The following is a 115,343-nucleotide window of genomic DNA, read 5'->3' as shown; positions in this document are numbered from 1 at the left end:
CTTTGCTGCTTGATCCTTCCTAATGAATGACCAGTGTGGACAAGGGGTGTACCTAACCAACCAGCAACGCGACTCCCAACATATCCTGCATCTGCATAGTGGGTATGAATTACATTGGGTATTTTGCCTACTTTACGAATGTGTCGGAGTAGTTCATCGGCCATGGTATCTAAGTATGGCCAGAGAACCTCTTTGCGGAGATAACGACGGGGACCACAGTTGAGGCGAATAATTTGGGCTTTTTCGGAAAGTTTTTCGACTGGTTGGGCATAGTCAGGACTTACTTTAGGATCACTCACCAACCGAGTTACTAAATCAACTCTTTCAACCTGTGGATTTTTGGCTAATGTGTTCGCCAGTTCAACTACATATTTTGTCTGTCCACCAGTATCTGCGTCTCTTCCTAATTCTAAATTCTCACCCCTAATTAATCCATGAACACTAACGAGTATGATGTACAGTCCTGGACTGTTTGACATTCTGTCTTCCTCCATAATTGACTGTATAGCAGCCTATATTTAGTCTTTTTATACCAAATTGATTTTACTATTATAGGTTAAGCCTTCATAATACAGGCAAATTAGGATTTTTTATACCTTTGTACAGAATCTGATCTCCTGAAAATGATGGTTTTTGAGACTTTATTTACGCCAGTATATCATGGTTTAATGTTTATTATTAAACAACTGTTTTTACATATCTGGTATAATAATTTAAAGATTAAACAATAATGCCTCGTGATATTACGAGTATATTTGTTGAGTTTCGGAACAAGCCAATCTCAAATCATTACTTCGCTATCAAGTATTAAGAATGAAATAAAATACCATAGAAACAATTCATTATTTTATGGTTATTGATATTTTCAAAACTTTTATCTAGATAGAGATTTTTAGGTAATCATCATATTATGTCACACAAAAAAAAGAACCTAGTGGATGTGGATGTGCAAATATCCCATTATCTATAATTCTAATTTTTCAATGTTGCTAATTTTTTAACTAATACCTTGGTTGAGTTTGTGCAAAGATATCCGGAAATTGATGCTGTACAATGGGACGATTATTTAGCTTATCATACAGAATTACCAGGAAATATCAATTGTACTGCTAAGTTAACTAAGTTTATGCAGCAAATGATTAAAGCTATGAAAACAGCTAACTCTTCTGTTAGTTTTGATATTTGTCATCATAATCCTTATTGGGCTAAACAATATTTTTCGGCTGATTGGCCAAAATGGAATGTGGATAGAGTTTTTATTCAAGCCTATAATGATAATAATTTTCAAGATGAATTAAATTATGTTAAAGATTATCATGGTATTGCTATTAGTGAAGCCCAATCTCATCGGCTGAAACAATTAGTAAATAACCCAGCCATTAAAAGTATTTTAATTTTTCCTCTGACTGGAAAACCGGAAGAAACTGCGGCTAACATTAATCAACTTGTCCAACGCATTAACTAATTTACAGCAGAATTCAGGAGTCAGGAGTGAAACTAGCTTGGTGTCTAGGTTTCAATTTCGATTCTGTACCTCATTGATCTGCAATCTGCTGTATATTGATTTACTACTAATCAATTTTCAACCAGAAAAATTGTTTTATGATAGATATCAACGAAGTATGGATAATAACTGAGTATGGAGAAAAAATCATCTCCAAAAACGAACCAAAAGTAAAATTCTCCGTCAAGGTATACAGCAATATATATTCGAGGTAAAATTATGGCATCACAACCACTTCATTATTTATTACTAGGCAGTCTGAGTTTATCCTTATTAATTGGTAATTCCACTGCTTTTGCTCAAACCGATAGCGTTGTTGTTCCTACCGTACCATCAGGTTCAACGACAACAGTTCCATCAGGTACATCTACGGGTACGCCTACCTCTACTCCTGTAGATACCAGTACCAGGTTTAGCTGTCAATCTTACAACAGCAGATATACTGTAATGTATCAACCCCAAAGTCAACCAGGTCAATTTTTTGCTTGGGCTGCACCTCAGACTTTAGGTGGTGGTTGGAGTGCTGAAAATCGTTGTCAGGCGATCGCCCAAAGATTAGAATTGTATCGTCCAGATGGCCTACAAGAATTACAGATAGCCAGAGAAAACAACGAAAATATCATCTGTGTCACCACAGAAGCCAACCCTAGTTGTCGTATTTTACTAACCGTACCACGGGATAAAGACCCCTACGCCATCCGTAGCAGCATTTTCAGCAACCTAGCCACCGCAGATAATGGACAACAAACCACAGCTGTAAATACTTATACAAATCGTGGTTGGGGAGGAACAAATGATTTGTATAATTTAGGTCGCACACTTTTAGGTGGTAACAGCACAGTAAACAATGTCAGTTCTTCTAAAAATGGCATTAACTTAAAACCTTTCTTAGCTCCTGAAGATGGTGGTACAGCTACCCAATTAAGAAATGGAGTATCCTTTGGTCGTCAGTTCCAACCACAAAACCGGACTATTTTAAATCCTGGTTTATTCAGATAAAAAATAGTTTTTATTTGTGGAAATCAGACAAATAATACCAATAAAATATCCACATATATACTATGTACAAAGAGAATTTAACCTGCCCTTAAAGCAGGTTTCTTTGTATATCCTTAAATATATTTTTTAGTAATCAATAAATTGATATATTGACATTAAGCGATTAATGTCAATATATTACTGACAATAAAATATGTCATTTTTACTACATATTTAATAATCAACAATATATCCAGCAAAAATCTGGAAAGAATATTTGATTTTTTATTGGTATTTAGAACTAGAAATATAAATTTTCCGTAAAAGTTTAATTATATTTATCAAAAATCCAAGGTAATTGGCTTAAATTGATGAGAGAAAAGCAAATGCTAGATTTGTCAAGCGTAGGATAATAGCATCTATTAATAGAAAATTTCAGCTAGACAGATATAGCAATCTTTTGTTTAGATAAATTCAGGTTTGTAATTTTAGTAAGGAATCAACCAATGTCAATATCATTTAACGCACCAACTGAATCTGTAGAAAATCAACCAATGGCAATATCATTTAACGCACCAACTGAATCTGTAGGAAATCAGCCATTTGCAGTTGATCTAGCAGACTTGAACGGCGACGGAAATGTAGATGCGGTAGTAACTAACTCTACAGATAAAACAGTATCAATCCTTTTGGGCGATGGCACAGGTGATTTTGTTGAAGCTGGTTCTAGCCCTGTTGGTGTCAGTTCAGCCTATAATCCCATTGATGTTTTTATTGGTGACTTCAATGGTGATGGTAAGTTAGATATAGCAACAGCTAACTTTAACCTAGTTGAACTGGGTACTCCTTCCGCTGCACCAAGCAGCAATATATCTATATTGCTAGGTAATGGTAATGGCACTTTCGGTCCAGCTAGTATCTATGGTGTCCCTGAAGCTTTTACTGGAACTCCACTCAGCGCCATATCTCTGGGAGACTTTAACAATGATGGTCTCCTAGACGTAGCTGCGGGTAGATTTGACGATAACAATGTCTATGTCTTCAGTGGAACTGGCGTAGGTACTTTTGGTCACTTTGAAAGCTATAACGTAGGTACTACTACCCGTGATATTGCCGTAGAAGACTTCAACAAAGATGGTAATCCAGATATAGCAATTGTTCGGTCTGGAACTTCCGTGGTATCTGTACAGTTAGGAGATGGTGCAGGCGGTTTTCTCTCCGCAACCAACTTCAATGTAGGCTCAGAACCACGAGGAGTAACTGCCAGCGATATTGATGGTGATGGCAACCTTGATTTATTGGTCGCAAATAGTAGTAGTAATAATGTTTCCTTATTGATAGGAGATGGTAACGGTAACTTTGGTGCTGCCACCAATTTTTCTGCCGGAAATGGCGCTCGCGCAGTAGCAGCAGGATACATTGACAGTGACAATGATTTAGACCTAGTAGTAGTTAACCGAGATGATAACAATATCTCAATCTTGTTAAATACAACTGTTGGGGACACTTTAACTGGTAGTTCTGGTAATGACAGATACGATGTAGATAGTACCAGTGATGTAGTTATTGGTGATGCTGGGATAGATACTGTTGTCTCCACTGTCACCTACACTTTGGGAGATAACCTGGAGCGCCTGCTTTTAATTGGTGATGGTGATATTGACGGTACAGGTAACGAATTAGATAACAACCTCACTGGTAATGACGGTAACAATGTCCTAAATGGTTTAGGTGGTCAAGATTATATCTATGGCTATGGAGGTAATGACACCTTACTAGGTGGTGATGGTAACGACTTCCTATTTGGCGGTACAGGTGCTGATAGGATGATTGGTGGTGATGGTAATGACCAGTATGACGTTGATGATGCAGGGGATGTAGTCATTGAGAATGCTAATCAAGGGCTTGATACCGTCATCTCCTCTGTTACCTATACCTTGGGCGACAATTTAGAACGCTTAACTTTAACTGGAAATGGCAACATTAATGGTACAGGTAATGGACTGAACAATAGAATCACAGGTAATGATGGCATTAATACCCTAAATGGTGGCGGTGGTGTTGACTACATTTACGGTCAAGGAGGCGATGATACCTTAATTGGTGGTGCTGGTAATGACTTCCTGTTTGGTGGTGATGGTCGTAATACCTTCCGCTTTGAAAGTTCCAGTGATGGTTTAGATAGAATTGCTGACTTTGACGCAACCGATGTCAATCCGGCTCTAAGAGATACAATTCAAATATCTGCATCTGGCTTTGCTGGTTTATCCGATGGTGGCGGTGCTTCCATAGACGCAGCAGCATTTATTTCTGGTTTAGGTTTAGGTGCAACTTCTGCTACTACTGCTGATCACAGATTCATTTACAACACTGGTAGTGGTGCGTTGTTCTTTGATGTGGATGGTTTAGGTGGATCTGATGGTGTTCAGATTGCTACTTTGACTAATGCGGCTACTTTGAGTGCTAGTGATATTTTTGTAATTGCGTAAGGGAATTACAAATTTAGTCAGCTTCTATAAATCAGAAGAAATCAAAAAACTATAACAGAACTAAGGGGTAAAGGGAAAAAACCTTTAGCCCTTACTTTTTTAATCAACCTGTATCCAAGTGACAGATGTGTAAACCTTTAAACTATGTCTTCTGTTAAATTACGTAATTAATCAATGAGAAATGGTAAATTATAGTATAATGGCTGGTGAAAAGTTTCGGGCAGAAAGCATATAGATAGCTATAAACCCGAATTAAAAATGTATTTTCTATATTTTCAAGTTAAATTTCTAAGTTTTTTTACTGAACTGCCAGTTTGAGCTTGCATTTTCAAAAAATTGTGATAGTTTGGTACGATGATATTTAAATACGGATAATTTTTTACTGAAGTATGTAAAAACGTAATCCGTTAAGTTTATGAACTTCATGAAAAATTTATCTATGTACAAAAACTTTAAACCTAGAGATTCATAAACAATAACGTTTTCTTAACTCGTGGATAAACATACTCCAATCTAGTTCTACTATTTTTTTGATAACAACTAACTGATAGAGGTGGTAAACCTGCTTACGAATAATATGAATCCAGTGCTGCAATTTGGCGATCGCATACTACCTGCTGCTGAAGTTCTGCAATTATTACAGAAATATCAATTAGTGCCGCCATTACTGAAAGAAGTGGTGATTGATCAAGCGATCGCACAAGTTGAGTCTACACCAGAAGAAGAGCAACTCGCCTGTGAACAACTAGCCCAACAATATCAAGGACGACAGGAACAGACAATCAGTCCTGAAACTATGAATAGTATAGCTATTCGCCAACTCAAATTGGAAAAGTTCAAAGAAGCATCTTGGGGACAAGATATAGACTCTTACTTTTACCAGCGTAAACCCCAACTGGATAGAGTTATATATTCACTCATTACCACTGCTGAGATTGGGATAGCCCAAGAAATTTATTTTCGTATTCAGGAGGGAGAACAATCTTTTGCCCAACTAGCAAGGGAATATGCCCAGGGACCAGAAGCACAAACAGATGGTTTAGTTGGCCCTGTGGAATTACAAGCTTTAAATCCAATGTTGGCGAAAATTTTATCTGTGAGTCAGCCGCAACAACTATCACCACCAACTCAAATAGGTGAATGGCTTGTAATTGTCAGGTTAGAGAAACTATTACCAGCACAATTTGATCGTTCCACGCGGCAGCGATTAATAAATGAGCGTTTCCAGGGTTGGCTACAAACCCAAATAGCACCACAAAACTGGCAAATCAAACAAGCAGAAGATTGAGTGAGCGAGGATGTGAACCGGATAAAGACTCAATTATTAAATTTTTCCTGTTCATCATTCTATATAGCTTTCACAACGAATAATAATACTATCTATCCCTGCCACGACAATAAAAATTAATTAATTCTCATAAACATGACTTATAGTAATCAATCCTTTTCCGAATTCTTAACCAACCTGCCTGGATTTGAACAACTATCGGTATCCGAAAGAAATAATCTTTTATCTCAACAGCAAGCCTTACGTTACCGCATCGGGCAAAAAATAATTAGTAAAGAAAAACTACCAGATCGAATATCAATTCTCTATGAAGGAAAAGTCAGGTTACTAGGGTATGATCCCCAGACACAATTACCTGTCACCCTAAAAATTTTAGAACCGGGGGCAGTAATTGGGGAAATTAGTTTATTGAGACAGATAGCTTGTGAAACAGCGATCGCCTCTACAGAAATAATTTGTTTAACCTTCAGTACAGCAGACTATTTAAGTCTACTATTTCAAAATCCAGCCTTTGCCCATGATCGTCAAAATGCCAGTCATGTCATAGAAATATTTGATGTTCTCAGCCCCCAATTAGCCCAACAAGCCAACGCCAGCTTAAACCTCAAAGAAATCACCCAAGAAATTGTATCAAAGGTACAAATTCATTATCTTCCACCAGGAAAACACCAATCTAATCAACTAGAAACTGATAGAGTCTGGCTTGTTAGTGGTGGTGGTACAGTAGCTAATTGTTCCCCAGGTACTCAATTAGCAACAAGTTCTAGAAACATTGTAGAAGTAACAGGTAATAGCCCTGCACGTTTAGTAGGTATCCTTCCTGAAGATTTATTATTTCTAGATCAATATCAAGTAGGAGTAGAACAACTAGATGATCAAGAGCAAAACCTAGAGGAAATAGACATTCCCTACGCTACAAACGAAGCCGTAAGTACGCCTTCACCACAAAAGCCTCAAGTCAAGCATAACCTCAAAAAATTCCCCTTCTTTCGGGGACAGGGAGAATTAGATTCTACCTTGGCCTGTTTTCAAATGTTGGGTAAACACTTAGAAGTTCCCCTCAGAAAAGAAGTAGTAAGGCGAATTTTAAGCGAACAAATAAAACGGCAGGGTAATATCTCCTTCCCTGTTTGTGCCTATTTAGGCGAATTAATTGGTCTTAAATCTCAATTAGTAGAAATTCCCGCCACAGCCATTACTCGCATTCCCACACCAGCATTAATTCAATATCAAGATAATTATGCTGTGGTCTATGCAGTTGACGATCATACCGTAGTTTTGGGTGTGCCATCCAAGGGCATTATTAATTGTAAACCAAGTCAACTGATTCAAGAAATAGAAACTGATGAGAGTAACCTGCAACCACAACTGAAAGTTTTACTGATTAGTGCTACCCAGGAAACACCCCAGCAAAGATTTGGTTTAAGTTGGTTTTTACCATATTTATCACGTTATCGGCGAGTTTTAATAGAAGTATTTATTGCTTCCTTCTTCGTCCAACTAGCAGCTTTAGCAAACCCGTTAGTTATTCAATTAATCATTGATAAAGTCATCGTTCAAAATAGTATTAATACCCTGAATGTTTTAGGAGTTTTACTATTAGCAGTCGGTGTATTTGAAGCAGTATTAACTACATTACGGACTTACTTATTTGTAGATACCACAAACCGGATTGATATGGGTTTGGGGTCACAAATTATTGACCACCTGTTGAGATTACCATTACGTTATTTTGAAAAGCGCCCAGTTGGTGAACTCGCAACTCGCGTCAACGAATTAGAAAACATTCGTCAGTTCCTCACAGGTACAGCATTAACAGTAGTATTAGATGCCGTTTTCTCGGTGGTTTATATCGTTGTCATGCTGTTTTATAGTTGGCAGCTAACCATAGTGGGCTTAGGAATTATTCCTTTATTTGTTGTAGTGACATTAATTGCTGCACCCACCATTAGCCGACAGTTACGCACCAAGGCAGAACGGAATGCTTCTACTCAATCTTATTTAGTGGAAGTGATGTCAGGTATTCAAACAGTAAAAGCACAAAATATTGAATTGCGATCGCGCTTTTCCTGGCAAGAACGTTATGCCAAATTTGTAGCCGCAGGTTTTAAAACCGTCATCACTTCTACCTTAGCAAACTCCACCAGTCAATTTTTAAATAAACTTAGTGCCTTATTAGTGTTGTGGGTAGGAGCTTATTTAGTCTTAAAAGGAGACCTGACTTTAGGACAATTAATCGCCTTTAGAATTATCTCCAGTTACGTTACCAGCCCCATATTAAGATTGGCGCAACTGTGGCAAAACTTCCAACAAACTGGATTATCTTTAGAGCGATTAGGTGACATTGTTGATACACCCCAAGAAGCAGAAGCAGACAGAGAAAATATTCCCTTACCCAGTATTGAGGGTGCAGTTAAATATGAAGGTGTTTCCTTTAGATTTGCTCCCAGTGGACCATTACAACTAAATAACGTTAGTCTTGATTTTCCATCTGGTAGATTTGTCGGCATTGTCGGACAAAGTGGTTCAGGGAAAAGTACCATGATGAAATTACTACTCAGACTTTATAACGTTGAGTCTGGCAGAATTTTGATTGATGGTTATGACATTAGTAAAGTAGAACTTTATTCACTACGTCGGCAAATAGGAGTTGTACCTCAAGATCCATTGTTGTTTGATGGTACAGTCCAAGAAAATATAGCCTTAACTAATCCCGATGCCAGCACAGATGAAATTATCGAAGCGGCTAGGATTGCTGTTGCCCATGAATTTATCATGAACTTGCCCAATGGTTATAACACCAGGGTAGGAGAAAAAGGTTCAAACCTTTCTGGTGGACAAAGACAAAGAATTGCGATCGCCCGTTCCATTCTCCAAAAACCAAAATTATTAGTTTTAGACGAAGCTACCAGCGCCCTAGATTATCCCACCGAACGACAAATATGCTTGAATTTAGCGCGAGCATTCCAAGGTACAACCGTCTTTTTCATTACTCACCGCCTCAATACTGTTAGTAATGCTAATACCATTGTTGTAATGGATGGTGGTAGGGTAATAGAACAAGGTAGCCACCAAGAATTAATGACCACTAAAGGACATTATTTCTACCTCTATCAACAACAAGAAGTTAATCTCTAAGTTGTCAGTTTCAGGGGTTTAGTATTGCTAAACCCTGATGATCAGTTGTTAGCATAAATATATCTGAATAATCTGAAATTTCCTGTGAATACTCAAACCCAAAATCCAAAATTGTTATGACTCAAGTTAACGGTAATAAAATCAACTCTAACGGTAACGGCAAAAAACAAAATCTAGAGTTACCCATCAAAAAATCTGCTAGTAATTCTTCAAATACTTCCTATCAAGATAGCTTTGAACAATCCATAGTCTTAAAACAATCACCAGTTTGGTCACGCACGATCATGATTACCATGATGCTGGTAGCTTGTTTTGGTATTGGTTGGGCGTATTTTGCCAAAATTGAACAGGTTGTTCCTGCTACTGGTCAATTAAAACCAGAGGGAACGGTTAAAGAAGTTCAAGCTCCTATTAATGGTGTTGTTAAATCTGTGTATGTCAAAGATGGACAAGAGGTTAAAGAAGGAGAATTACTCTTAACATTTGAATCTATTGCCACCTTAGCTGAATTAAGTTCTCTAAACAAAATTCGTGTAGCTTTAATCAAAGAAAATGATATTTATCGCCGCTTAATGGGAGCAAGCACTGCCGTCGCATCAGAGTTAAATTTTTTAAGCGGTAACTTACCAGCAGAATCAGCTTTTCTATTAAAAAATAGAGCATCGTTAGTATCGGAAAATCAACTCCTCCGTTCTCAATTAAGAAATTCTGCACCAGATGTAAGAAATGGTATAGATGAACAACAACGCTTTGTTGCTGCCCAGAGAGAATTAGAATCTCGTTCCAATGCAGCTAAATTAGAAGTTGAAAAAATCAGAAAGCAACTATCTCAAACAGAAGTGCGGCTAAAAGATACTCAAAATGGTTTAGCCATTCAATCACAGATTTTAGATAAGTTGAAAATTCTAGCAGTAGAAGGAGGAATTTCTCAGTTACAATACCTGAATCAGCAACAACAGGTACAAACTCTCCAGGCAGAAATAGAACAATTAATGGAAGAAGAAAAACGCCTAGAGTTTGATATTCAAAAAGCACAGCAACAAGTTACAAATACCGTAGCAGTAACTGATAAAAATGTTTTAGATCAGATAGCTAATAACAAACAGAGAATTGCAGAAATTGATAGTCAATTTATGCGAATTATTCTGGAAAATGAACAGAGATTGGCTGATATTAATAGTAAAATTTCCCAATCACAATTAAACATTAAATATCAAGAAGTTCGCGCTCCGGTTTCAGGAATTGTATTTGATTTACAAGCTAAAAACCCTGGTTTTGTGGCTAATCCTACCCAAAAATTATTGCAAATCGTCCCTAATGATAAATATATTGCCGATGTATTTATCACTAATAAAGATATTGGTTTTGTTCGTGAGGGGATGAAAGTAGATGTGAGAATAGATTCCTTTCCTTTTAGTCAGTTTGGAGATATTAAAGGTCAAGTAATCAATATTGGTTCAGATGCTTTACCACCAGATCAAACTCATCAATTTTATAGATTTCCAGCTACAGTTAGTTTGGATCAACAAAATATTATCGCTCAAGGTAGAACTATTCCTTTACAATCAGGGATGTCTATTACTGCTAATATCAAAGTCCGTGAAGAACGTACTGTCATGGATTTGTTTACAGAGATGTTTACCAAACAAGTTGATAGTTTGAAAGAGGTACGTTAATTCAGGAGGGGCGAACGGCCGTTCGCCCGTACAGGAGTCAGGAGTCAGGATGAATATTACTAACAACCAATGACTAATGACTAATAGCGGCTTGCCCCTTGAGGACAGTTATGCTACAGTGAATTTCACAGGAATGGTAAACAACCTGTATAAAAACCTAACTGCTTAACGGCAATCTGTACCTTGACAATTAAATCTATGGGGTTCTACTTCGTAGTTCTAGTATTGGTAAACTTCGCCGAATTTATAGACAAATATAGTCATGTCTAGTCATTAATCACAGACAAGTCAGCTAAAATCACTTATACAGCTTTTCTTGTGCAAAGAGAACTGAGCAAGAATTTTGTGCATTATCAGATCTAAGATATGTTAGTATATATGGGCGAATATTCATAGAAACCAGTTAGTGTATGCAAGTAGTAGAGCGGCATATCATTCAAAGAAATCATCCCCATTATCAGGAGATTGATAAATTGTGTTTTGCTGCCAAAAACCTCTACAATTATGCTAACTTTCACATTCGCCAAAGTTTCATCTTTGCTCAAAAATACCTCGATTACAATTGTTTAGCAAAACAGTTAAAAGGGACAGAACCATACCAGGCCTTACCAGCCAAAGTTGCCCAACAAGTATTATTAGGACTACATCGCAACTGGTCATCTTTTTTTGCAGCAATTAAAGCTTATGCAGAAGATAAATCTAAATTTTTAGGCAGACCCAAATTACCCAAATATAAACACAAAGAAAAAGGGAGACATTTATTAGTTTATACAGCCCAAGCAGTGAGTAAACCCAAAATGAAATCCGGGTTGATTCATCTGTCACAAACACAGATTCACATTCCTACAAAAGTAGATTATTGTTATCTAAATCAAGTAAGAATTGTCCCCAAGATTGACCATTATGTAGTAGAAGTTGTCTATGAAAAAGAGGAAACAGATTATGGTTTAGACAGTAATGCTATAGCAGCGATTGATTTAGGCATAGATAATCTAGCCACTTTAACATCAAACCAGCCGGGATTTATACCAGTTCTGGTTTCCGGGCGGATTATCAAATCAATTAATCGTTATTACAATCAAAGAAAAGCCAATTTACAATCTTTACTACCTGCACATCAAAAGACCTCTAAACGACTACAAAGTTTAACTAAAAAACGGAATTTTCGAGTAGATGATTATCTGCATAAAGCCAGTCGCTTAATTATTAACCATTTAGTCAAGTGTGGGATTGGGACTTTAGTAATAGGTCAAAATTCCTTGTGGAAACAGAATGGGAATTTGGGCAGTAGAAATAATCAAAACTTTGTTTGTATTCCCCATACTCGATTTGTACAGCAGTTGAGTTATAAAGCGAAATTAGTGGGGATAAATGTATTGGTCTCTGAGGAGTCTTACACTTCTGTAGCTTCTTTTTTAGACCAAGATCCTATTCCTACTTATGGCAAAGTTGACTCGAAAGAAGTGAACACTTCGACTAAGCTCAGTGTAAAATTTAGTGGTCGCAGAATCAGAACTAAGTTTTATCAAACAGGTAATGGTTTATTGATTCATGCTGATGTCAATGGTAGTTTGAATATTTTACGAAAAGTAGTCCCGACAGCTTTTAGTCTAGGGATAGAGGGCGTTGTAGTTCGCCCTGTCGGGGTTATTCCCGACAAATGAAAGGCATGAGATATTTGTCTATGTTTTTTGGAACTATCACCTGGAAGTAGGTAAAAGATTTACAGGTACTAGGCTTGTGTTGAGCGAAGTCGAAACACGACACAGAATTTCAAATCAAACAAACCTGCCTGTCGGCAGACAGGATTTGTAGTCATGCAACTACCTCCGGGCAGGGGGAAAGTAACGCTTGGGGAGAGAACCACCTCTGGGTTAGATGCCGCAAGGACTCTAATCTAAGTGGACTCGTTGAACCAAGAATCTGCGCTCCTTGAGGACGCAGAGTGTCAAAGTTAAGAGTATCGTCAACCCCTAAATAATTGTGAAAGCTATTACTCTTCTTGGTTCTACTGGCTCTATTGGTACTCAGACTTTAGATATAGTTTCTGAACATCCAGACAAGTTTCGCATAGTTGGCCTAACTGCGGGGCGCAATGTGGAGTTATTTGCAGCCCAAATTCGCCAGTTTCGTCCCCAAATTGCAGCTATTTCTGCCGCTGATAAGTTACCAGAACTACGGGAAGCTATTAAAGACGTTGATCCCCAACCACTTTTACTAGCTGGGGAAGAGGGTGTGACAGCGGTTGCTCGTTATGGTGACGCTGAAAGTGTGGTAACAGGTATTGTTGGTTGTGCGGGTTTGTTACCGACAATTGCAGCAATTGAAGCTGGTAAGGATATTGCTCTAGCAAATAAAGAAACTCTGATTGCTGGTGGGCCTGTGGTTTTACCGTTGGTGGAAAAACATGGTGTGAAACTATTACCAGCAGACTCGGAACATTCGGCAATTTTTCAATGTCTGCAAGGTGTTCCTGATGGTGGGTTAAAGAAGATATTACTAACTGCTTCCGGTGGTGCTTTCCGTGACTGGCCTGTGGAGAAGTTAGCAAATGTGAAAGTTGCGGATGCTCTTAAACATCCTAATTGGTCAATGGGTAAAAAAATCACCGTAGACTCTGCAACTTTGATGAATAAGGGTTTAGAAGTCATTGAGGCTCATTATTTGTTTGGGATGGATTATGATGATATTGAAATTGTCATTCATCCCCAAAGTATTATTCACTCTTTGATTGAGTTACAAGATACTTCTGTTTTAGCTCAACTTGGTTGGCCAGATATGCGTTTACCGCTGCTTTATGCGTTGTCTTGGCCAGAAAGAATTGCTACTAATTGGGAAAGATTGAATTTAGTAAAATCTGGTGATTTAACATTCCGTGAACCGGATCATCATAAGTATCCTTGCATGAATTTGGCTTATGCTGCGGGTAGGGCTGGTGGTTCTATGCCGGCGGTGTTAAATGCGGCGAATGAACAAGCTGTGGCGCTGTTTTTAGATGAGAAAATTGGGTATTTGGATATTGCAAGGTGTATTGAGTTTGTTTGCGATCGCCATACCAATGATAACAAACAAAATCCTTCTTTAGATGACATTTTGGCAGCTGATCAATGGGCTAGACAAGAGGTTTTTACTGCGACTGAAAAATTAGCGATTCAACCACAGATAGTTTCTGTTGGGTAGATATACTAATTATCCTACACTCATCTTATCCGGTGCGGTGTGGGATAAATTTTTATTGATTTTCTTGAATATTGATTCTTGCACAAAAATCTATAAATTCTTGAAAACTATGTAAATGATCTGAATTTATTTTAATTCTAGCTAATAATTGATCAAAGTAAAATTTTTCTTGTACTTCTCTTGGTCTAGATTTCCTATAAGATAAATTACGTTCTTTAAAAATCTCTCTCAGATATCCTTCATGAAATAAAGCTTTAGTTTTATATCCAAAGATTTCTTTACTATTTTTCGTATCTTCTTCAAACTCACTAGCTAAATCTTCAGGATTATTTTGACTGACATCAAAATATTTAATATATGCTTTCAGAGTTTCATTATGTTGTGGATTTCTGACAAAAAAGTTTCTATTTCCTAAAAACCAAGTTTCAATACAAACTTTTTGGATAATAACTTGTAATTGACAATTTTCTGGTAGAGTTTGAAAAGGTTGATTTTGTAAATTGAGTTTAATTTTCTCTAATGCTTCTGTTTTTTTATCGGAAACAGTCAAACGATCTGCATCTGTAAATAGCACCAAATAATCATATTTTGGGACTTCGTTAATTTCTTGAATAGCATTAGCAGCAACTCTATAACAATCAGGAACACCCATATCACTTTCGTAATAATAGTTATTCTGACTAACAGCATCAAAACTATCCACTTCAGTTAAATGTGGTAGTAGGAAAGATAACCATTTTTTATAAATAATTGCTTCTGTTTTCCCCTCAAACACAAAATAGAAATTCATGTTACAATTGTTTTTCAAGAATTTTAGTTAATTGAATAAATGCTTGTTGCTTAGATTTACCTAAATGATAATCTGAAGCATTACGAATGCTAATATGTCCACCTTTGCGAGTAACTATTTTCCAGTATTCATAGGGAATATTATTGATAATGTAAGGGTGATGACTAGTAGCGATATATTGCAAAGTTTTATTTTCATGAATTAAGTCATCAGTCAATATATCAATACAATTGATACCTAAACTATTTTCAAATTCATCAATTAATATTAAACTTCCTGGATTTGAAAGGTGAATTTCACTAATATGAATAAGTGTCCGCAACATACCTGAAGACATCCTATCTTCTCTAATCCATTTTTCTACAGATTCTTCTTTGATAAAAACAAAAGGAATAAAAAAACTTTTTGGAAAATCATCTCTGTCAATAAGCTCAACTTTTATATCTTCGATTTGTTGAAAAATATCAATAAAACTGGATCTAATTTGATCGAAAACATTTAATTTATGAAAATAAGTTAAATAGATTTTAGTTATAATATCTTCACCACTATTAACTATACCCTCCAATGTTTTATATTTATTGGTGAGAAAATGCAAAGGTTTTTCTGGTATTTTATATATACCATTTCTTGTTTGATCACGGTATTCAATTTTGTTCAAAGCATTATAAGCTTCTTTTATATCACTTTCTTCTCTCAATATATACACTATTGATTGATGCGAAGAAAATTTAGGCATTTCTTGATTTTTAACTCTTATTTTTCCTTGACTACGTTCAGTTAAAATACTATTTCTTGAAGTCAGGTTTTCATAAAGTAATGATGGTTTTTCTGTTTCATCTTGGTCGTCAAAAATTAATTCATCTGCTTCGTTGTCAATAGTATCAAAACTACCCTCCCAAACGAATTCATTACCATTGATGGTAGAAAATCTTATTTTCCATTCCAAACCATTTATACTTTTTCCATTTGCAATGCGGTTTAAATCCATAATTGCACGCAGTATTTGAGTTTTACCTACACCGGAAACACCTACTAACAGCGTTAAATTTGATGAAAAATCAACTTCATCAAAATCCCAACCTAAAAAATTATTCTTGAGTCTCAGTGAAATAATTTTCATGCTTTTCTCTAAATTTTATTAATAAACCTAACTATCTTGCCATTTTCAAATATAACGGATAACCTATTTAACAACCATGATTTTAAAATCCTTGATATCATGATTATAACTTTAATAGTCGCCTGGATCACATTTATTCTGCTCTGGAAAATAGTAAAAACCACCATTAAAACTGCTGTGACTTGTGCAGCAATAGTGGTTTTATTATACTTTGGTTTTGGAATTACGCCTCAAGATATTTGGCAGAAAGTCTCTGAAATTACTCAAAACATTTCCCAAATACCTGTCGGTAATTAATTACATCACATTGCTTATTTGTACGATGCAGAAATTTTCGCCAGTGCATCTTTCATCGCTGGAGGTAACTGTCGCATAATTTTACCTCTTTCTCGATCTAATCCTACTAATGTTACCTGTCCACTCACATATAATTCTTCTCCATCAGTAGAAACTATTTTATAATCCCAATTGATACGGACACCAGTAACTTCCAACATCCGAGTTTTTACCAGTGCCATCATCCCTAATTGCAGCGAACGATGATAGCGCAATGACAAATCTACAACTGGTAAATCACAACCCAATGCTACTAAATCTGCAAAATCAATTCCGATGGAGCGCAAACATTCTACCCGCGCTTCTTCCATCCATGTTAAATATTTACCGTGCCAAACAATACCAGCATAATCAGTATGGTGCGGTTGGACTTTAATGGGATACTCAAACCAATTCTCAAATTCAGCTGTTGTTACTTTGTCAATAGCGCTGGTTGGTGGCAGTTTTGGTTGACTTGGTGTTGTTTGAGTCATATTGAATCTTTTGAGTATTAGTTTTGCTATTACCCAAGAGATTTTAACAGACCCTGCAAAACACTTGAAATCTTATTAATCAAGATGCAATTTACGGTAATTGTCAATGGATACTGGACATTGCAGGTACAAAGTCGGTATTACCAATGACCAATTACCGAAAAATAAAGGCATGATTACTTTCTCATCTTGGGCAACTAATTACTTCTTAACAAGAGTTTTTTGATTTGTAGAAGTTTGTATTGATTGCTTGACAAGATTAGCTAGTTCCTGCAATTGGCTAATTGCTTCTGCACCTTCTAATTTCATCAATTCGCGGTCATCCCGCATTTCAGTCCAAGTAATTCCGTAATCTGATACTAAAAAGCGAATCAGATGATTGTCTCCTAAGCTAACCATAAATGATGCACTGTTCATTTGGTCGCCGCAGGTGTAACAAGAAGCTAGATAGCCGTTTCGCTCTAATACTATCGCCAAGGCTTGTAGGTTCATTACCAAGTCTTGAACAAATTGTCTATGTTGATGTGCCAGTCTCAGAAACACTTTTTTCCTCCAGACACCACAGTTATGTGAGTATATTTTATATTTTCTTTAGGTTTTTCCATCCTTTGGTATTGTAAACTATTCATTACAATTCCTAGCAGATAGTTAAGTCTGTAATTGACTATCTTGCTCAGGGTAGTGGATAACGATTTTATCTGCCGTATCAAAGTATTCAATTTACAAAATATAAATCTCAGATAAAACCGCTAAAGTTAGGATTATTTCCAGTTAGCTAGCCGACTTGAATTAGTTAATAGTGATAGCCAGCCTTTAGCGTAACTCAAATCTCCTGCTAGTCAACTGTTGAACTGTTGCATATTGAACGTTTATGGGTGATGTTTAAGGAAATTTGTAGTATTTCTTGGCTCTATCATAATTTTTCAGAATTTTGTTACTTCTTTGGCCAGGTGTGAGTTGGGAAGAAAATAATGCTTGTCTCCTCCCACCTACACCCTACCATCTTTTTTAAGCTGCTAATTGCCACCAGCCAAAAGCAGGGCCAATAAAACGGATAGTCACCCATGCAGCAACCATCATACCAATACCAATCCAAGCTCCACGGGTAGTGATACTGACAAATAATTCAGCTTGAGATTTGCTAATGGGAACCCAAGGTAAGATGCGAGTTTCTTGACCATATTCTTCTCCCAGTTTGGTTTTACGACGTTTTGCTTCACCCATAATCTGTTTTCTAATTTTTGGTTGAGGTTATTTGTATATGTTCGCAGGAATTAAGGTTGTTGTGGAGAGGAGAAGATTTTTCCCAATGCTCAATTGCCTATTAAGCTGCTGTGTCTTTAATTTGTATAAGTCTAGCGGGCAAGATGCCCACACCACAAGACTTAACTATGTTAGGATGATCAACTTTAGCTGCATAACAGCTTACCTGTGATAATTTTTTTTATTCATTTGTTTGAGAAAATAGGCTGGGATCAAGATAATTTAGGCGTGCGAGGGGACTAAGAGCGGTAAGAATTTGAGCGCCGTAACTGCGGTTAACGACTCGAGTATCGAATAAGGCGACGATACCTTTGTGTTCCCTGACAGGTGCGATCGCCCTTTGTAATTCATTCAAGGCAGTGGGTAATAAATAAAGTCTAAACCAGTCTTGGTGCGATCGCTTGTAGTGGGCTACCCTGCCAGCCACTAAAGGATTTTCTAAAGATGGTAAAGGTAAAGTGGCAATCATTAACAGCCTGGGAGCGGGTAAAACATGATAATGCTCCCGCCAATATTCCCAACCTGTCACCAAAATTCCATTTTCATCCAAACAAGTTTTTTCCACCTGTACCCGTGAACCAAACTCCGCAGCTAAAATTGCCCCTACCCTAGATTTTAGGGGTACATCCCCCACCAACACCACCGTTACTCCTGGTGCAGTAGCACTCAAACAAACGAGGGTACGGACTTGGTGAATAAATGCCCCTTGAAATTCCGGTGTATTAGGTAAAGGCAACTTATGGGGTGCATAAAGTTGAATAGCTTCCCCTTGATGATCAGCAGAAAACTTTAAACAAGTTAAATCATCCAATCCCAATCGCTGGCGAAATAACGGCGCTTCTGTGTCCGGTTCTAAAGCACTACCAACCAGTACCACAGGTTGACGCTGCCAAATAGGTACTAATATCTCAGGTAACTCAATAGGTGCGTAATGTAAAGAAAATAACCCTTGACGACGAGCGATAGTAGACCAAAATAAGTCAGTAGACGGGGAAAAAGGGTCAGAATAAGTATTCAGGTAATTTTGGAACTGTTGCCTAAAGTTTTGCCAAGCAACTGGTAAATCATCTGTATTTTGGTCTAAAACCAAAAACAGTCCTTGTAAAATTTCAATTTCCGATTGAGAAATCAGATAGCAATTATATGGATTTTCTGGATGTTGAAATAATTCATGGGTCAATTGTATCCTAGCTTCACGAATCACCTCAGATTCCTGGGGACAAGCCAGCATCAATTGATCCCAGTCATGGGGTTGAATATCTTGAGTTAACTGATCACGTACCCAATCTTCCAAATCATCAACCCCATCAATAATAGTGGGAATATTAGCCGGAAAACCCCCATCGTCAGCCAACTGACTTTTTAACCAAGCTTGGGGAGATGTTAACAGCAATCCTTGGAAATTAGAACCAGGCCAAACTTCACCCGTTCTGATTGGTTTCTGGGTTAATAACCATTGCTGTAAACGGGGAATTTCTATATTTAGTAAGCGTTGCTGGACATTTTCCGTAGCCACAATAATTACAGGATCATGCCACATTAAGGCAGATGCAATAAAACTGGTGCGATATCGTCCTTGATAACCGCAAACTGCCCCAACTTGAATTAAAGCACTACGTCCTAATCGCAAAGCTCTTGCTACCAACCGTGCCATCGTCAAATGATGTGGCCATGCTGGAAACCCAACCTGCGATCGCAGGAAGTTGTGTAGTGATAAATGAACTTCTGCCTCAATCACGCGCTTTTCATCCCATAACAAGTGACTTTTTCAGAACTGCCCCATTTCTATTATGTTGTCATGAATCATTAGTCAGTCATAAAAGGTAATAGGTTATCATTCCCTGTTCCCAATTACCCAACCACTATTTACCAACTTCCTGAAATTATGCCAACTGACAAAGGAATTTTCAGGGAAGCAGTTATAAATTAAACTAGGCAGCCAAGCATTTAATCTAGTATCTACGCGTTATATCAAAAAAACCATCACACCTGAGCAGATCCAAAAATTATATTTTAATTCAAATAGTCGTGTGAGCAATTATCGCTGCTGCCAATTATTGGAAACCCAATTTATGATTTCAGTATTTTTATCAGTATCACTTTAATTAATACAACCTAAAAATTACTAGCTTAAAAGTTATTTACATAATTGAGTTGAGCCTATTAATACAAATGACACATAAAATACATATCTCTAAATCATAACTACAAATAAGTAGTCGTGCAAAATAAATTTCATATTTATGAAAGGTGACAGGTGACAGACAAGAGATACAGCGATTTCTATTGTTTTCCCAAATGTGCAATTAATTTTGCCCAGGTACTTATATGCTATTTTCAGCTATTTTATTTTTAAATATTAAACTCAATCTCAAAATATAAAAATATGAAAATATTAAGATCATGTCCGAATTCTTGCTAAAAAATAAGTAAGAGAATAGGATTTTAGGATTAATAATTATTACTACCTTTTTCCCATTCCCATTAATTAATTAACTTTCTGGATCACAGTCAGGAACACCTTCTTTAAATACCCGACTCGCTAAAATATCAATTGCTTCGATGGTGATTAAATCTTGTTTATTTAATTTTTTGCCACTACTCAATAAACGATTAGCTTGGCGTAAACGCGCTCTGTCTATAGCATTACGGACACTTCGAGCATTAGCAAAATGGGGCATTGCCTTCCTTCTAATCAAATAATCGTGGAAAGCACTTTCTGCTTCAGCACTAAAACAATAATTTTGTGCTTTAACAATAGATTGGGCAATAATCATCAGATTATCAACACTATAATCATTAAATTCAACATGAATGCCAATACGGGAATTCATACCAGGATTACTATGAAAAAACTTTTCCATCTGGTCTTTATAACCAGCCAAAATTACGACTAAATCATCACGTTGGTTTTCCATCACCTGCATGAGAATTTCAATAGCTTCTAAACCAAAGTCACCAGGATGATCAGGACGATATAAAGTATAAGCTTCATCAACTAATAAAACACCACCCATAGCATTATTTAAAACTTCCCTAGTTTTGGGTGCTGTTTGTCCGATACCTTGGCCAACTAAATCATCTCGTGTCACTAAAATTACGTTTTCTTTACGGATGTATTCTAAACGATAAAGAATTTCTGCCATCCGCATAGCTACGGTTGTTTTACCCATGCCTGGATTGCCTAAAAAAGTCATGTGCAAACTAGGCGCACCAGCAGTTAAACCCAGACTTTTACGAATACGATCAACCAGCAACAAAGCTGCCATCTCTTTGATTTTGTTTTTGACGGACTTTAAACCGACTAACTCCTGATCAAGTTTATCGAGAATTTCTTGAACTTGAGACTCCTGGAAAGCTGCTACTAAATCAATTTCCTTATCTTCGGTAACGGGACTGATAGGGGTTTTTTCTAAAATCTGTTCACTCATGACTATCACCTCTTGTAATGATTTTGATGATAGCGTTGAATTGTGAAATATAAAAGAATGTAATTCTAATATGTCTGATATATATTTCTTTATTATCAATTCCTGAACTCATTCATAAAGAAAACACAATTACACTGAAGTACATTATCTTTTACTTAATCAAGCTTTAATATAGTAAAATATTTATTGATCATGAGTAAAATTTTTTCTAGTTTTCAATCACCGTCCCTATACGTAGGAAAATAATAAAAGCTCAAGGGTAATCTAGCCTTGAATTTGATTTAGTTTCGTATTAACATGATGATTAAAGTAATAAAAAGCCTATTCGCGTTATTTCTTGTTACCTGTTTAGTTTTCTTGTCTCCAGTAATTAAGGTAGTATCAGCAAATAATGAATCTAATTCTCCTCAAGTAATTTTCACATCAACGCGGGAAAATACTACAGATACTATTAATATTTCTGTAGGTGATTTAACTCCCCAAGAACGGCAAAAAATGCAAGCAGTTCGTCAACGTCGTAATAAAGAAATTGTTGCAGTTTTAGATGACAGTCAGTTGCACAACTTTGGTCATTATTTACATAGAGGTAAAGACCTTAACCAAGCATTAGAAGAACTAGAATTAAGTTCAGAGCAGAGAAATTTAATCAATGCAATTATTGATTTTACTAATTTGAAATTGCAGGGTATTTTTGATGATCATGTTTTACTTGATGGTCATAAATAAAAGTTAGTAATTGGACATGATAAATTATGCCAGTTGTGGGAAGACATTGTATATTCCTACAACTGACAATTAGAAAATCTAATCTAAGAGAATAGATATAATTTCTGCAAAAATGGCATTTCTATCAAAATCATAAATATTATAATAATGTTTATTATCCACAAATATTCAGAATAAATATAAATATTATCCAAATGCTAGATTCAATTTCACCATTTTTACAAATTTTATTGAGTCGTAAAGATTGGTTTTTTTGTACCCTAATTACTATCCTAGGATCTGTCATTAGAATCTATAAATATGATCAAATTCCTGTACATAATTGGACTGCGGACGAATATGCTTTTGCTTGGAGTGGGATGAGTTTAATTAAAGATCATATACCTACAAGTTGGTCGTGGTTAAAAGCTTATGGAGACATTCCCACAATAGAGTGGAAAGGGTTAACTTATCAGCTAGTTAGTCCTTGGTTAGATCATCCTCCTTTATTTAGTTTAATTGTTGGTAGTGCAGCAATTTTAGGAGGAGCAAATACTTTTTTCGATTGTAATTTAACAACCATGAGAATTCCATCTTTAATATTAGGAATATCTTCAATTGTTCTCTTTTATATATTAAGTTTAAAATTATCTAACACTAATATTGCGATTCTTGCATCTTTGATTTTTGCGACAAACCCTAATACTGTATTTCTTTCGAGAGTAGCAGTTAGTGAAAATTTGATTCTATTTTTAAGTTTATTAACTTTACTTTGTTTTTTAAAATATTACCAATCTTCTAATGCAAACTACCTTTATATTGCAGCTTGTTTAGCTGGTTTAGCATCTCTAGCGAAAATAACCGGTTTCTTCCTTGTCCCGATGATTTGCTTACTTTTAATTTATCAGAAAAAATGGCGAGATAGTTTAGTAGTTTTGATAATTGGATTGATATTATTATCAGGTTATTTTATTTATGGTAGTTTCTATGATTTTGAACTGTTTTTCAGAGTTATTCAATCTCATACTAATCGTTTTGAGAATTTCCTGTTGTTTCCAGAACTTCTTGGTAAAACAGTCTTTTTTGAAGATAGTTGGTTAACTTTTAGTTGGCTGATTTTACTTCCTGCTATGAAGGGAAATATTGATGATATCAAAAACAGAATTATTTACATTCCCATTATCATTTATTTATTGATACTTATATTTTCTGGTTCTCAAAGCCATTTTTATGCTTGGTATATTATTCCTTTGTTTCCTTTTCTATTTTTAGCGTTAGGAAAGTTTTTAGAGGATTTTATCAAAAATCCAGATTTTCTTACTGCTACTTTCTTGATTATTTTTGTAGGAGGATGGAGTTTTAATTATAATATTGAGTATGGTTTAGGTAAGTTATTCTTGAAATTAGCAATAACAAAATATTCTTTTATCGGGTTGGTTTGTTTATTAATTGCACCTTTTTTAGTTCATGCTATAATTAAGTCGAGAGTAACTAAGTTGGTTGCTAGTTTGACGGTAGTTTTGATATTAGTGATTTTAGTTTTGGGGAATATTAATATTATTTATAATTATCAATAGAAACTAATTTAGATCTTTTACAGAATAGTATATTTTGACCGACAAATATGACATCATCCACACCAGAAAGTTTATCTAAATTCGTGCAATTTTGCCAACAACATATTACCGGACAAGAACGGAAAGAAGCACAGACTTTTCTTGACCGCTTTTTTCGTGCTTTTGGTCATGAAGGTGCTTTAGAAGCTGGTGCAACTTACGAAGAAGCTATTAAAAAAAGTAGTAAAACTGGTAAAACTGGATTTGCGGATTTAGTTTGGAAACCCCGCGTTTTAATTGAGATGAAAAAACGGGGAGAAGACTTAAATAAACATTATTCTCAAGCTTTTGATTATTGGACTCGTTTAGTCCCAAATCGTCCTAAATATGTAATTTTATGCAATTTTGATCAATTCTGGATCTTTGATTTTGATATTCAATTAGATACACCTGTAGATAAAATAGCTCTGGAAAAATTGCCAGAACGGGCTGGGGCATTGGCATTTATGGAATTAGGTCAAAAAACTCCTGTATTCCAAAATAACCAGGTAGAAGTGACTGTAAAAGCTGCCCGACGGATGGGAGAATTATTATTAGAATTAGAAACAAGAGGAATTGAAAAATTAACAGCACAGCGTTTTATTTTGCAGTGTGTGTTAGCTATGTTTGCGGAAAAGAGGCAACTTTTACCTCGTGATATGTTTGTTTCTTGTGTGCAAGATTGTATGAATGGTGCAAGTTCCTATGATATTTTAGGTGGTTTGTTTAGAGAAATGAATCTACCAGGAAAAACACCAGCAGGACGTTATCAAGGTGTTGATTATTTTAATGGTGGTTTATTTTCTGTGATTCATCCGATTGAGTTAACTAGGGAAGAGTTAAGTTTTTTGGATGTTTCAGCGCGAGAAAATTGGAGTAAGGTTCGTCCAGCGATTTTTGGGAATTTATTTGAAGGAACGGTTGATAAAAAAGAACGTCACGCTAGAGGAATTCATTACACTTCTGAAGTGGATATTATGAAAATTGTGCGTCCGACAATTAGCCGTTTTTGGGAAGAGAGAATTGAGGAAGCAAGTACAATTAAAGAACTTTCAACACTGCAATTATCATTACAAAGTTATCGTGTTTTAGACCCTGCTTGTGGTTCGGGTAATTTTCTGTATTTAGCTTATCAGGAATTAAAAAGAATTGAAATATTGCTATTAGAAAAAATTTCTACGTTGCGAAAATCAAAAGATAAACAAATGCAGATGGGTTTGGTGACACCTTTACAATTTTATGGGATGGATACTAATCCTTTTGCGGTGGAGTTAGCAAGGGTAACTTTGATGATTGCGCGGAAGATTGCGATTGATAATTTACAGTTAACTGAACCTGCTTTACCTTTGGATAGTTTGGATAATAATATTGTTTGTCAGGATGCTTTATTTAATGAATGGGTGAAAGCAGATGCAATTATTGGAAATCCGCCTTTTTTGGGAGGAAATAGGGTGCGCTCAGATTTAGGAGATGAATATGCCGAACGTCTTTTTAACAAGTTTTCAGAAGTTAAATCACAGGTAGATTTTTGTAGTTATTGGTTTAGGTTAGCTCACGAATCTCTTAATGGAAAGGGTAGAGCAGGTTTAGTGGGTACAAACACTATTAGTCAAGGAAATACGAGAAAAGCAGGATTAGATTACATAACTCAGAATGGAGGTTTTATTCATGAAGCTATTTCTACTCAACCTTGGTCTGGTGAGGCTAAAGTTCATGTGAGTATTGTTAATTGGTGCTATGAAGAAACAAATAAATACTTTTTAGACAATAGTTTAACTTCTTCAATCAATGCAGCCTTATCTTATCAAACTGATGTCTTTAAAGCTGTCAAAATTGCTGCCAACTCAAATTACTCATTTAAAGGTTCTCAACCTACTGGTAAGGGATTTATAATAAACACAGAAATAGCTGAATCTTGGATAAAGGCAGACTCAAAAAATAATCATGTGATTAAGTTATTTTCGGATGCAAGAGATTTAGCAAGTAATCCTCATGGATTACCAAAAAGATGGATTATTGATTTTAATGAAATGACTATTGAAGAAGCAATTAATTATAAATTACCTTTTCAACACGTCAAAAATACTGTTAGAATTGAAAGACTAAATAATAAAGATGCTAAAACTAGAGATTATTGGTGGCAGTTTCCGCGTCCGCGTCCAGCTATGCGAAAAGCAATTTCATCTTTATCATTTTACTTGATAGTTCCCAGACATTCTAAATGGTTTATTTTTCTTCCTGGAAAATCTGATTGGTTACCAGCAGACTCAACTACTGTTGTAGCTTCAGATGATTTTTATATATTAGGAATCCTTACATCTAAAATACATCGTCTGTGGGTAAAAGCCCAAAGTTCAACATTAAAAGGTGATACTCGCTATACTCATAACACCTGTTTTGAAACCTTCCCATTTCCACAAACAGCAGATATTAAAACAGTAGAAAAAATCCGTACCAAAACAGAAGAACTCCATCAATATCGCAGCCAACAAATGGAATCTAAACAATGGGGAATTACAACTTTATATAATAAATTCTTCAACGAACCCAGCAGCAAACTTTATCAACTACATCAACAACTAGATAAACTGGTAATGGCAGCCTATAAAATCCAATCAGAAAATGACATTTTAGAAAAACTGCTGACATTGAATTCAGAACTTGCAGAAAAAGAAAAACAGGGAATAGAAATCATCGGACCTTATCCACCAAATTAACATCTCTCTGCGCCTCTGCGTGAAAAAAAATCATACTCTTAATTAGCAACGCCAAAAATTTAGGGTGCATCAGGAAAAACCCCAACACACCCTAATGACGAATGACTAATATACTAAACACGGTTGGAACATAGACTTTTGTGAGATAAAAAAACCTTGATGTGTAAGGGTTTAGCACTGCTAAACCCCTACCTATAGAATCTAATGATTCAGCCGTTTTGAGTATAACTAATAACTAACCCGCAACTTCAGCCATTTCAATTACACGACCTTCGTAGTCCTTCACCAAAAAATTCAAAGGCTTTTGATTGCGAATCTTAAACTTTAAACCTCTGACTTCCACCCGCATCAAAATCATTTCCAAACATTCATGGTCAAAACAAACATGACGCTGTTGATTTTTCACACCAATACTCGCACCAGTAATGATGTGCAATTGAGTATTTTTCTTTAATTGATACCACAGTCCATCGTTGGTATTGGTCATCGTTCTATTTGACCAACTGGGACTAGCAGACATATAAAGCGGGTCAATGCCTGTTGCACCAATGGTTTGTTCATAGTTGTAGTAATAGTGCAAAGGTACTTCCGCAGCGGGCAAATCTAACAAACCTTCATATAATTGTCTGGCAATTTCCAAGTCCGAAACCATGACAGTGTAGACCTTGGGGGCGCTGGTCAGAAACATCCACATTGCCCCAGCGTAGGCCGCCAACAACATAATCATAATGCCTTGGGTAGAGAAAAGACCATCCAAGGCTAGAGAAGGTAAGAAAGAGGCTAAAGTCAAAGGACTAACAGGGAAAGGTATTAAATTAGCTGCTATAACCATGAATAAATGAAGATTGTATAAAGTAGCGGCTTTTAGTATTGTCAATAAAGACTAGCATACCGTCATCTTATCTAGTTTATCTCAGGAACAGGGAACAGGTGACAGGGAACGGGTGACAGAATAAAGTTTACCAATTACCAATTACTGTTTATTAACCTTTATTCTGTATATTTTAACAACCATTTACTAAAACGCTTGTGCAAATTCCTAACTTTCCAGAAGCTAATCATCCGTTAATTAAGTCGCTTTTTCATCAAAGTGACCAAGAATTGCTGAATATGTTTAGGCGCTATCCAGAGCAAGGTAAATACTTTACTGCTATTTTTTGCCGTTATAGTCCTATAGTATATACCTTAATTCAACATTCAGCGCGATCGCCTGTCCAGGCAGATTATTTATTTGCATTGACTTGGAAACATATATACGATGAATTAGGTGGACTTTATTTAACTAACCCAGAAACAGGACAAGAAATATTAACTTTGCAAAATTGGTTAATTAATTTAACTGCTTTTTGCATTAATGACATTAAACTACCACCAACTGAATCTATACATTATTCACTCAAAGATACTTCACCACCATTCTGGTTTTACATAGAACAAGCACTTGACCAACTACCGCCAATTTTACGCTTAATTGTGTTAATGGCTCAAACTTTTCACTGGAGCGAAACCCGTATTGCGGCCTATTTACAAGCTGAAGGTGAAAAAATTTCCCCTGACCAAGTAGCCGGTTTTCTTCAAGAAGGTTATCGTATATTAGAAGAAAATTTACCTAGTGATATTCGTACGATTTACTTAGGTGAAGAAAACACCTAAACCGAATTCAGATGTTACAAAGCAACTAGCTATTCTGGAATTGACGATATAATCTTTTGCTTACACGTTTTATTTACAAATCATCTTCTAGGGTTCAGGGTTATGAAAAAACAACACTTATTATCAGATTCTCAGGCTGTCAATATCAATCTTGATCTATTTTTACAGCCAGGAGTTAAATTTAAATCAAACATTATTTGCACTTTAATTCTTGCTTGTTTATTGATTCCTAAACCTGCAAATGCTATTGATATTACTGACCAAATACACAGTCCATTAAATCATCCTATTGGTAAACCATTAAATGTTAGACCACTACGAGAACAAGCAGATAGATTACTACTGTTAAGTAAACAACAGTATGCAGATGGTTCTATTGATAAAAGTATCACATTAGGATTACAAGCATTAAAAATTTATCATTCTCTTGGTGATATGAATTCTCAAGGTTTGACTTATGATTTATTAGCAGGTGCTTATTTACAAGCAGGGAATCTGAAAAATGCAGAGGATGCTATTCGTCGTCGCTTGGGAATAGCACGAGATAATCAAGATTTTCAAACTCAAATTTTTGCCCTGAATAATTTGGGTACATTATTGGTTCAAAAAGGTGAACCTAACGCGGCTGGAAAAACTATTGCTGATGCTTTAGTCATTTCCCGCGATGTGGAAAATTTAGCTGGACAAGGACTTTCTCTAAGTAATTTAAGTCTTGTGCATACCAGATTAGGAAATTATCAACAAGCGATTCAATTTGGAGAAGCTGCTGTAGATTTTAGACGACAAACTAATGATATTCCTGGGGAAATAAATACCTTAAATAATTTAGGTGAAGCATATCTTTTAGCTGGAGATTATGACAATACCATTAGTAATTATGGTACAGCTTTAAGATTGGCAAGAATTAATTTAGATTTATCTAACCAACTCAGAGCAATTGATGGTTTAGTTAAAGCTCATAGCTCAGTCAAACGTTATGAAAGAGCTTTTGAATTGTTAGCACAACAATTGGCGATTGCTAAATCATTAAATGACCCCAGAGAAGAATTAAAATATTTAGTTTCCACTGGTAAATTATACGAACAAATGGAAAATTATGCTCAAGCAAGAGAGTTCTACCAAAGAGCGTTACCTTTAGCAAAACAATTAGAAGACGTAAAACAAGAAGCAGAATTAATTTACATTCTGGGTGAATTAAAAAACCGCTAAAAGATGTTTTCAAATTAGCAATAACTTGACTATATCTTCTCTGCGATCTTTTCTCTGCGACTCTGCGTGAAAAACAAAATCTATCCTTCAGCTTCAATTTGTCTCACCACTGTCAAAGCTGAATAACTTACCCCTGCTGTACCTTCTCCTGGATGAGTTGAATCACCAACTAACCATAAATTATTAATAGGTGTTCTATTCGCAAAACCAAAGGGGCCAAAGGTAGGAATTCTTTGACCAATTCCCCCCACAATTCCCTTTTCTCTCCCTGTATAATGAGCAAAGGTTTTAGGTGTAGCAGCTTCTACATAAACAATAGTTTCTGGTTTTAAATAGAAATATTGTCCAAGTTTAGAAATTGCATCTTGGGTGAATTTCTCTTTTAATTCTTGATAGTTTTCTGTGTTCCACCATTGGGTAAAATCAACAAAGGAAGATGCGATAATTGTGGCTTTTCCTGCTGGTGCGCGGCCATCTCCTTCGTGACTAACAGATACAAACAAAGAGTTATTTTCCCCAATTTTACCATTTATATCATACAGAAATTGTAAATGGGGCGGACAATCATCAGGAATTGCACTTTTATCTACACCAATATAAACTACAAATGCACCGGAAGCAGGGGGTAATTTTTCGACTCTATGTTTATATCCAAAAGGTGCTTTTTCTCCTAATAATTTCACCAAGTCTTGTACGGTGACATTTGCAATTACATGATTTGCTGTTTCTGTCCAAACTTCTCCGGTTTTTTGATTTCTAATGACGACACTGTTAGCTTTACCATTTTCTACGTTAATTTTTTCGACAGTGTGACGCATTAATAATTTACCACCGTCTCTTTCTAATGATTCTACTAGGCGATCGCTCAATACTTGCATACTCCCTTGTAAATGGTATAATCCTTGGGGAGATTGAGATACACTTAACGCCGTCGCTGCATAAAGTAAAGCTGTTTCTTCGGCACTAACTTGAGAATATAATTTCAGTTGTAAATCTAAAAATGTCCGCAGTCTTTGATCATTTCCTAAACCGTATAATCTTAAAGCATCTCCCACTGTCATAAAGGTGAAAGGTGCAGTAATAAATGTACTCGGACGCACAGCTTTTGTTAACTGTAAAAGATCCCAGAAATTACGCGGAGGTAACACCGGATCTCGTCCTTGAAATTCCCAACTTGCATTAAATAAAGTTGTTAATAATTGCCAAAAAGGTTCACTTCCCGGAAACTGTTTTTGTCTTTCTGCTTGCCATTTTTGAGGATCTCGCCAAACATTAATAGGTGTAGTTTCTCCAGGTAAAAAAACCGCACAAGCTGGGTCACAAGGGGTAGCTGCGGGTAATTCTATGTTTAATTCTGAGAAAATGCGGTGATGAATTCCCCCAGGTTCTAACCCTGCAACTTGAGTCGCACCAACATCAAAGGTAAAACCCTGGCGTTTAAAGGTGGAAGCACAACCACCGGGAACTAATGCTTGGTCGAGGGTTAAAACGCTATAACCTCTATGTGCTAACAGTGCTGCGGCGGTAAGTCCACCTATTCCCGCACCGATGACAATGACGCGGGGTTGGTTTTTGTTTAGGGGTAGGCTAGGCATTGATAGTAGATGAATAGTTTATTTACAATTCTTAATATTACTACTCATAATTTTAAATTACATCCTGTGATGTGTGATTTAGTTCTGTCACCTGTCACCTGTTCCCTGTCACCTACTATATACTGGCTTTTAGTGATACAGTATTTCTGTTTTAATAACAATAGGCAAATTTAAACATGAGTAAAAACTTTGAAATTCAAGAATTAGCGATCGCAATTACCGCTAAAAATCTCAAACCCACAGTGATGACTCCCGATTTTTTGAAATATACCGGGATTATTCCCGAAGATTGGGAATTAGCCAGAGAACCAGTTTTTAACAATGTTGTAGTGCAGCTTTTTTACAAAACTGGCGTAGGAATTGTTGCCCAGCCTAATAGTGTTACTATCGTCGAAGTAGTAGGACAAAAAACCCCAGAAGATATTCAAATCCCCAAAATTACCCAACAGCTAGTAGAAAAATTATCCCAAGTAGAATATCAAAGAGTGGGCATAAATCCCAGAGGATTTGTCACATTCAACACCGAAGCTGAAGCATATCAATATATCAATGGTAAACTTTTAGCACCTGGTTCATGGCAGGAATTTGCAGGAGCAAAAGTAAACGCTGCATTACAGTTAAGCTACCCTGTAAATGGCGGAATACTCAATGTCAGTGTTAACCAAGCAAATGTGCAGTTTCCTGATAAAGCCATGCCTGCAATTCTATTTTCTGGTAATTACAACTATTCATTAGCAGGAAATACCCCAGCCGAAAAACAACAAAACTTGCAACAAATAGTTGCTAATTGGCAAGTTTCATTAGGTACTTTCCAAAAATTACTGAATGAGAATTTTTTACCATCAACTGAAGCACCAAAAAATATTTCTGTTTTTCCACCAGTACCAAAAGTTTAATAATAATGTAGTGGTTTAATTACTGTGAGGTGGGCATTTTGCCCGCCTGAAATTCTGCTAACTCTAGAAATTTTACCCAACAAAATAATCATCAACATTAACATCCAAAACATCAGATTGAGTAAAGGGAGATGATTCAGGAAAAGTAGTTAATGGTAGTTGAGTTTCAACAGCAGCAGCTTTGCAAGCTTCATGGTAACATTCATCAAATGCAACATCAAAGTGACGTTTGAGACTAGGACTATTTTTAAAAGCTTTGTTCAATCTTCGAGAGTGTTCTATAATTGAGTAAGACCAACTGGGAGAGCGTTTTTCAGGTTGGTATCTCCACTTGAGTAAATGTTGTAGCACACGAATCAGATTACTTTCCAAAGCATCTTTTTCTTTACGACTCATCCCTTCAATTTCTTCAAGTAAGTTTTCAATATCTAATTGTTCTAATTTGCCTTCTTTAAGTAAAATAGCAGTTTCTTCTAACCAGAGATTAAAGTCTGTTTCGTAGAGGATTTTAACAGTAAACATAGAGTAATAATTCCTAATTGATATGTTCATTATACTCAAAATACTATATACTTTGTGTAAAGTGCATTTTAGTGATTTCTAATAATTATGACTAAACTTTTCGCAGTTGTTGTGGCTACAGTTCCCGAATACTACGAATATAAAAAAGCCCATCCAGAACATGATCAAGATCAACTGGCATGGTTTAAAGAACAAAACGAAAAGGGAAATTTACTGTGTTGTGGACCATTTGTACCCCATGATGGCACAGGAATATGGGTAATAAGAGCGGAAAATGTGGAAGAAGCCCGTAATATTGTTAACACTAGTCCCCGTGTGCGAGATGGAATGTTAGCAGACACAGCTAGGGTAGTACAGTGGAATGTACATATAGGGAAAGAGAGGTTTATTTAATTAACATTCGTCAAATATAATTCATCACAAGGTTGATACCATTGTAGGAATTGTAAAATAGAAACAGTAACAAAATCCTCACCACAACAAATGACATCAAACCTGTTAAAACATCCACCCCTTAATGCACCCAAAATACACCATCTATCCAACGGTTTAACCATCATTGCCGAACAAATGCCAGTAGAAGCCGTTAACCTGAATGTATGGGTAAACATCGGTTCTGCTGTCGAGTCAGATGATATTAATGGCATGGCTCATTTTTTAGAACATATAGTATTTAAAGGTACTGAAAAATTAGCAAGTGGTGAATTTGAACGTCGGATAGAAGAAAAAGGTGCAGTCACTAACGCCGCAACTAGCCAAGATTACACACATTTTTATATTACAACCGCACCTCAAAACTTTGCAGAACTAGCACCATTACAAATAGATGTAGTTTGTAATCCTCGCATTCCCCATGATGCTTTTGAAAAAGAAAGATTAGTAGTTTTAGAAGAAATTAGACGTTCAGAAGATAACCCCAGACGGCGCATTTCTCGACACACAATGGAAACCGCTTTTGATGTTTTACCCTATCGTCGTCCGATACTTGGTCCCCAAGAAGTAATTTCCCAAGTTACACCCCAACAAATGCGAGATTTTCATCAAACTTGGTATCAACCATCTTCCATAACTGCGGTAGCTGTGGGTAATTTACCAACGGAAGAATTAATAGAAATTATAGCTAAAGAATTTGATCGAAACAGTCAACAATCAACAGTTGAAAAGCCAGAATTAATAATTAATTCAGAACCTGCATTTACAGAAATTATCCGTCAGGAATTCATTGATGAAAGTCTCCAACAAGCCAGGTTAATAATGCTATGGCGAGTCCCCGGTTTAATGGAATTAAATGACACCTATGCTTTAGACGTAATAGCAGGAATTTTAGGACATGGACGCACATCTAGATTAGTCCATGACTTACGGGAAGAAAAAGGACTTGTTTCTTCAATTTCTGTGAGTAATAGCAATTATCAACTGCAAGGAGTATTTTCTATTTCCGCTAAATGTGAAGTGGAAAACTTAGCAGCAGTAGAAACAGCAATCATTGAACATTTGCAAAAACTACAAACCGAATTAGTCCAAGAATCAGAAATTAACCGAGTACAAAAAAGGGTGGCAAATCGGTTTATATTTGGCAATGAAACACCAAGTAATCGCTCTAACTTGTATGGTTATTATCAATCTTTAATAGGAGATTTAGAACCAGCATTCAACTATCCCCAATACATCCAAAAACAAAACAAAAATGATTTAATGCAAGCTGTACAAAAATATCTTTCACCCACAGCTTATGGTGTAGTTGTAGTTAAACCAGCTTAGTTATTAGTTATCGGTAATTAGCAACTAATCTTTGGTAATATATTGTTGAATGATTTTTATTCCTAGTCTCTGACTGGGAATATTATCAAAACTGACAACTGACAAATAAAAAACTATGCTTTGGCAAGAAATAGATGATCATATTAGCCAAGTAACAGGGAAAGAATTTCAATCTTCCCAACATTCATCAGTAGGTGGTGGATGTATTAACCAAGGTTATCGAATTAGTGATGGAAAAATCACCTATTTTGTTAAACTCAACAAAGTAAACCAAGGTGAAATGTTTGCAGCAGAAATGCTGGGTTTACAACAAATGTATCAAACCAAAACTATCCGCATTCCTAAACCTTTATGTTGGGGAACTACAGATAACTCTAGTTATATAGTTTTAGAATGGCTAGAAATGAATGGTGGTAATAATAAATCTTGGCAACAAATGGGACGTAATTTAGCAGCAATGCACAAAACCATTAGTAACCAAGGTTTTGGTTGGGATCTGAATAATACCATCGGTTCTACACCGCAAATTAACACTTGGAAATCTGATTGGATAGAATTTTATACAGAACATCGTTTAGGTTATCAATTCCAATTAGCAAGAAGAAAAGGAGGACGTTTTCCTTTAGAAGATAAATTAATAGATTCCATCCCCAAATTATTAGCAAACCATCAAGTTGAACCTGCATTAGTACATGGTGATTTATGGGGAGGAAATGCCGGATTTACTGTTGATGGTGAACCAGTGATTTTTGATCCTGCTACTTATTATGGAGACAGGGAAGTTGATATTGCTATGACAGAATTATTTGGTGGATTTCCCGCAACTTTTTATCAAGGGTATGTAGAAATATTTCCTTTAGAACAAGGTTATGAAAACAGAAAAACACTTTATAATTTATATCATATTTTAAATCATTTTAACTTATTTGGTGGTGGTTATGCTTCCCAAGCAAATGTGATGATTGAGCAAATTCTGAGAAATCTGTGAATTTAGATTTATAAAATATCCCTGAGTTCTTAATTTGAATTTGAAATTAATTTATGAATTAAAAATGTGAAATACTATCAACTAGAAACCAACGTTTTACCCAATAATTACCTCAATGACTTGTGGGGAGAAATTCACGCAAGTCCTTATTTTGCCATCAATAATCTCAACCGTGATTTTATCAATACTAAAGGATTTTCTGTAGTTTTTAAAAGGGATGGATTAAACCAAGTCGAAGAAAAATTTCCCTTTTTCAAACCTTATTTAGATTTAGCCCTAAAACCTAATTGTAATGCTTTTTATCTCAATCCCCTGTTATTAAAAGAAGGTTCTCGTGTTGATCCACACATAGATCGTTCTTTACGTTCCTATTGTAAAACAATTGAACCACCAAACCTTGTTAGTGTTCTTTATGTACGAGTACCGGAAAATATGGAAGGGGGAGAATTAGTTTTAAAATCTACTAAACGTCAAATTGGACAAATTAAACCCCAAAGCAATACCTTAGTTTACTTTCAAGGTGATTTAACCCATTCTGTTAATGCTGTGAAAACGCCTGGATATCGTTTAAGTCTAGTTTGTGAACAGTATAATTTAATAGATGATGAATTAGAAGATATTCCCATATTTACCCTAGAATCAAGGGCTAGTCAATTACAAAATAGAAAACGAAGATATGGCTATTAAGATATGGCTATTAGATATTATCAAAAGATTGCATAATACCATTAATAAAAACCATGCTGCTAAATAATCGTTATCAAGTCATCCGCACTTTGGGATCTGGTGGATTTGGTGAAACCTTTCTCGCACAAGATACCAATATGCCATCACAGCGTCTCTGTGTGGTAAAACAACTCAAACCAATTCATAATAATCCCCAAGTTTATCAAATTGTTCAAGAAAGATTCCAACGAGAAGCAGCAATTTTAGAAACCCTTGGTAGTGCATCTAATCAAATTCCGGCTTTATACGCTTACTTTTCTACTGGGGGAGAATTTTATTTAGTCCAGGAGTGGATAGAAGGTGATACTTTAACAGCAAAAATGCAAAAGCAGGGATTATTTACTGAAAGAGAAATTGAGGAATTATTACTTAATATCTTACCTGTTTTAGAGTATGTTCATTCTCAAAAAATAGTTCACAGAGATATTAAACCAGATAACATTATTATTCGTAACCATGATAAAAAACCAGTATTAATTGATTTTGGTGCAGTGCGGGAATCAATGACAACTGTATTAAATTCCCAAGGACATCCTACCAGTTCAATTGTTATTGGTACTCCTGGTTTTATGTCCAGTGAACAAGCAGCAGGAAGACCAGTTTATTCTAGTGATTTATATAGTTTAGGTTTAACAGCAATTTATTTATTAACTGGTAAACCACCTCAAACACTAGAAACAGATCCGCAAACTGGGGAAATAATTTGGCGACATTTTGCCAGTCATGTTAATCCTATCTTAGCAGGAGTAATTGATAAAGCTATTACTTATCATCCTAGAGATCGTTTTGCTTCTGCTAGAGAAATGTTGATTGCTTTGCAAAATCAATATCATCTTATTTCCACTATCCAAAATCAAGAAATTCCCCCCACACAACAGCCAACTGTACCATCAACTATTAATAATTTTGCTAAACCAGTTATAAATAATAAATCCAAAAATATCATAATTGGTAGTTTGATTATTAGTGGTTTAACTGGTGCTTCTATTATTACACAAATAATTAATAAATCCTTAGAAACTGTCAAAGAAGCAGAAATATCAATTTCTACTAAAAGAACAAATCCCACCAATGAACAACAAGAAATATCTTCAGAGTACAAAATATCTAAGTCTATTGTTAGGAATACACCCACAACCATAAACAAATCTGAAATTAAAACACCCAGTGTTCAAGAAATAAAAACCACAAATAACGGAAATAATTATTTTTGGCTTTCACAAAGACGAGTTACAGAAGCAGATTTAGCAGGTAAAAGTGGTTATGAATTAGATATTATGCGAAATACAATTTTTGCAGTTCATGGACGCAGATTTAATATTTCTGATTTACAAGAATATTTTAATCAACAGTCTTGGTATAATCCCCGTTATTCACCTCAAGCATTTCCTATTAATTTGTTGTCAAAAATAGAAATCAAAAATGCAGAATTTATTAATCAATATCAAAATAGATATAATTTGAGGCATTTTAAAGAATAGGGTTAACAACTGAGAATTTAGTCGGGGTTTAGCATTTATCAACGCCTATAGGAGTCAAAATGTGGTATAAAATGTTTATAATTGCTAGAAATGAAGGAAAATTTTACCTAAATCAGCAAAAAAGTAAACAAACGTAAACTCTTATGACTCAGACATTAGTAAATAATCGCTATCAGGTGTTGCGTGTATTGGGTAGTGGAGGATTTGGCAAAACATTCTTAGCTGAAGATACCCAAATGCCTTCTAGTAAACGCTGTGTGGTAAAACAACTCATCCCAGTGGTGAATAATCCCCAGGTATACCAACTGGTACAGCAAAGGTTTCAGCAGGAAGCGGCCATTTTAGAAGAATTAGGCGATCGCAACCCCCAAATACCCCGGTTATATGCTTATTTTTCTGAAGGTGGAGAATTTTATTTAGTTCAAGAATATATTGAAGGTCAAACTTTAAGCGAAAAATTAAAACAGCAAGGGGTTTTCAAGGAAAATTCTGTTCAAGAAATTGTCATCAATATCCTGCAAATTCTTGAATATGTCCACGGTAAAGGTATAGTTCATCGAGACATTAAACCCGATAATATCATTTTAAGTTTTGCTGACAACAAACCAGTATTAATTGATTTTGGTGCTGTCAAAGTTACCATGAACACAGAAATGAGTCCTTCTGGAAATCCTACTCAGTCTATTGTGATTGGTACACCGGGATTTATGCCGATGGAACAAACAGTAGGAAGACCTGTATTTTCCAGTGATTTGTATAGTTTAGGTTTAACAGCAATTTATTTATTAACTGGAAAAACACCTCAAGAATTACCCACAGATCCAAATACAGGTAATATTTTATGGCGAAATTTTGCACCTTATTTAAATGTTAATTTTGGGTATATTTTAGATAAAGCTATTGCTTATCATCCACGCGATCGCTATTCATCTGCTAGAGAAATGTTGATAGCTTTACAAACTCTTTCAAATCCTGTTGCACCCACTGTACCTTTTCAACGATCTACACCGACAGTTATTGCTGCACCTTCTCCTTCATCACCTCAAAATACAATTTCTGTAAGTCCAAGTAATTACGAAAAAAATTCTCATCAAAGTAATAAAAACATTGCTAAAAGCGGAATACTTATTCCTAGTCTAATCGCTAGTAGTTTGATTGGTATTTCTATTATTATTGGGTTTTCTCTGAATAAACAGCCCCAAATAGTGACTGAAAAAATAGATTCAAAATCTCAAGTTTCATCTTCACAACCTATAAATACTCCATCACCAATTTCATCAACTAAACCAACAGAACCAGCCATTATTTCATCAACAGGAAATCAGCCTATTTCTTTAGGTTGGATGAGACTAGGTGCTGTTAATAATACTTCAGATAATCTTACTATTGGAGAACCACTAATTTATACCAAGCAACCTGTAACTATTTCTCCTGCTATTGTTCCTAAAATTGGTGATAAAGTAACAGTTATTAATGCCGTAAATTTGCGTATTAACCGACCACAATCACCTGATTATAAACTACCGGATAAAAAAGGTGTAGTTCTAGTTGGTCAACAATTAGTTATTGTTAATATATCTTCTTTTGTTGATCCTTCTTCCTCTTCTCCATATACAGTAGTATGGGCTGAAGTAGGTTTACAAAGTTAAATTATTGATTAAAATGCTTACAAAATAGAATATTCAGCTTTTTATATCTATTAATATTCCCATATTTGGTGATGATCCAGCTTATGGTAAAAGCAGAACAATGTTTCCAGAAATGTCTAAATTTGTTTTTGACGAAGTGAGAAAATAAAACAGTTAGTGCAAAATCCTACATCACCAGGAAACATCCCGTAGTTATATCGTCAAAGTATCTGATATACATTGGGAATGATTTCACGTGTAACGTTTCATGACAACAAAACTGTTAAACAACCGCTATCAAGTTATCAAGGTACTCGGTGCAGGTGGGTTTGGGGAAACATCCCTCGCAGAAGACATCCATCTTCCTTCCCGTCGTTGCTTTGTCATTAAAGAACTTAAACCTATTAACCACGATCCAGCAACTTCTCAACTTGTCCAACAACGGTTTGAAAGAGAAGCCGCTATTTTGGAGAATTTGGGAGAAACTAGCGATCAAATCCCCAAACTTTACGCCTATTTCCCCGAAAATGGTAAATTTTACCTAGTGCAAGAATGGATTGAAGGACAAACCCTCAGTAGCATTATTGAATCAAAAGGTAAACTCAGTGAAGCGGTAGTTAAAGAAATTCTGTTAAGTTTGCTGTCCGTCTTAGATTATGTCCACAGCAAAGGTATCATTCATCGAGATATCAAACCAGATAATATCATTCTCAGATCCCAAGATAATAAACCAGTTTTAATTGATTTCGGTGCAGTCAAAGAAACCATCCGTACAGTCGTTAATCCTGCGGGAAATGCCGTACAATCAATTGTTATCGGGACTCCGGGTTATATGCCCAGTGAGCAAGCTATCGGCCGTCCAGTGTATGCTACAGATATCTATAGTTTAGGTTTAACTGCCATTTATTTACTGACCGGTCAGTCACCCCAGGAATTAGAAACTCACCCCCAAACCGGACAAATACAGTGGCAACAATACGCTGCTGGGATATCTCCAGAAATGGTACAGATACTTACACAAGCCATTGAACCACGTCCTGGCGATCGCTACACCACAGCCAGTAAAATGCTTTATGCTTTAAAATCTGCTCATAACCTGAGTAGTAAAACCAGCATATCTTCCCATGCTAATACCGCCACCATTAGCCTCGCTCCTCCCCCCGCATACTCATCAGCCACAACTCCCATTATCAGAGAAATTCCCAATCCTGGCAAACCACAAAAACCCTTTGTCATCATTGGTAGCGTCATTGTTGGTGGTTTAGTCGGTGCAGTAGCAGTTTCTAGTTTAATTCGTTCCCCACAAAATCCAAACTCAGTACCTACCAACTCCAGCATTACTAGAGAAAATAATACTTCTGCAACACCAACAGATTCTCCAGAAATACCCGAAACTTCCCTAACACCACAAACTCAACCAACTCTCTCTAATCCACAGCAAATTCAACCAGTTAATTCTAATCCTTCATCAGAGAATAACTCTTCCCAAACATTTACACCACCAATCAGAAATGAAGCCATAACTCCCAGCAATTCTGCCACCATTACACCTACATTTGAACCAGAAACACAACCACGAGAAACGACACCACAAGTAGTTGAAGATTCAAATCAAGAGAAGAAACCTCAAAAGAAAGACAAGGGTAAAAAAAAAGAAAAAATAAAAGAAACCGAAAATAACTTATCTGATTCATTAAGTTCTAATCAAACTGGATTGAATGTGCCAGCATTTCCCACAGGTACATCCAGAAGCAGTGTAGAAGCAAATCTAGGAAAACCCAGAAAAGACTTGAGAGGATTATGGCCTAACACTCGTGCAGTTATATATGAAATAGTACCGAAGCAAATTGATTTAGGCTACCTATTTGACCGTGATACTGGTAGATTAAGACAAACAGAAGTAGGATTTGCTGGTAATGTTGATCCTCAATTAATGCAAACAACTTTAAATGGTTTATTAGCCGGACAAGCTACCGCAGAAATTCAACAAGGACTGCAACAAATTCAGCAACGTCAAACAGATAATTTTACCTTTAAAAAAGGTGGAGTCAAAGGTCAAATAATTCGCCAAAATTGTGGTTCAATTTACATTAGTGTTTGGGAAGCAGATTTACATGATTTTGTTGATCCTAAAACGGCTAACAAATGTTAAATGAATTGAACAATTACCTATAAAATACACTCAATTTTTTGTCTGAATCAGGATAACCAGGATTTGAGGATTTTCAGGATGTTATTTGATGATTGTTGGTTATGCTTTAAAGATTTTTTTGTCTGAATCAGGATAACCAGGATTTGAGGATTTTCAGGATGTTATTTAATGATTGTTGGTTATGCTTTAAAGATTTTTTTGTCTGAATCAGGATAACCAGGATTTGAGGATTTTCAGGATGTTATTTAATGATGGTTGGTTATTGTACAAGGTATAAAGGAATGAACCACGTTCACCGAAGGTGTTCCCGAAGGGTAGGTACGAAGAAACGAAGGTAAGATGTTTTAGAGAGATTTAACAATTTCGTCCTGTACATCCTCAAATCCTGGACATCCTGATTCAGACAAAATAAAAATTCTGAAAATCTAGATCAATCCTCAAAAACCATCCTGAAAATGCCACATCAAAAAATCTGCGTTCATCCGCGTTTATCTGCGTTCCTATCCTGAAAATCTTTAGATACTGGTGATATTTAGAATATCTACAATCATATAGTTCTTAATTTCGTAATACTGATGTTTTATTTCTCTGCGTCTCTGCGTGATATACCTTAATAATTCTTAACCCCATTTTTCCCCAAAAATCCCAAAAAAGTTTCAACACCCTTTTTTCCCCCTAAATTATTGAGAATACTTGCGAATGACTCAACGTATTTTCAAGGGTCTTGACTTCTGGGAGGGTTATGTTATGATGATTTTTAAAATAATCCAAGGGAGAAGTATATCCTAAAACCTAAATTACCAATAATTAATTATTAAAATACTGTAACTATACACAAGCAAGAAATTTAATCTTAACCCAATAAATTTTACAGAACATAGAATAATTTCTAAACACTTATTAGGGCAAGCTAAACGAATAGCTCACCCTAAACAATTCATAATTACGAATTACGTTCGCGTAGCGTGCCGGAGGCACTATTACGAATTAATTACTTGATGTTTACAGTACCACCAGCTTCGGTAATGCGCTTCTTGATGTCTTCAGCAACATCTTTAGCAACACCTTCTTTAATAGCTTTAGGAGCAGATTCTACTAAGTCCTTAGCTTCTTTTAGACCCAAACCAGTGATTTCACGTACAATCTTGAGAACTGCAATCTTCTTATCAGCAGGTACAGAATCAAGAATTGCATCAAATTCGGTCTTCTCTTCCACAGCTTCAGCCGCAGCACCAGCACCAGGAGCAGCCATCATCATCATACCGCCAGCAGGAGCAGCAGCACTTACACCAAAAGCTTCTTCAATTTGCTTAACTAATTCAGAAGCTTCCAACAAGGTCAAAGATTTTAATTGTTCTAAAATTTGTTCGGTTGCAGCAGACATTGATATAACTCCTAAAGAATTTTGAATTTTTGTCATTAGTCATTAGTTGTGACTAATAGCATTCAACTAATGAAAAAGTTTTATTCACCAGTAGTTTCAGAACTACCATCTTTCTCAGCGACAGCTTGAACAGCACGAGCCAAAGAACTGGGAACTTCGTTGATACCCACAGCAACTTTGGTAGCCAAGGCGTTAATAGCTCCAGCAATTTGTGCCATAAGTTCTTCTTTAGATGGCAAGTCACCTAATGCCTTGACATCTGTATCTTTCAACAACCGCCCTTCCATCACACCACCGCGAAGTTCTGTCTTCTTGGTGGCTTTTTGGAATTCTTGGTACGCTTTAATTGCTGATAAATCTTCTTTAACTAGCAAAAAGGCAGAAGCACCTTTTAGCAGTTCTGACATTGGCTGCCATTGCTCATCTTCCTGAATAGCAATATTCATAAAGGTGTTTTTAGTCACCTTACAAACAGTACCACTAGGACGCAAACGCCTTCTCAAGTCAGTGATTTCAGCAACTGTTAGACCTTGGTAATCAATTACCAGTGCCAAAGTTGACTCACTTAAAGTCTCTTTGAGGTCAGCTACTATCTCTTTTTTGTTTTCTAACGTTCTACCCATACTTACTTCACCTCCAAGGGTAAATATTCAGTTATCAGCTGTCAGTTATCACTGTTAACTGTTAACTAACGTGCCGAAAACAACAAACCCCAGCAATTTTTGCCGGGGTCTCACAGTAGTATTTTTAATGCTGTAGTCGCTATCTTTTAGTTAAGCAAACTTCAGTCATTTAAAATTACAACCTCGGCAGGATATTTAAGCTGTTAGCACCTGCTGTCTCCGGCTTTGCTTATTTAATTTTGGTGATTGGTTTTTGGCCATTGGTTCATAATTCACCAATTACCTATTCCCTATTACACAATTATGCAACGTCAGTTATTTTTAAATCTCTGAGGGCGTTGATATCAACTTTGATTGCAGGCCCCATTGTAGCAGAAACGTAGATTGTACGCCAATAACGACCTTTAGCACCTGAAGGACGGTTACGGTCAATTGTCTCTTGCAAAGCTTTGAGGTTGACTAACAAATCTTCAGGGGAGAAAGACGCTTTTCCAAACATCACATGAACTATACCAGTCCGATCAGCACGGAATTCTAGTTTACCTGCTTTGAATTCTGCGATCGCACTAGCAACATCAAATGTTACTGTACCACCTTTGGGTGATGGCATCAAGCCACGGGGACCTAATAATTTACCTAATTTTGCTACCTGTGGCATCATGTCAGGGGTAGCAATTAGTTTATCAAAGTCCATCATGCCTTTCTGGATATCATTAATCAGTTCTTCAGAACCAGCGATATCAGCACCAGCATTACTTGCTTCTGTGACTTTTTCACCTCTAGCAATAACTGCTACTCGCACTGTTTGCCCCGTGCCTTTGGGCAGTGCTACTGTTGTCCGTAGCTGTTGGTCTGTGTACTTAGGATCAATTCCTAGTCTAATATGCGCTTCCGCAGCTTCTGAAAACTTAGCAGTTGCTGTCTCTTTCAAAAGTGACAACGCATCTAAGGGTGCGTAGTCTCTCTCTTCTACTTTTTCTAGCAACGCCTGTAAGCGTTTTGATACTTTCTTACCCATTCTTTTCTCCTGGGGTCATCTCGAAGTTTTTCACCTCTCCCCCGATAATTGATTTTTTCTGAGTTCAGCTATTGAGTTGTCATTGGCCTTTTGCTAATGACTAATAACTAATCTGTAATTGTTACACCCATATTTCTTGCTGTTCCTCCCACAATGTTCATCGCTGCTTCGATGTCATTGGCATTCAGGTCAGGAAGTTTTGTTTGGGCGATTTCTCGCAACTGTGCTTTGGTAATGCTACCAACTTTATTTTTGTTGGGTTCATTAGAACCTCTTTCAATTTTCGCTGCCTTGCGAATTAACACTGATGCTGGGGGTGTTTTAAGTACAAAGGTAAAACTCCGGTCTTCAAATACCGAAATTTCTACTGGTATAACCATGCCAGCTTGGTCTGCTGTCTTGGCATTGTACTCTTTACAGAACATCATGATGTTAACACCATGTTGACCTAAAGCGGGCCCTACTGGTGGTGCTGGGTTGGCTTTTCCAGCATTCAACGCCAGCTTAATGACCGCTACTACTTTCTTCGCCATTTAGATTTAGCTCTGTTTTTCTACCTGATTAAATTCCAATTCTACTGGTGTATCTCGTCCGAAAATCGAGAGTAGAGCTTTTAGTTTACTCCGTTCTGGCGAAACTTCAATCACTTCACCCTCAAAATCCTTAAACGGACCAGAAAGAACTATTATTTTATCACCTGTAGCCATATCAATTTTGACTACTGGCTCTTGTTCTGTCGTTTGTTTGAATATACGTTCTACTTCTGAGTGACTCAAAGGTACTGGCTTCACGTGACCACGACCACGGCCGCTACCACGCTTCTGCTCTGCGCCTACAAAGTTTATCACATGGGTAGTGTTTCTCACTACTTGCCATGTATCATCACTCATTATCATCCGTACTAGCACATATCCAGGAAAAACTTTTTCCTCTGCTGGCTGACGTTTACCATCTTTACGGAGTTTAACCGTTGGTGTGTGGGGAATTTCCACGGCGATGATTTGGTCAGCTACATCGAAAGTTTGGATGCGCTGCTCTAAATTTGTTTTGACACGCTTTTCACAGCCAGAGGCTACTTGCACGGCATACCAGCGTGATTCTTTCTGCGCTGTTCCCAGTGCTTCCTCTGAGTGTAAAGCATCTCGTGGTTCGTCTGTTGCAGAATTCATCAGAATACCTGTTTCGCTGCCCAAGCAAACAATCCATCTACCAAATAAATCAAAGATGCGGAGAGTGTCACCATTAATAAAACAGCAGCTGATTCGCTCACCAACTGCTTCCGACTAGGCCAAACAACTTTGTCAAGTTCTTCTTTTGAGCCTTGGAAGAAGTTGTTTAAGCTAAACCCATTTCCGGTTGCTGGAATTTCTGCTTCATTTTTTTTGGCCACTGTCGTTGTCCCCCCGTTTCTTACATAGCTTTACCTTGTTATTTTGCACCAAGGTTTACAGTTTTGACCAATTTGATGTCTACAAGAAAGCTACCAGTAAAAAATAATAAACCCGAAATAATTGACGCTGACTGCTGCTTTGGCAACTGCGCTATTGCTTCGGGCTATATTTTTTGCTTTTCAGCGCGCCCTGGAGGACTTGAACCCCCGACATCAGGTTTTGGAGACCTGCGTTCTACCAACTGAACTAAGAGCGCACAAGCTATCCTTGCTTTAGGGATTGTGCTGAACTTTTGCTAGTCTAACACAACTTTCTCCATAATAACTTAATTTTTTTTTAAAATCAAGTTAGCGGCATCTGCCGCTTATAGCTTGGGGTTGCTGCTCTTTTTTTTAGCACAGTTGCGATTACAAAGGGCGGTCAAACCGTTGTTTAATCCGGGTCGCTTTACCAGATAGATTTCTGAGATAGTAAAGTTTAGCCCGTCTTACCTTACCTCGACGCACAATTTTGATGTTGTCAATGCGGGGTGAATGTAATAAAAACACTCGCTCAACACCGACACCTTGGAAAACTTTGCGAACTGTAATTGTTTCGTTAATGCCGCCGTTACGTTTACTGATCACTACGCCTTCATAGGGTTGGACGCGGTATTTTGTCCCTTCTTTGATTTTTACCCCCACTTTGACTGTATCGCCTACATAAATTTGGGGTAGGTCGGACTTTAAATGTTCCGCTTCAATAGAGCGGATTATCTCTTGCACGTTCATATTTTTGCAATTTTCTGGAAAAAAACTCACAATCAATAATCATAAATCCATAACTGCCTGAGAGTCTATAAGATTTGAAAATTTTTGTTCTGATCCTGTATGTAAAGTGTTATAAGTAACACAGTATTTTTTTGCAAGTCAATTAAACCGGAATAATCGGGCAAAAAAATATATCTATTTATCCTTACTATGCCAAAACTTTATCTTTTTAACTGATTAAATTAATGTTGATCTAAATCCAGGATTGAAATATATTTCTTCAGAAATAAAATAAAGATTTTCATATCATCTAAACTTGAGCGAAAATCTGACTGTTGAGAATTTAAAAAGTATGGAAGAGTAATATGGAATAAACTTTGATAACAGAATCAAAAGTATATTGGATAACATAAAAATTACAGATTTGGAATCACTAATATAGCGACAAGCTATAAAAATCTGAATTTATTAGATATTAAATATACTATTTTGGTTTTTCTGTTTTTATTTCTACATTGAACAACTGATTGCAAAAAAATATTTTTAACAAAAGATGCGAATTATACACATACTGAATCATATTCAGGAAATAGGTAATGGTATCGTGAATGTGTCTGTTGATCTAGCTTGTTTACAGTCTAAATCTGGTTATGATGTTGCAGTAATTTCATCTGGTGGTGAATATGAACAATTACTCAGTAAATTTGGTGTTAAACACTACAGATTAAACCAAGAACGCCAGTTCATTAATATCATTAAGGCAGCGATAAATTATCGAAAGATTATCCAAGAATTCCAACCAGATATTGTTCATGCTCACATGATGACGGGAATAGTTTTAGCACGTACACTAAAAATCAAGAACAAATATAAGGTAATTTCTACTGTACATAATGAATTCCAACGAGCTAGTGTATTGATGGGTTTGGCAGATAGGGTAATTGCAGTTAGTGAAGCTGTGAAAAATTCAATGATAGAACGTGGTATACCAGAGAATAAATTATGTGTGGTCAGAAATGGAACATTAGGAAGTCCACGCACTAGAAATATTACTGATTATCAACCCTTAAAATTAGAACATCCAGCGATCGCCACTGTAGCAGGAATGTATAAACGAAAAGGAGTTACTGAGTTAATCACTGCCTTTGAAAAAATTGCTGGAGAATTTCCCACAGCACATCTTTATTTAGTAGGAAATGGTCCTGATAAAGAGCTATTTATAGAACAAGCAAAATCAACTTCTGTCGCTGATCGAATTCACTTTGAAGGGTTTCAACCAGAACCACAACAATATCTTTTAGGTTGTGATATTTTCGTCCTTGCTTCTCACCGTGATCCATGTCCTTTGGTAATTTCTGAAGCGAGGGAAGCTGGTGCTGCTATTGTTGCTACCCAGGTAGATGGCATTCCAGAAGCTTTAGATTATGGCAAAGCTGGGGTTTTAGTTCCTAGTCACAATAGTCAAGCTTTAGCTGAAGCATTAAAAGATTTATTGAGTAATTCAGATATTTTACAAAAATGGAAATATAACGCTCAGGAAAATTTAGCAGAATTAAATGTTGCTCGTGTAAATAGGGAAGTTTTATCAATTTATCACGATTTATTCAATTAGGAATAATTTAGCTTGCCAATAATTTAGGAACAAGAAAAAAGATTTTATATCTATTTTTTCAATGTTCCTAATTACGTTTACTCTATTAGGCATTATAATTATGCCTTTGTGAAATTTTTCTTCCAAATACGTAATCTAATCACTACAGGTTTTGCCCAATTCCCACCAACAACATCATGGAGGAGAGTATAAAAGCAGGGGATAATAAAGAGAGTTAGTAATGTTGCTAAAGACAAACCGGAAAATACCACAACACCTAAAGGTTGTAAAAGTTCTGAACCTTCTCCAATACCTAAAGCTAGGGGAAACATCCCTAAGACTGTAGTAATTGTTGTCATTAGAATAGGACGCAAACGCTGAGGTGCTGCTTTCAAAATAGCGGTACGACGGTCAACTTTTTCTTTTTCCCGAATTTGATTAGCTAATTCCACCATAATAATAGCGTTATTAACTACAATACCTACCAATAAAACAGCGCCAACAATGACAGTTGCACCAACAGCAGTTTCTGTGATGTAAAGACCAAAAATACCGCCGGCTAAAGCTAGGGGAATAGTAAATATAATCACTAGCGGATCAACCAATGAATTGTATTGTACTGCCATGACTACAAATACTAAAAATATCGCTAAACCCCCCAATGTTTGGAGAGATTTTTGGATTTGTTGATTTGATGCTGCTGTGGTACTAGGTAAAAGACTCACACCTTCAGGAAAGTCCACATCTTCCAGGACTTGATTAACTTCTGCAAAGGCCTGACTTAAACTTGCTCCCTCAGCTAAACTACCAGCAATTAGATATACTTGTCGCTGGTTAATACGTTGAATTTCTCCTGGTGCTTTACCTTCAGCAATTTTTGCCACATCACTTAAACGAACTTGTTGATTTCCTTCTACAAATAAAGGTAATCTTTCTAGTTGGGAGACTGTTTGTACTGAAGCATCATTTAATTCAACTCTGACATCTACTAAACGATTATTTCTTTGGATTTGGGTGGGTACACTTCCCGTAATTGCTGTTTGAATCGTATCACCGATTTCTTTGGTATTTAAACCTAAATTTGCGACCCTTTCCCAGTCAGGTAAAATTTGTATTTCTGGTTGACGCGGATCAGCATCAGGACGAAATCTGAGTGAGGTAACTTTCTCGTCTAAAGTTGCTAATAAATCCTGTCCTGCTTGTTCTAAAGTATTAGTGTCATTCCCTTGTAACATGATGTCCACATCAGCACCCCGGATGGGTGAGTTACTAAGAATTAAACCCCTGACTCTTCCAGGACTTAAACGTAGACGAATATCTACTAGGTTGAGTTGATTAAATTCCTGAGTGACACGCTCAACAAAAGCATCTATGTCTGTGTTTGGTTTCAGGGTAATGGTGCTAGAACTCCGCAAGGAATTGGCTGTACTATTACTACCAAATAAAAAGCCACCAATGGTAGAAAAGGCATATTCTGTTTCTGGTTGTTGCAGCAGGATTTTATCTACAACCTGCATAACTTTTTGGTTTGTTTCTAAGGGTGTTCCTGGAGGGAATTGTGCAAATAAACTAACTTGTCCAGTATTTATTTGGGGCAAAATTTCTTGGGTCAGTTGAGGGGATATCCACCAACTACCACCACCAAAAAAGGCGATCGCAATTACAATTGTTAATAACCGCCAACTTAATATTCCTGATAAAAAGTTGCTGTATAATTTAGTGGCTGCATCGAAACGACGGTTAAATGCCCGAAAAAACCAGGTGTCATTTAATGAACTGGAAATTGGTAAAGCTAATAGCCGTGATGTCAGCGTAGGAACAACGGTAACGGCAATTAAAATTGATGCTGCTACTGAAAAACTAATGGTGAGAATTAATTCGTTAAATATTAGGGAAATAAAACCACCAATTAGCAAAAATGGTAATACTGCTACCAAGTTTGTACTTGTGGAAGCTAGTAATGCTGATTCAACTTCCTGACTACTTTCTGCTGCTTGTTCAATAACTATTGATGTTGATAGTTTTGATGACTGATTTTGTCGTTTTTTTCTATTAATTCCCTCGGCAATATTTTCTAGCATGACGATGGAATTATCAACTACTATTCCTACACCCAAAGCTAAACCACCTAAGCTAAAAATATTTAGGGATAAGCCAAAAAATCCCATGAGAATAATAGCTGTTAATGATGCTAAGGGAATGGCTAGAACGATAATTAAAGTTTGGCGAATAGAACCGAGAAACAATAAAACTGCTATTGCTGCTAAACCAGAACCAATTAAACCAGAAGTAGTAACATTCGCTAGGGAATTGCGAATAAATATTGATTCATCTAAGGTAGGAGTCAGAATTGATGCGGCAGGAATTACTCCAGCTTGTTGTAGTTCCTGCAAACGTTTCTTAACTGCATCTACAACGCTGACAGTATTAGCATCTGGCTGTTTTTGAATACTAACTTTTACGGCTTGTTCACCATTCAATAAAACATATACTCTTTGTTGTTCTGAACCATCAATGACTTGAGCAAAGTCACGTAAATAAACACGGTTTTTGATATTAGAATTAGGAGTGGAAACTTCAAAGGAAATATCATTAATTTCTTGGGCATTTTTGAACCGTCCAACTGTCCTGGTTAATGGTTCAGAATTTGCACCTAAAAGTCTACCACCGGATATATCTTGGTTGCGCGCTTGTAGTTCGTTTAAGACATCAGTTAAACCAACTCCCAGGGATTGGAGACGATCTAAATCAATATTGACTCTAACTTCTTCTTGTACTCCTCCTGATACATCTACCACGGCAACTCCTGGGACAACATTTAATTCACGAGCTAATTCTTCTTCGGCAAAAACTCGTAAATCAACATCTTTTAAACTAGGTGAAGTGATAGCAAATTCATAAACCGGTAATTGAGAAGGATCAAATTTGAATAACCGTGGTTCTTCGATAGTATCTGGTAATCTGTTTCTGGCTCGGTTTAAGGTTGCTGTAGCATCATTTAAGGCTTGATCAATATCTCCTCCTGGTTGAAAGTACAAATCTAAACTAATTCTGCCTTCACGGGTTTGGGAAAAAACTTGAATTACTCCTTCTGTGGCTGAAAAAGATTCTTCTAATTGTTTGGTGATTTCATCAACTGCTACTTCTGGGGAAATTCCTGGTGCTTCTATTCGCAACCCAATCCGGGGATAGGTAATTGATGGTAGTAAATCTACAGGTAAACGAATAATGAAAAATACACCAATGACAATTACAGCCAAGGTCAGCATTAAAGTACCAATATGCTGACGAATTGAAATGTTGCTAATACTAAATCCGTTGTTTTTTGTTTGCATTTTTAATACTCAAAAATCTTCAAGTCAATTATTTTAATCCTTCTTGATCTGTGTTTATTTACTGTCAACTTTCTTTTCTGACAAAATTGATAATTTGACAGTTTCACCGTCTTTTAATGATTTACTACTACGGACAATATAACGTTCTCCTGGTTGTAACCCTGAGAGGATTTCAACTTTATCATCAGCTTTTTTCCCTAATGTTACAGACCGTTCTTGCACTGTGGTTTTACCACCCTGTTCTTGAACTATAAAGATTTTGCCAGTGTTCATTTCTGTTTGGGTTTCTCTGGCTTTACTGTTAATTGCTGCCTCTGATACCACTACTCGCTCTGGTGTTTCGGTAGTAAAGTTGACTCTTGCTAGTAGTCCACTACCAATTTTTCCCCCACTGTTGGGAATGACTACTTCTACGGGTATTAAACGGGCTATAGGATCTGCTGTGGGAGAAATACGCGCTACTCTCCCAATGATGTTTTGATCTGGGAAGGCATCTAAACGCACTTGTACAGATTGCCCTACTTGAATTTTGCCTAGTTCTAATTCGGAAACTTGAACAATAACTTTAATTCTGCTCAAGTCAGCAATTTTGATGACTTCGTTTCCTGGTTGTAGGAGATTACCAGGTTCTGTGATTTTTTCTGCGACTACTCCAGTGATGGGGGAGATTAAACGGGAGTAGGAAAGTCGTTCTTTTGCTGCTTTAACTATTGCTTGTTGAGCAAAGACTCTTCCTTGGGCTGCCTCTACAGCTTGTTTTTCGGTTCTAACTCGTTCGATGGTTGCTTGTAGAGCTTTTTGGCTGGTTTGGGCTGTGGTTTTGGCTTGTTGGGCGGTTTGTTCGGAGATTGCTCCTTCTTTGAAGAGTTTTTGCTGTCTTTGGGAGTCTGATTGTGCTTGCAGTAGTTCTAGTCTGGCTTTTTCTACTTCTGCTTGAGCGTTGCTAACTTGGGTTTTTGCTCTGGCTACTTCCGATTGACTTGTGGCTTTTTCCGCTTCTGCTTGTTGTAGTGATGTTTGTAATAACACATCATCTAACTGACTGATGACTTGTCCTCGTTTGACGGTATCACCGATGTCTAGGTTTAAGGCGATTAATCTTCCTTCTACTTGCGATCGCACGGAAACAGTCCGAAATGGTGTGGTGTTACCGATGTAATCTGCTGGGTTTGTTAATGCTTTGGTACGAGCGATCGCTACGTCTACAGCAGTTACACTATTACCCGGATTTCTGCCACCAGGTCTTCTAGATTGTGCTTCGGCTGATTCTTTTGGTAATGAACCACAACTGGCTGTTAGTAGCGCTATTAGCACTATAGGAAACATCAATAATCTATGACTGTTTATGACTGGTTTAGAAACTTTAGGAGTTGATTTTTTCACCAGTTTTTGGAATTTTTTTTGGTCAAAAACCATGAATTATGCTCCATTTGGGTAGTATTTGCACTTAGACAGCCTGTAATTGGCAATTAATTAGCAATGTATATAAATAGCGGAGAATATTTCTGAAAATTCAGCTATTTATTGATTTCAAATTACTTTTTCTTCTAAAAAAACTGACAGAATTTTCATTAATGGGTGTAATAATTTCTGACAGGACAGTTTTAAAAATTATAAAGTTAGTATAAAGATTTTGCCACCAAATGGTAATAGGTAAATAGTCATGATTTATGGCAGCAACCACAAAAAGCTACCATCCCTCACAAAAATGTAACGGTTAATAGCAATAGATATTTAAGTAGGTAAGCACGAATATTTATCGTTATGGCAAGGCAGGAGGGAAGAGGTTTTTAGACAATTTTACATTTTGTAACATACCTTGGTTTTTTCGCACCAACTTACTTACTTTTATATCTATGATTAGTTAGTTTTAGTTTTTATAAGCATAAGCAAGTGCTGATGGGGGAAACCCCCAAGAGCTTATTTATTGCCTATTCCCTTCGTTATTAATTGCCAACCTGCGACTTGATCAACTACTTGAAAAGATTCGAGGTTGAGAGTATCTAAAGTAGAAGTATCAACTAGAAGATAGGGTTTTTGCTCAGACTGCCAATAATATTTTAAGTCTCGGTCAGAAACAGGAATAATGGTGCGATCGCTGTAAAAATTCAAAGATGAACGATGGTAGGGAAAAGACGTGTAAATTTTCTCTGCGGTAGGGTTAGCACTGGCTATCATTGCTGCCACTGGTTTAACAGCATAAGCTTGTTCTGGTTCCCAAACCCAATAATTTGATTTCATCAACAAAAACAGAGAAACATAACTTCCCCAAACCAAAATCTTTAAAAATTGTCTATCACCTCGTTCTGCCAAAATTGCGGCTAAAGTCATAGTTAAAGCTACTGCGGCAAAAATTATTTGTAAATCTGTATTACCTATGCTCCCCAAACTAAAATAAATGCTCCCCGCAGAAGCTACAACAGCCAAAATTGCAAAACCTGTCACCCAAGTACGGGGATAGGATGAAAAAAGACGGACATTTTCTATCTGGGTGATATAAAAACCAAACGCCAAGGCAAAACTAGGATAAATGGGGAATAAATACCAAGGTAATTTGATATTAACTAAAGAAATCAGCAGTAAATAGACACCAGTCCAAACTATAATCAATTTTGCCCAGCTAAGATTCCGATTTTCCCAGGTGAAGCGCAAAGTTTGCGGGAAAAAGATTAGCCAAGGCCATGTAGACTTGAGAATTTCCATCAAATAATACCATGGTGGTTGAGGTTGACCATGAGCAACAGTATTAATTTGATTTAATAATTGATTACCTAACTCAATTTGAGAAGTATAACCATAACGTAAAAATTGGGCAAGATACCAACCTAAAGTCGGTAATATGCCGATGAAAACTCCTATCCATAAATAGGAACTAGCTAGTAATCTTGGTGTATCCCAAAACAGAAAAACTACAGCAATAACCCCTAGAAAAACACCTAATACACCTTTAGTTAGACAAACTAATCCAAAACTAATACCTATGCCCAGACAGTAACGCAAATCTCGACGCGATCGCAAAACACATAACATCATGATCATTAACAATGTTACTGTTACCCCGTCTACTACTGCTAATCTGCCATGACGCACCACAGGTAGCATGGTCAGATAAATTAAGGCACTATAAATAGCTGCCCAACGGAGGCGAAATAATTCCCTAGCAATGCAATATAACAAAGGTACAGAAAAAGCCGTAACCATAGCCCCAGGGAGGCGAGTCGTCCACTCATTTACACCACCCCAGGCATAAGCCCAAGCCACTAACCAGTGCATTAAAGGGGGCTGATTTTGGTATGGTTCACCACCCAAAGTCGGGTAAAGCCAACCCAGAGAACCTGCTGGTGCGCTCCAAATTTCTTTAGCTACCTGCGCCACAATGCCCTCATCCCAGTCTTTGAGAGGCATTCCCCCCAAATTGATATTAAACAGTAACATAGCCGCCAATAGTAAAACTATCAGCCATATACCATCAATCCACTTATCAACTGGGTGATGTTGTCTTTCCAGACGACTCCAAATATAGCTTCCTTCTTGCATATTGTATGCTCATCATTTTACTCACTGGTTAAATTCCATAGAGACCAGAGTGAATCTCCAATGTTGCCACACTGCCACAAACTATTTTCACAGGCAATGGCTAGATCCCAAATTACCTCAGTTTTCTCTGAATAATGATAATTTTTTGAAAAACATTTTTCTTAGTTATTTTTTAAACAATTTAACAAGTATTATCCAAGTTAAATGATATAAATAATACAAACATGAGTAAATTAACTATCATCAAGGAGTCTGTCAATGCGCCTACCTTTTATTTTAGATGTAGCTTTGGGGTTAATTTTTATTTACCTAATTTTAAGTTTATTAGCATCAGAAATTCAAGAACTAATCGCTACAGTCCTCCAGTGGCGGGCTGGACATTTAAAAAAATCCATTGAAATCTTTTTATCCGGTAATTTATATGACTCAGACAAACCAGAAGTAATTAAATTAGTCAACAACATTTACAGTAATCCTTTAATTAAAAGTATCAACCAAGAAGCAAAGGGATTTTTGGCAACTTTACCCAGAAAATTTACTTGGATGGTGGCGAGAATTAGTAATAAGATAGGAACATCAATGGCTAAATCATCGGCTAAATCATCACCAAAAGAACAAATGTTTGGTCATGGACATAGTGGACCATCTTATATAGCTGCCGATACTTTTGCAACAAGTCTGATTGAAGAACTAAAATTACCGACCATAATCCATAATGTTACAGAATCCAGACTTGATACATTTAAAAATAAACATTTACAAGAAATCAGAGTAATTTTAACTAGATCATTAAAGCAAATTAAAGCTGGGGCATTACCAGATGATATTACTCAAGATATCAAGGATGATTTTGAAACCTTACAATTAGAATATGACATCATTGTTGTTGATTTTAAAAATAACAAATTTGACATAGATACCAGCGTTGGCCGGATGAAAGATAGCATGGATAAGTATATCAACAATTTTCAAGCCAACCTAGAAAATGAAAATCCCGTTTTAAGAGAAACGTGTAAACGGTTATCAGCCTTCCATAAACACATTTTTCCTAGTGTGGAAGAAGCCATTATTATTGGTAGTCTCAAACCCAATATTAACGAAATTATGTGTATTATGGAAACAGGAAGTGCTGTATATGGTGGTCTAGAAACATCCATAAGTAATACAGAAGATACAACATATCAAACTATTAAAGAAGTGGTGGATGGTTTACCACCAGTAATTAGAACCAACATTGTCAGTATAGCTAAACAAGCAAAATATAAGGCGAAAAGTACAGAAGAAGGAATTAAAATTTTACGTCAGGAAATTGAGACCTGTTTTGATAGTTCTATGCAGCGTGCTGGTGGAGTTTACAAAAGAAATGCCAAAGGAGTCGCTATTTTAATTGGTATTGCTTTAGCTTTCGGTGCTAATGCAGATACATTCCATATTATTGATCGTTTATCAAAGGATACTGTATTACGAGAAGCAATTGTTTATAAAGCAGAACAAACAATAGAAAGACAACCTAATGCTGCGGATATCCAAAATATCAATACCCAGGAAATTTTACAGGATCTTAACTTACCAATTGGTTGGACAAATGACAACTTAAAAGAACAAATGGGTTGGAATAATTTTAAAATATATAGTGTGCCTATTGTGAGTTTGTTGACAATGTTTGCTGGTTGGATAGTAAGTGGAGTGGCTATTGCAATGGGAGCGCCTTTTTGGTATGATCTACTCAGTAAAGTTATGAATGTTAAAAATGCAGGTAAATCAGGTAAAAATTAGGTAATTAGTAATGACTAAAAAATAAAAATTACCTGTAAAATCCACTCTTTACCCTCGCGTATAATATCTATTTGACGGATAAATTCTCGTAGATAAAAACGCCGTTCTACTTCTGATAAATCTAACCAAAACTGGGGAATAGAAACAGCTTCAGCTACAGAACGCAAATTAACAGGCGGAAGAATAGCTAACTTAGCTTGCAATTGAGAAATTTCTGTACGGAGTTTATAAGACCTTAACTTTGCTGTTTCTGCATCTAAAACCCCAGTTTCTATTAAATTTGGTAATTGTTCCAGAATACTTTGTTGCTTGGTAATTTTATCATTGAGACTATTTTTTATTGTATCCAACTGCGGAAAATTTATTCCTGATACTGCTACAGGTAAATCTCGACAAATAATTTCTATGGTTTTTTCTAAAATATCTGGATAGGGAATAGCACGACATTTAGGATTTTGGGGACATTGAGGATTTCGTAAATATAAATATTCCTGATTTTGATAACGTTGAGTTACACGAGTAACATTCATTCGAGATTGACATTGACTACAAAAAACCAAACCAGCTAAAGAATGAGGTGCGCTGGCAGTTCGAGAGGGTAAACGACTATTGCGACGTAAAAGCCTATCTATTTGTGCTGCTTCTTCCTTAGAAATAATACCTGTATGAGTATTAGAAATAATTTCCCCATTTTGATAGGCTGTATCACCACGATAAACGGGATTTATTAACCAACGTTTTCCGGTAGTCACAGAAATTTTTTTATTATATTTTTTAGCTAAAAAACGCACAGCACCACGCAAAGAACCATAAAGTAAAAAGTTATCAAAAAAATCTTTAACTATCGGCGAAATACTTCTATCAATTAGATATTTTCCTTTACTTCTGCGGTAGCCATAGGGAACTTTACCCGGTGGTGGTGAGGCTTCTAAACGACTTTTTGCGTGTCCTTGACGGATGCTGCGACTACGTTGTTGACGCTGAACTTCTTGCAGTAAATTTAATAATTCAACCCGAAATTTTGCAGATTCAGAAGTATATTCTTGTTCTGTTGCAATGACTATTACCCCCATTGCTTCTAATTGGTTAAGGTAATTATTTACCTGTTCTAAATTATCTCCCAATTCTTCTAAACGACGAATTAGTAAATAATTGGCAGGTTGTTTTTTGCAATCATTAATTAATTGTTGTAACTGTGTTCTCTTTCCTAAATCTTGATAAATTTGATCTATCTCCCAACCCCAAATATTTTGATTGGGAGATGTTTCTAACAGGGGATTTGTGTAACTGTAAGCAATGATTTTCATTTACTCAATTAATACACTTTTTGTCCTTGATAGTTGCCTGGAGGACTATAACGACAAACTAAAATATCTTTACCACTACCACGGGCAACACCACAACCCACGGATGTAGTATTCCGCCAAATCATTTGGGTATAGTGACCAACATCATACCAGTTACCGGTAGAACTGACATTAGGAAAAGTCCCATTCACAAAATACCGTTTTTCACTACCCCAACTATCAACCATTTGTGTATAACTATAAGCACCAGCAGTACCACCCCAGAGGTTTTCACCCTGGCCAGTATTTTGACTATGTTGTAAATTTCCACCTTTGGCAGCTAGGTTATTTGCCCATTGTTGAGCATTATTTGCTAAGGTATTAGACCATTTTAGGGCAGGAACATTAACTTCTTTGCGATATTTATTGTGTGCATTGAGAATTTCTGTAGCAAAGCCAGTATTTTGGGCTGTTACTTGTGAATTTAGATTTGTAGATGCGGCTATGGTGAGAGCGACTGTTGTTAAAACAGTAGAGGTAATTCTTGTGAATAAGTGTGTCATATTTTCATGTAATGATGTAAAATTTTCTCAGTAATTATATTAACTATGCTAAATTATTAACCTCATATTCTTGACTCTATCTTCAGAAAGATTTTATTGCTGACTGAGTTCAATGATATTGCCATCTGGGTCTTTGGTGAAGATGGCAGCACGACCGGAAGCACTAGCTTGAAAGGGATAATTTTGATTTTGTAATTCTGTTTTTGCTGTTTCTAAGTCTACAACTGAAAAAGCAATGTGTGGGTTACGTCCCCATTTTTCGTTTTGGTTTTCGGTGGGGACAGATGAGGAAACTATTAAATGTATTTGATAATTACCAAGTTGATACCATGCACCGGGATATTTGAGGGTGCGGTCAATTTTTGATAGTCCTAATATTGTGCCATAAAAGTGTTCTGATTGTTCTAAGTTGGTGATGAGAATAGCCGTGTGGAGACTTTGGGTAATTTGCATTTTGGGTGAGATAGAAGTGGGTATATTTATCGCTGGATATTGATTAGCAAATAAGTGTTATTATGATTTTGGTTTTGTTATAAACAACTATTAATAGATCAATTGTAGATGAAATTATGACAGAAATTAAATTTGCTATTGAAGGTGAGGATGCGATCACAGCTACAGAGGAACTTTTGGCAATTGAAGGTATAATTGGTAACTATACCGTAGATTCAGAAGATGTGAAAAAAGAGGCAGTCATTACTACTGTTGCTACTATAGTTGGTCTGGTGGGTGGAACTCTGGCTATAGCTGAACAAATTCGCAAATGGTATCAAGAGTATAAACAAAAGCAGTCAGGTAAAAAGATTGCTAAAGTTCTGATTGTCGGCCGCAATGGTAGACGACTGCTGTTAGAAAATGCCACAATTGAGCAAATTTGCCAAATTTTAGATTCTTAAATCACTTTTGTTGATGGGAAGATTTTTTTCACGCAAAGGCGCAAAGAATGAGAGTTTAATTTTGATAATGTTTCAATTTCCTATCTTTAAATTCAGCAACGCCAAAAATTTACTATCACTATCACCCAGTCGGTTTTAACCGACTTTAGCTTTCAGACAGGGAATTTATTCCCTGGCTTATTTTCTGGCTTATTTTCCCTGGCAAAATTCCTCAACATGAAAATACGGAATTAATCTCAAAACTGCGTATAAATAAACAAACTCTTATTTTTCCACCCCTATGATAACTCTCCATATCAAACTTAAATTAACTACCGATGATTACGCCGAGTTACGCTATTTTACTGATAATCCCAACCATTACCAAACCCGTAAACTCCCCCTCAGTCAAATTAGTGATTTAATCCAAATAGCGGAACGAGATTATTACGTTTCCTCCTTTGCGGAAGATTACGCAGTTACCGGAAAACGACTCTATGACTGGTTGGATGGGAGCGACAGATGGTTACAAAAACTCATCAACCAATATCAACGCCAAGGTATCATTTTAGCCATTGCTACAGCAGAAAAACTCGCCCATTTACCTTGGGAAGTTCTGCACGATGGAAAAAGCTTTCTGGTACAAAAATCAATTATTCCTGTACGCTGGGTATCATCGGACTCTGTAAAAACATTGTCTGTGGAGAAAAACCCAGAAAACCGCGCTTTGCAAGTCTTATTTATGGCTACTTCCCCCCAAGGAGTAGAACCTGTATTAGATTATGAAGCCGAAGAAGCACGAATTTTAACAGCGACGGGAAGACAACCTTTAGCTTTGACAGTGGAAGAAAGCGGTTGTTTATCTGAGTTGGGTTATTTGGTGGATGATTACGGTGAAGATTATTTTGATATTTTCCATATTACCGGTCATGCCACAATTACCAACGGACAACCGGAATTTATTACCGAAACCGAAACAGGTGCGGCTTATTATGCTAGTGCAGAAGATATTAAAGAAGCACTACAATTCCGCATCCCCAAATTGATTTTCCTTTCTGGTTGTCGCACTGGACAAGCTGGAAGTGTTGATGATAATTCTGGTTCTGTACCTTCAATGGCGGAAGAATTACTAAAAGCAGGTGCAAAAGCCGTTTTGGGATGGGGACAAAAAGTTTTAGAATCTGATGCAACAGAAGCAGCAGCGACATTATATGGAGAATTAGCCGCAGGAAAACAAATCACCGAAGCGGTTGCCAGTACCTATCAAACATTAATCAAAAACAAAGCGCGGGATTGGCATTTATTGCGATTATATGCAGCAGATAGTTTACCAGGAGAATTGGTGACACCGTTGCGGACTAGGGGAAGGAAACCAGCACCACCACCATCTGTGACTACGGAATTTTTAGATGGTGCGGGTAAGGTAAAAGTCCCCACCCGTGAGAGTTTTGTCGGTCGTCGTCGTCAGTTGCAAAGTTGTTTAAGGACGTTGACTCAATCAACGGAAGAAATAGGGGTATTAATTTATGGCATGGGTGGTTTAGGTAAAAGTAGTGTAGCAGCTAGACTATGTGACCGACTGCCGAATTTCCAGCGTGTAGTTTGGGTGGGAAGAATTGATGAACCGAGTTTAGTTAGTCGGTTGGTGGATAAGTTGGATGATAACGAACAACGCCAACAGATACAAAATCCTGATGAGGAATTGAGATTTAGATTCAAGCGGGTATTTCAGCAGTTGTGGGACGCTGGAGAAAAGCCGTTTTTGTTGGTGTTGGATGATTTTGAGGTGAATTTAGAACCTCGTCAGGATAGCTTTGTTCTGAAAACATCAGCGGTAGAGGTTTTAACAGCTTTAGTTTGGGCAATTCGGGAAACATACACCAACCATCGCTTAATTCTCACCTGTCGTTATGAATTTGAATTTAGCCAATTGCGGTATTTCCATAAACAACCATTGGAAGGAATGCGGGGGGCAGATTTAAGAAAAAAGTGTAGTCGTCTTGTGGCTTTTGGGGCAAAATCTCAGGTAGATGAGAATTTGAAATCTCAAGCTAAGAGATTAGCTGATGGTAATCCCCGGTTGCTGGAATGGTTGAATAAGATTTTGCAAGCATCACCCCACCCCCTAGCCCCCTCCCCGCAAGCGATGAGGGGGGATAAGAGTGTTGATGTGGTGGCAATTCTCAATCGGTTGGAAGTTGATGCGGTGGAGTTGCGAGAACAGGTTTTAGCTGAAGCCTTGCTGGAACAAATGGATAAGATAATGCAGGAAATGTTGACGCTGGGTTTGGTGTTTGAGTTACCAGTACCTAGAGAAGCTTTAACCGCAGTTTGTGCAGGTATCCCCAATTTGGAAAATTATATCAATCGGTCGGTGGCTTTGGGATTGTTGGAAGTTAGTCCTGATGAGTCGTTGCGAGTACCGAGAATTTTGCCTTTGCAGTTACCCACGAATATAGAAACCTTGTATCAACAAGCGGCTGAGGTGTTGTATCGTCTGTGGTGGGAAGAAGCAGAAACTTCGACAGAGGAAGAAAGGTTAGAAATTCATCGGTTAGCGTTATTGGGGAAACAAGGGGAAATTGCTTCAATAGTTGGATCAGCGTTGGCAGGTAATTGGAAGAAGAAAAGTCGTTTTCGTGAAGCTTTGCATCTGTGCAAATCCACCTTAAACACAGTTGAAGACTATCGCATTTTGCATCAACTAGCTCGTTCTGAAAAAGAACTTGGAGAAATTGAACAAGCACACCAACATTATCAACAAGCATTAGAACTCTGTCCAGCAACAGAGGAAACAGAAAAAGCGACAATTATTCACAACTTAGCTATCATCTACGCGGATACGGGAAAAATAGAGGAAGCGATTACCCTTTACCACCAGTCCTTAAAAATCAAAGAAAGCATTGGGGATATCCAAAGTAAAGCCGCGACTTTACACCAATTAGCCCTTATCTACGCCAAAACAGGAAAAATAGAGGAAGCGATCGCCCTCTACCACCAGTCTTTAGAAATAACTGAAAGCATTGGGGATATCCAAAGTAAAGCCGCGACTTTGCACGAATTAGGTCGTATCTACGTCAAGACGGGAAAAATAGAGGAAGCGATCGCTCTCTACCACCAGTCTTTAGAAATCAATGAAAGCATTGGGGATATCCAAGGTCAAGCCGCGACTTTGCACTGTTTAGGTTACATCTACGCTAACACAGGAAAAATAGAGGAAGCGATCGCTCTCTACCACCAGTCTTTAGAAATCAATGAAAGCATTGGCAATGTCCAAGGTCAAGCCGCAACTTTGCACGAATTAGCTGGTGTCTACGCGGACACGGGAAAAATAGAGGAAGCGATCGCTCTCTACCACCAGTCCTTAAAAATCAAAGAGAGCATTGGCAATGTCCAAGGTAAAGCCGTGACTTTGCACAATTTAGGTTACATCTACACCAATACGGGAAAAATAGAGGAAGCGATCATCCTCTTCCACCAGTCTTTAGAAATCAAAGAAAGCATTGGGGATATCCAAGGTAAAGCCGCGACTTTGCACTGTTTAGCTACGATCTACGCGGATACGGAAAAAATAGAGGAAGCGATTATCCTCTTTCACCAGTCTTTAGAAATCACTGAACGTATTGGATATGTCCAAGGTAAAGCCGCGACTTTGCACGAATTAGGACGTATTTACGTCAAGATGGGAAAAATAGAGGAAGCGATCGCCCTCTACCAACAGGTTTTAGAAATTGATGAAAGCACAGGCAATGTGCAAGGAAAAGCCGCTACTTTGCACTGTTTAGCTATAATCTACGCCAACACAGGGAAAATAGAAGAAGCGATCGCCCTCTACCAACAGGTTTTAGAAATTGATGAAAGCACAGGCAATGTGCAAGGAAAAGCCACGACATTGGCTATGTTGGGACATTTATTAGCATATCAAAAAGGAGATTTTGTCACTGCACTGGACTATTTACAGCAGTCTTTAGAGATATTACAGCGTATTCAATCTCCCGATGCTGAGACAGTGAGAGGAATTATTAATGATGTGCAACAAATGGCAAAGAGTTAAGGTAATTTCTATCCATAAAATAAAAATAGTGGTATAATTTATAAACAATATATATATTTAAACAACTACAACGAATATGCAACAATTAATCATTCAAGTGGCGGATAAAGAAAAAGCAGAAATGCTATTAAAAATTATTTCGGCTTTAGATTTTGTCAATTCTGTAGAAGTCGTAGAAGATAACACAAATATAGCTGATAATCAACAAGATTTTTTTGCCTTAGCTGGAATGTGGGAAAATAGAAATATTACCACTGAATCTATTCGTCAACAAGCATGGAGAACAGAAAATAAATGATTTTATGTGATACCAATATCATCATAGAATTTTATAAAAACAATTCTCAGGTGATCTCTGAACTAAGTTTTCTGGGTATCAATCAATTAGCCATTAGTTCTATTACTCAAGCTGAATTATACTATGGTGCTATCAATAATGTGGAGTTAAAAAAAAATTAAAAATCATTTAAAGCTACTCCATATTTTCCCCATTGATGTCATGATATCTACTCAGTTTATTGCATTAATGGAAAATTACTCTCTAAGTCATAAATTAAGTATTCCTGATGCTCTAATTGCTGCAACATCATTAGTACATCAGATTGATTTATATACCTTGAATGTGAAAGATTTTCGCTTTATTAAAGGTTTAAATTTACATCAACCTTCTATTAATTAGTTGTAGGTTGGGTTGAGGTAACGAAACCCAACATTTTAATAGTTTGGTTGGGTTGCGCTGTCCCTTAACTTAACCTAAAACTTTTGACTAATTGAAGTTTCAAATAAAACCTGAGTTCAATCAACTTTAAACCTAGCTAATAATTCCTCACGGGAAAGATTAGATAAATTAAGTAATAACTGAGTTCTTTCCGTTAAAGAAAGTTCCATCAACTGACTGATAATAGTAGATAACTCCTCATCTAAATTACCAAAACGCACTGCTAACAAACTCTCTACCATCAAACGTTGTCCGTCTTTTTGTCCTTCCTGTCTTCCTTCTTCTATTCCCTCTTGTTTCCATTCTTCCCGTTGTTTTAGATATGCTGGTGATAAACTCATAATTAACTCCCTTACTTCTTCATCATTGACATTACTATTCAATTCTAAATTTTTCCGCCAAGATGCAAATATTTCTACTAATCTATCCCATTTATCATCCTCTTGTGAAAGTTCAACAACTTTGCTGATAGCTTCCGTTTGAATTCTACCTTTTCCTAATACTCTCAACCATAGTGTATCCTCTGTCACGGATAACTGATTGATAGCAACAATAACCGCTTTCTGGTATTTTGGCAGAAAATACACTCCTTTTTCCCATCCCTCCTTTGCTTTCGCTCCAAAACCTTCCAGGATTTTTTCTGAACAAGTTGGTGTTAAAATCCATAGAAAGGGTAATTCTTCCTCAGAAATATAACTTTTTTCTCTTTTTGATTGTCGTAATAATTCACCCTGAACGCTATATAATTTTAACAAACAACTTCTAATTTCTATCTCATTAGGTGCATTACGGTAAGGTTCAAAAAGACAACTTGTAACCGCCATTTTTCCTAATAATCCTAATTCTGAATTTATAGATTTTGTTGTCGGAACAAACCAAACATCTATTTCCTGAACTTCGCTTTTTACATCTTTACTGGTTTTGACCTCTCCTAGAGGTGCTAATAATTCTTCTAGATATTCTTTGGCTAGTTGGTCGTGGGGTTGTCTGGTCATAAATCAGTATTTTCTTATATCAGTATATAAAGTTTTATCGTCAGCATTTTCAATATCCCGATTCTCAAAGCGTGAGGGAAATTATCAATAATCTGCAAAAGGCATTAGATATTTATAATACAATTACATTAACTTAATTAAGAACTCTCCTCTAATTTTTTAACAAAAAAGTGGATATTGGTAGTAAACGCCTAATCACCCCCGTCCGTGGGTTTATAGGCAATTAGGATATTATAAAAATAGCGATCTCGCAAAAGGTGAATCAGATGGTTGTCACAATTTCTCAAGCTGAAATAAATCCAGTTGGAGCTTTGCTATCAAATCTAACATGGGAAACTCTGGAAAAATTAGATGCAGATTTGGCAGAAACCGGAGCGCAATTAACTTATTTAGATGGGTGTTTAGAAATTATGCCTCCTTTATCTGATACCCATGAAGAACCTAAAAATACTTTAGGTCAGCTTTTAGAGATTTATATGCGGGTGAAAAATATTCGTTTTTATGGACGTGGTAGTACGACAATTGGAACAAAAGAATTAGGCGCGCGCAAAGAACCAGATGAGTCTTATTGTTTGGGTACACGCAAACCAGTTCCAGATTTAGCAATTGAGGTAATAGTCACCAGTGGTGGAATTGAAACCCTAGAAATTTATCGTCGAGTCGGAGTATCAGAGGTTTGGTTTTGGCAAGATGGTGTAATTTCGGTTTATTGTTTGCGTTCTACAGGATATGATTTAGTAAGTAAGAGTGAATTATTACCAGAATTGGATTTGCGGTCACTAGAGTTTTATTCTCGAATGGCAGATCAATATGATGCAGTGAATGATTTTATGCAATCGTTGATGTAGAAAAGCGATCGCCCTTTTTCACCAGTCTTTAGAAGTTGATAAAAGCATTGGGGATGTGCAAGGAAAAGCCGCGACTTTGGCAATGTTAGGGTAGTTGTTAGCATATCAAAAAGGAGATTTTATGACTGCACTGGACTATTTACATCAGTCTTTAAAGATATTGCAGCGTACTCAATCTCCCAATGCTGAAACAGTGAGAGGATTTATTAATGATGTGCAACAAATGGCAAACGGTTAAGGTACTTTCTTAAACTTCTAAATTTTGAGAATGCTGCAACAAACATCAAAACAAAAAACTGCATGGGAATTGGCAGAAATCTGGGTAGATACTCTAATATCTCCTCCTTATATTGTGATGTTAGTCAAAGAACAATCAGGAAAATTCTGTATCCATAACCCGGCACAAAACTATAAAATTATCTTTACCAGTGACAATAAAGTTATCTAAAAACCTTTTCCCATCACCCCATTACCCCCTCTCCCTTTTATGCACCACGCATCTATTCGGACTGCTAATATCCACTGTGCGATCGCTTTCTATGAGCAGTTAGGATTTACTGTTGCTGATCGCTTCACTACCGGCTATACTTTAGCTTGCTGGATGGAAGGGTTAGATAGTCGGATTGAATTAATCCAAATTCCTCAGCCTCAACCCGCACCTGATGCTTTTGCAGATGAGCATTATGTGGGTTACTACCATCTTTCTTTTGATTTAACCGAAACTGTACCAGATTTACACAGTTGGTTATCTGACTTAAAGGAGCGAATCTCTCTAGTTTCTGAGTTGCAACCCCTCAAAATTCTTTTAGAACCAACTCAGCAACAAATAGGCGATCGCATCCTGGAAGTTACTTTTATCGCTGACTCTGATGGTTTACCTTTAGAGTTTATCCGGTTTTTAGGAAATAGGGAATGAAGATTAGTAACCCAATTACCAATGACTAAGAAAATTTTCCAGAAAAGTAAAACTACAGATGTATAGGTAAAAAAATGTAGTTTTATTTACCTGTATATAAAAAATAATATGTTTGTAATTACTAGCCTTCACAGATATCGTTTATTTCTATTTTTATGCCTATTTTCCGTAATATCAGTCTTTTTGTTGAAATTTATCTTTTCTGGTAGCCAAAAATTAATTACAGTAAATGGGGAACATTATCCGCAAATATTCGTAAGCAAGCCAAAAAATAATATCACTATTACCAACAATGTCCAAAAGACTGTTTTAGACAATGGGTTAACTGTCCTGACTAAAGAAGTGAAAAACGCACCTGTGGTAAGTGTGCAAGTTTGGTATGGTGTGGGTTCTATTAATGAAACTCCAGGAATTAACGGTATTGCTCACCAGTTGGAGCATATTATGTTTAAAGGTACTAAATCCCGACCTATTCAATTTGCTAAACTATTTAGTGCTTTAGGTAGTCATAACAATGGGTTTACCAGTTATGAGCAAACAGCATATTACCACACAGCGGAAAAGGATAAACTCAAAGCACTGCTAGAACTAGAAGCAGATAGAATGAAAAACCTGCTCATTGATAACCAACAATTAAGCAGTGAGAAGCGGGTGGTAATTTCTGAATTACAAGGTTATGAAAATAGTGAAAAATATCGTCTCAAACGTGCTGTGATGCAATCGGTATTTCCTCATAGTGCTTATGGTTTACCGACTGCTGGTACTTCAGCGGATGTGGAAAAACTGACGGTTGAACAGGTGCGGGAATATTACCAGCGGTTTTATCATCCTGATCGTGCTATTTTGGTGATTGTGGGAGATTTTCAAACCAAATCAACTCTAGAAACAGTTAAGGAAATTTTTGGTCAAGTTCCTAAAAGTCAACAACCTCCCCAATTTACCCAGTCTCCAACTCCGAAAATTCCTAGTTCTCCCGTTATTTTACGAGAACCGGGAGCGGGTAAAATATTACAAATGATTTATCCTGTTCCTGATCTTCATCATCCAGATATACCTGTTTTGGGGGTGATGGATTATGTTTTAACTGCGGGAAAAAATGCTTATTTACATCAAAGTTTAATAAAATCTGGTTTAGCTACTGGCATTTCTGCTCGTGTTGTGGGTTTGAGTAAAATTGGTTGGTATGATTTATCTGTGGATGTTGCAGCGAATCAAGATTTAGAAACAGTGAATCATTCTGTCAAGTCTGCAATTGCTAAACTTGTGGAAACGGGAATTACACCAGAACAGGTAGAACGTGCGAAAAAACTATTGATAGCAAATGTGGTTTTAAATAAGCGTGATATTACCAGTCAAGGAATGCAGTTTGCTAATGATCAGTTAGTTGCCGGTGACTATAAATATACAGAAAAGTATTTAGAAAAAGTTCGTCAGGTGAAAGCGGCGGATGTGATAGATGTGATTAATAGGTATCTCAAACCAGAATTAGCAGCAGTTGGTTTTTTTGAACCTCAAGAAAATGTCAAAGTTAGTCATAGTTCATCTATCGTTGCTGGGGAAGAAAGTTTTACTCAAGACGTAAAGTTTACTGCGGATGAGGTGAGTAAGTATTTACCAGATATCAAGGAAGATAGCAGTAATTTAATTCAAAATCTGCCTCTACCACAAAGGTTAACTTTTGACAATGGTTTGCAGGTGTTATTATTACCGGATCATAGTAGTCCCACGGTGACGGTAGGTGGTTATATCAAAGCTGGTAAAGAATTTGAACAAGCTGATAAAGCTGGGTTAGCGTCATTGGTTGCAGAAAATTTAATGAGTGGAACTAAAACTCAGGATGCTGCAAATATCAGTAAAGCTTTGGAAGATAGAGGTGCAAGTTTAGATTTTACGGCTTTACGGGAAGGTGTGCGTATTCAGAGTCAGGGTTTACGGGAAGATTTACCTGTGTTGATAGAAACTATTGGGGATGTTGTCAGAAATAGTACATTTCCAGCGGAAGAGTTAGAAGTTAGTCGTCAACAGGCTTTAAATGTTCTCAATTCAGATTTAAAAGATCCTTATGAGGTAGCGAATAGAAAGTTTATTCAGTCGCTGTATCCGCAAAGTCACCCATTACATATTTTCCCCACTCAAGAAAGTATCGGTAATATCAAAGGAGAAGATGTGATTGCTTTTAGAGAGAAACATTATCGCCCAGATCGGATGGTTTTGGTATTAGTGGGTGATTTTGATGTGGAAAAAGTGCGATCGCTGATTGATGCTAAATTTAGTGATTGGGGTGTGCAGGGGAAAGCACCGGTGGTAGAGTATCCCCAGGTGGTAGTTACAAATAAAGGTGTGCGGATTAATTCTGTGTTACCTGGTAAGTCTCAAGCTGTAACTTATATGGGTTATGTGGGGATTAAACGCCAAGATCCGAGATTTTATCAAGCATTGGTGTTAAATCAAATTTTGGGTGGAGATAGCTTATCTAGTAGACTGGGTGCGGAAGTGCGCGATCGCCTGGGTTTGTCGTATAACATATACAGTAATTTCCAAGGTGGAAAGAATGTTGGCACATTTTTGATTGAAATGCAAACTAACCCAGAAGATGCTAATCAGGCGATCGCCACTACCCGTAAACTTTTAGAACAGATACATCAACAAGGTGTGACGGCAGCAGAACTAGAAACTGCTAAACGCACATTAATTAGTAGTTATAATATTTCTTTGTCAAAACCAGAGCAGTTAAATAACAGAATTCTGTTGAACAAGTTTTATGGACTAAACGAGTCAGAATTACGTAATTTCGTCCAAAAAATTCAAAAAGTCACCACTGAGGAAGTTAATCAAGCTGCCCGTCAGTTATTAGATCCTGATAAATTTGTAGTCGTGACAGCAGGACCACCAATCATAACGGCTGATTCTGGTAAGAATAGCAGGTGACTGGTGACAGGGAAGAGGTTTTTTTCAATCATCTTTTTCCCAATTACTAATAATCATCATCGGTTTCATAGATTTCCATATCTGGTGAAACTCCAACATCCGATAAATCAAAACTTTCATCTGTCATACGGATAATTTCCCCAGAGAAAAAATTAGCTAAACTTTTAGCCGCTTTGTTAACCTGTTCATGATCCCAAGATGAAACAGGCGGTTGTGATACTGGTGTCGGTTTTGGTGGTTGTATCTGATTTTCTACTGGGGTTGTGTTTGTAACTACAGGCTCAATTGTGGGCGGTGGTGTTTGGGGTGGTTGTGATACTGGTGGTGTTTGGGGCGGTGGTTGATAATAAGTAGGAGTTGTTGGTGGTAGTTGCTGAACACGGGTAGAATCTTGTGGAGGAGAATTTTTTGTGGCTGTGGTTGTATTTGATGAACCGGCTTGTTCTAGCTGGACTTGAATATCACGTTGAAATGTCTGCTGGAAGGCTGCTTGCATCATTGGTAGATCAGATTTGAGGGTTTGATACCATCTTGCTCCCCTAACAGCAACACGGGCTAAATTACCGTTAAATTCCACTAGCTGACACATTTGCCCCAGTAAGGCTTGTCGAGAAGGCATGGGAAAATTAGCCCGGACTTGTTCCCAAATCTGATCCAAATTACCCTGATTTGCTGATCCGGTTTCTGGGATAGGTGCAGTGGAAGTTGCCGGTGCAGGTGATGTGTGTACAGGTTCTGGTGCTGTTTGTGGTGGTGAATGGTTTGGTTGACTATAAGTCGGTGCTGGAGATGGGGGAGGATTGTAATTTGTCGGTTGATGATAAGTAGGTTGTTGTGGGGGTGCAGATATAGTAGCAGTGCTAACAGCTTGGGGAATGTTTGCTGCTGGTGTTGTGACTTGTGTTATTACTTGTGTTTGAATGTTAGCGCTGGGCAATAATCCCAGTAATGTGACTTCTAACCATAACCGGGGTTGGGTGGTGTTTTTGAGTTGGACTTCTGCGGTTCTTAAATGTTGCTGTCCGCGTAAAATGGTGGTTATTTCTAATTTGTGGGCAAAGTTAACTAATTCTTGCCAGGTTTGTTGGGTACAAGCCACTAAGTCTTGACGATTGGGGGCGGTTTTGGCGATGAGTAAATCTCGATAACAGGCGGCTAGGTTTTGGAGGATGATCAGGGGTTCTCGTCCCCGGTCTAAAATCTTACGGGTAGCATCTAGGACTATTTCTGAGTTATCTTGGGCGATCGCATCTAGTAAAACTAATAAGTCTTTTTCACTAACTGAACCGACTAAGTCCCAAACTTGATCCGGTGTGACTTCTGAGGGTAATAATGCCAATTGATCTAATAAGCTTTCTGCATCTCTTAAACCACCTTGGGAAATTTGGGCAACTAGGGTAAGTGCATCAGTAGTAATATTAATATCTTCTTTGGCGGCGATCGCACCTAAATGGTTAACCATCGCTTGTAAATGAATTCGTCTAAAATCAAATCTTTGACAGCGGGAAATAATTGTTGGTAATACTCTTTGGGGGTCTGTTGTGGCTAAAACAAAGACTACGTGCTTTGGTGGTTCTTCTAATGTTTTCAGTAAGGCGTTAAATGCCTGGGTACTGAGCATATGGCATTCGTCTATCACATAAACCTTATAACGACATTGTACGGGGGCAAATTGTGCCTTTTCTATCAATTCCCGGATGTTATCAACACCAGTATTACTGGCTGCGTCAATTTCAATTACATCTAAGGAATAGCCTTTGGTAATGCCTTGGCAAATTTCGCAGACTCCACAAGGTGCAGCGGTGGGTTTGTCACTTTTCAGACAATTTAAGGATTTAGCTAAAATTCTGGCACTAGAAGTTTTACCCGTACCTCTAGGCCCTGTAAACAAATAGGCAGGGGCAATTTTTGCCGAACTAATCGCATTTGTCAGGGTGGTAGCGATCGCCTCTTGTCCTACGAGTTCAGCAAAACTCTTAGGGCGATACTTATGGTGTAGGGGTTCGTAAGGCATGGGGGTAATCAATTATGGCAGGTGACAGGGAACAGTTGACAGGTAACAGTGCTGAAAGCCTTTCAGCATCTAAGTTTTAGTGTTAGTTAATGTCCTAACCGCCTTGTCCACGGCTATAAAAATGAACAGGTTTGGAGTATCGCCACTTACTAGAGTTTGGGGTTTCACTATTTTAACAACTGATGACCGTTTCCTCTAGGAAAAAGCAGAAAAAGTATTTTCAGTATATTTATTGAAGTATAAAAAAGTATTGTATTTTTTCTAACAATAAATATCCATTAAAGACAGCGGGAAACCTAACCGCTAATTGCTGATAACTGATAGCTGATTGTTACCGAACATCGCTAGAATTTTAACAGGAAAACTCAATGGTGCAGCATAATGCTCAAGCGGTTAATTCAATGGCTTAAAAGATTGTTTCGGGGTTTGTTTGGCAGTAAACAGAGTCCTCCGCAAGTAAAACAGAATATTGACAAAACAGCCGCACCGCCCCTGAGTGATACGGATCTAGAATTTTTATTTACAGAACTTTTAGCAGGAGTTCATCAAGCTAAAGGACAAGCTTGGGCGCAAAACTGGTTAAACAAACTAGAGCATCGTGTCAGCATTCAACGCTGGCTAGAATGGTTAAATAAGTTTGAGGAAAGATTATTAAAGGCAACTACACCTAATAATGAATTAGCATCTAGATTAGTACAACTCGGCGAATTAGAAGTTGGTGAAGTTGGTGATAGAGCATATCAAATTGGGATGAAGCTACTAACTCGCATTTCAGGTGAACCAGTTTGGGAATACGAAGGCCCAGATGCAGCTAAACCAGTTATTGCCCATGAAAATTTCTCAGAGGAAGAGTATGAAACTGTGACATGGGATGAATTATTGATCATGTTGCAGGAAAATCAAGAATTACGCCAGCAAATTGTGCAAGATTTTGGTATTGACACTGATGATCCGCAAATAATTATTCAGGCACTTATCAATCAAGCCCAGGGACTAGATCCATCTTCACCTCCAGAAAGTTGAATTAGACTAGGGCATATCTGTATTTTAGTAAGTTTTTGTGTGTTTTTTCTAACAATATGTATCCATGTTTCAATTAATTGAATAATCTGTTAGGTAATTAATGATTTTTTTGACACAACGATAGCTACAATCTAGGAGAAAGAAAATCCAAGAATGTGGCAAATGCTCAGGTGGCTATTGCAGTGGCTTAATAATTTTTTCAAGTACCCTTTTGAAAATCATCGGCTTCAAGATGCTGACGGTTTAGAAGGGTTTGAGGTGGGACAAACTTTACCGGAGTTAACTAATGCTGATTTAGAACTGTTATTTAACGAGTTACTCGAAGGTGTACATCAAGCAAAGGGACAAGAATGGGCCCTGAAATTTTTGCAGCGGATGGAGCCTCGCATCACTGTGGAGCGTTGGATAGATTGGTTGTTGATATTTGGTGAGAGATTATTGTCTTCTCCTGCACCAAATAGTCAAACTGCAACGCGGATGGTAAAACTAGGTGAATTAAATATAGGTAAAGTAGGTGAGTTGGCATCAGAAATTGGTGTGCAGCTATTAAGCCGTGAGTTTTTAGCTAACAGGTATGAGGAAAGTTTAGAAAGAAGTTCACAACAACATTTAGAAGAACTTGCAGAACCAACACAGGTTTTCGCCGCACCATCAGCGGAAACTATTACAGATAGTCCAGGACAGCAGTTACTCAGAAATTTGGGTGAACAACTGTGGGGTTATGAAGAACAAGCTCAAGTCAATATTTTACCTGTAGCTGTTAATTTGGAGGAGATTTGGGGTAATCCTGACATTCAAAACTTGAGTTATCAAGAAAACTTACAGACATCTGAACCTGTTGTTTTTGAGTTTGCTAGGGAGGATGCGCCAGATTTTGAGGAGATAGAACACGTTTTACCATCTCCTGTAGCTGATTCGTTGGATCAGTCTTTGACCCATTTAGAACCACAAGTAGCACAGACTTTAGATGAGTTGGTGGTCAGGTTGGAGCAAAGTACCAGTTTAGTTCAGCAACTTGCTTCGGAATTATCGCTGCGCGATGCCTACAGTAGGCAAAGTCAATACCCGGAAGTTTTTGAGCGGAATAATTTTCAACTCACTGTCACGAACCAGGCTCAACAGTGGTTTTATCAAGGTTTACAACAGGCTAAATCCGGTGATTTATTGGCAGCATTAACTTTTTATGGTCAAGCTATTAAACTGCAACCTGATGCTTATGAATATTGGTTTAATCAAGGTCTAACTTTATTTCACTTACACCGATTTGAAGAAGCTATTGCCGCTTATGATCAAGCATTGAGACTGAAACCTGATTTTTCTAAAGCTTGGTATAACCGGGGGGGAGTTCTTGGTGAGTTTGGAGAATTTGAAGAGGCGATCGCATCTTTCGATAAAGCTATAGAATTTAAAGCTAACTATCAAGAAGCTTGGGCTAGTCGTGGTTTAGCTTTGTTAAAACTAGGATTAGTCTGGGAAGCGATTTCTAGTTATGAAGCAGCGTTAAATTTACAACCAGAAGATCAAGAAACTTGGTATTACCGAGGGGTGGCGTTAAGTATTGTGGAACAGTTTGCAGAGGCGATCGCATCATACAACCAAGCCTTAGAAATTCAACCAGACTATCACGAAGTTCTCATTGACCGTGGTGTAGTCTTGTTTAGTCTGCAACGTTGGTCAGAAGCCATTGACTCTTGGGATCAGGCTTTAGCAATTCAATCTGATTTTTACCTTGCTTGGTATAACCGAGGTATTGCTTTAGAGAACTTAGGCAAAAGAGAAGAATCTATTGATTCCTATCAACACGCTATTAACATCAAACCTGATTTTCACCTTGCTTGGTACAATCAAGCCGTAGCACTGTTTTACTTAGATAGATTGCCAGAAGCTATTTCTTGCTATGATAACGCCCTAGAAATCAAACTTGACTACTGGGAAGCTTGGCTGGGAAGGGCTTTAGCTGTAGGAAAAGCAGTTAATGAAAAAGAATCCCTCAGTGTAACCAGTACCATTGCCACATCAAATCCTGCCCTGAACCGTAGAGGTTATGAAGGCAAACTAGCCACATATCAAGAAGGGTTGAAATATCTGCGTCCCGATACCCACCCAGAAGGATGGGGAAGATTACATTTAGCCCTGGGTAATACACATTACGAACATGGCAAAAAACAATCCATACCCCACCATTTTTGGCAACAAGCTATATCTGACTATCAACAGGCATTATTAACCCTAACAGCTGAAGATTTTACAGAACTGCACTTAGAAGTATTACAATCTCTCAGTAAAGTGCTTTTAGGCTTGAGAGAAATATCAGCAGTACAAGAATTACAGCAACAAGGTTTATACATATTAGAACAACTACTAAATCAAACAAACCGCTCAGAACAAAGTAAAAAACAACTAGCTTTAAAGTTTATCGGTTTCCAACAATTAGGTGTTGATTTAGCAGTAGAAACAGGTGATTTAGTAGAAGCTTGGGAAATTGCCGAACATTCAAAAAATACTTGTTTAAAATTAATGCTTTCTGGTTGGCAGGAGCAAATTTACTCTCCCCAATATCCAGAAAATCAAAACTTATTAAATCCCACCACAGCCATTATTTATTGGCATCTTAGCCCCATTGCTTTACACACATTTATTATTAAACATGAAGCACCATCACCGCTTTTATTACTAACACCTATTCAAGATGTAGAAACCCTACCAGAAGCAGTACAACGTCTAGTAGACTTCGAGAAATGGTTAGAAAATTGGCAAAAAGAATATCAGCAATATCACCAAACTCAACACCCAGATAATCATCATTCCTGGCAATTAAATATGGAAGAGAGGTTATTTGAATTACAAAATATCCTCAATATTTCTACAGTAATTCAGGAACTAGAAGGAATCGAAAATCTGATTTTGATTCCCCACCGTGATTTAAATAAATTACCACTTCATGTTCTTTTCTGCAATGCACAATCAGAGTGTAACTATACTATTAGTTACTTACCTAGTGTACAGGTAGGATTAGAATTAAATAGATATGATTCCTTAAATTGGCAAGAGAAAAATTTACTCAGTGTTGAAAATATAGAGAATATAAAAGAGAATATAAATAGTTATAAAATCACAACTGTTGACTTTGCAGTAGCAATTGTGAAAAATATGTTTAATAATTGCCAACACTTACAAGGGGAACAAGTTAATAAAGAAAATATCAAAAATGCCCTATCTGCAAATTACAATATATTCCATTTCACGGGTGATATAATCAATAATTCCAAGGAAGTACAAAAATCAGCTTTGGTGTTAGCAGATAAAGAAAATTTGACCTTAGCAGAAATCAGTCAAATAGATGTTGGTAATTATCATCTGTTCACATTTATTAATTCTGAAAACGTTAGTCATAATATTCAGAGTATCAGCAGTGAATATGTGGGTTTATTCACAGGTTTATTAACTGCTGGTGTTCCTTATGTTTTGAGTACAATTTGGAATGTTGAACAATCTGCAACGGCTTTAGTAAGTATTGAGTTCTACCGCCAATTAATTTCTCGACAATCTCCAGTAATTGCTTTATCTGAGGCTACGAATTGGTTAAAAGAAATAACTGTTGAAGAATTGATTAAATGGTATGAATGTCTACTGGAAAATTTGCAGCCACAGGAATCAAAATTGAGCAGTTATATCAAGGTACAAATTGAGCAACAAAGGCAATTATCACCGCAAACAAAACCCTATTCTTCTCCCTATTATTGGTCTGGATTTATTTTATTAGGACGACTTTAAAACAGTTACCACCCATTGTCTTTGGTTAATAAATTAACTTTATGCACCTCTTGATAACTGGTGTTAAAGTCCAATCACCCCTTTTTCAGTAGATTTAGGGGATTTAAGAATATCTTCTTATATTCATATTCATTCGGAAATTCTGAATAGTAGTTTTGTAGTTGTTATCTCGGAGATAACGAATCACATATATTAACTACCCTAGTATTGGAAGAGGCCTTTACCACCTGGTTTTATGATGTTGATGTCTTAATCATCTGAGTTGTTGTAGATACTTTGGTATTCACAATCATAAGTAATACCACTACGTAATTCTTCCGATAGATTGCATTTATTTATATCAATTCAGCTGTCAATCGCAAGTTAGCATGAGTAAAATGTGTAAATCAAATTAAATCGTAAAAAGACTTTATGAGCTTAATAATTAATCAATCACTAAACTTGACATACTCTTACCTTACAAACTTGTCTAATTTAGACAGTTTTGGGTATGTTTTAGATACCGCCTTTGGTACAGCATACAACCGTAATCTTGCGGAAATCTTACGTTTACAATGGCAAGCAGGTGATTTCAGTCAAATTCCGCAAATAGAAATCCTTGATAGCAGCATTTTAGGAACTGCTCAGGGTGCTTATGCTATCAGTACAAACACAATTTACCTATCAGATTACCTTGTCAAAACAGGAACACCGGAAGCCATTAGTAGAGTGCTATTGGAAGAAATTGGGCATTTTGTAGATGCTCAAATTAATACTTTGGATGCGTCAGGAGATGAAGGGGCAATTTTTGCTGAGTTAGTGCAAGGTAATAGTTTGGATGCTGCAACCTTAGAGGTTTTAAAGAATGAGGATGATACAGCAGTTATTGATGTGGATGGGGAAAGTGTTTTAGTTGAGCAAGCGAATCTTTCGGGTACGTCAGGTAATGATACCATTACAGGAACTACTGGGAATGATGTTATCAGTGGGTTGGGCGGTAATGATAGGCTTTATGGACTCGAAGGTAATGATAGCTTAAATGGTGGTGGTGGAAATGATATTATCTTCAGTGATGCAGGTAACGATACCATTAATGGAGCTACAGGATTTGACTACTATGTAGCTGATTACAGCGATCGCACTACCGGGTTAACCATGACCTATGACCCGACAACGGGTAATGGAACTATTACCATTGGTAGTGAAGTTGACACTCTCATCTCCATTGAAAGTTTCAACGAAGGTTTTGGACTGAATGGAGGTTTTAAAGGGACTGCCTTTGCTGACGTAATTGTTGGTACTTCAGACAGTGAAAACTACTACTGGTACGGGATTTATGGTGGAGATGGGAACGATACTATCTCAGGGGGTGCAGGTGATGACAATGTCTATGGAGAAGAAGGTAATGACGTTCTCAATGGCGATGCTGGAAATGATTACTTGTATGGTGGTAATGGCAATGATAGCTTAAATGGTGGTGTTGGAGATGATGTTATTTATAGCGATATAGGTAACGATACCATCAATGGCGGTACAGGATTTGACTACTATGTAGCTGATTATAGCGATCGCACTACCGGGTTAACCATGACCTATGACCCGACAACGGGTAATGGAACTATTACCATTGGTAGTGAAGTTGACACTCTCATCTCCATTGAAAGTTTCAACGAAGGTTTTGGACTGAATGGAGGTTTTAAAGGGACTGCCTTTGCTGACGTAATTGTTGGTACTTCAGACAGTGAAAACTACTACTGGTACGGGATTTATGGTGGAGATGGGAACGATACTATCTCAGGGGGTGCAGGTGATGACAATGTCTATGGAGAAGAAGGTAATGACGTTCTCAATGGCGATGCTGGAAATGATTACTTGTATGGTGGTAATGGCAATGATAGCTTAAATGGTGGTGTTGGAGATGATGTTATTTATAGCGATATAGGTAACGATACCATCAATGGCGGTACAGGATTTGACTACTATGTAGCTGATTATAGCGATCGCACTACCGGGTTAACCATGACCTATGACCCGACAACGGGTAATGGAACTATTACCATTGGTAGTGAAGTTGACACTCTCATCTCCATTGAAAGTTTCAACGAAGGTTTTGGACTGAATGGAGGTTTTAAAGGGACTGCCTTTGCTGACGTAATTGTTGGTACTTCAGACAGTGAAAACTACTACTGGTACGGGATTTATGGTGGAGATGGGAACGATACTATCTCAGGGGGTGCAGGTGATGACAATGTCTATGGAGAAGAAGGTAATGACGTTCTCAATGGCGATGCTGGAAATGATTACTTGTATGGTGGTAATGGCAATGATAGCTTAAATGGTGGTGTTGGAGATGATGTTATTTATAGCGATATAGGTAACGATACCATCAATGGCGGTACAGGATTTGACTACTATGTAGCTGATTATAGCGATCGCACTACCGGGTTAACCATGACCTATGACCCGACAACGGGTAATGGAACTATTACCATTGGTAGTGAAGTTGACACTCTCATCTCCATTGAAAGTTTCAACGAAGGTTTTGGACTGAATGGAGGTTTTAAAGGGACTGCCTTTGCTGACGTAATTGTTGGTACTTCAGACAGTGAAAACTACTACTGGTACGGGATTTATGGTGGAGATGGGAATGACACTATCTCAGGGGGTGCAGGTGATGACAATGTCTATGGAGAAGAAGGTAATGACACCCTAACTGGAGTAGATCCCACCAGCATAAACCCTGGACGCGGTGAAAGAGACTATCTAGAAGGAGGAATTGGAGCAGATCGCTTTATACTAGGTGATGCCACCTGGATTGGTTATGATGACGGTAATAGTACCACCAATGGTAACAGTGACTATGCCGAAATTGAAGACTTTAACCCCACAGAAGGGGATGTTATTCAACTGCAAGGAACAAGCAGTAATTACCTTTTGACTGTTGTCGGTGCAGATACTCAAATATTCATAAATAAACCGGGAACAGAACCAGATGAACTCATTGGTATAATCCGAAATCAAACAGGCTTGAGTCTCACAGGTGATTACTTTGCCTATAATCAAGATGTTGTTGCATCATCTGTAAATATTAATCTCAGCAAAAAACAAACAGTAGTAGAAGGTAAAACCAATTCCCAAAATGTGGTTTATACAGTCACTTTAGACGATACCAGCAACCAAACTATCACAGTTCAATATGCAACGTCTGACTTAAAAGCCAAAGCAGGTTCAGACTACACCAGCACTAGCGGAACATTAACATTTAACCCAGGGGAAACAAGTAAAACCATTAGTATTCCCATTCTTAATAATTCTGTTAATGAAGCGAATGAAACCTTTAATCTAACATTAAGTAATCCCACTAATGGCAACTTAGGCACAGCTAGTAGTGTATTAACCACAATTACTGATACCTTGAGTTCTTCCAGCACCATCACCTTACCTGTAGGAGTAGAAAATCTAACGCTGTCTGGGAAAAATGCAATTAATGGTACAGGAAATGCCAATGCAAATATCATCAAAGGGAATAGCAACAATAATACTCTTTCTGGTTTAGCCGGTAATGACAGTTATTTGTTTGCGGCTAATACTGTTTTAGGAACAGATACCATTAACGAAACTACCACAGGTGGCACTGATTTAATTAATTTTACTGGTACTAAGACTGGAGTGAATATCAACTTAGGAACTACTGCATTACAAACAGTAAATAGTAATCTGAGTTTGGTTTTATCTGCTAATAATGTGATTGAAAATGTCACTGGTGGTTTAGCTAATGATGTATTAACTGGTAACTCTTTAGATAATACTATCCTGGGTGGAAATGGAGATGATCAATTAATTGGACAAGCTGGAAATGATTTACTTTGGGGAGGTGCTGGAAATGATACTTTGAATGGAGGAACAGGTGGTGATAAATATCAGTTTAAAGGTAATAGTCGGTCTTTGAGCAGTAGTTTAGGTGTTGATTCAATTACTCAATTTGTGGTAGGACAAGATCAGATTTTATTGAGTAAATCAACTTTTAAATCTATGACAAATAGCGCAGGACAAGTATTAACTGATTTTGCTGTTGTAGCTAATAATAGTTTGGTGAATGCTAGTAGTGCGCGAATTGTTTATAGTCAAGGAACTGGCAGTTTATTCTATAACCAAGATGGTAGTGTTTTAGGTACGGATACTGTGTTTGAGTTTGCGGAAATTGGTAATTCTGCTATTACTTTAAGTGGTAGTGATTTCCTCGTTATTGCTTAGTTATCTGATGTTTTTATTATTTTATTTGGCGGGCATTTTGCCCGCTTTTTTTATTTTTGTGGTCATAAATCTTTCAGTATTTCTAATGCTTCATCACACCAACCTAACCATTCTATTTCACATCTAATTCCTGCTTTTAAAACTAGGTATTTTAATTTTTCTGCTTTTGTTAATTCTTCTGTTTTTAAAAAATTTTCTTGTTCAATTTCTTGATATTTTGATAATTTATCTAAATGTATGTTCTGACGACGTTCTACATCTGCAATTAAAACTTTAACTGGTACTAAATCACCAGAAAATATTTTTACTAATATATCTTCTCTGATTGTATCTGGTTGACTAGGTTTTTTCATCCACTCTCTTAAATGTTCCTTACCTTCTTCAGTAATGGAATATATTTTTTTGTCTAAACGGCCTTCACGGGGAATAATTTCAGAAACAATAAAACCTTGTGTTTCTAGTTTCCCTAATTCTCTGTAAATTTGCTGCTGGGAAGCGTGCCAAAAATAACCTACACATTCACTAAATTTTTTGGAAAGGTCATAACCGCTTTGAGGTGAATGTAGTTGGTTTATTTCAATTAGGAACTTCCTTTGGTGTGAATGGTAATATTATTACCAGTGATGTCAATTTTCTGCGTTTATTTGGTACACAAAGAAGACAACGCGGGTTAATAGATTTTGGATTAATAAAATTAGAAGATGATGCAGATGTAAATTGGGTTTTAGAAAATTTAAGAGCAAATTTACCCAAAGATGTGAAAGTTTTATCTAAACAGGAATTTGTAGCACAAGAAAAAAGTTTTTGGAATACAAGTACACCTGTAGGGTTCACATTTACATTAGGTGCAATAATTGGTTTTGTGGTTGGTGCAGTTATTGTTTATCAAATTCTTTATAGTGATGTTTCTGATCATTTACCAGAATATGCAACCTTAAAAGCCATAGGTTTTAAAAATCGTTATTTGTTAGTAATCGTATTTCAAGAAGCTTTAATTTTAGCAGCTATTGGTTTTATTCCGGGTTTTGCAATTTCTCAAGGTTTATATTTAATCACTCGTCAAGCAACATTGTTACCAATAATGATGACAGTAGATAGAGCGATTTTTATTTTTACCCTCACAACTATCATGTGTTCAATTTCGGCATTAATAGCAATGCAAAAACTTCAATCTGCTGATCCTGCTGATGTCTTTTAAACAAAAAATATCTTCCTCTGCGTACTCTGCGTCTCTGCGGTTCGTTTCCTCAAAAAAACCATGAACACAACACCAGCAATTTCTGTATCTAACCTCAACCATTACTATGGAGAAGGAACATTAAAAAAACAAATCCTCTTTGATATCAACCTAGAAATAAAACCAGGAGAAATAGTTATCATGACTGGGCCTTCTGGTTCAGGTAAAACCACATTGTTAACATTAATTGGTAGTTTACGATCTGTACAAAGTGGAAGTTTAAAAATACTAGGTAAAGAATTAGCTGGTGCAAATAAAAATGAAATGGTAAAAGTGCGACGAAATATAGGTTATATTTTTCAAGCACATAATTTGTTAGGGTTTTTAAATGCTCAACAAAATGTACAAATGCCTTTTGAAAATGATCCACAGATTTCTTTTAAAGAAGCACAAATAAAAGCAGCAGCAATGTTAAAAATTGTCGGGTTAGGAGAAAGATTGAATTATTATCCTGATGGACTTTCAGGAGGACAAAAACAACGGGTTGCTATTGCGCGTGCGTTGGTGCATCATCCTCAATTGGTTTTAGCAGATGAACCCACAGCAGCTTTAGATAGTAAGTCTGGTAGAGATGTGGTGAATTTAATGCAGAAATTAGCTAAGGAACAAGGTTGTACAATTTTATTGGTGACTCATGATAATAGAATTTTAGATATTGCTGATAGAATTGTAAAAATGGAAGATGGTTATTTAGTATAAGTTGAAAATCTTAAATCTCATAAATTTCTAAGGGTAAGTGATCTGGATCTTGAAAAAATGTGAATTTCTTACCTGTAATTTCATCAACTCTGATATTTTCAACTTCGATATTTTTAGAGTTTAAATATTTGACACTTTCTTCTATATTTTCAACTGCAAAAGCAAGATGTCTTAAACCACAAGCTTCAGGGTTACTAACTCGTTGGGGAGGGTTGGGAAAGGAGAACAGTTCAATTTGGGTGTTACCTACTTGTAAATCTAATTTATAGGAATTTCTGGCTTTGCGGTAGGTTTCATGAATTATTTTAAAACCAAGAATATCAACATAAAAATGTTTTGATTTTTCGTAATTTGAACAGATTATAGCAATATGATGAATATTTGATATTTTCATATTTACTATATAGTATTTTGTCAATGAAAACTAAAATTTTTCAAGCTTTTTCACTAATTTCTGTAACTTTTTGATCTCGTTTCTTTTTAAATTTTCCCATTAATGCTATGCTGAGTAAAGAGCCTATTGTGGGTATGCTTGCGCCTCCAGGAATGTTAAAAGGAACTACTGTTACTGGAGTTATAACCAAATTGACTGGAGAAGGATCACTCGGCGGAATCAATTGTTCTTCAAAAATCGAATTTCCTTGTTTAGAAACTTTGTACACACCAACACCATCTGCTGACCCCGATCCTAAAGAATTTGTGGAAAAAGAAAAGCCTCTTTCTGTAGGATGAAAAGGTGCAGTTGCTGAAATAAGATTATCAGAACCACCTCCATTAGCTATTCTATTTATGGTGTTAGCTCCTCTCTGTCCACTGATACTTGTTATTACATAGTAAAAATCCCCGCCGCCTATGTCTACAGCCTGATCAGAAGTTGTCAGTATTCCTGAAGCATTTCCACTTGGGTAACTGTAAGCAAAGTTAAATTCAAGAGCCTGTGCAGAAGATAAACCACTGGCTAAGATGGCAGTAGTACAACTACCAACAATTAAACTAATTACATGAGATAACTTCATAAAGTTAGTTGTATGGTGTAACTCTCAGCAAACCAAATATAAGACATACAGCGAATTTCATATCCGTGAGGTACATTTGTGACGGGCAAGGTTCCCATCCCACAAGAGTTTTATTGTTCAGGTTGTGCCTCATATACCATGCTATCTGCTGTATATACAGCACTTCCCGGTGTTATGAAGTACAAGAACCCCACCCCCAACCCCCTCCCCGCAAGCGATGAGGGGGCTAAAGTGTAGCTCATAAGAGCGGAAACCGCTGTAAGTGTCACTAATAAATTACCATACAGGTACAATTATGAAAAGACTAAACAATAAGTTTAGGGATTTAGCATTGCTAAACCCCTACCTATTTACTCCTTCAAAATGGTCTTTGATGCCATTCGCGTTTTCTTCCGATCTGCTTCGGAAAGTTCTTGACCGGCTTGTAGACGAGTAGCGGAAGTTTGCAATACTGTAGCGGCTTTAGTATCACCAATTTGCAAAGCGGTTTTTGCTGCTGTTTGCAACATTGTTACCGCACCTGTGCGATCGCCTAATTCTAATTTTGCCTCTGCTACTTGGGTTTGACGATATTTAGCTAATACCAAAATAGACTGCAAAACCTGGGGGTTTAAAGCAGGTTCGTAAGTCTTAGTGATATTTGCATAGATCGGCATCAGGGGAGACAGTAAACCCTCTTGGCTAATTGCTGGATCATCGTAGCGAATTTGAATGTGTCCAATTACCTGTTCACCTTCTGGTAACTGTCCCAAATAAACATTCGCCAAAACTACCCGCTTCACGTCTTTCATTAAGTCACCCAAACGAAAAACGTAGCTACCATTGGTTTCAGTTTCTACGCTTAACTCGATGGTTTCTGGTGCAACTTGAGCGATGGGTTTAAGTTCTGCTAACCGCACACCAGGAACTAGAGAAAGTAACAGGTAAGCATTGGTTAAACCTACAGACTGAATACGCTTAAACAAGCGGCTAAATTGATCTACAGCTTGTTGGGGATGTTCAATATAAGCCAGAGTACCACCACCAGCATCAGCAATTTTTTCCAACAAGTCTTCGTTCCAGTCATCACCAAAACCAAAGGTGTTAAGAGTGAGATTAACTCTAGTGGCTTTTTGTGCCAGTTCTAGGCAGCGTTTACTGTCATTAGGCCCAATTTCCCACTTCCAAAGTTTTAACCCATTATCACCATGACCATCTGTGAGTAAGAATGCTTGGGAAACAGCACCTTTAGTTCCTTTGAGTAATTCTGTAATTCCCAAAGATAAACCCTCAGCAATGATAGTCCCACCGCCAGCTTTAAGCTTTTTGTGTAGCTGGGCTTTAATACTGGCTGCGTCTTTAACAACTTGATTGGGGATAATGACCTCAGCAATACCAGCAAAAGCGACAATTGAGATCCGATCACCGGAGGTGGGTGTTACGCCATCGCCTGGTTTGAGTTGATCTATTAATTGTTCTACCGCCTGAATCACCGTGTTGATGGGTTCACCGTCCATAGAACCGCTTTTATCAAGAATCAGGCATAGATTCAAGGGTAGACTGGGATCAAGCTCATCAGCAACAGCGGAAATGGAAATTTCTAGTTGACGCTGATTACTCAATTGAGCCGCATCAACGTTAGTATCATTTAGAGCCGATAATAATTGAACTTTCATTTAGGAGGAGCATCCTGCAAAACAGTTTTTGAGACAATTCTGGTTTTTTTGCGATCGCTCTCTGATAACTCTTCCCCAGCTTGTAAACGAGTAGCCGAAGTTTGCAATACTGTGGCTGCGTTAGCATCTCCCATTTGCAAAGCCGTTTTAGCCGCCGTTTGTAACATTGTCGCTGCCCCAGTCCGATCACCTTGTTGAAGTTTGGTTTCCGCTAACTGGGTTTGGCGATACTTGGCTAAAGCCAAAATTGACTGTTGCACCTGGGGATTGATACTCGGTTGGTAAATGCGCTCCACATTCATATAAACTGGCATATTCAGGGAAAATAATCCAGTTTGTTCCAGAGCAGGGTCATCGTAGCGAATTTGAACATTAGCGATCGCCTGTCTACCTTCTGGCAATTGCCCCAAATAAATATTAGCCAATACTACCCGTTCCACATCTTTCATTAAATCTCCCAGTCTGACCGTAAACCGTCCATCTGCTTCTATTTGTACTGGCAACTCAATGGTATCTGGAGCAACTTGGGCTACAGGTTTCAATTCCGCTAAACGCACATTTGGCATCAGTGAAAATAACAGATAAGCATTAGTCAAACCTACAGTTTGCATCCGCGTAAACAAACTATTGAACTTATCTACTGCTTGTTCAGGTTGTTCGATATGAGACAAATTTCCTAGAGCCGCATCAGCTATTTTTTCCAAAATATCCTGATTCCAATTGTCACCAAAACCCAATGTATTTAGAGTTAAATTATATCCTGCTGCTAATTCAGCAAATTTTAAACAACGATTATTATCACCATGTTCATTTTCTCCATCAGTCAGTAAAAATGCTTGGGAAATCGTATCTTTTTTACCCTTAGCTAACTCCTCAATTCCCAACCGCAAACCTTCATCAATTGCTGTTCCCCCATCCGCAGAAAGACGGTTAATTTGTTGTTTAATGTATTCTCTATCTTCAGTGACTTGATTGGGAATTAACACCTTAGCACGATGATCAAAAACTACAATACTCAATCTATCTTGAGAACTCAGACGATCCACTAACAAACAAGCAGCTTTTTTGACAGTTTCCAGCGATCGCCCCTTCATCGAACCACTATGATCTAAAATTAAACATAAATTTAATGGCACACTGCGATCTATAGTTTCACCAATCGCAGAAATAGAAATTGCTAACTGACGCTGACTGCTAGGTTGATTCGCGTCCACACCAGCATCATTGAGATTAAGTTGCAAGTTAACCTTCATAAGCTATTTTCCTAACGAGATTATCTATATCTATTTATAAATAACTTCAAAAGATTCTTTCATCGCTACGGAAAACATATTTAACAAAAACTTTATTTGGGTAATTGGTAATTTTGTGATCACAGAGGTTCTACCTCTGACTTGACACTTTACAATTCTTATTGTGATTTTTCTAAAAAATTCTAAAAAAGTTTCAACACCGTTTTTTACCCCTAAATTATTGAGAATAGCTGCGAATGACTCAACGTAATTTCAAGGGTCTTGACTTTTGAAATGGTTATGTTATGATAGTTTTTAGACGTTCCAAGGGATTATTGTGTCTATAACTTGAAATTGCTAGTAATAAGGAACGCAGATAAACGCAGATAAACGCGGATAAACGCAAATAAAGATATTTTAATAAATCAAAACAATTGTCTGAATCAGGATAACAGGATATCCAGGATGTTATTTAATGATGGTTGGTTACGCACAAGCGGCTGTTGAGGAACATCTATATTTTGGGTGATGAATTTTTGTCGTTGGATTGTGCAGGTAGTTTTACGACCAGAACAATAGAAATCTCTGTATCTCTTGTCTGTCACCTGTCACCTGTCACCTGTCACCTGTCACCTTCCCTAAATATGAAATTTATTTTGCACGACTACTGATCTCAAAATCTAAGGTGGTCGGTGGTAGTAGTATCTGCCGTCGTGCGTTTTGGCAGTGGGTATTTACCAAGGTAGAAATTAAAAGAAATCGTTCAACCATTTTACTTCAAGAACTTGGGGAATGGATGGACAATCAAAAGTCGTCAGTTTTTCCAGTTGCACTCATCAGGATGAGAGTGGCAGTAAAGGCTGTCAAGTTGCTTTTTCCCATGCTGTTAAAAAGGTTAGACTGAATAATTAAGAGTGAATGGTGTTAGTAAAAAAATGATGATCTTGGCTCAAAGTTTCACAATTGATGGGATTTTAGTAAATAACTGCTTACAGTTTACAGTCTGGAGTATTTTATCCCTATTACTGGCAGAAATAATCAGGGATAGTTACCATGCTTTGTGTCATCAAGTCACTTGGCTGGCAAAATGGCATAATAAACATCATGCAGCTTATCGTCGGGATTTATCTTTAGTATCTCAGCAAGCTTATATAGATTCTCAATTGTACCATGATATAGTTGAGTCAATTATCCTGCTAGTTCTATTAATTATCGTTGCCTTAGTGGGAAAACAATGGGGTTTATGGTTAGGTGTTGCCTATTCTGGAACATTTTTATATGGTGCATCTTTGCGATATTTCCAAGGTACAATAGACACAGATTATAATCATTTACCTGGACCTTTAGAAGCTATTCCTTCTGTGTGGTTAGTAAATAGAACCTATCATTGGCGACACCATTTTGATGATGTCAATGCTTATTATAGTGGTGTATTTCCTCTTGTGGATAAAATATTAGGAACTGGACTTTCTTTAAAAGGTAAAACTATTGCTTTAACTGGTGCTTCTGGTGCTTTAGGTAAAGCATTAACCAGCGAATTAATTAACAAGTATAACGCCAAAGTAATCGCTTTAACAACTAACCCTGATAAAATAGATGAACAAACAGGATTAAAAGTAATTAATTGGCAATTGGGAAATGAAGAACAGCTAAAAGAGAACTTACAAAAAGTTGATATTTTGATTATCAATCATGGGATAAATGTTTATGGCGATCGCACATCAACAGCTATTCAAAACTCCTACGAAGTTAACACTTTTTCTGCTTTACGATTAATAGATATTTTCTCAGCAACCGTCACAGGGCCTCAAGCAAAAGCAACTAAAGAAATTTGGGTTAATACTTCAGAAGCTGAAGTTTCACCGGCTTTAAGTCCTCTTTATGAATTGAGTAAACGAACATTAGGTGATATCGTGACTCTCAAACGTTTAGATGGTAATTGTGTCATTAGAAAATTGATTTTAGGTCCTTTTAAAAGTCAACTAAATCCCTACGGTGTCATGTCAGCTAAACAAGTGGCTAAGGGAATTTTATTTTTAGCGCAGAGGGATTTTAGAAATATCATTGTTACAGTTAATCCCCTAACTTATTTACTATTTCCCATTAAGGAATTTAGTACATGGTTATATTATCGTTTTTTTAGTCAAGGGGTTAATAGTAATCTGAACGCAGATAAACGCAGATAAACGCAGATTTCAGTTGGTGTGTTTCCCCCTCATAATGGGGGATAAAAATTAAAGTTTACATTTCTAATGTCACCTTTCAAGATAGAATATCAGAGATAGTTACAACATACAGATTATATTAACAATGGTTGCAATTAACACCCAAACTATATTAATAACTGGTGCAAGTAGTGGAATTGGTGCTGCTTGTGCTAATACTTTTGCTCGTGAAAATCCCAGATTAATTTTAGCAGCACGAAGGTTAGAAAAGTTAGAACAAAAAGCCTGGGAATTAAATAAATTGCATGGTGCAGAAGTTCATTTACTGCAATTAGATGTATGCGATCGCCTGGCTGTAGAATCTGCTATTAATAGTTTACCAGAAGAATGGTCAGAAATTGATATTCTTGTTAATAATGCTGGTTTAAGTCGCGGTTTAGATAAACTCTATGAAGGTGATTTTCAAGATTGGGAAGAAATGATTGATACCAATATCAAAGGTTTATTATATCTGACTCGTTATATTGTTCCTGGTATGGTTAAACGTGGTCATGGACATATCATTAATATTGGTTCTATTGCTGGACATCAAACTTACCCTGGTGGTAATGTTTATTGTGCTACAAAAGCCGCAGTTAAAGCTATTTCTGAAGGTTTAAAACAAGATTTATTAGGTACTCCTATCCGGGTGACATCTGTTGATCCTGGAATGGTAGAAACAGAATTTAGTGAAGTCCGTTTTCATGGAGACACAGAAAAAGCTAAAAAAGTTTATCAAGGACTACAACCTTTAACCGCTGATGATGTGGCAGATGTTGTATTTTTCTGTGCAACTAGACCCAATCACGTTAATATTAATGAAGTGATATTAATGCCTGTTGATCAAGCCAGTGCAACTTTAGTAAATCGTCAGTTATAAACAACAAAATCATTATTTAGGAGTAAATGACCATGAATAGCGCCAAAAAAATAGCCGTCGTTACTGGTGCAAATCATGGTTTAGGATTTGAAACCTCTCGACAATTGGCAAAACAAGGATATCACGTAATTATTGCCAGTAGAGATGAAGAAAAAGGTCAAAAAGCAGCACAAACATTACAAAATGAAGGATTAAGTATTATATTTTATCCTTTAAATGTTACCAATGATGAAAGTTGTCAAAAATTAGCAGCGTTTATTGAAAATGAATTTGGCAAATTAGCTGTTTTAATTAATAATGCAGATATCATGATAGATGATAGGGATGGAGGTAATAGTATTTTCGATGTGCAAATAGAAACATTAAAAGAAACAATGGAAACTAATGTTTATGGTGTTCTGCGAGTTACTAAAGCCTTAGTTCCCTTGATGAAAAAACGAAAATATGGACGTATTGTGAATATTTCTTCTGGGATGGGACAGTTAATTCATATGGAAATTGGTCATCCTGGATATCGTATTTCTAAAACTGCGTTAAATGCTGTGACTAGAATTTTGTCCAACGAATTACAAATCAATAATATTTTAGTTAATTCCGTTTGTCCTGGATGGGTTAAAACTGATATAGGAGTTTCTCCAGCACCTCACATTATGGAAAAAGGAGTTGATACTATCATTTGGTTAGCAACTCTCCCTGATGGTAGTGCTACAGGTAACTTTTTTAGAGATCATCAACCCATAGCTTGGTAGCTATTACCAATTACCAATTACCAATTACCAATTACCAACCGTGCTAAGTTCACCTTTACCAACAATTAATGCCTTAAAAAAACCTACCAGTGATGCTTGGGTAGAACAGGCGATCGCTAATTTAGATATTATCTTACTTGACCATTCCCACTGTGAAAAAAAAGCCGCAGGAGTAGCATTAAACTTTATGTTTCGTTATCCTTCCAATACAAAAATGGTGAGAGAATTAACAGCGATCGCACGGGAAGAACTAGAACATCTTGACCTCGTTAACCAATGGTTAGAAAAGCGCAATATTCCCCTTAAACCCCTACCACCACCACCCTATGGAGCGGGTTTAAAAGCACAAGTCAGAAAAAAAGAACCAGAACAATTTTTAGATAACTTATTAATTACTGGTTTAATAGAAGCACGCAGCCATGAACGTTTAGGACTATTAGCCGCCAACTGTCCCGAACCAGAATTAGCTAAATTTTATCGTGGTTTAATGGCATCAGAAGCTCGTCATTTTGGCATATATTGGGTGTTAGCAGATACCTATTTTGATAGAGAAGTTGTTATGAACAGACTTGATGAATTAGCAATAGTAGAAAGTGAAATTTTAGCAACTTTGCACCCTGAACCACGAATTCATAGTTAGGTTTTTGGTAAAAATACAGCAGTTTCCGGTGTCATGAGGTACACTATTAGCGGGCAAGATGCCCACCCCACAAGAGTTTTATAAGAAGATAGGCTGAAAACCCTTGAGGTTAAGTTTTGGAGCTTGGCGGAAAAACTTATCGGTACTTCAGGCAAGGGATAAAAGCCAGTTGAGGCGTAAACGCCTCAGTAACTTTGTGATATTTTCTACCCCATTACACTGAAACTGTTCCCTATTACCTCTCCTAACAGATAACTTTCCCTAAGCACTCATCACCTCTGACTCTGTTTGTGGACATAAACAAGAAATTAACTCTTGAATACCTTTATGTAAATATCGAGTAACTGTCATTGGACTCGCACCGATTTTTTTAGCTGCATCCTTGCGAGTAAAATCATTCACCAATATCAACTCAACAGCCATACGGGGTTTTTCATCTAACATATTCATAGCCCCTTGTAGCTGTAATATTTCTTCCTCTTGTTGTTGCAACACAGTAGAACGAGGACAAGGGATAATATCAGCCAGAGTTAATTGATAGTCAACATAGTTAGCTGGAGTTGCATCTAAACTTATAGGGGTTCGATTTTGAATAGCTAATTTACATTCTTGCCATTTGTGTAGAGGAATATTCAGATGAGCCGCTATTTCCGTATCTTTGACAGGACGACCTAAAGATAATGTTAATTCTTTACGAATATTTTGTCCTTGATTGTAAAGTTCTTGGCAACGTCGGGGTATTTTTAATAAAGTAGAGCGATCGCGCAAAAAATGCAGTATTTCACCACGAATATAAGGTACAGCAAAAGAACTAAAAGCATATCCATGCTGGGGATTAAACCGCTCAATTGCTCTAATTAGACCAAAATAACCTACTTGTTCTAAATCTTCGTAGGGTTCACCACATTGATGATTAAATTTATAAGCTATCTTCCGCACCAACCCTTGATGTATTTTCACCAGTTGGTTACGTAGTTTAATAGAAGGATTGTGATAGTACAACTGTAATAGCTCCATAGCATCACACTGCACAGAGGACTCACTTTTTGTCATAATGAATTCCTTGCTAGTAATCCCTTTCAAGAATAGAGTTAGTATAATTTCTTTCAAACTGTAATTATTTTCCTCAGTCAGTACCAAATAAGCTATAGTTGTTTCACGGATTTTAAATTAAGTTTTAATGTCTACTGACGTGAAAATACTTATACTTTATGAAAGTTTTAAATACTATAGCGGGAAATTGAGGAGTCAGTTATCAGTTGACGAAGGGAATAGACGGGGAGAGGGGGAGAGTAGATTTTTACCAATGCCCAATAACTAATGACTAATGACTAACGACTACTGTAAAATATGACGGTTGTATTATATGCCCGAATGTGATTGAGCGTTATACTTTGCCCGAAATGGGCAATCTGTGGAATGAAAACTATAAACTACAAACCTGGCTGCAAGTAGAAATAGCGGTTTGTGAAGCCCAGGCAGAGTTGGGTTACATTCCATCTGAAGCGGTGGCGGAAATTAAAGCCAAGGCAAATTTTGATCCCCAGCGGGTGCTAGAAATCGAGGCGGAAGTTCGCCATGATATGATTGCTTTCTTGACAAATGTCAATGAATATGTAGGTGATGCGGGGCGTTATATTCACCTGGGCTTAACCAGTTCAGACGTTTTAGATACAGCGTTGGCATTGCAATTAGTTGCTAGTTTGGATATCTTGTGGCAACGGTTAGAAGATTTAATTCAGGCAATTCGCAACAAAGCCAGAGAACACCGTTATACAGTGATGATCGGGCGATCGCACGGTATTCACGCTGAACCCATCACCTTTGGGTTTAAATTAGCTGGTTGGTTAGCGGAAGTATTAAGACACCAAGAACGGCTGCAAACTCTGCGGAAAACTATCGCCGTTGGTAAAATATCCGGTGCTGTGGGAACTTATGCCAACATTGAACCCCGTGTAGAAGCGATCGCCTGTGCAAAATTAGGACTCAAACCTGATACCGCTTCCACTCAAGTTATTTCCCGTGATATTCATGCCGACTTTGTACAACAACTAGGCTTAGTGGCAGCATCCATAGAACGCTTTGCAGTAGAAATTCGTAACCTGCAAAAAACCGACGTGTTGGAAGTAGAAGAATACTTTTCCAAAGGTCAAAAAGGCTCTAGTGCCATGCCCCACAAACGCAACCCCATTAGATCCGAAAGACTCACAGGCATGGCCAGACTTGTCAGAAGTCACGCTGGTGCAGCCTTAGAAAACGTAGCTTTATGGCATGAACGAGATATTTCTCACAGTTCTGTGGAACGGGTAATTCTCCCAGATGCTTGCATTTTAACCCATTTTATGCTGCATGAAATCACTGAATTGGTGACAAACTTGCTGGTTTACCCCCAGAACATGGAAAGAAATCTCAACTGTTACGGTGGAGTAGTGTTCAGTCAAAGAGTCATGTTGACTTTAGTAGACAAAGGACTAAACCGCGAAGAAGCCTATGCCATAGTTCAACAAAATGCCCACACAGCCTGGAATCAACCATCAGGTAACTTCCGTGACTTGATCAACAAAGATCCCCGTGTCACTCAACAGTTATCAGCAACAGAAATAGAAGCCTGTTTTGATCCAAAACATCATCTAAAACACTTAGATCAGGTTTATCAGAGATTGGGAATTTAAGGTTCGCTGAAATAGAGTCGGTTAAAACCGACTTTAGCTTTTAGACAGGGAATTTATTCCCTGGTTGTCTAAAAAACTATATTGCTGGAACTCAAGTTATTAGCATCAAAATTGTTGAGAATGGCTAAGGTAGTAAAATCTGCATTGCTACCCAAACCATCAGCATCAATTTGAATCAGAGTCCTTGAACCAGATTGTATACCTCTGACATAACCATCAGCAATGGGATCTGCACCTGTATAGTTCAAAGTAGAGAATATAGATTGTAATGCGAGGACATCATCTGTGCTATTGAAGTCGGTGATAGTATCTACTCCCTCACTGAGACTGTTAAATACAAATCTGTCCTTACCAGTTCCTCCAGTTAAGCGATCATTACCAGCACCACCATCTAAATTATCATTCCCTGCATTTCCTCTCAGGTTGTCATTTTCACCACCACCAAACAGGTTATTATTACCACTGTTTCCAACAATTCTGTTTCTTAACTCATTTCCAGTTCCATCTATAGCTTCACCATCTCTGAGAATGAGATTTTCTAAATTATTCCCCAGAGTCCAATTGGTTGTGGAAAAGACACTATCAATTCCCTGATCTACTGCTTCGATAATTTGGTCATTTTCACTATCAACAGAGTAGCGATCATTTCCTTCTCCTCCATTCATAGTGTCATCACCAGTACCTCCATTTAACCAATCATTACCAGTACCACCATCTAAATTATCATTCCCTGCATTTCCTCTCAGGTTGTCATTTTCACCACCACCAAACAGGTTATTATTACCACTGTTACCAACAATTCTGTTTCTTAACTCATTTCCAGTTCCATCTATAGCTTCACCATCTCTGAGAATGAGATTTTCTAAATTATTTCCTAAATTCCAACTGATTTCAGAAAAGACTGTATCAATTCCCTGATCTGCTGCTTCGATAATTTGGTCATTTTCACTATCAACAGAGTAGCGATCATTTCCTTCTCCTCCATTCATAGTGTCATCACCAGTACCACCATTCAAGTAATTATTCGCACCATTACCAGTGATCAAGTTATTGAGTGCATTTCCTTTCCCTGAGATATTTTCAGTACCAGTTAAAATTAGATTTTCTAAGTTTTCTCTGAGAGTGTAGCTAACAGAGGAATTAACAGTATCAGTTCCTTCATCTAAGTTTTCAATGATGCGATCGCCTCTATCATCAACAATGTAGGTATCATCACCGTCTCCTCCTATCATTGTATCTCTACCAGCAGCACCATCTAGGGTATCATTTCCTGGTGAACCATACAGGGTATCGTTTTCTGGTGTACCAGTAATAATACCGCTAATTTGTTGGTTGCCAAAGTCAACTCCGGTGCGGACTTCACCTGCATTCAGGTTAATGGTGTGAACTTGGTTAATGGTGTTGTTAGATGTGTTGGTTTCGCCATTGTTATTGTTGTTACCTAAATCTACTGGATTGGGGTTAGTAGTTGAACCACTGAGGTTGAGGATACCTTCTGCTAGTTTCAGTAGGTCTATGCGGGGGTAATTTGCCCCTGTGTTAGTAACATTATCATTTTCGTTATCACCATCGTTGATAATGATACTGTCTGTATACAGGAGATTACGGAACTCATTAACTGAGATTTTGCGGTCTAGTTGTTCCTCTGCTATTTGCTGTGCTAATGTTGCTACACCTGTCATGTATGCAGTGGCTTGGCTAGTTCCTCCCATTGTGGTAGTACCAGCGTAAGCATTAGCACCTGTAATCAGGATACCAGGGGCAAAGATATCTAAGAGGTTAGAACCCCGTTGGGAGAAACTGGCAATTTGGTCGGCAGTGGTGGTATAATCTATTGCCCCACCGACAAAGTTTTTCTGACCACCAAAGTTATCTGACCACACCGCACCAACGGCGATCACATTGGGATCTATGGCTGGGTAAGCGAGTCCGGGGTTGCTGCCATATTGGTAAAAACTGTTACCTGCGGCGGCGTTGATGATGATATTCTGGGAGGCGATCGCCGCTAATTCATCACCAATACCATAATGGGAAGTAGCTGTAGTCCAGTTTTGACTATCACCGATGGAAAGGTTGACAGATGCGATATTATATGCACTACTATTAGCGGCGACCCATTGTAAAGCTGCTTCTAAGTCTGCAAAACTACCAGCACCGTTATCTTTAAATACTTTCAGAGCAATAATATTAGATTCAGGTGCAATACTATTAAAGATGCTGGCAATGTGAGAACCGTGATTATTTTTATCACTAGCATCAGCATCCTGATCAGCAGAATCATATTGATAAACAATTTTATCAGCAATGCCATTATTATCAGCATCAGCCCCAAAAATAGGATGATCTAAGTCAATTCCTGTGTCAATAATAACGCTGGTGAAACCATCACCTTTAATATTAGCAAATCTGCTATCTGCCCAGAAATCATCGAGATTAATTAAAGAAGTTGCAGTGCTATCTCCCTGATTTGAAATTGTCGTACTAGGACTTTCTAAAGGTGGGGTAATTTCTTCAGGTGCTTCATCATCAATAATAGTAACAGTAGCTACTCCTTGATTACCAATTACTGCGCCATTTGTGGGATCAGTTAGTTGAATTGTAAAGGATTCTGTTCCCTCAACTTTACTATCATTGCGAATATTAATAGCATTAGAATTAGCTAACAAAGCATTTTCTACAGAAATGAGTTTACTGGTTTCATTTTCTGCAAATGTAATTGTTAAGGGAATATTTTTGAAATCGTTATTTACAGAACTTGCAGCACATCCACAACCTTTAGCAGTACCATCACTAAAAGTTAAAGTTGCACTCACCGCACTGTTAGTATTTCCTGTACGAGTTACCCAAATTTCTGTGACTGCTGTACCATCTTCATTGACTATATAATTAGCTGCATTAAAGTTGATTTCCACTTCCCCATTATTTGCAGGAGAAATAATATCTAAAGTGGGTGTAAACAGGGGAATTACTGCACCAGTGGTAGTAATATTAAGATTCGGGAAAGTTTGTTGCCATCCTGTTTGTTCTACTTCAGCAACGGTGTAAACTCCTGGACGTAAATTAGTAAAGCTATAATTACCATCTGCATCCGTAATGGTGGAAATTTCCTCGTTATCTAATTCACCATTATTATTTTGATCTAGATAAATAGTCCAATCTGGTAAACCATTTTCTCCTGCATCTTTTACTCCATCACCATTAATATCATGCCACTTCATCCCATAAATTTCGGCATCATCATCACTAATATTAACGGTAATATCTGGCAAGGTCAGATTATTATAATCGCTATCATTGCTGGTAATAGCATGGCTAATTAAATTACTTTCATCACCTTCTGGTAAGGTATCATTGACTGCGGAAATAGTAACAGTTTGGACTTGATTCCAATTATTTACATCAAAGGTAAAGGTAGTATTATTTGCGGTAATTTCATCACCCAAATTGAGGGTAATAGTCACAGAATCAGTCGGTTGAGTATTCAGGACTAAATTATAACTATCACTATTTCCACCTTCTGTAACATTGGTACTTCCTCCTGTTTGGGTAATAGTCACACCAGGGGTTGCTGGTTCGGCAATATTAAATGTGGCTATTTCTGCTGCATTGCCGCTATTTCCGGCGTTATCTTCAATGGTAGTAGCATCAACTTGTAAACTGTAAGTTCCAGGAGTATTGGTGAGTGTTTCTAAACCATTAATTCGATAGGTTTGACCTGATAAATATGTAATGGTAACAGCATCAGAAATTGCTATATTTTCACCATCGCGGGTAAGAGTTACATCATTGAAATCAAAGGTATTGAGATTAATTTGTTCAGAGAATTGAACATCAATATAACTAACAGGATTTAATGTTGGAGTTTGGGGAACATTGAGAAATTCCAGAATCACAGGTTGAGTTACATCGGCAAACAGACTTAAAGAGGAATTAGTTATATTTCCTGCTGCATCTTCTACCCGAATTTCTAATTTTCTTGCACCCGGTGAAGAAAGTTCTACACTACTACTAAATTGAGTATCTGTAACAGTAGCTTGAGTTAAAAGTTCATTGGTAGTTTGATCGTAAATAAAGACTTTTAACCCTGTTTCACCCAATTCTCCACTAATAGTAGGAGTGAGAGTATTAATGCGAATTTGCCCTGAATTGGTGAGAATTTGTAAAGATGCTGTTTCCAATTCTGTACTATTAACAGATATTCCACCAACAACAATATTACTAGGTGCTGTGGGTGCTAGGGTATCCATTACCCAAGTTTCTGACTGTGTACCTGTTCCTGCATTACCAGCTAAGTCTTGAATACCACTACCATTAACGGTGAGGTTGTAATTGCCATCAGTTAAAGTTAAGTCTGATAACCCATTAATGCGGTAAGTTGTGTCATCTATTGCAGAAATAGTAACAGTATTATTGATTAAATTTGTACTACCATTTCTAGTGAGTATTACATCTTCCCAAGTAAAGGTACTCAGATCAATTTTTTCTGAGAATTGAACAGTGAGAGAGGGAACAGATTGATTACGAGGATCAATAAACAAATCAATAATATCATTAACAATAGGTGCAGTAGTATCAGCATTTCCGGTGGCTGATTTTACCCAAGTTTCTGTTAATGAACCTAACCCAATTTGTCCTGATGTATCTTCTATTCCACTAGCATTAACGGTGAGGGTATATTCACCATTATTATTAGTGAGAGAATTTAATCCTGTAATTTGATAACTGCTAGGAGATAAGGAAAGAATAGAAACACTAGAGTTAATTAAATTACTACCACCATTTAAAGTCAAACTTAAATCATTGTAATCAAAAGTATTGGCTTTTATTGCTTCAGAAAATTCAACTGTAATGGCGTTAACTGCTGTAGAAATAGGATCTGGACTGACATCAATAATATCAGTGACAGTGGGACCACCAGGGACATAAGTTACGGTGTAGGTTGTATTTCCAGCATTGGTATAGTCAAAGAAATGGAGGATATTTTCATAGATAGGACGACCAGTACCGGGGAAAGTTCTATCAGTTGTCCAAATATTATCTAAACTAATTTCTGTCCCATCTGCACGTTGAATTTTAACAATATCAAATTGACTATCACTGGGTTCATCTAACCGGAAATATGTCCAACCATCTTCTACAGTAGCAGCAATTTCTACAGTTAAATCATTCAGGGTTGCAGGTGCATCAATAGTGGCATTTTTGACAGCATTTATTGGTGCTGTTCCACCACTACTAAAGTAGATAATATCGGGAGTAAATTGGGCATCAAAAGTACCATTCACCAGAAAATCAGGGAGGTTATCAGGGTTAGAATGGTTAACTTGGACTTTGTGAATGAGTTCGTGAATTGTAACTTCTTTAATTAGAGAAAGTTCTTCTTTACCCAAACTATTAATATGTTCAAAGGTAGCTTGATAATCAACAAATTTACCCTGTAAAGAAGACTTGAGTAACCAATCAGCAACGCCAGTTTCTCCAGCTTCAATATCTCCGAAATCTGCTGTTAAAGAGGGACTTACACCTGTACCATTGACTTCTGAACCGATGATTTGGAAATCAACTAATAAACCTTTTTCATTATCAATGATTTTTGGTTGACCAGAGGTAATTCTTAGATTTTTGGCTGCACCTTTACCTTCATTTCTAACTAAAACTGCTAAGGAATAAGGTACAGAAGGTTCGATAATATCATTGGTAAAGGGGTCATCAGCAAATACATCTCTTTGATGGAAGTAGTCTAAATATAGTTCTGCTTGGGGATAAACGGTAATAGGTGCGGAAAGTAAAGGAACGGTGATAGTTGTACCGTTTTCTAGGTATGAAAGCGAACCACCAATGCTGTATTGAGTAGGAATTTCTGGTGCAGCTAAATTAGTAGGAATAAATGTCCATTGGGCGCTACCTATTCCTTCATCTTCGCTAGTATTGGGATTATCACCTGTTAATATTCCTGTACCATCAACAGCGGTGATATTTCTAAGAATCGGATCTGTAATACCGAATAAATCGTTAACGATATTGCCATTTTCGTCTTTAATTTGTAGGGTGACAGAGAGGTTTTCTAAGTTAGTAGAATTGCCGTTTTCGATTTCTAATGAACCTAAGAAAGCAGCACGAGTCATGACTAATTCTTGATCAATTTTGATTCTGACAGTGGCGCAAATTCCACCACTTCCTTCTAATGCTTGTTGATATTCATTGTTTAGAGCTTGTAAACCTTCAAAAATATCGTTATATCCTTCTGCTTGGGTATCAATTATCCCTTGTTCCCAAGAATTTAATGCGGTAGAAAGTTGATCAATATCAATAAAGTCAATGCTTTCACCTTGAGGGACTTGAGATTGATTGTAAATACCGTTTTCAAAATTGTTAACTGTTTGATTCCAGCGATTAATTAATTTGAGAACTGCGGAGCCAGAAATAGATGATGGGAAAGGTATATTTAATAATTCATCTTGTTCAGCATTAGTAATGAGAACCTCTTGAGCAGTGCTACCGTTCATTTTATCAAAGAAAGCTGTCAACCAATTATCAGCAGCAGCTTGTTCTTCAGGGGCAAAATTCAGCCAGACTTCATCTCCAAAAAAGGCGAGGTAGGTATCATAAATAGATTGGATTCTTTCTTGATATTGGGCAATATTAGCTAACCCTTGATTAAGAGAAGAGGTAAAAGCTAATCCTTTTAAATCACTAGCTGAAATAGACTCACTCCCAAACTGACGGGCGTCAAAAAATGGTTCTAAGGCTAGAAGGATAGAAACTAAATTCACACCACCTTGTAACTTTCCTTTAATCTTAAATTTAATCTCAGTTATTGCAACACCAATATTTAAAAAATCTGCATAACCAGCTTTACCATCGTTAAATTTGACTGCACTAATAAAAAGAGAAAAGGCTCCAAAAGCTGCTCCCACAGGTCCAGGAATCATACTTGCTAAAGTAAGAGCTAAATTAATAGTAGCTTGTCTATTGTTTTCCACGGAAGGATCGCAATTAGAATCTTGTAAGTTAACTTCAATGGGAACGATACGACTGTCACCAGCACCACCACGACCACCACCACCACCACCACCACCACCACCACCTCCTCCTCCTCCTCCAAAACCAAAAACAGCACCAAGACCACCACCACGAATACCGGAAGTGACACAGTTACCTTCAACATTTAAGATTGGTAGAGGAATAGCTCTTGAAATTTGTTCGCCAGCACACTCATAGGAATAATCTAGACCCGCAGAAATACTACAAGGTACGGAAGGAGTTGATTGAACAGAGAGTTCATTACCAGAACTACTCAGGGTGTCAAAGTCTGCAATGCGAGTGATACGCACCGGCACTGTAATTGAACTTTTCGCAGCTAAAATATCAATGTTATCAATCAGTGGCTCGACTTCATAAAAAGGATGGTTGCCAAAATAGAGATTAATATCATTAGCAGCTATCAAACCATGATTTGTGGCAATAACGTCTATTTGCATTACCTGACCCACAACTTGTAACTGTTCTAGGTCAATGAATGCAGGTTCAATAACAATAGTGGGAATGGGAACGTCTGTTTCAAAAACGCTTTCTATACTAATTGTATATCGGTCTTCTATTTCTGTCGGTGTGACTGTCCATGTGTATTTAACAGTTTGTCTGGATAAAAATGCCTGGATATTTTCTGTTTCCCCTGCATCAATATAGATATTTTGTTCATAACTATCATGACTATCGGCACTGATTCGCAGTTTATAATATCCTTCGGCTAAATCTGTTTTTGATAAAATTCCATCTGCATCGGTTTCCGAAAAGATCACACTTCCTGTAAACGGATCTAATAAAGTAATAGTGGCATTTGCTAAGGTAGGTGAGTCTTCTGTAAAGAAGAATAATTCATCAACTACATTAATATTCAGATTACCTTTAGCCTCGGAAACTGCACGAAAATCAAAGGGCAATCTTAAAGATGCTTCATCCCCAGAAATAACTAAATTGCCATTATAAACAGTTAATTCTTGTGTTTCTGAGGCTTGCAATAATAAAGTTACAGTAGTTGAATCACCAGTATTTAAAGATGGTAAAGTTACAGGGGAAGCTAATTTTAACCAAGATGCTTCTGGTAGTGTAATATCTAATTCCCCTGATGCTATTTCTCCTTCGTTAGTTACAGTAAATTCAACTAAAGTTTGATCACCCCGTAACATAGTTGCTTGCAGTCTATTTGTATCTGCAACTAATTTAGGTAATAATGGATTGACATCTACTTTAATTGGTAAATTAGCAGTAACACCTTCATTTGTACTTAACCCGAAAGCGAAGTTGTAATATTGAAAATTATCATTGGGAACGTTAATACTATAATTAACAGTAATTTCTTCATTACCTGCTAAATTGGTTTTTTCTGGAGTAACATTAACTGTCCAATCACTAGGCGCACCATTGACAGTAGCTGTTAATCCTGATAATTCTATATCACCGAGGTTTTGTAATTGTACTGAACCATTAAAATTTATTCCTTCGGTGATGCGTTGGGATACTTGAGAGAGGAATTGATCATTTTCTTCAAACCGCATTCCTAACAAGGTAAATTGATCTTCTGCTGCACTATCTTCACCAGCAAAACCAGGGAAATAAGCATTAATATTATAAGTTCCTGCTTCTCCTGCTAGGGGATTAAATTGTCTGACAAAATTACCATTTTCATCGGTAAATGCGTTAAATTCTCGAATATAACCTTTATTTTCTACTCTAACTGTGACAAATTCGTAAGCTACAGGAGAATTATCACTATTACTTAATGCTTGTCCCCTTAATGTAACAGGATTTCCCATTACGCCTGTTTCTGTGTCGGTGTAAACTGTCGCATTATAAGCAGGAATAATGGTGAATGGGGTGATTGTAATATTATTATTTTCACCAATACTTAACCCTTCATCAATAGTATTTCCTGCATCAGTGACACCTATTAAATAATATTCTCCTGGAGTACGGGGTGCAGAATAAAGAACTGTACGATCATAAGCTGTTCCTGTTAATAAATTTGCAGGATTTTCAAGACTACCTAAAGCAAATTCTCCTAATAAAGTATCATCAGCATCTAGTTGATCATCTGTTGATAAATAAATTCGATCTTGCCAATTTCCTGAAGCTGCAATAATGCCATTATTAGCAACAGTATAGGTAAATTGTGATTGTTTTCCTGTGTAGGTGTTCTGCACACCTTGTAAATTTGTAATTGTTAAATCTGGGATATTAATATTTGTGACTTCTAAACTATCACTACCACTATTTAACCCAGTTGCAGAAGCAGTAATAGTGACGTTTTGACTACCATCATTAATTCCATCACTGACTCCAGAAATTGTAAAATTAGCTGAAGTTTGTCCTGCTGCAATTGTTACGGTATTGGGAACAGTTGCTTCTGATGTATCGCTAGAATTAAGAGTGACAACTAAATCACTATTTGTATTAGTATTGCGGGTAATAGTTGCGGTTGCTGTTCCTGTTTCTGCAATTACATCCTTATCTATTGTTAATTGTAAACTGGGACTTTCGTTATCAACAACATTCAAATTAACAGTCGCATTTCCTGTATTGGTCGCTAAATTTGTATTAGTGTAGGTGGGTTTAGCGGTAATAACAACAGCTTGCGTACCATCCAAAATTGTATCATCAATGCCTTGAATTTCAAAAGTCGCTGATGCTTGATTACCAGCAATTGTCACAGTACCGGGAACGGTTGCTTCAGTGGTGTCACTGCTAGAAAGTTGAACTACTAAGGGGATATCTGTAACGAAATTGCGGGTGACAGTGGCGATCGCTTTTCCACCATTTTCGTTAATATTATTAATATCAACTGTTAAGGTTAAAGTAACTGCATCATTATCAATCACAGAAATGCTATCTGAACCACTCACAAACCCCGCAGCAGTAGCAATAATACTGTAATTTTTTGGCAGTTCAATTAAGCTGTCATTAATGGCAGTAATATTAAAGTTCACAGAATTTTCACCTGTGGGAATGGTAACTGTAGCAGGTACAGTAATTTGGGTAATATCGCTATTAATTAAGGTGACAGTCAGAGGTTCTGTAGTTGCAGTGTTGCGGGTAACTGTTCCTTGAATGGTATTACCTTCGGTAAATTGTTCCGCAGTAATATTCACAGTTAACTCAGGTTTGAAATCATTATCAATAATATTGACAACTGCGTTATTTTGTGTACCGATAGTTGCTCCACCTGTAGCATTAGAAATACTTAAATTGATGGTTTCATTGCTTTCTAAAACACTGTCATCAATGATGGGAATATTAACGGTTTTACTAATTTCTCCATTAGCAAAGTTAACCGTAATCGGATTATTATAATAGTCGCTTCCTGCAATTGCTGAACCATTCGTTAAATTCACTCTCACACTCACAGCACCATCACTTCCCTCAGTGCGAGTTAAGGTGACAGCAGCAACGGGAGTACCATTTTCATTAACTGAATATTCTGTGTTACTAAATTGAATTGTTCCCGGTACTGCATCATTATCAACAATATTCAGAATTGCAGTTTGCAGTGTTCCTAAAGTTGCACCACCAGTAGGATTTGATAAAGTTAAATTTACAGTTTCTGTGGGTTCGTAAACAGTGTCATTGATGATAGAAATAGTAACGGTTTTGCTGGTTTCTCCGTTATCAAAACTAACAGTAATTGGGGTATTTGTATAATCACTTCCTGCATTTGCTGTTCCATCTGTGGGGGTTAATGTTACACTCACAGTACCATCACTTCCTCCAGTGCGGAAGAGAGTAATATTCGCTGTACCGTTTTCGTTAACTGTGTAGCTACTACTATTTAAACTAATTGTTCCGGGTTTGATAACATCATCATTGATGATAGTTAATGTCGCTGTGGTTTGTGTTCCTAAATTTGCACCACCAGTTGGGTTAGACAAACTTAAATTAACAGTTTCATCAGGTTCAAATTGTGTGTCATCAACGATTGGAATATTTACGGTTTTACTGGTTTCTCCATTAGCAAAGTTAACAGTAATTGGAGTATTTGTATAATCACTTCCCGCAATTGCTGTCCCATCTGTGGGGGTTAATGTCACACTCACAACACCATCACTTCCCCCTGTACGAGTTAAGGTGACAGCAGCAACGGGAGTACCATTTTCATTAACTGAATATTCTGTGTTACTAAATTGAATTGTTCCCGGTACTGCATCATTATCAACAATATTCAGAATTGCAGTTTGCTGTGTTCCTAAAGTTGCCCCATCTGTGGGATTTGATAAAGTTAAATTTACAGTTTCTGTGGGTTCGTAAACAGTGTCATTTATGATAGGAATAGTAACGGTTTTGCTGGTTTCTACGTTATCAAAACTAACAGTAATTGGGGTATTTGTATAATCACTTCCTGCATTTGCTGTCCCATCTGTGGGGGTTAATGTCACACTCACAGTACCATCACTTCCCCCAGTGCGGAAGAGAGTAATATTCGCTGTACCGTTTTCGTTAACTGTGTAGCTACTACTATTTAAACTAATTGTTCCGGGTTTGATAACATCATCATTGATGATAGTTAATGTCGCTGTGGTTTGTGTTCCTAAATTTGCACCACCAGTTGGGTTAGACAAACTTAAATTAACAGTTTCATCAGGTTCAAATTGTGTGTCATCAACGATTGGAATATTTACGGTTTTACTGGTTTCTCCATTAGCAAAGTTAACGGTAATTGGGTTGTTTGTATAATCACTTCCAGCAATTGCTGAACCATTCGTTAAATTCACTCTCACACTAACAGCACCATCACTTCCCTCAGTGCGAGTTAAGGTGACAGCAGCAACGGGAGTACCATTTTCATTAACTGAATATTCTGTGTTACTAAATTGAATTGTTCCCGGTACTGCATCATTATCAACAATATTGAGAATTGCAGTTTGCTGTGTTCCTAAAATTGCCCCATCTGTGGGATTTGATAAAGTTAAATTTACAGTTTCTGTGGGTTCGTAAACAGTGTCATTGATGATAGGAATAGTAACGGTTTTGCTGGTTTCTCCGTTAGCAAAACTAACAGTAATTGGATTGTTTGTATAATCAATTCCTGCATTTGCTGTTCCATCTGTGGGGGTTAATGTTACACTCACAGTACCATCACTTCCCCCAGTGCGAGTTAAAGTAACAGCATTGATAACTGTACCATTTTCATTTATTGAATAAGCAGAATTACTAAATTGAATTGTTCCTGGTACTGCATCATTATCAACAATATTGAGAACTGCTGTAGTTTGTGTTCCTAAAGTTGCCCCACCTGTAGGATTTGATAAAGTTAAATTGATGGTTTCTGTGTTTTCGTAAACGCTGTCGTTAATGATAGGAATAGTAACAGTTTTACTTGTTTCCTGATTGGCAAAATTAACGACAATATCCTGATTATTGTAATCACTTCCTACATTTGCTGTTCCATCTGTGGGGGTTAATGTTACACTCACAGCACCATCACTTCCCCCTGTACGAATGATAGTAACAGCAACAACAGGTGTACCATTTTCATTAACAGTATAGTTCGCGCTACTAAAAGATAATATTCCCACTACTGGAGTATCATCATCAATAATAGTCAGAGTGGCAGTATTTTGTTCTCCTAAATTAAACCCATTACTGGGGTTACTTAAAGCCAGATTGATGGTTTCGCTGCTTTCAAAATCTGTATCATTAACTATGGAAATAGTGACAGTTTTGCTATTTTCTCCATCATTAAAGATGACAGAAATAGGAGCGTTATTGTAATCTGCTGGAGATTGTGCAGTACCATTAGTTAAAATTAAATTAACGCTAACTTGGCCAACCAGACTACCAGTACGAATAACTGTCACCTCTGCGGTTTCACTTTCATTAGCGGTGTAGGTTGCACTGCCAAAAGCAAAGGCATTAACTGGGGTAATATATTCAAAGGCATTAGTAGTTAGATTTAAACCCGTGACATTTTGGAATATAGCAATAAGTTCATCAGGTTCACTTCCAGCTTTGTCAATGAAGAGATTAGTATTAGAACCAGAAGTTTGGAGAAGATAATTAGTTGCTGCACCCTGTAATTGAACCTTATCTTCACTGGGGTTAAAATCGGTAATTAAGGCATAATCACTGTTACCATTAGTGGTGATATTGAGATCATCATAATAAATGTTACCACTGTCGCCTAAGATAATGCGATCGCTTCCTGCACCACCAAGTAAAGTGTCTTTTTCACCAATACCAGGGTTAATGCTATTGGGGTTAACACCACTGAGGGTATCATTACCTTGTTGTCCGCTGATGATGTCATTACCTTGTTGTCCGTTGATGATGTCATTACCTTCTCCTCCAAGCAGGGTATCATTACCTCCATCTCCACTGAGGTTATCATTTCCCCCAACACCCAGTAAACGATCATCTCCTAAACCACCGGATAAGGTTTCATCTGCATTTGTGCCAACAATCGTATCATTGCCATTTGTACCTATTAAAGATTTCTCTACTAAGGTTGGGATATCCCAGATAGTTCCATCATCAAATCTGACTTGTTGGATGGGATTAATGCTACTGTTGGTATCGTAGTTATAAAAGAAACCTATCACCTTGACGCTATCTGTAGTTCCCGCAATGCTTAATTGCAATGCTTGATAGCCATAATAATTATCATATACCTGAGAAACTATGACTTCTGAAGGGAGAACACCTGGTTTAAATTGCAAGGTATTGAGTTTTCCGGCTGTGCTATCACTGTAGGGGTTGATGATGGTATCTTGTCCATCTCCTTTCCCAAATAGGTAAATGTTATTTCCTATTATACCATCTAGGGTATCATTCCCCTCTCCCCCATCAAGGGTGTCATCCCCAGTACCGCCATAAATATAGTCATTTCCTATACCACCGTTGAGGTTATCATTCCCATCTCCACCATCTAAGGTGTCATTTCCTTCATCTCCACTGAGGTTATCATTTCCTCCCCTACTACTGAGGTTATCATCTCCTAAACCACCGGATAAGGTTTCATCTGCATTTGTGCCAACAATCGTATCATTGCCATTGGTGGTTGTTAAAGATTTCTCTACTTCTGTAGCACTTCTTCAGACAGACTTTCCCCTTGTACCAAAGCTAAGAAAATTGCTCCTTCATCCCCTGCACTATCAGTATTATTCAAAACATCATCAACTTTATGCCCAATCTCTTCTAGCAGTACATTAACCGCTAATTCTAAATTATCTATATTGTTGCTAATAAATTCTTGTGCAAGGTAAATTCTCCCTGTTTCAGTGGAAAAAGCCCCATTTGCGCCATTTAACTCTTCTGTATTCCGAATTTCTATAACGGGGAAAATACTATAATCCCCTGCTAACCATGCCGTTCTCAGAAAATCAACTTCAACCCCTATCCCAAAAGCCAACCCCATCTTCTCAGTAAATTCCGGCTGATGAGCAAAAGCCTGTAATCTCTGCTGTACTAACAAATGAACTTGATCTAAAGCATTTATTATTGTTGCGTCAAGACTTACTGAAGAATCTATGACTAAATTATTAGACAGAACATAGTTGTAATTCATGATATTTGTGCTTATTTGGTATATATATTAGTCGTAAACTTTGTTTTTTGTAGCTTTGCGCCTGTATCTGTTGCTACTATAACCAGTATTAACCATGAAGTCAACACATATATGTAAATTGGTATTGCATAAGTGCGGGATGTTTTTTTAGTGTAGAGACGTTCCATGGAACCTCTCTGCAAGGTTTTTAGATTTATGCAAAATCATTTTCATCCCTAAAATCAGCAACGCCCATATATGTATGTAAATTTATTAATATGAACCAATATGATTTATGTAGGAGATGCTGTATAAATCTAAAAGCAAGATGAGGTAAAGATTATAGCGATTTTTCTGATCAAAAAGTGCAGGGTTTTTGCACATAAGGGTTGAAAAACCTTGCATTGAGATTCTAAACTTTCAAAAATAGGATAACATATATTCAAAACTATTGTATAAGTGCCTCTTGCCTCTTGCTTTCCTTCACGGAAACACTTTTATGTATGCCTAACGGCACGCTACGCGAACAGCAAGCCCTATGTATTCTGTATTGGTAAATATTACTCTTAACAAGAAATTACCCCAGCCTTTTCAGGTCTGGGGTAAAATACTTGTATTCAAATAAATTGAGGCTAAGTTAACAATTTAAACAATCAAAAATTACTACCCACCATCGCAACCCCGTCTAACACACAACATAGTAATATCATCAAACTGTGGTGCATCAGCCATAAAATCAAACAACTTACTTTTAATAGAAGTGAGCAAATCACAGGCAGAAGAAAATGGTAGATTCATCACATCATGCAGTCGTTTATCTGTAAATAGTTTACCTTCGGGACTTTTTCCTTCTGTCACCCCGTCAGTATAACCAATCAAAATATCGCCTAATTCCATCTGCACCTGTTCAATTTTAAATTTAGAACCTGGCATCATTCCCACTGCTGGCCCAGTAGATTTCATTACCTTTTTAATCCCAGATTGATTCAAAATAAATAGCGATTCATGACCACCATTAATATAAGTTAGTATGCCTGTTTCTGGATCTAAAACACCAAAAAACATAGTCGCAAACATACTCATTTGCCAGTGATTTTTGGCTACATATTCATTAGTTCTAGTAATTGCTTGTAGTGCATTAAGGTGAGCTAAATTAATAGAAGTAGTTTCGCACAGCCATCCGTTAACAGGTTGATTTTCTTCCAGAATTTGACTAGCAAAACCACGCAATTGAGTTTCTGAAGAAAAAACCCGAACTAAGCTCCGCATCAATGCCATAAATAAAGCTGCTCCCACACCCTTATCACAGACATCAGCAATTACCAATCCTATTTGATTATTAGGAAGCTCAAAAGTATCATAAAAATCTCCAGCTACCTGACGAGCGGGATGAAAACAGGCGGCAATTTCCCAATTAGGTAATTGTAGTAATTCGTAGGGCAGAAAATCTATTTGAATCTGTCTACCTTTTTCTAACTCAGCATCAAGAGCTTGCGAATATTTTTCAAGTTTGGAATATAAACGGACATTTTCTAAAACTAAAGCCATTTGATCAGCCGTTAACAGCATCAGATTAGCTATTTCTTGGGTAAAATGTCCCGGTTGAGAGTGCAATAAAGTAATGATTCCTAATAATTCTTCCCCTCTGATAATAGGAACAGCCAAAGCAGAACGCACATTATAAGGCTGATCAGGAAAAGTTAACCAGCGATCATCCTGATCAGTATCTATAATTAATCCTATTTGACGGTTACGAACTACCCAACCAGCCAAACCTTTATCCAATACATTACCGATTAAATTTCTGCGTTTTTCTAGCACTAATTCCTCCTGTGACAAAATTGCATCTGCCACCCTTCCAGAAGGTTCAAGTAAAAATAGACTGCCTTTTTCCGAAGAAGTTTGAGTAGTAGCTACATCTAAAGTAGTTTGTAAGGCCGCTTTGAGTACCTCCCCTTCTTTAGAGGAGCGACCCATTGATGCTAATTTTTCTAATAGCTGACTTTGAGCTTTAAAAGCAGCTTCTTCATTTCTCAGTTCTGCTACTTCTTTTCTGAGTGCTTCCAGTTCTTCGTAATCTGTTTGTTGAGCTTGATTTTGATCATTCATATTTTAATAATTACCCCCACAGTAAATTATTTAAACTGCCAATTTCATTTAAACTGAGTTATACCAAAAATTAGATGTCTAAAACCTGTATGTCTTGATTTTTTTCAATTGCTTAACCTAGTTAACTGAGATTGACGGGGATGGAATTAAATTAATATAGCTTCAATAACACCTATGAATCGGCTATTTTAAGATTTACAACAAAAATGTTGCGATTTTTTTCTCCCACACGCTCATAGAAATATTGATCCACCCCTTGTATAGCCAAGTATACTCCCAGTCCACCCATCCGACGTTCTTCCAATCGCTTATTTAATTCTTCAGCTTCTACTGTCACCATTTCGTAAGGATCATATCTAGATCCAGTATCTTCCAAACAAATAGTTAAACTTGATGCTTTGAGATCACTAGATAGGTTGATTTTACCTTCTAATCCCGCTTCTTCATAGCCGTGGGTGATAATATTTGTGGCAATTTCATCTACTGCTAAACGTAGTTTATAGCAGGCTTTTTTATCTAAACCTGCTGACTGGGCTGCTTCCATCACATATTTAGCGATCGCCCCTAAAGAATCTAATGTTCCTGCTAAGGTTAATGTTTCCATAATTTAGTATTTTTGAATGGCAATGATTAAATTAAATATTTGCCTAATCTTTAGATGTAGAGACGTTATTTACAACATCTCTACAAAAGTTGATTACACGTTTTCTATTTTTGCTGCGTCGTATTCATCCAACAGATAAACACTTTGATCAAAACCAGTTTTTTTGATCGTATCTAATGGTAATTCTTGAGTTCCTACCATATAAATATCTACACTAGATCCCATTTTTTGTTTAGCAAAGATCAGTACCCGTAGTCCTGCACTGGCCATGTACTCTAACTCTTGCATCATCAAGACTAATCGTTTAGGGTTGCCAGCAGCAGCTTCTTCTACTTTGGTTTTAAAATCTGGTGCGGTACTGGCATCCAATTCACCAAATAAGCTAATTTTAGCGATGCCATTACTTGTTGTTTCTAAAGTTGCACTAAAAGCCATAATTTCCTACCATTTGAATTTATAAAAAGGAGTCAGGAGAGTAGGTGAGTGGGAGAGTGGGTGATCAATAATTCAATCACCAATCACCAGTCACCAATCACCAATCACCTACTTCCCTACTAAGATTGCCACAGAGCGATCGCCCATTAACAACCCTGATTGATTTTCTAACATGGGTTCAGTCCCAGGTTGCCAACTCTCATTGGGTGGAGTCGCACCAGTGTTTGCGAATACGTGCCAATTCATACCCACAGGTAAACCAGGAATTTCAAACCATAAAGATTCCCAGTGCATATTCATGGCCACATAGATGTAGTTATCTTCCACCGCTCCCTGTTTGGCGTGCTTACCACACAGCATAAAAGCTATAGTCCGACTAGAATCTGACCAATCTGCATTCCAAGCCTGTGTACCATGCCAGGTAATATCTGCGTAACCACTTCCTACGTAATCTCGGTTTTGGAAATGCCAGGGATTTCTTAACACTGGGTGTAAATTACGGAAGGCAATACAGTGTTTAAAAAACTTAAACAAATCTGCATTCTTTTCTAACAGTGTCCAATCTAACCAATTCAAATCATTGTCATGGCAATAGGTATTATTATTACCATACTGAGTCCTGCCCACCTCATCACCCATGAGGATCATAGGTACACCTTGACTCACCATCAACATCGCTAAGGCATTTTTAATCTGGCGATGTCTTAGGGCATTGATACCCTGATCATCTGTTGGCCCTTCCCAACCACAATTCCAGCTATCATTATCATTTGTCCCATCATTATTATTTTCACCATTGGCCTCATTATGTTTCCCGTCATAGGAAACTAGATCCATCATGGTAAAACCATCGTGTGCCGTAATAAAATTAATGGAAGTTGCAGGTGCGCGGCCAGACCAAGCATAAAGATCAGGTGAACCTTGTAAACGTTGGGCTGCATCCCCAACAGTACCATCCCCCTTCAAAAACTTTCTAATCCCATCACGGTATTTACCATTCCATTCTGCCCAGCGCCCGTAAGCAGGGAAAGAACCAACTTGATACAAACCGCCCGCATCCCAAGCTTCCGCGATCAATTTACACTTAGCCAAAATTGGGTCAAAAGCTAAAGACTCCAACAAAGGCGGATTCGCCAAAGGTGCGCCCCAAGGGTCACGACCTAAAATAGCCGCCAAATCAAACCGGAAACCATCAATATGATATTCTGAAGCCCAGTAACGTAAACAGTCTAAAACTATACCTCGAACAATGGGGTTATTACAGTTAAGAGTATTCCCAGTCCCACTAAAGTTGTAATAATATCCTTCTGGGGTCAACATATAGTAGGTCTTATTGTCAATCCCCCTAAAGGAAATTGTTGGACCATTTTCATTACCTTCAGCGGTATGATTAAATACTACATCTAGAATTACTTCAATCCCATTTTTGTGTAATTCCTTCACCAGGGATTTTAACTCATCCACCTGCATCCCAAACTTACCAGTCGCGGCATAACCAGCCTTGGGAGCAAAAAAACCAACCGTACTATAACCCCAGTAATTATACAGAGTTTCCCCAGTTTGGGGGTTAGGACGGCTATTTTCAAACTCGTCAAATTCATAAATAGGCATCAACTCTACAGCATTGACACCCAACTCTTTCAGATAGGGAATTTTTTCCCGAATACCAGCAAAAGTACCCTGATGTCTTTCTTTCACACCAGAAGAAGCATGACGGGTAAAACTACGGACGTGCATTTCATAAATAACCTGATCCTCTGGGGGAATTTCCAAAGGCCGATCATCTTCCCAGTCAAAATCATCAAAGGCAATTCTGGCACGATGGTGATAAATATCATTCCAGTCGGGAGTTACACCCCAAACATCCCGCCCCCCAATAATCTTGGCGTAAGGATCCATCAAAATTTTACTGCTATCAAACCAGTGACCTGCCTGGAAGTTATTGGGACCATCCATACGATAGCCATATTCCAGATTTTCATAATCCAGATCAAACACGGTCATGCAGTATACATTACCAATCCGAAATTCTTCAGGGAAAGGAATTTCTGCAAAGGGTTTTTTCTCGTGTTTTTCAAATAAGACTAAAGTACAAGATATGGCATGACTGGAAAAGATCGAAAAGTTTACTCCCCCAGGGACTATAGTTGCACCAAAGGGAAAAGGTTTACCACTACGTAATTTAAACCCTTCGTAAGAATGGGTAGGATGAATATCAATTCTGTCCATGAAATTTTATCCTTATTTAAGGGCTGCTAATCCGGCTTCTAGGTCTTTGGTTGTTTTGAAATGTTCTAAAAATCCGGTAACACTCATTGTGTCTTCAACTTCTTCATTTAAACCGACAAGTACCAGGTTTCCCTGTTTAGCTTCTGCTTGCCGATGTATTGTTAATAGTGTACGTAAACCTGCACTGGACATATATTCTACTTTGGTCATGTCTAGCAGAATTTTACTGCCTGGTTCAACTAAGGGTTTCACTTGTTCTGTGACTGTTGGCGCTGTATTTGCATCTATATCACCAATCAGTTCAACGACTTTGATATCTTCAGTGGTAGTAATGTTAATTTCCATATTTATTGTTAATGTTGGCTAAATTTTTTAAGAGAATTTAGGAGGGGCGAACGGCCGTTCGCCCGTACAGGAGTGATTAATTTTGACTTTTTTCCTCCCCCATCTTCCTACACAGGCACAATTTGTACTTTTACTTTCACCCGTTCGCTAGTTTTAGGTAAGGTAACGGTTAAAGCATCTGCATCAAAGTTGCTGTAAGGTTCGCCGTCAATTTCACACTTACCAATTTTCACACTACCAGGAGGTAAAATATCTGGGGAAACTCTGAGGATATTATCAGCAAATCCACCAGGTATGGGTTTAAAGTAGAAGTCCATTGGTTGTTTCGTAATTAGCAAGTTGGTATAAACCGCTGCTAAATAACATAACTCAAAGGAGTGATAACCACTCATGGAGTGAGAACCTTTACCCCGTTCGTTACCTCCAGCTAGGTAAGGAATACCGTTAGCAAGAACGTTGAAGTAAACACCACCTTCTTCTAAATCTAAGAACCAAGCGTTATAAAATGCTGCTGATTCCCGTGCCAAGCGATGATATTCTTTATTTTCCAGAACTCCTGCCAGAATCTGATAGGCTAAAATTGCTTGTTCTTGTTGCCACCAAGCTTTACGATCATGCCAAACAAAGCGGTAATGCTCTTCGCCTTCAGCGAGGGTTCTTTCTACCACATCGTACCAACCCCCACGTTGTTGATCACTACCCGCATCTGGCATGATATCGGCAATTTTTTGAGCAAGATTCACATAGCCATCTTTAGCTTTCAGGCTTTGCATCCGCATTAAGTTCCAGGCAATTTTCAGGTTATGACCAACTACTGCCCGGTTTTGCTGCCAACCCCAAGTGGTATCATGTGACCAGTCTTGGAAGAATCTTTCTTGCACAAAGGGGCTATGTTCGTAGTCAGGAAAACGTTTTTCAATGGTGTCAAAGGTATACTCCAGCATATCTGCGTATTCCTGTTTACCTGTAGCCAACCAGAGGTTAATTAGGTAAGCGGGAGCATGATCACCGACGGAGTTCCAGTTTTTTGTGCCTTTATTATGTCCTAATGAATCACTGAGGGGATCTAAGGTTAAGGGGTCTAAATGGGAAAAATAACCGCCATGTTCGCCTTTATCTAGTAAGAACTCGTTAAAAAGCTTAATAGTTTTTTCGGTGTCATCCATAATGCGGGGA

82 protein-coding genes, 1 tRNA gene, 3 pseudogenes and 1 other annotated feature (2 of these 87 running past the window's edge) are annotated in these 115,343 nt (G+C 37.3%); of the genes and pseudogenes, 43 read left to right on the top strand and 43 right to left on the bottom strand.

Going from position 1 to position 115,343, the window contains the following annotated elements; genetic code table 11:
* Nucleotides 1–479, bottom strand: the beginning of a protein-coding gene (locus WJM97_RS09770; RefSeq protein ID WP_353932844.1) for an HAD-IIB family hydrolase. Its footprint begins 1,723 nt before the window's first position; the window shows 479 of its 2,202 coding nt (coding positions 1–479); the start codon lies at nucleotides 477–479; its stop codon lies beyond the left edge, outside the window.
* 542 nt (nucleotides 480–1,021) lie between these two features.
* Between WJM97_RS09770 and WJM97_RS09765 the strand changes: the two genes are divergently transcribed.
* The 8 genes from WJM97_RS09765 to WJM97_RS09730 all read left to right on the top strand — a co-directional run bounded on the left by WJM97_RS09765 (nucleotide 1,022) and on the right by WJM97_RS09730 (nucleotide 14,253).
* On the top strand, nucleotides 1,022–1,465 hold the full coding sequence (locus WJM97_RS09765) for a hypothetical protein (protein WP_353932843.1): 444 nt from the start codon (nucleotides 1,022–1,024) through the stop codon (nucleotides 1,463–1,465).
* A gap of 258 nt (nucleotides 1,466–1,723) precedes the next feature.
* Complete coding sequence (locus WJM97_RS09760) at nucleotides 1,724–2,503, top strand: COP23 domain-containing protein (RefSeq protein WP_353932842.1); 780 nt, start codon at nucleotides 1,724–1,726, stop codon at nucleotides 2,501–2,503.
* A 485-nt stretch (nucleotides 2,504–2,988) separates the two neighbouring features.
* Nucleotides 2,989–4,971, top strand: a complete 1,983-nt coding sequence (locus tag WJM97_RS09755) for an FG-GAP-like repeat-containing protein (RefSeq protein WP_353932841.1) — start codon at nucleotides 2,989–2,991, stop codon at nucleotides 4,969–4,971.
* 577 nt (nucleotides 4,972–5,548) lie between these two features.
* A complete protein-coding gene (locus tag WJM97_RS09750; protein WP_353932840.1) occupies nucleotides 5,549–6,259 on the top strand; it encodes a peptidylprolyl isomerase in 711 nt (236 codons plus the stop codon).
* Between the two features lie 135 nt (nucleotides 6,260–6,394).
* A complete protein-coding gene (locus WJM97_RS09745; protein ID WP_353932839.1) occupies nucleotides 6,395–9,397 on the top strand; it encodes a peptidase domain-containing ABC transporter in 3,003 nt (1,000 codons plus the stop codon).
* 116 nt (nucleotides 9,398–9,513) lie between these two features.
* A complete protein-coding gene (locus WJM97_RS09740; protein ID WP_353932838.1) occupies nucleotides 9,514–11,073 on the top strand; it encodes an HlyD family efflux transporter periplasmic adaptor subunit in 1,560 nt (519 codons plus the stop codon).
* A gap of 410 nt (nucleotides 11,074–11,483) precedes the next feature.
* A complete protein-coding gene (locus WJM97_RS09735; RefSeq protein ID WP_353932837.1) occupies nucleotides 11,484–12,737 on the top strand; it encodes a transposase in 1,254 nt (417 codons plus the stop codon).
* A gap of 319 nt (nucleotides 12,738–13,056) precedes the next feature.
* On the top strand, nucleotides 13,057–14,253 hold the full coding sequence (locus tag WJM97_RS09730) for a 1-deoxy-D-xylulose-5-phosphate reductoisomerase (RefSeq protein WP_353932836.1): 1,197 nt from the start codon (nucleotides 13,057–13,059) through the stop codon (nucleotides 14,251–14,253).
* 52 nt (nucleotides 14,254–14,305) lie between these two features.
* Here WJM97_RS09730 and WJM97_RS09725 read toward each other — a convergent pair whose 3' ends face one another.
* A complete protein-coding gene (locus WJM97_RS09725) occupies nucleotides 14,306–15,043 on the bottom strand; it encodes a DUF4276 family protein (RefSeq protein ID WP_353932835.1) in 738 nt (245 codons plus the stop codon).
* A gap of 1 nt (nucleotide 15,044) precedes the next feature.
* The gene (locus WJM97_RS09720; RefSeq protein ID WP_353932834.1) at nucleotides 15,045–16,166 is read right to left on the bottom strand and encodes an AAA family ATPase; all 1,122 of its coding nucleotides are present in this window, start codon (nucleotides 16,164–16,166) and stop codon (nucleotides 15,045–15,047) included.
* Nucleotides 16,167–16,265: 99 nt separating this feature from the next.
* Here WJM97_RS09720 and WJM97_RS09715 point away from each other — a divergent pair, with 99 nt between their 5' ends.
* On the top strand, nucleotides 16,266–16,463 hold the full coding sequence (locus tag WJM97_RS09715; RefSeq protein ID WP_353932833.1) for a hypothetical protein: 198 nt from the start codon (nucleotides 16,266–16,268) through the stop codon (nucleotides 16,461–16,463).
* A gap of 14 nt (nucleotides 16,464–16,477) precedes the next feature.
* Here WJM97_RS09715 and WJM97_RS09710 read toward each other — a convergent pair whose 3' ends face one another.
* The 5 genes from WJM97_RS09710 to WJM97_RS09690 form a co-directional block, all read right to left on the bottom strand.
* Nucleotides 16,478–16,975 carry a thioesterase family protein gene (locus WJM97_RS09710; protein WP_353932832.1) on the bottom strand — a complete coding sequence of 166 codons (498 nt, stop codon included), beginning with the start codon at nucleotides 16,973–16,975 and terminating at the stop codon, nucleotides 16,478–16,480.
* A 201-nt stretch (nucleotides 16,976–17,176) separates the two neighbouring features.
* Entirely contained in the window at nucleotides 17,177–17,518 is a 342-nt protein-coding gene (locus WJM97_RS09705) for a DUF1815 family protein (protein WP_353932831.1), read from the bottom strand.
* A 465-nt stretch (nucleotides 17,519–17,983) separates the two neighbouring features.
* Nucleotides 17,984–18,199 (bottom strand): DUF2839 domain-containing protein, encoded by a 216-nt coding sequence (locus tag WJM97_RS09700; protein WP_353932830.1) that lies wholly within the window; start codon nucleotides 18,197–18,199, stop codon nucleotides 17,984–17,986.
* A 220-nt stretch (nucleotides 18,200–18,419) separates the two neighbouring features.
* Complete coding sequence (locus tag WJM97_RS09695) at nucleotides 18,420–19,976, bottom strand: ATP-dependent DNA helicase (protein ID WP_353932829.1); 1,557 nt, start codon at nucleotides 19,974–19,976, stop codon at nucleotides 18,420–18,422.
* Between the two features lie 754 nt (nucleotides 19,977–20,730).
* Complete coding sequence (locus tag WJM97_RS09690; protein WP_353932828.1) at nucleotides 20,731–21,669, bottom strand: AAA family ATPase; 939 nt, start codon at nucleotides 21,667–21,669, stop codon at nucleotides 20,731–20,733.
* A gap of 297 nt (nucleotides 21,670–21,966) precedes the next feature.
* Here WJM97_RS09690 and WJM97_RS09685 point away from each other — a divergent pair, with 297 nt between their 5' ends.
* The 3 genes from WJM97_RS09685 (at nucleotide 21,967) to WJM97_RS09675 (ending at nucleotide 26,686) form a co-directional block, all read left to right on the top strand.
* Entirely contained in the window at nucleotides 21,967–22,395 is a 429-nt protein-coding gene (locus tag WJM97_RS09685) for a hypothetical protein (protein ID WP_353932827.1), read from the top strand.
* Between the two features lie 194 nt (nucleotides 22,396–22,589).
* Nucleotides 22,590–23,951 carry a glycosyltransferase family 39 protein gene (locus WJM97_RS09680; RefSeq protein WP_353932826.1) on the top strand — a complete coding sequence of 454 codons (1,362 nt, stop codon included), beginning with the start codon at nucleotides 22,590–22,592 and terminating at the stop codon, nucleotides 23,949–23,951.
* Nucleotides 23,952–23,998: 47 nt separating this feature from the next.
* The gene (locus WJM97_RS09675; protein ID WP_353932825.1) at nucleotides 23,999–26,686 is read left to right on the top strand and encodes a DNA methyltransferase; all 2,688 of its coding nucleotides are present in this window, start codon (nucleotides 23,999–24,001) and stop codon (nucleotides 26,684–26,686) included.
* 235 nt (nucleotides 26,687–26,921) lie between these two features.
* On the opposite strand, the gene WJM97_RS09670 is transcribed toward WJM97_RS09675, so the two are convergent.
* Nucleotides 26,922–27,518 carry a glyoxalase-like domain protein gene (locus WJM97_RS09670; RefSeq protein ID WP_353932824.1) on the bottom strand — a complete coding sequence of 199 codons (597 nt, stop codon included), beginning with the start codon at nucleotides 27,516–27,518 and terminating at the stop codon, nucleotides 26,922–26,924.
* 197 nt (nucleotides 27,519–27,715) lie between these two features.
* Here WJM97_RS09670 and WJM97_RS09665 point away from each other — a divergent pair, with 197 nt between their 5' ends.
* Nucleotides 27,716–28,339, top strand: a complete 624-nt coding sequence (locus tag WJM97_RS09665; protein ID WP_353932823.1) for a sigma-70 family RNA polymerase sigma factor — start codon at nucleotides 27,716–27,718, stop codon at nucleotides 28,337–28,339.
* 102 nt (nucleotides 28,340–28,441) lie between these two features.
* On the top strand, nucleotides 28,442–29,548 hold the full coding sequence (locus WJM97_RS09660) for a tetratricopeptide repeat protein (RefSeq protein ID WP_353932822.1): 1,107 nt from the start codon (nucleotides 28,442–28,444) through the stop codon (nucleotides 29,546–29,548).
* 80 nt (nucleotides 29,549–29,628) lie between these two features.
* Here WJM97_RS09660 and crtD read toward each other — a convergent pair whose 3' ends face one another.
* A complete protein-coding gene (gene crtD, locus WJM97_RS09655; RefSeq protein ID WP_353932821.1) occupies nucleotides 29,629–31,143 on the bottom strand; it encodes a C-3',4' desaturase CrtD in 1,515 nt (504 codons plus the stop codon).
* A 176-nt stretch (nucleotides 31,144–31,319) separates the two neighbouring features.
* Between crtD and WJM97_RS09650 the strand changes: the two genes are divergently transcribed.
* Entirely contained in the window at nucleotides 31,320–32,039 is a 720-nt protein-coding gene (locus tag WJM97_RS09650; protein ID WP_353932820.1) for a hypothetical protein, read from the top strand.
* Nucleotides 32,040–32,111: 72 nt separating this feature from the next.
* On the opposite strand, the gene WJM97_RS09645 is transcribed toward WJM97_RS09650, so the two are convergent.
* Nucleotides 32,112–32,561, bottom strand: a complete 450-nt coding sequence (locus WJM97_RS09645) for a DUF29 domain-containing protein (protein WP_353932819.1) — start codon at nucleotides 32,559–32,561, stop codon at nucleotides 32,112–32,114.
* An 87-nt stretch (nucleotides 32,562–32,648) separates the two neighbouring features.
* Between WJM97_RS09645 and WJM97_RS09640 the strand changes: the two genes are divergently transcribed.
* The 7 genes from WJM97_RS09640 (at nucleotide 32,649) to WJM97_RS09610 (ending at nucleotide 41,297) form a co-directional block, all read left to right on the top strand.
* Entirely contained in the window at nucleotides 32,649–32,954 is a 306-nt protein-coding gene (locus tag WJM97_RS09640; protein ID WP_353932818.1) for a YciI family protein, read from the top strand.
* A 90-nt stretch (nucleotides 32,955–33,044) separates the two neighbouring features.
* Entirely contained in the window at nucleotides 33,045–34,322 is a 1,278-nt protein-coding gene (locus WJM97_RS09635) for a pitrilysin family protein (RefSeq protein ID WP_353932817.1), read from the top strand.
* A gap of 115 nt (nucleotides 34,323–34,437) precedes the next feature.
* Nucleotides 34,438–35,310 (top strand): fructosamine kinase family protein, encoded by an 873-nt coding sequence (locus tag WJM97_RS09630; protein WP_353932816.1) that lies wholly within the window; start codon nucleotides 34,438–34,440, stop codon nucleotides 35,308–35,310.
* A 66-nt stretch (nucleotides 35,311–35,376) separates the two neighbouring features.
* Complete coding sequence (locus tag WJM97_RS09625; protein WP_353932815.1) at nucleotides 35,377–35,997, top strand: 2OG-Fe(II) oxygenase; 621 nt, start codon at nucleotides 35,377–35,379, stop codon at nucleotides 35,995–35,997.
* A gap of 44 nt (nucleotides 35,998–36,041) precedes the next feature.
* A complete protein-coding gene (locus WJM97_RS09620) occupies nucleotides 36,042–37,517 on the top strand; it encodes a YARHG domain-containing protein (protein ID WP_353933138.1) in 1,476 nt (491 codons plus the stop codon).
* A 143-nt stretch (nucleotides 37,518–37,660) separates the two neighbouring features.
* Complete coding sequence (locus WJM97_RS09615) at nucleotides 37,661–39,166, top strand: serine/threonine-protein kinase (RefSeq protein ID WP_353932814.1); 1,506 nt, start codon at nucleotides 37,661–37,663, stop codon at nucleotides 39,164–39,166.
* 247 nt (nucleotides 39,167–39,413) lie between these two features.
* A complete protein-coding gene (locus WJM97_RS09610; RefSeq protein WP_353932813.1) occupies nucleotides 39,414–41,297 on the top strand; it encodes a serine/threonine-protein kinase in 1,884 nt (627 codons plus the stop codon).
* Between the two features lie 991 nt (nucleotides 41,298–42,288).
* Here the strand turns inward: WJM97_RS09610 and rplL are convergent.
* The 8 genes from rplL to rplS all read right to left on the bottom strand — a co-directional run bounded on the left by rplL (nucleotide 42,289) and on the right by rplS (nucleotide 46,483).
* Nucleotides 42,289–42,681 carry a 50S ribosomal protein L7/L12 gene (rplL, locus tag WJM97_RS09605; protein WP_353933137.1) on the bottom strand — a complete coding sequence of 131 codons (393 nt, stop codon included), beginning with the start codon at nucleotides 42,679–42,681 and terminating at the stop codon, nucleotides 42,289–42,291.
* A gap of 80 nt (nucleotides 42,682–42,761) precedes the next feature.
* Nucleotides 42,762–43,304, bottom strand: a complete 543-nt coding sequence (gene rplJ / locus WJM97_RS09600; RefSeq protein WP_353932812.1) for a 50S ribosomal protein L10 — start codon at nucleotides 43,302–43,304, stop codon at nucleotides 42,762–42,764.
* 72 nt (nucleotides 43,305–43,376) lie between these two features.
* Nucleotides 43,377–43,545: a sequence feature (ribosomal protein L10 leader region), on the bottom strand.
* A gap of 60 nt (nucleotides 43,546–43,605) precedes the next feature.
* On the bottom strand, nucleotides 43,606–44,322 hold the full coding sequence (gene rplA / locus WJM97_RS09595; RefSeq protein ID WP_353932811.1) for a 50S ribosomal protein L1: 717 nt from the start codon (nucleotides 44,320–44,322) through the stop codon (nucleotides 43,606–43,608).
* A 107-nt stretch (nucleotides 44,323–44,429) separates the two neighbouring features.
* Nucleotides 44,430–44,855: a 50S ribosomal protein L11 gene (gene rplK / locus WJM97_RS09590; RefSeq protein WP_353932810.1), complete on the bottom strand. Its 426-nt coding sequence runs from the start codon at nucleotides 44,853–44,855 to the stop codon at nucleotides 44,430–44,432.
* 6 nt (nucleotides 44,856–44,861) lie between these two features.
* Nucleotides 44,862–45,491: a transcription termination/antitermination protein NusG gene (nusG, locus tag WJM97_RS09585; protein ID WP_353932809.1), complete on the bottom strand. Its 630-nt coding sequence runs from the start codon at nucleotides 45,489–45,491 to the stop codon at nucleotides 44,862–44,864.
* Nucleotides 45,491–45,712 carry a preprotein translocase subunit SecE gene (secE, locus tag WJM97_RS09580; protein ID WP_353932808.1) on the bottom strand — a complete coding sequence of 74 codons (222 nt, stop codon included), beginning with the start codon at nucleotides 45,710–45,712 and terminating at the stop codon, nucleotides 45,491–45,493. The genes nusG and secE overlap by 1 nt, the downstream gene beginning before the upstream one ends.
* Before the next feature lie 184 nt (nucleotides 45,713–45,896).
* Nucleotides 45,897–45,969: transfer RNA gene (locus WJM97_RS09575), tRNA-Trp, on the bottom strand.
* A 151-nt stretch (nucleotides 45,970–46,120) separates the two neighbouring features.
* Nucleotides 46,121–46,483, bottom strand: coding sequence for a 50S ribosomal protein L19 (gene rplS / locus WJM97_RS09570; RefSeq protein ID WP_353932807.1), 363 nt, complete (start codon nucleotides 46,481–46,483; stop codon nucleotides 46,121–46,123).
* Between the two features lie 532 nt (nucleotides 46,484–47,015).
* Here rplS and WJM97_RS09565 point away from each other — a divergent pair.
* Nucleotides 47,016–48,074: a glycosyltransferase family 4 protein gene (locus tag WJM97_RS09565; protein ID WP_353932806.1), complete on the top strand. Its 1,059-nt coding sequence runs from the start codon at nucleotides 47,016–47,018 to the stop codon at nucleotides 48,072–48,074.
* 98 nt (nucleotides 48,075–48,172) lie between these two features.
* Here the strand turns inward: WJM97_RS09565 and WJM97_RS09560 are convergent, their stop codons facing one another.
* The 3 genes from WJM97_RS09560 to WJM97_RS09550 all read right to left on the bottom strand — a co-directional run bounded on the left by WJM97_RS09560 (nucleotide 48,173) and on the right by WJM97_RS09550 (nucleotide 54,925).
* Nucleotides 48,173–51,388, bottom strand: a complete 3,216-nt coding sequence (locus WJM97_RS09560) for an efflux RND transporter permease subunit (protein WP_353932805.1) — start codon at nucleotides 51,386–51,388, stop codon at nucleotides 48,173–48,175.
* Between the two features lie 54 nt (nucleotides 51,389–51,442).
* Nucleotides 51,443–52,804, bottom strand: coding sequence for an efflux RND transporter periplasmic adaptor subunit (locus WJM97_RS09555; RefSeq protein WP_353932804.1), 1,362 nt, complete (start codon nucleotides 52,802–52,804; stop codon nucleotides 51,443–51,445).
* A 504-nt stretch (nucleotides 52,805–53,308) separates the two neighbouring features.
* A complete protein-coding gene (locus WJM97_RS09550) occupies nucleotides 53,309–54,925 on the bottom strand; it encodes a glycosyltransferase family 39 protein (protein ID WP_353932803.1) in 1,617 nt (538 codons plus the stop codon).
* A gap of 258 nt (nucleotides 54,926–55,183) precedes the next feature.
* On the opposite strand from WJM97_RS09550, the gene WJM97_RS09545 reads away from it, so the two are divergent.
* A complete protein-coding gene (locus tag WJM97_RS09545; RefSeq protein WP_353932802.1) occupies nucleotides 55,184–56,701 on the top strand; it encodes a hypothetical protein in 1,518 nt (505 codons plus the stop codon).
* 14 nt (nucleotides 56,702–56,715) lie between these two features.
* On the opposite strand, the gene WJM97_RS09540 is transcribed toward WJM97_RS09545, so the two are convergent.
* The 3 genes from WJM97_RS09540 to WJM97_RS09530 all read right to left on the bottom strand — a co-directional run bounded on the left by WJM97_RS09540 (nucleotide 56,716) and on the right by WJM97_RS09530 (nucleotide 59,003).
* A complete protein-coding gene (locus WJM97_RS09540) occupies nucleotides 56,716–58,008 on the bottom strand; it encodes a recombinase family protein (protein WP_353932801.1) in 1,293 nt (430 codons plus the stop codon).
* Between the two features lie 8 nt (nucleotides 58,009–58,016).
* Complete coding sequence (locus WJM97_RS09535) at nucleotides 58,017–58,550, bottom strand: CAP family protein (protein WP_353932800.1); 534 nt, start codon at nucleotides 58,548–58,550, stop codon at nucleotides 58,017–58,019.
* A 93-nt stretch (nucleotides 58,551–58,643) separates the two neighbouring features.
* Complete coding sequence (locus WJM97_RS09530) at nucleotides 58,644–59,003, bottom strand: VOC family protein (RefSeq protein WP_353932799.1); 360 nt, start codon at nucleotides 59,001–59,003, stop codon at nucleotides 58,644–58,646.
* A gap of 116 nt (nucleotides 59,004–59,119) precedes the next feature.
* On the opposite strand from WJM97_RS09530, the gene WJM97_RS09525 reads away from it, so the two are divergent.
* The 5 genes from WJM97_RS09525 (at nucleotide 59,120) to WJM97_RS09505 (ending at nucleotide 64,158) form a co-directional block, all read left to right on the top strand.
* The gene (locus tag WJM97_RS09525) at nucleotides 59,120–59,446 is read left to right on the top strand and encodes a hypothetical protein (RefSeq protein ID WP_353932798.1); all 327 of its coding nucleotides are present in this window, start codon (nucleotides 59,120–59,122) and stop codon (nucleotides 59,444–59,446) included.
* Nucleotides 59,447–59,726: 280 nt separating this feature from the next.
* Entirely contained in the window at nucleotides 59,727–63,479 is a 3,753-nt protein-coding gene (locus WJM97_RS09520; protein WP_353932797.1) for a tetratricopeptide repeat protein, read from the top strand.
* 76 nt (nucleotides 63,480–63,555) lie between these two features.
* Nucleotides 63,556–63,777 (top strand): hypothetical protein, encoded by a 222-nt coding sequence (locus WJM97_RS09515; RefSeq protein ID WP_353932796.1) that lies wholly within the window; start codon nucleotides 63,556–63,558, stop codon nucleotides 63,775–63,777.
* Complete coding sequence (locus WJM97_RS09510; protein ID WP_353932795.1) at nucleotides 63,774–63,938, top strand: PIN domain-containing protein; 165 nt, start codon at nucleotides 63,774–63,776, stop codon at nucleotides 63,936–63,938. The genes WJM97_RS09515 and WJM97_RS09510 overlap by 4 nt, the downstream gene beginning before the upstream one ends.
* Nucleotides 63,939–63,978: 40 nt before the next feature.
* Nucleotides 63,979–64,158 carry a hypothetical protein gene (locus WJM97_RS09505; RefSeq protein WP_353932794.1) on the top strand — a complete coding sequence of 60 codons (180 nt, stop codon included), beginning with the start codon at nucleotides 63,979–63,981 and terminating at the stop codon, nucleotides 64,156–64,158.
* Between the two features lie 116 nt (nucleotides 64,159–64,274).
* Here WJM97_RS09505 and WJM97_RS09500 read toward each other — a convergent pair whose 3' ends face one another.
* A complete protein-coding gene (locus WJM97_RS09500) occupies nucleotides 64,275–65,192 on the bottom strand; it encodes a hypothetical protein (protein WP_353932793.1) in 918 nt (305 codons plus the stop codon).
* A 266-nt stretch (nucleotides 65,193–65,458) separates the two neighbouring features.
* On the opposite strand from WJM97_RS09500, the gene WJM97_RS09495 reads away from it, so the two are divergent.
* The 4 genes from WJM97_RS09495 (at nucleotide 65,459) to WJM97_RS09480 (ending at nucleotide 69,884) form a co-directional block, all read left to right on the top strand.
* Nucleotides 65,459–66,040, top strand: a complete 582-nt coding sequence (locus tag WJM97_RS09495; protein ID WP_353932792.1) for a Uma2 family endonuclease — start codon at nucleotides 65,459–65,461, stop codon at nucleotides 66,038–66,040.
* A 268-nt stretch (nucleotides 66,041–66,308) separates the two neighbouring features.
* Complete coding sequence (locus WJM97_RS09490; protein WP_353932791.1) at nucleotides 66,309–66,488, top strand: hypothetical protein; 180 nt, start codon at nucleotides 66,309–66,311, stop codon at nucleotides 66,486–66,488.
* Nucleotides 66,489–66,527: 39 nt separating this feature from the next.
* A complete protein-coding gene (locus WJM97_RS09485; protein WP_353932790.1) occupies nucleotides 66,528–66,956 on the top strand; it encodes a VOC family protein in 429 nt (142 codons plus the stop codon).
* 108 nt (nucleotides 66,957–67,064) lie between these two features.
* Nucleotides 67,065–69,884, top strand: coding sequence for a pitrilysin family protein (locus tag WJM97_RS09480; RefSeq protein WP_353932789.1), 2,820 nt, complete (start codon nucleotides 67,065–67,067; stop codon nucleotides 69,882–69,884).
* 46 nt (nucleotides 69,885–69,930) lie between these two features.
* Here the strand turns inward: WJM97_RS09480 and WJM97_RS09475 are convergent, their stop codons facing one another.
* Nucleotides 69,931–71,898, bottom strand: coding sequence for a DNA polymerase III subunit gamma/tau (locus WJM97_RS09475; protein WP_353932788.1), 1,968 nt, complete (start codon nucleotides 71,896–71,898; stop codon nucleotides 69,931–69,933).
* 381 nt (nucleotides 71,899–72,279) lie between these two features.
* Here WJM97_RS09475 and WJM97_RS09470 point away from each other — a divergent pair, with 381 nt between their 5' ends.
* From WJM97_RS09470 to WJM97_RS09460, 3 genes are all read left to right on the top strand, one after another.
* A complete protein-coding gene (locus WJM97_RS09470; RefSeq protein WP_353932787.1) occupies nucleotides 72,280–72,921 on the top strand; it encodes a hypothetical protein in 642 nt (213 codons plus the stop codon).
* Between the two features lie 162 nt (nucleotides 72,922–73,083).
* Nucleotides 73,084–76,695 carry a tetratricopeptide repeat protein gene (locus tag WJM97_RS09465; protein WP_353932786.1) on the top strand — a complete coding sequence of 1,204 codons (3,612 nt, stop codon included), beginning with the start codon at nucleotides 73,084–73,086 and terminating at the stop codon, nucleotides 76,693–76,695.
* 465 nt (nucleotides 76,696–77,160) lie between these two features.
* The gene (locus tag WJM97_RS09460; RefSeq protein ID WP_353932785.1) at nucleotides 77,161–80,928 is read left to right on the top strand and encodes a Calx-beta domain-containing protein; all 3,768 of its coding nucleotides are present in this window, start codon (nucleotides 77,161–77,163) and stop codon (nucleotides 80,926–80,928) included.
* 62 nt (nucleotides 80,929–80,990) lie between these two features.
* Here the strand turns inward: WJM97_RS09460 and WJM97_RS09455 are convergent, their stop codons facing one another.
* Together WJM97_RS09455 and WJM97_RS09450 are read right to left on the bottom strand one after the other, a co-directional pair.
* Nucleotides 80,991–81,281, bottom strand: a complete 291-nt coding sequence (locus tag WJM97_RS09455; protein WP_353932784.1) for a hypothetical protein — start codon at nucleotides 81,279–81,281, stop codon at nucleotides 80,991–80,993.
* A 63-nt stretch (nucleotides 81,282–81,344) separates the two neighbouring features.
* Nucleotides 81,345–81,503: pseudogene (locus WJM97_RS09450) on the bottom strand (PadR family transcriptional regulator); the annotation flags it as partial.
* Between WJM97_RS09450 and devC the strand changes: the two are divergent.
* Together devC and WJM97_RS09440 are read left to right on the top strand one after the other, a co-directional pair.
* A pseudogene (devC, locus tag WJM97_RS09445) lies at nucleotides 81,482–82,126 on the top strand (ABC transporter permease DevC); the annotation flags it as partial. The pseudogenes WJM97_RS09450 and devC overlap by 22 nt on opposite strands.
* A 60-nt stretch (nucleotides 82,127–82,186) precedes the next feature.
* Nucleotides 82,187–82,864 carry a DevA family ABC transporter ATP-binding protein gene (locus WJM97_RS09440; protein ID WP_353932783.1) on the top strand — a complete coding sequence of 226 codons (678 nt, stop codon included), beginning with the start codon at nucleotides 82,187–82,189 and terminating at the stop codon, nucleotides 82,862–82,864.
* 10 nt (nucleotides 82,865–82,874) lie between these two features.
* On the opposite strand, the gene WJM97_RS09435 is transcribed toward WJM97_RS09440, so the two are convergent.
* The 4 genes from WJM97_RS09435 to WJM97_RS09420 form a co-directional block, all read right to left on the bottom strand.
* Complete coding sequence (locus WJM97_RS09435) at nucleotides 82,875–83,258, bottom strand: VOC family protein (protein WP_353932782.1); 384 nt, start codon at nucleotides 83,256–83,258, stop codon at nucleotides 82,875–82,877.
* A gap of 40 nt (nucleotides 83,259–83,298) precedes the next feature.
* Complete coding sequence (locus WJM97_RS09430) at nucleotides 83,299–83,880, bottom strand: hypothetical protein (protein WP_353932781.1); 582 nt, start codon at nucleotides 83,878–83,880, stop codon at nucleotides 83,299–83,301.
* Between the two features lie 350 nt (nucleotides 83,881–84,230).
* Nucleotides 84,231–85,535 (bottom strand): VWA domain-containing protein, encoded by a 1,305-nt coding sequence (locus WJM97_RS09425; protein WP_353932780.1) that lies wholly within the window; start codon nucleotides 85,533–85,535, stop codon nucleotides 84,231–84,233.
* The gene (locus WJM97_RS09420) at nucleotides 85,532–86,788 is read right to left on the bottom strand and encodes a VWA domain-containing protein (RefSeq protein ID WP_353932779.1); all 1,257 of its coding nucleotides are present in this window, start codon (nucleotides 86,786–86,788) and stop codon (nucleotides 85,532–85,534) included. Before WJM97_RS09420 ends, WJM97_RS09425 begins: the two co-directional genes overlap by 4 nt.
* A gap of 917 nt (nucleotides 86,789–87,705) precedes the next feature.
* On the opposite strand from WJM97_RS09420, the gene WJM97_RS09415 reads away from it, so the two are divergent.
* The 4 genes from WJM97_RS09415 to miaE all read left to right on the top strand — a co-directional run bounded on the left by WJM97_RS09415 (nucleotide 87,706) and on the right by miaE (nucleotide 91,240).
* Nucleotides 87,706–88,953 (top strand): bifunctional sterol desaturase/short chain dehydrogenase, encoded by a 1,248-nt coding sequence (locus WJM97_RS09415; RefSeq protein ID WP_353933136.1) that lies wholly within the window; start codon nucleotides 87,706–87,708, stop codon nucleotides 88,951–88,953.
* Between the two features lie 124 nt (nucleotides 88,954–89,077).
* Nucleotides 89,078–89,851, top strand: a complete 774-nt coding sequence (locus WJM97_RS09410) for an SDR family oxidoreductase (protein WP_353932778.1) — start codon at nucleotides 89,078–89,080, stop codon at nucleotides 89,849–89,851.
* Nucleotides 89,852–89,883: 32 nt separating this feature from the next.
* Nucleotides 89,884–90,600: an SDR family oxidoreductase gene (locus WJM97_RS09405; protein WP_353932777.1), complete on the top strand. Its 717-nt coding sequence runs from the start codon at nucleotides 89,884–89,886 to the stop codon at nucleotides 90,598–90,600.
* Nucleotides 90,601–90,640: 40 nt separating this feature from the next.
* Nucleotides 90,641–91,240: a tRNA isopentenyl-2-thiomethyl-A-37 hydroxylase MiaE gene (gene miaE, locus WJM97_RS09400; protein WP_353932776.1), complete on the top strand. Its 600-nt coding sequence runs from the start codon at nucleotides 90,641–90,643 to the stop codon at nucleotides 91,238–91,240.
* Nucleotides 91,241–91,501: 261 nt separating this feature from the next.
* On the opposite strand, the gene WJM97_RS09395 is transcribed toward miaE, so the two are convergent.
* Nucleotides 91,502–92,293: an RNA polymerase sigma factor SigF gene (locus WJM97_RS09395; protein WP_353932775.1), complete on the bottom strand. Its 792-nt coding sequence runs from the start codon at nucleotides 92,291–92,293 to the stop codon at nucleotides 91,502–91,504.
* A gap of 323 nt (nucleotides 92,294–92,616) precedes the next feature.
* Between WJM97_RS09395 and purB the strand changes: the two genes are divergently transcribed.
* Nucleotides 92,617–93,912 (top strand): adenylosuccinate lyase, encoded by a 1,296-nt coding sequence (purB, locus tag WJM97_RS09390; RefSeq protein WP_353932774.1) that lies wholly within the window; start codon nucleotides 92,617–92,619, stop codon nucleotides 93,910–93,912.
* Nucleotides 93,913–93,980: 68 nt separating this feature from the next.
* Here purB and WJM97_RS09385 read toward each other — a convergent pair whose 3' ends face one another.
* The 9 genes and pseudogenes from WJM97_RS09385 to WJM97_RS09345 form a co-directional block, all read right to left on the bottom strand.
* A complete protein-coding gene (locus WJM97_RS09385; RefSeq protein ID WP_353932773.1) occupies nucleotides 93,981–107,618 on the bottom strand; it encodes a Calx-beta domain-containing protein in 13,638 nt (4,545 codons plus the stop codon).
* Between the two features lie 126 nt (nucleotides 107,619–107,744).
* Nucleotides 107,745–107,939: pseudogene (locus tag WJM97_RS09380) on the bottom strand (calcium-binding protein); the annotation flags it as partial.
* A gap of 35 nt (nucleotides 107,940–107,974) precedes the next feature.
* Nucleotides 107,975–108,466: a hypothetical protein gene (locus WJM97_RS09375; protein ID WP_353932772.1), complete on the bottom strand. Its 492-nt coding sequence runs from the start codon at nucleotides 108,464–108,466 to the stop codon at nucleotides 107,975–107,977.
* Nucleotides 108,467–109,108: 642 nt separating this feature from the next.
* Nucleotides 109,109–110,554: a GAF domain-containing SpoIIE family protein phosphatase gene (locus tag WJM97_RS09370; RefSeq protein WP_353932771.1), complete on the bottom strand. Its 1,446-nt coding sequence runs from the start codon at nucleotides 110,552–110,554 to the stop codon at nucleotides 109,109–109,111.
* Between the two features lie 172 nt (nucleotides 110,555–110,726).
* Entirely contained in the window at nucleotides 110,727–111,158 is a 432-nt protein-coding gene (locus tag WJM97_RS09365) for an ATP-binding protein (RefSeq protein WP_353932770.1), read from the bottom strand.
* 93 nt (nucleotides 111,159–111,251) lie between these two features.
* Complete coding sequence (locus WJM97_RS09360; RefSeq protein ID WP_353932769.1) at nucleotides 111,252–111,593, bottom strand: STAS domain-containing protein; 342 nt, start codon at nucleotides 111,591–111,593, stop codon at nucleotides 111,252–111,254.
* Nucleotides 111,594–111,701: 108 nt separating this feature from the next.
* Nucleotides 111,702–113,822, bottom strand: coding sequence for a glycogen debranching protein GlgX (gene glgX, locus WJM97_RS09355; RefSeq protein WP_353932768.1), 2,121 nt, complete (start codon nucleotides 113,820–113,822; stop codon nucleotides 111,702–111,704).
* Between the two features lie 12 nt (nucleotides 113,823–113,834).
* Nucleotides 113,835–114,167: an STAS domain-containing protein gene (locus WJM97_RS09350; protein WP_353932767.1), complete on the bottom strand. Its 333-nt coding sequence runs from the start codon at nucleotides 114,165–114,167 to the stop codon at nucleotides 113,835–113,837.
* 107 nt (nucleotides 114,168–114,274) lie between these two features.
* A protein-coding gene (locus WJM97_RS09345) for an AGE family epimerase/isomerase (RefSeq protein WP_353932766.1) crosses the window boundary here: on the bottom strand, nucleotides 114,275–115,343 show its 3' portion. Its footprint extends 746 nt past the window's final position; only the last 1,069 of its 1,815 coding nucleotides appear in the window; its start codon lies off the right edge, out of view — the gene reads right to left on this strand; its stop codon occupies nucleotides 114,275–114,277.

It is taken from the genome of Okeanomitos corallinicola TIOX110 (assembly GCF_038050375.1).
Classification (GTDB): Bacteria; Cyanobacteriota; Cyanobacteriia; order Cyanobacteriales; family Nostocaceae; genus Okeanomitos; species Okeanomitos corallinicola.
This window is presented reverse-complemented; position numbering and strand designations above follow the sequence as displayed.

Coding starts and splice junctions, on each gene's coding strand:
- WJM97_RS09760 (WP_353932842.1), top strand. CDS start 1,724: ATGGCATCACAACCACTTCATTATTTATTACTAGGCAGTCTGAGTTTA.
- WJM97_RS09755 (WP_353932841.1), top strand. CDS start 2,989: ATGTCAATATCATTTAACGCACCAACTGAATCTGTAGAAAATCAACCA.
- WJM97_RS09750 (WP_353932840.1), top strand. CDS start 5,549: ATGAATCCAGTGCTGCAATTTGGCGATCGCATACTACCTGCTGCTGAA.
- WJM97_RS09745 (WP_353932839.1), top strand. CDS start 6,395: ATGACTTATAGTAATCAATCCTTTTCCGAATTCTTAACCAACCTGCCT.
- WJM97_RS09740 (WP_353932838.1), top strand. CDS start 9,514: ATGACTCAAGTTAACGGTAATAAAATCAACTCTAACGGTAACGGCAAA.
- WJM97_RS09735 (WP_353932837.1), top strand. CDS start 11,484: ATGCAAGTAGTAGAGCGGCATATCATTCAAAGAAATCATCCCCATTAT.
- WJM97_RS09725 (WP_353932835.1), bottom strand. CDS start 15,043: ATGAATTTCTATTTTGTGTTTGAGGGGAAAACAGAAGCAATTATTTAT.
- WJM97_RS09720 (WP_353932834.1), bottom strand. CDS start 16,166: ATGAAAATTATTTCACTGAGACTCAAGAATAATTTTTTAGGTTGGGAT.
- WJM97_RS09715 (WP_353932833.1), top strand. CDS start 16,266: ATGATTATAACTTTAATAGTCGCCTGGATCACATTTATTCTGCTCTGG.
- WJM97_RS09710 (WP_353932832.1), bottom strand. CDS start 16,975: ATGACTCAAACAACACCAAGTCAACCAAAACTGCCACCAACCAGCGCT.
- WJM97_RS09700 (WP_353932830.1), bottom strand. CDS start 18,199: ATGGGTGAAGCAAAACGTCGTAAAACCAAACTGGGAGAAGAATATGGT.
- WJM97_RS09690 (WP_353932828.1), bottom strand. CDS start 21,669: ATGAGTGAACAGATTTTAGAAAAAACCCCTATCAGTCCCGTTACCGAA.
- WJM97_RS09685 (WP_353932827.1), top strand. CDS start 21,967: ATGATGATTAAAGTAATAAAAAGCCTATTCGCGTTATTTCTTGTTACC.
- WJM97_RS09680 (WP_353932826.1), top strand. CDS start 22,590: ATGCTAGATTCAATTTCACCATTTTTACAAATTTTATTGAGTCGTAAA.
- WJM97_RS09675 (WP_353932825.1), top strand. CDS start 23,999: ATGACATCATCCACACCAGAAAGTTTATCTAAATTCGTGCAATTTTGC.
- WJM97_RS09670 (WP_353932824.1), bottom strand. CDS start 27,518: ATGGTTATAGCAGCTAATTTAATACCTTTCCCTGTTAGTCCTTTGACT.
- WJM97_RS09660 (WP_353932822.1), top strand. CDS start 28,442: ATGAAAAAACAACACTTATTATCAGATTCTCAGGCTGTCAATATCAAT.
- crtD (WP_353932821.1), bottom strand. CDS start 31,143: ATGCCTAGCCTACCCCTAAACAAAAACCAACCCCGCGTCATTGTCATC.
- WJM97_RS09650 (WP_353932820.1), top strand. CDS start 31,320: ATGAGTAAAAACTTTGAAATTCAAGAATTAGCGATCGCAATTACCGCT.
- WJM97_RS09645 (WP_353932819.1), bottom strand. CDS start 32,561: ATGTTTACTGTTAAAATCCTCTACGAAACAGACTTTAATCTCTGGTTA.
- WJM97_RS09640 (WP_353932818.1), top strand. CDS start 32,649: ATGACTAAACTTTTCGCAGTTGTTGTGGCTACAGTTCCCGAATACTAC.
- WJM97_RS09635 (WP_353932817.1), top strand. CDS start 33,045: ATGACATCAAACCTGTTAAAACATCCACCCCTTAATGCACCCAAAATA.
- WJM97_RS09630 (WP_353932816.1), top strand. CDS start 34,438: ATGCTTTGGCAAGAAATAGATGATCATATTAGCCAAGTAACAGGGAAA.
- WJM97_RS09615 (WP_353932814.1), top strand. CDS start 37,661: ATGACTCAGACATTAGTAAATAATCGCTATCAGGTGTTGCGTGTATTG.
- WJM97_RS09610 (WP_353932813.1), top strand. CDS start 39,414: ATGACAACAAAACTGTTAAACAACCGCTATCAAGTTATCAAGGTACTC.
- rplL (WP_353933137.1), bottom strand. CDS start 42,681: ATGTCTGCTGCAACCGAACAAATTTTAGAACAATTAAAATCTTTGACC.
- rplJ (WP_353932812.1), bottom strand. CDS start 43,304: ATGGGTAGAACGTTAGAAAACAAAAAAGAGATAGTAGCTGACCTCAAA.
- rplA (WP_353932811.1), bottom strand. CDS start 44,322: ATGGGTAAGAAAGTATCAAAACGCTTACAGGCGTTGCTAGAAAAAGTA.
- rplK (WP_353932810.1), bottom strand. CDS start 44,855: ATGGCGAAGAAAGTAGTAGCGGTCATTAAGCTGGCGTTGAATGCTGGA.
- nusG (WP_353932809.1), bottom strand. CDS start 45,491: ATGAATTCTGCAACAGACGAACCACGAGATGCTTTACACTCAGAGGAA.
- rplS (WP_353932807.1), bottom strand. CDS start 46,483: ATGAACGTGCAAGAGATAATCCGCTCTATTGAAGCGGAACATTTAAAG.
- WJM97_RS09565 (WP_353932806.1), top strand. CDS start 47,016: ATGCGAATTATACACATACTGAATCATATTCAGGAAATAGGTAATGGT.
- WJM97_RS09560 (WP_353932805.1), bottom strand. CDS start 51,388: ATGCAAACAAAAAACAACGGATTTAGTATTAGCAACATTTCAATTCGT.
- WJM97_RS09555 (WP_353932804.1), bottom strand. CDS start 52,804: ATGGTTTTTGACCAAAAAAAATTCCAAAAACTGGTGAAAAAATCAACT.
- WJM97_RS09550 (WP_353932803.1), bottom strand. CDS start 54,925: ATGCAAGAAGGAAGCTATATTTGGAGTCGTCTGGAAAGACAACATCAC.
- WJM97_RS09545 (WP_353932802.1), top strand. CDS start 55,184: ATGCGCCTACCTTTTATTTTAGATGTAGCTTTGGGGTTAATTTTTATT.
- WJM97_RS09540 (WP_353932801.1), bottom strand. CDS start 58,008: ATGAAAATCATTGCTTACAGTTACACAAATCCCCTGTTAGAAACATCT.
- WJM97_RS09535 (WP_353932800.1), bottom strand. CDS start 58,550: ATGACACACTTATTCACAAGAATTACCTCTACTGTTTTAACAACAGTC.
- WJM97_RS09530 (WP_353932799.1), bottom strand. CDS start 59,003: ATGCAAATTACCCAAAGTCTCCACACGGCTATTCTCATCACCAACTTA.
- WJM97_RS09525 (WP_353932798.1), top strand. CDS start 59,120: ATGACAGAAATTAAATTTGCTATTGAAGGTGAGGATGCGATCACAGCT.
- WJM97_RS09520 (WP_353932797.1), top strand. CDS start 59,727: ATGATAACTCTCCATATCAAACTTAAATTAACTACCGATGATTACGCC.
- WJM97_RS09515 (WP_353932796.1), top strand. CDS start 63,556: ATGCAACAATTAATCATTCAAGTGGCGGATAAAGAAAAAGCAGAAATG.
- WJM97_RS09510 (WP_353932795.1), top strand. CDS start 63,774: ATGATTTTATGTGATACCAATATCATCATAGAATTTTATAAAAACAAT.
- WJM97_RS09505 (WP_353932794.1), top strand. CDS start 63,979: ATGATATCTACTCAGTTTATTGCATTAATGGAAAATTACTCTCTAAGT.
- WJM97_RS09500 (WP_353932793.1), bottom strand. CDS start 65,192: ATGACCAGACAACCCCACGACCAACTAGCCAAAGAATATCTAGAAGAA.
- WJM97_RS09495 (WP_353932792.1), top strand. CDS start 65,459: ATGGTTGTCACAATTTCTCAAGCTGAAATAAATCCAGTTGGAGCTTTG.
- WJM97_RS09490 (WP_353932791.1), top strand. CDS start 66,309: ATGCTGCAACAAACATCAAAACAAAAAACTGCATGGGAATTGGCAGAA.
- WJM97_RS09485 (WP_353932790.1), top strand. CDS start 66,528: ATGCACCACGCATCTATTCGGACTGCTAATATCCACTGTGCGATCGCT.
- WJM97_RS09480 (WP_353932789.1), top strand. CDS start 67,065: ATGTTTGTAATTACTAGCCTTCACAGATATCGTTTATTTCTATTTTTA.
- WJM97_RS09475 (WP_353932788.1), bottom strand. CDS start 71,898: ATGCCTTACGAACCCCTACACCATAAGTATCGCCCTAAGAGTTTTGCT.
- WJM97_RS09470 (WP_353932787.1), top strand. CDS start 72,280: ATGCTCAAGCGGTTAATTCAATGGCTTAAAAGATTGTTTCGGGGTTTG.
- WJM97_RS09465 (WP_353932786.1), top strand. CDS start 73,084: ATGCTCAGGTGGCTATTGCAGTGGCTTAATAATTTTTTCAAGTACCCT.
- WJM97_RS09455 (WP_353932784.1), bottom strand. CDS start 81,281: ATGAAAAAACCTAGTCAACCAGATACAATCAGAGAAGATATATTAGTA.
- WJM97_RS09440 (WP_353932783.1), top strand. CDS start 82,187: ATGAACACAACACCAGCAATTTCTGTATCTAACCTCAACCATTACTAT.
- WJM97_RS09435 (WP_353932782.1), bottom strand. CDS start 83,258: ATGAAAATATCAAATATTCATCATATTGCTATAATCTGTTCAAATTAC.
- WJM97_RS09430 (WP_353932781.1), bottom strand. CDS start 83,880: ATGAAGTTATCTCATGTAATTAGTTTAATTGTTGGTAGTTGTACTACT.
- WJM97_RS09425 (WP_353932780.1), bottom strand. CDS start 85,535: ATGAAAGTTCAATTATTATCGGCTCTAAATGATACTAACGTTGATGCG.
- WJM97_RS09420 (WP_353932779.1), bottom strand. CDS start 86,788: ATGAAGGTTAACTTGCAACTTAATCTCAATGATGCTGGTGTGGACGCG.
- WJM97_RS09415 (WP_353933136.1), top strand. CDS start 87,706: ATGATCTTGGCTCAAAGTTTCACAATTGATGGGATTTTAGTAAATAAC.
- WJM97_RS09410 (WP_353932778.1), top strand. CDS start 89,078: ATGGTTGCAATTAACACCCAAACTATATTAATAACTGGTGCAAGTAGT.
- WJM97_RS09405 (WP_353932777.1), top strand. CDS start 89,884: ATGAATAGCGCCAAAAAAATAGCCGTCGTTACTGGTGCAAATCATGGT.
- WJM97_RS09395 (WP_353932775.1), bottom strand. CDS start 92,293: ATGACAAAAAGTGAGTCCTCTGTGCAGTGTGATGCTATGGAGCTATTA.
- WJM97_RS09375 (WP_353932772.1), bottom strand. CDS start 108,466: ATGAATTACAACTATGTTCTGTCTAATAATTTAGTCATAGATTCTTCA.
- WJM97_RS09370 (WP_353932771.1), bottom strand. CDS start 110,554: ATGAATGATCAAAATCAAGCTCAACAAACAGATTACGAAGAACTGGAA.
- WJM97_RS09365 (WP_353932770.1), bottom strand. CDS start 111,158: ATGGAAACATTAACCTTAGCAGGAACATTAGATTCTTTAGGGGCGATC.
- WJM97_RS09360 (WP_353932769.1), bottom strand. CDS start 111,593: ATGGCTTTTAGTGCAACTTTAGAAACAACAAGTAATGGCATCGCTAAA.
- glgX (WP_353932768.1), bottom strand. CDS start 113,822: ATGGACAGAATTGATATTCATCCTACCCATTCTTACGAAGGGTTTAAA.
- WJM97_RS09350 (WP_353932767.1), bottom strand. CDS start 114,167: ATGGAAATTAACATTACTACCACTGAAGATATCAAAGTCGTTGAACTG.